The sequence below is a fragment of the Kitasatospora sp. NPDC059747 genome (genome assembly GCF_042732955.1).
In the GTDB taxonomy this organism is placed as follows: domain Bacteria; phylum Actinomycetota; class Actinomycetes; order Streptomycetales; family Streptomycetaceae; genus Kitasatospora.
This window is the reverse complement of sequence record NZ_JBHWGV010000009.1, coordinates 1-97,404: the sequence shown is the minus strand read 5'-3', so window position 1 is coordinate 97,404 and position 97,404 is coordinate 1. Positions and strand designations below refer to the sequence as shown.

General features: G+C 73.8%; 97 protein-coding genes. 52 read left to right on the top strand and 45 right to left on the bottom strand.

What is annotated here, in order from left to right:
* Nucleotides 1–174 precede the first annotated feature (174 nt).
* From ACFV4G_RS06455 to ACFV4G_RS06420, 8 genes are all read left to right on the top strand, one after another.
* A complete protein-coding gene (locus tag ACFV4G_RS06455) occupies nucleotides 175–1,179 on the top strand; it encodes an agmatine/peptidylarginine deiminase (RefSeq protein WP_380437107.1) in 1,005 nt (334 codons plus the stop codon).
* 103 nt (nucleotides 1,180–1,282) lie between these two features.
* Nucleotides 1,283–2,941 (top strand): ABC transporter substrate-binding protein, encoded by a 1,659-nt coding sequence (locus ACFV4G_RS06450; protein ID WP_380437105.1) that lies wholly within the window; start codon nucleotides 1,283–1,285, stop codon nucleotides 2,939–2,941.
* Nucleotides 2,938–3,951, top strand: a complete 1,014-nt coding sequence (locus ACFV4G_RS06445; RefSeq protein WP_380437103.1) for an ABC transporter permease — start codon at nucleotides 2,938–2,940, stop codon at nucleotides 3,949–3,951. Before ACFV4G_RS06450 ends, ACFV4G_RS06445 begins: the two co-directional genes overlap by 4 nt.
* The gene (locus ACFV4G_RS06440) at nucleotides 3,948–4,820 is read left to right on the top strand and encodes an ABC transporter permease (RefSeq protein ID WP_380437101.1); all 873 of its coding nucleotides are present in this window, start codon (nucleotides 3,948–3,950) and stop codon (nucleotides 4,818–4,820) included. Before ACFV4G_RS06445 ends, ACFV4G_RS06440 begins: the two co-directional genes overlap by 4 nt.
* Nucleotides 4,817–5,773, top strand: coding sequence for an ABC transporter ATP-binding protein (locus ACFV4G_RS06435; protein WP_380437099.1), 957 nt, complete (start codon nucleotides 4,817–4,819; stop codon nucleotides 5,771–5,773). Before ACFV4G_RS06440 ends, ACFV4G_RS06435 begins: the two co-directional genes overlap by 4 nt.
* Nucleotides 5,766–6,563: an ABC transporter ATP-binding protein gene (locus ACFV4G_RS06430; RefSeq protein ID WP_380437098.1), complete on the top strand. Its 798-nt coding sequence runs from the start codon at nucleotides 5,766–5,768 to the stop codon at nucleotides 6,561–6,563. The genes ACFV4G_RS06435 and ACFV4G_RS06430 overlap by 8 nt, the downstream gene beginning before the upstream one ends.
* 197 nt (nucleotides 6,564–6,760) lie before the next feature.
* Complete coding sequence (locus ACFV4G_RS06425) at nucleotides 6,761–7,960, top strand: agmatine deiminase family protein (protein WP_380437097.1); 1,200 nt, start codon at nucleotides 6,761–6,763, stop codon at nucleotides 7,958–7,960.
* Nucleotides 7,957–8,847, top strand: coding sequence for a DUF4436 family protein (locus tag ACFV4G_RS06420; RefSeq protein ID WP_380437095.1), 891 nt, complete (start codon nucleotides 7,957–7,959; stop codon nucleotides 8,845–8,847). Before ACFV4G_RS06425 ends, ACFV4G_RS06420 begins: the two co-directional genes overlap by 4 nt.
* A 33-nt stretch (nucleotides 8,848–8,880) precedes the next feature.
* Here ACFV4G_RS06420 and ACFV4G_RS06415 read toward each other — a convergent pair whose 3' ends face one another.
* The 5 genes from ACFV4G_RS06415 to ACFV4G_RS06395 form a co-directional block, all read right to left on the bottom strand.
* The gene (locus ACFV4G_RS06415) at nucleotides 8,881–9,261 is read right to left on the bottom strand and encodes a hypothetical protein (RefSeq protein ID WP_380437093.1); all 381 of its coding nucleotides are present in this window, start codon (nucleotides 9,259–9,261) and stop codon (nucleotides 8,881–8,883) included.
* Between the two features lie 65 nt (nucleotides 9,262–9,326).
* On the bottom strand, nucleotides 9,327–10,529 hold the full coding sequence (locus ACFV4G_RS06410; RefSeq protein WP_380437091.1) for an agmatine/peptidylarginine deiminase: 1,203 nt from the start codon (nucleotides 10,527–10,529) through the stop codon (nucleotides 9,327–9,329).
* Between the two features lie 63 nt (nucleotides 10,530–10,592).
* Nucleotides 10,593–11,630, bottom strand: coding sequence for an agmatine/peptidylarginine deiminase (locus tag ACFV4G_RS06405; protein WP_380437089.1), 1,038 nt, complete (start codon nucleotides 11,628–11,630; stop codon nucleotides 10,593–10,595).
* Between the two features lie 243 nt (nucleotides 11,631–11,873).
* The gene (locus ACFV4G_RS06400; protein WP_380437087.1) at nucleotides 11,874–12,428 is read right to left on the bottom strand and encodes a TetR/AcrR family transcriptional regulator; all 555 of its coding nucleotides are present in this window, start codon (nucleotides 12,426–12,428) and stop codon (nucleotides 11,874–11,876) included.
* A 79-nt stretch (nucleotides 12,429–12,507) separates the two neighbouring features.
* A complete protein-coding gene (locus ACFV4G_RS06395; protein ID WP_380437085.1) occupies nucleotides 12,508–12,804 on the bottom strand; it encodes a hypothetical protein in 297 nt (98 codons plus the stop codon).
* 189 nt (nucleotides 12,805–12,993) lie between these two features.
* Between ACFV4G_RS06395 and ACFV4G_RS06390 the strand changes: the two genes are divergently transcribed.
* Together ACFV4G_RS06390 and ACFV4G_RS06385 are read left to right on the top strand one after the other, a co-directional pair.
* The gene (locus tag ACFV4G_RS06390; RefSeq protein ID WP_380437083.1) at nucleotides 12,994–13,452 is read left to right on the top strand and encodes a DUF5709 domain-containing protein; all 459 of its coding nucleotides are present in this window, start codon (nucleotides 12,994–12,996) and stop codon (nucleotides 13,450–13,452) included.
* A gap of 158 nt (nucleotides 13,453–13,610) precedes the next feature.
* Entirely contained in the window at nucleotides 13,611–15,311 is a 1,701-nt protein-coding gene (locus ACFV4G_RS06385) for a DUF885 domain-containing protein (protein WP_380437081.1), read from the top strand.
* A 75-nt stretch (nucleotides 15,312–15,386) separates the two neighbouring features.
* Here the strand turns inward: ACFV4G_RS06385 and ACFV4G_RS06380 are convergent, their stop codons facing one another.
* Entirely contained in the window at nucleotides 15,387–16,115 is a 729-nt protein-coding gene (locus ACFV4G_RS06380; RefSeq protein ID WP_380437079.1) for a GntR family transcriptional regulator, read from the bottom strand.
* A gap of 157 nt (nucleotides 16,116–16,272) precedes the next feature.
* Here ACFV4G_RS06380 and ACFV4G_RS06375 point away from each other — a divergent pair, with 157 nt between their 5' ends.
* Together ACFV4G_RS06375 and ACFV4G_RS06370 are read left to right on the top strand one after the other, a co-directional pair.
* Nucleotides 16,273–16,488, top strand: a complete 216-nt coding sequence (locus ACFV4G_RS06375) for a hypothetical protein (protein ID WP_380437077.1) — start codon at nucleotides 16,273–16,275, stop codon at nucleotides 16,486–16,488.
* On the top strand, nucleotides 16,485–16,679 hold the full coding sequence (locus tag ACFV4G_RS06370; RefSeq protein ID WP_380437076.1) for a hypothetical protein: 195 nt from the start codon (nucleotides 16,485–16,487) through the stop codon (nucleotides 16,677–16,679). The genes ACFV4G_RS06375 and ACFV4G_RS06370 overlap by 4 nt, the downstream gene beginning before the upstream one ends.
* Before the next feature lie 92 nt (nucleotides 16,680–16,771).
* On the opposite strand, the gene ACFV4G_RS06365 is transcribed toward ACFV4G_RS06370, so the two are convergent.
* Both ACFV4G_RS06365 and bla read right to left on the bottom strand, forming a co-directional pair.
* Nucleotides 16,772–17,740: an MBL fold metallo-hydrolase gene (locus ACFV4G_RS06365; protein WP_380437075.1), complete on the bottom strand. Its 969-nt coding sequence runs from the start codon at nucleotides 17,738–17,740 to the stop codon at nucleotides 16,772–16,774.
* 38 nt (nucleotides 17,741–17,778) lie between these two features.
* The gene (gene bla / locus ACFV4G_RS06360) at nucleotides 17,779–18,750 is read right to left on the bottom strand and encodes a class A beta-lactamase (protein ID WP_380437073.1); all 972 of its coding nucleotides are present in this window, start codon (nucleotides 18,748–18,750) and stop codon (nucleotides 17,779–17,781) included.
* 122 nt (nucleotides 18,751–18,872) lie between these two features.
* Here bla and ACFV4G_RS06355 point away from each other — a divergent pair, with 122 nt between their 5' ends.
* Nucleotides 18,873–19,820 (top strand): LysR family transcriptional regulator, encoded by a 948-nt coding sequence (locus tag ACFV4G_RS06355; protein WP_380437072.1) that lies wholly within the window; start codon nucleotides 18,873–18,875, stop codon nucleotides 19,818–19,820.
* A 101-nt stretch (nucleotides 19,821–19,921) separates the two neighbouring features.
* Nucleotides 19,922–20,779 (top strand): serine hydrolase, encoded by an 858-nt coding sequence (locus ACFV4G_RS06350; protein WP_380437159.1) that lies wholly within the window; start codon nucleotides 19,922–19,924, stop codon nucleotides 20,777–20,779.
* Nucleotides 20,780–20,789: 10 nt separating this feature from the next.
* Here ACFV4G_RS06350 and ACFV4G_RS06345 read toward each other — a convergent pair whose 3' ends face one another.
* Nucleotides 20,790–21,665 (bottom strand): winged helix-turn-helix transcriptional regulator, encoded by an 876-nt coding sequence (locus tag ACFV4G_RS06345; RefSeq protein ID WP_380437070.1) that lies wholly within the window; start codon nucleotides 21,663–21,665, stop codon nucleotides 20,790–20,792.
* Between the two features lie 172 nt (nucleotides 21,666–21,837).
* Between ACFV4G_RS06345 and ACFV4G_RS06340 the strand changes: the two genes are divergently transcribed.
* Entirely contained in the window at nucleotides 21,838–23,004 is a 1,167-nt protein-coding gene (locus tag ACFV4G_RS06340) for an MFS transporter (protein WP_380437157.1), read from the top strand.
* A 12-nt stretch (nucleotides 23,005–23,016) separates the two neighbouring features.
* On the opposite strand, the gene ACFV4G_RS06335 is transcribed toward ACFV4G_RS06340, so the two are convergent.
* Nucleotides 23,017–23,661, bottom strand: coding sequence for a DJ-1/PfpI family protein (locus tag ACFV4G_RS06335; protein ID WP_380437068.1), 645 nt, complete (start codon nucleotides 23,659–23,661; stop codon nucleotides 23,017–23,019).
* A gap of 287 nt (nucleotides 23,662–23,948) precedes the next feature.
* Between ACFV4G_RS06335 and ACFV4G_RS06330 the strand changes: the two genes are divergently transcribed.
* The 3 genes from ACFV4G_RS06330 to ACFV4G_RS06320 all read left to right on the top strand — a co-directional run bounded on the left by ACFV4G_RS06330 (nucleotide 23,949) and on the right by ACFV4G_RS06320 (nucleotide 26,717).
* Complete coding sequence (locus ACFV4G_RS06330; RefSeq protein WP_380437066.1) at nucleotides 23,949–25,301, top strand: erythromycin esterase family protein; 1,353 nt, start codon at nucleotides 23,949–23,951, stop codon at nucleotides 25,299–25,301.
* Nucleotides 25,302–25,387: 86 nt separating this feature from the next.
* Nucleotides 25,388–25,519 (top strand): hypothetical protein, encoded by a 132-nt coding sequence (locus tag ACFV4G_RS06325; protein WP_380437064.1) that lies wholly within the window; start codon nucleotides 25,388–25,390, stop codon nucleotides 25,517–25,519.
* Nucleotides 25,520–25,772: 253 nt separating this feature from the next.
* Nucleotides 25,773–26,717, top strand: a complete 945-nt coding sequence (locus ACFV4G_RS06320) for a lipase family alpha/beta hydrolase (protein ID WP_380437062.1) — start codon at nucleotides 25,773–25,775, stop codon at nucleotides 26,715–26,717.
* 56 nt (nucleotides 26,718–26,773) lie between these two features.
* Here the strand turns inward: ACFV4G_RS06320 and ACFV4G_RS06315 are convergent, their stop codons facing one another.
* Complete coding sequence (locus ACFV4G_RS06315; RefSeq protein WP_380437060.1) at nucleotides 26,774–27,532, bottom strand: G1 family glutamic endopeptidase; 759 nt, start codon at nucleotides 27,530–27,532, stop codon at nucleotides 26,774–26,776.
* 109 nt (nucleotides 27,533–27,641) lie between these two features.
* Between ACFV4G_RS06315 and ACFV4G_RS06310 the strand changes: the two genes are divergently transcribed.
* The 4 genes from ACFV4G_RS06310 to ACFV4G_RS06295 are packed head-to-tail and all read left to right on the top strand — an operon-like array spanning nucleotide 27,642 to nucleotide 30,876.
* Nucleotides 27,642–27,836 (top strand): hypothetical protein, encoded by a 195-nt coding sequence (locus ACFV4G_RS06310; protein ID WP_380437058.1) that lies wholly within the window; start codon nucleotides 27,642–27,644, stop codon nucleotides 27,834–27,836.
* 18 nt (nucleotides 27,837–27,854) lie between these two features.
* Entirely contained in the window at nucleotides 27,855–28,250 is a 396-nt protein-coding gene (locus ACFV4G_RS06305; RefSeq protein ID WP_380437056.1) for a hypothetical protein, read from the top strand.
* Complete coding sequence (locus ACFV4G_RS06300) at nucleotides 28,247–30,037, top strand: GMC family oxidoreductase (RefSeq protein ID WP_380437054.1); 1,791 nt, start codon at nucleotides 28,247–28,249, stop codon at nucleotides 30,035–30,037. Before ACFV4G_RS06305 ends, ACFV4G_RS06300 begins: the two co-directional genes overlap by 4 nt.
* Nucleotides 30,034–30,876, top strand: a complete 843-nt coding sequence (locus tag ACFV4G_RS06295) for a hypothetical protein (protein WP_380437052.1) — start codon at nucleotides 30,034–30,036, stop codon at nucleotides 30,874–30,876. The genes ACFV4G_RS06300 and ACFV4G_RS06295 overlap by 4 nt, the downstream gene beginning before the upstream one ends.
* Here ACFV4G_RS06295 and ACFV4G_RS06290 read toward each other — a convergent pair.
* Both ACFV4G_RS06290 and ACFV4G_RS06285 read right to left on the bottom strand, forming a co-directional pair.
* Nucleotides 30,864–31,817, bottom strand: a complete 954-nt coding sequence (locus tag ACFV4G_RS06290; RefSeq protein WP_380437050.1) for an SDR family NAD(P)-dependent oxidoreductase — start codon at nucleotides 31,815–31,817, stop codon at nucleotides 30,864–30,866. The two genes, ACFV4G_RS06295 and ACFV4G_RS06290, sit on opposite strands and share 13 nt — an antisense overlap.
* A 32-nt stretch (nucleotides 31,818–31,849) precedes the next feature.
* A complete protein-coding gene (locus ACFV4G_RS06285; RefSeq protein ID WP_380437048.1) occupies nucleotides 31,850–32,758 on the bottom strand; it encodes an SDR family NAD(P)-dependent oxidoreductase in 909 nt (302 codons plus the stop codon).
* 71 nt (nucleotides 32,759–32,829) lie between these two features.
* On the opposite strand from ACFV4G_RS06285, the gene ACFV4G_RS06280 reads away from it, so the two are divergent.
* A complete protein-coding gene (locus ACFV4G_RS06280; RefSeq protein ID WP_380437046.1) occupies nucleotides 32,830–33,759 on the top strand; it encodes a LysR family transcriptional regulator in 930 nt (309 codons plus the stop codon).
* A gap of 52 nt (nucleotides 33,760–33,811) precedes the next feature.
* Here ACFV4G_RS06280 and ACFV4G_RS06275 read toward each other — a convergent pair whose 3' ends face one another.
* The 5 genes from ACFV4G_RS06275 to ACFV4G_RS06255 form a co-directional block, all read right to left on the bottom strand.
* Nucleotides 33,812–34,828 carry a bile acid:sodium symporter family protein gene (locus ACFV4G_RS06275; RefSeq protein ID WP_380437044.1) on the bottom strand — a complete coding sequence of 339 codons (1,017 nt, stop codon included), beginning with the start codon at nucleotides 34,826–34,828 and terminating at the stop codon, nucleotides 33,812–33,814.
* Complete coding sequence (locus ACFV4G_RS06270; RefSeq protein WP_380437042.1) at nucleotides 34,825–35,181, bottom strand: hypothetical protein; 357 nt, start codon at nucleotides 35,179–35,181, stop codon at nucleotides 34,825–34,827. The genes ACFV4G_RS06275 and ACFV4G_RS06270 overlap by 4 nt, the downstream gene beginning before the upstream one ends.
* A complete protein-coding gene (locus tag ACFV4G_RS06265) occupies nucleotides 35,178–36,062 on the bottom strand; it encodes an oxaloacetate decarboxylase (protein WP_380437040.1) in 885 nt (294 codons plus the stop codon). Before ACFV4G_RS06265 ends, ACFV4G_RS06270 begins: the two co-directional genes overlap by 4 nt.
* Nucleotides 36,063–36,315: 253 nt before the next feature.
* Complete coding sequence (locus ACFV4G_RS06260; RefSeq protein ID WP_380437038.1) at nucleotides 36,316–37,185, bottom strand: class I SAM-dependent methyltransferase; 870 nt, start codon at nucleotides 37,183–37,185, stop codon at nucleotides 36,316–36,318.
* A 224-nt stretch (nucleotides 37,186–37,409) separates the two neighbouring features.
* Nucleotides 37,410–38,066, bottom strand: coding sequence for a PadR family transcriptional regulator (locus ACFV4G_RS06255; RefSeq protein ID WP_380437036.1), 657 nt, complete (start codon nucleotides 38,064–38,066; stop codon nucleotides 37,410–37,412).
* A gap of 99 nt (nucleotides 38,067–38,165) precedes the next feature.
* On the opposite strand from ACFV4G_RS06255, the gene ACFV4G_RS06250 reads away from it, so the two are divergent.
* Nucleotides 38,166–39,521 carry an MATE family efflux transporter gene (locus tag ACFV4G_RS06250; RefSeq protein ID WP_380437034.1) on the top strand — a complete coding sequence of 452 codons (1,356 nt, stop codon included), beginning with the start codon at nucleotides 38,166–38,168 and terminating at the stop codon, nucleotides 39,519–39,521.
* Nucleotides 39,522–39,554: 33 nt separating this feature from the next.
* Here the strand turns inward: ACFV4G_RS06250 and ACFV4G_RS06245 are convergent, their stop codons facing one another.
* The 6 genes from ACFV4G_RS06245 to ACFV4G_RS06220 are packed head-to-tail and all read right to left on the bottom strand — an operon-like array spanning nucleotide 39,555 to nucleotide 45,491.
* The gene (locus tag ACFV4G_RS06245) at nucleotides 39,555–39,863 is read right to left on the bottom strand and encodes a phosphopantetheine-binding protein (protein ID WP_380437032.1); all 309 of its coding nucleotides are present in this window, start codon (nucleotides 39,861–39,863) and stop codon (nucleotides 39,555–39,557) included.
* Between the two features lie 3 nt (nucleotides 39,864–39,866).
* Nucleotides 39,867–40,787, bottom strand: a complete 921-nt coding sequence (locus ACFV4G_RS06240) for an NAD(P)/FAD-dependent oxidoreductase (protein ID WP_380437030.1) — start codon at nucleotides 40,785–40,787, stop codon at nucleotides 39,867–39,869.
* Nucleotides 40,788–40,839: 52 nt separating this feature from the next.
* Entirely contained in the window at nucleotides 40,840–42,480 is a 1,641-nt protein-coding gene (locus tag ACFV4G_RS06235) for an amino acid adenylation domain-containing protein (RefSeq protein WP_380437028.1), read from the bottom strand.
* Nucleotides 42,477–43,019, bottom strand: coding sequence for a GNAT family N-acetyltransferase (locus ACFV4G_RS06230; RefSeq protein WP_380437026.1), 543 nt, complete (start codon nucleotides 43,017–43,019; stop codon nucleotides 42,477–42,479). The genes ACFV4G_RS06235 and ACFV4G_RS06230 overlap by 4 nt, the downstream gene beginning before the upstream one ends.
* A 16-nt stretch (nucleotides 43,020–43,035) precedes the next feature.
* Entirely contained in the window at nucleotides 43,036–44,667 is a 1,632-nt protein-coding gene (locus tag ACFV4G_RS06225) for an ABC-F family ATP-binding cassette domain-containing protein (RefSeq protein WP_380437024.1), read from the bottom strand.
* Nucleotides 44,655–45,491: a thioesterase domain-containing protein gene (locus ACFV4G_RS06220; RefSeq protein ID WP_380437022.1), complete on the bottom strand. Its 837-nt coding sequence runs from the start codon at nucleotides 45,489–45,491 to the stop codon at nucleotides 44,655–44,657. The genes ACFV4G_RS06225 and ACFV4G_RS06220 overlap by 13 nt, the downstream gene beginning before the upstream one ends.
* A 358-nt stretch (nucleotides 45,492–45,849) precedes the next feature.
* Here ACFV4G_RS06220 and ACFV4G_RS06215 point away from each other — a divergent pair, with 358 nt between their 5' ends.
* From ACFV4G_RS06215 to ACFV4G_RS06165, 11 genes are all read left to right on the top strand, one after another.
* Nucleotides 45,850–46,407, top strand: coding sequence for a nucleoside 2-deoxyribosyltransferase (locus ACFV4G_RS06215; RefSeq protein ID WP_380437020.1), 558 nt, complete (start codon nucleotides 45,850–45,852; stop codon nucleotides 46,405–46,407).
* A complete protein-coding gene (locus ACFV4G_RS06210; RefSeq protein WP_380437018.1) occupies nucleotides 46,394–47,572 on the top strand; it encodes a hydroxymethylcytosylglucuronate/cytosylglucuronate synthase in 1,179 nt (392 codons plus the stop codon). Before ACFV4G_RS06215 ends, ACFV4G_RS06210 begins: the two co-directional genes overlap by 14 nt.
* A gap of 43 nt (nucleotides 47,573–47,615) precedes the next feature.
* Nucleotides 47,616–48,803 (top strand): DegT/DnrJ/EryC1/StrS family aminotransferase, encoded by a 1,188-nt coding sequence (locus ACFV4G_RS06205; RefSeq protein WP_380437016.1) that lies wholly within the window; start codon nucleotides 47,616–47,618, stop codon nucleotides 48,801–48,803.
* A complete protein-coding gene (locus ACFV4G_RS06200) occupies nucleotides 48,800–49,690 on the top strand; it encodes a phosphotransferase family protein (protein ID WP_380437014.1) in 891 nt (296 codons plus the stop codon). Before ACFV4G_RS06205 ends, ACFV4G_RS06200 begins: the two co-directional genes overlap by 4 nt.
* Nucleotides 49,687–50,721 carry a cytosylglucuronate decarboxylase gene (gene blsE, locus ACFV4G_RS06195; protein WP_380437012.1) on the top strand — a complete coding sequence of 345 codons (1,035 nt, stop codon included), beginning with the start codon at nucleotides 49,687–49,689 and terminating at the stop codon, nucleotides 50,719–50,721. Before ACFV4G_RS06200 ends, blsE begins: the two co-directional genes overlap by 4 nt.
* A gap of 5 nt (nucleotides 50,722–50,726) precedes the next feature.
* The gene (locus tag ACFV4G_RS06190; RefSeq protein WP_380437010.1) at nucleotides 50,727–51,701 is read left to right on the top strand and encodes a hypothetical protein; all 975 of its coding nucleotides are present in this window, start codon (nucleotides 50,727–50,729) and stop codon (nucleotides 51,699–51,701) included.
* Nucleotides 51,698–52,588: a hypothetical protein gene (locus ACFV4G_RS06185; protein ID WP_380437008.1), complete on the top strand. Its 891-nt coding sequence runs from the start codon at nucleotides 51,698–51,700 to the stop codon at nucleotides 52,586–52,588. The genes ACFV4G_RS06190 and ACFV4G_RS06185 overlap by 4 nt, the downstream gene beginning before the upstream one ends.
* Nucleotides 52,585–53,799, top strand: a complete 1,215-nt coding sequence (locus ACFV4G_RS06180; RefSeq protein WP_380437006.1) for an MFS transporter — start codon at nucleotides 52,585–52,587, stop codon at nucleotides 53,797–53,799. Before ACFV4G_RS06185 ends, ACFV4G_RS06180 begins: the two co-directional genes overlap by 4 nt.
* Nucleotides 53,796–54,590, top strand: coding sequence for a hypothetical protein (locus ACFV4G_RS06175; RefSeq protein WP_380437004.1), 795 nt, complete (start codon nucleotides 53,796–53,798; stop codon nucleotides 54,588–54,590). Before ACFV4G_RS06180 ends, ACFV4G_RS06175 begins: the two co-directional genes overlap by 4 nt.
* Nucleotides 54,591–54,678: 88 nt before the next feature.
* Entirely contained in the window at nucleotides 54,679–55,869 is a 1,191-nt protein-coding gene (locus ACFV4G_RS06170; protein WP_380437002.1) for an aminotransferase class I/II-fold pyridoxal phosphate-dependent enzyme, read from the top strand.
* On the top strand, nucleotides 55,866–56,681 hold the full coding sequence (locus tag ACFV4G_RS06165) for a dihydrodipicolinate synthase family protein (protein WP_380437000.1): 816 nt from the start codon (nucleotides 55,866–55,868) through the stop codon (nucleotides 56,679–56,681). The genes ACFV4G_RS06170 and ACFV4G_RS06165 overlap by 4 nt, the downstream gene beginning before the upstream one ends.
* Here ACFV4G_RS06165 and ACFV4G_RS06160 read toward each other — a convergent pair.
* The 4 genes from ACFV4G_RS06160 to ACFV4G_RS06145 form a co-directional block, all read right to left on the bottom strand.
* On the bottom strand, nucleotides 56,656–57,441 hold the full coding sequence (locus tag ACFV4G_RS06160; RefSeq protein WP_380436998.1) for an aminoglycoside phosphotransferase family protein: 786 nt from the start codon (nucleotides 57,439–57,441) through the stop codon (nucleotides 56,656–56,658). The genes ACFV4G_RS06165 and ACFV4G_RS06160 overlap by 26 nt on opposite strands.
* Nucleotides 57,442–57,445: 4 nt before the next feature.
* Nucleotides 57,446–57,766, bottom strand: coding sequence for a transposase (locus ACFV4G_RS06155; RefSeq protein ID WP_380436996.1), 321 nt, complete (start codon nucleotides 57,764–57,766; stop codon nucleotides 57,446–57,448).
* Between the two features lie 159 nt (nucleotides 57,767–57,925).
* Entirely contained in the window at nucleotides 57,926–58,180 is a 255-nt protein-coding gene (locus ACFV4G_RS06150; protein ID WP_380436994.1) for a hypothetical protein, read from the bottom strand.
* A gap of 35 nt (nucleotides 58,181–58,215) precedes the next feature.
* Nucleotides 58,216–58,422 (bottom strand): hypothetical protein, encoded by a 207-nt coding sequence (locus ACFV4G_RS06145; RefSeq protein ID WP_380436992.1) that lies wholly within the window; start codon nucleotides 58,420–58,422, stop codon nucleotides 58,216–58,218.
* Between the two features lie 513 nt (nucleotides 58,423–58,935).
* Between ACFV4G_RS06145 and ACFV4G_RS06140 the strand changes: the two genes are divergently transcribed.
* The gene (locus ACFV4G_RS06140; RefSeq protein WP_380436990.1) at nucleotides 58,936–59,937 is read left to right on the top strand and encodes a helix-turn-helix transcriptional regulator; all 1,002 of its coding nucleotides are present in this window, start codon (nucleotides 58,936–58,938) and stop codon (nucleotides 59,935–59,937) included.
* A gap of 27 nt (nucleotides 59,938–59,964) precedes the next feature.
* On the opposite strand, the gene ACFV4G_RS06135 is transcribed toward ACFV4G_RS06140, so the two are convergent.
* The 4 genes from ACFV4G_RS06135 to ACFV4G_RS06120 all read right to left on the bottom strand — a co-directional run bounded on the left by ACFV4G_RS06135 (nucleotide 59,965) and on the right by ACFV4G_RS06120 (nucleotide 63,962).
* Nucleotides 59,965–60,924, bottom strand: coding sequence for an MASE1 domain-containing protein (locus ACFV4G_RS06135; RefSeq protein WP_380436988.1), 960 nt, complete (start codon nucleotides 60,922–60,924; stop codon nucleotides 59,965–59,967).
* Between the two features lie 125 nt (nucleotides 60,925–61,049).
* Nucleotides 61,050–61,865, bottom strand: a complete 816-nt coding sequence (locus ACFV4G_RS06130) for a PP2C family protein-serine/threonine phosphatase (protein ID WP_380436986.1) — start codon at nucleotides 61,863–61,865, stop codon at nucleotides 61,050–61,052.
* Nucleotides 61,866–62,013: 148 nt separating this feature from the next.
* Nucleotides 62,014–63,375: an MFS transporter gene (locus ACFV4G_RS06125; protein WP_380436984.1), complete on the bottom strand. Its 1,362-nt coding sequence runs from the start codon at nucleotides 63,373–63,375 to the stop codon at nucleotides 62,014–62,016.
* Nucleotides 63,372–63,962, bottom strand: a complete 591-nt coding sequence (locus ACFV4G_RS06120; RefSeq protein ID WP_380436982.1) for a TetR/AcrR family transcriptional regulator — start codon at nucleotides 63,960–63,962, stop codon at nucleotides 63,372–63,374. The genes ACFV4G_RS06125 and ACFV4G_RS06120 overlap by 4 nt, the downstream gene beginning before the upstream one ends.
* Nucleotides 63,963–64,036: 74 nt before the next feature.
* On the opposite strand from ACFV4G_RS06120, the gene ACFV4G_RS06115 reads away from it, so the two are divergent.
* Entirely contained in the window at nucleotides 64,037–64,177 is a 141-nt protein-coding gene (locus tag ACFV4G_RS06115) for a hypothetical protein (RefSeq protein ID WP_380436980.1), read from the top strand.
* A gap of 58 nt (nucleotides 64,178–64,235) precedes the next feature.
* Here ACFV4G_RS06115 and ACFV4G_RS06110 read toward each other — a convergent pair whose 3' ends face one another.
* A complete protein-coding gene (locus tag ACFV4G_RS06110; protein WP_380436978.1) occupies nucleotides 64,236–64,412 on the bottom strand; it encodes an antitoxin in 177 nt (58 codons plus the stop codon).
* A 256-nt stretch (nucleotides 64,413–64,668) separates the two neighbouring features.
* Here ACFV4G_RS06110 and ACFV4G_RS06105 point away from each other — a divergent pair, with 256 nt between their 5' ends.
* From ACFV4G_RS06105 to ACFV4G_RS06085, 5 genes are all read left to right on the top strand, one after another.
* Nucleotides 64,669–66,168 carry a M28 family peptidase gene (locus tag ACFV4G_RS06105; RefSeq protein WP_380437155.1) on the top strand — a complete coding sequence of 500 codons (1,500 nt, stop codon included), beginning with the start codon at nucleotides 64,669–64,671 and terminating at the stop codon, nucleotides 66,166–66,168.
* Between the two features lie 112 nt (nucleotides 66,169–66,280).
* On the top strand, nucleotides 66,281–67,432 hold the full coding sequence (locus ACFV4G_RS06100) for an alkene reductase (protein WP_380436976.1): 1,152 nt from the start codon (nucleotides 66,281–66,283) through the stop codon (nucleotides 67,430–67,432).
* A 255-nt stretch (nucleotides 67,433–67,687) separates the two neighbouring features.
* Entirely contained in the window at nucleotides 67,688–69,094 is a 1,407-nt protein-coding gene (lpdA, locus tag ACFV4G_RS06095; RefSeq protein ID WP_380436974.1) for a dihydrolipoyl dehydrogenase, read from the top strand.
* 326 nt (nucleotides 69,095–69,420) lie between these two features.
* The gene (locus tag ACFV4G_RS06090; RefSeq protein WP_380436972.1) at nucleotides 69,421–70,587 is read left to right on the top strand and encodes an alanine--tRNA ligase-related protein; all 1,167 of its coding nucleotides are present in this window, start codon (nucleotides 69,421–69,423) and stop codon (nucleotides 70,585–70,587) included.
* Between the two features lie 162 nt (nucleotides 70,588–70,749).
* Nucleotides 70,750–72,255: a flavin-containing monooxygenase gene (locus tag ACFV4G_RS06085; RefSeq protein WP_380436970.1), complete on the top strand. Its 1,506-nt coding sequence runs from the start codon at nucleotides 70,750–70,752 to the stop codon at nucleotides 72,253–72,255.
* Between the two features lie 34 nt (nucleotides 72,256–72,289).
* Here the strand turns inward: ACFV4G_RS06085 and ACFV4G_RS06080 are convergent, their stop codons facing one another.
* Entirely contained in the window at nucleotides 72,290–73,141 is an 852-nt protein-coding gene (locus ACFV4G_RS06080) for a hypothetical protein (RefSeq protein ID WP_380436968.1), read from the bottom strand.
* Nucleotides 73,142–73,214: 73 nt separating this feature from the next.
* Between ACFV4G_RS06080 and ACFV4G_RS06075 the strand changes: the two genes are divergently transcribed.
* Together ACFV4G_RS06075 and ACFV4G_RS06070 are read left to right on the top strand one after the other, a co-directional pair.
* The gene (locus tag ACFV4G_RS06075; protein WP_380436966.1) at nucleotides 73,215–73,745 is read left to right on the top strand and encodes a hypothetical protein; all 531 of its coding nucleotides are present in this window, start codon (nucleotides 73,215–73,217) and stop codon (nucleotides 73,743–73,745) included.
* Between the two features lie 240 nt (nucleotides 73,746–73,985).
* A complete protein-coding gene (locus ACFV4G_RS06070) occupies nucleotides 73,986–74,885 on the top strand; it encodes a LysR family transcriptional regulator (protein WP_380436964.1) in 900 nt (299 codons plus the stop codon).
* Between the two features lie 85 nt (nucleotides 74,886–74,970).
* Here the strand turns inward: ACFV4G_RS06070 and ACFV4G_RS06065 are convergent, their stop codons facing one another.
* On the bottom strand, nucleotides 74,971–75,765 hold the full coding sequence (locus ACFV4G_RS06065; RefSeq protein WP_380436962.1) for an alpha/beta fold hydrolase: 795 nt from the start codon (nucleotides 75,763–75,765) through the stop codon (nucleotides 74,971–74,973).
* 143 nt (nucleotides 75,766–75,908) lie between these two features.
* Here ACFV4G_RS06065 and ACFV4G_RS06060 point away from each other — a divergent pair, with 143 nt between their 5' ends.
* A complete protein-coding gene (locus ACFV4G_RS06060; protein ID WP_380436960.1) occupies nucleotides 75,909–76,364 on the top strand; it encodes a MarR family winged helix-turn-helix transcriptional regulator in 456 nt (151 codons plus the stop codon).
* A gap of 117 nt (nucleotides 76,365–76,481) precedes the next feature.
* Entirely contained in the window at nucleotides 76,482–77,102 is a 621-nt protein-coding gene (locus ACFV4G_RS06055) for a hypothetical protein (protein WP_380436958.1), read from the top strand.
* Between the two features lie 45 nt (nucleotides 77,103–77,147).
* Here the strand turns inward: ACFV4G_RS06055 and ACFV4G_RS06050 are convergent, their stop codons facing one another.
* From ACFV4G_RS06050 to ACFV4G_RS06040, 3 genes are all read right to left on the bottom strand, one after another.
* Nucleotides 77,148–77,573, bottom strand: coding sequence for an NUDIX domain-containing protein (locus tag ACFV4G_RS06050; protein WP_380436956.1), 426 nt, complete (start codon nucleotides 77,571–77,573; stop codon nucleotides 77,148–77,150).
* A 56-nt stretch (nucleotides 77,574–77,629) separates the two neighbouring features.
* Nucleotides 77,630–78,100, bottom strand: a complete 471-nt coding sequence (gene cynS, locus ACFV4G_RS06045; protein ID WP_380436955.1) for a cyanase — start codon at nucleotides 78,098–78,100, stop codon at nucleotides 77,630–77,632.
* A 109-nt stretch (nucleotides 78,101–78,209) separates the two neighbouring features.
* Nucleotides 78,210–78,794: a carbonic anhydrase gene (locus tag ACFV4G_RS06040; RefSeq protein WP_380436954.1), complete on the bottom strand. Its 585-nt coding sequence runs from the start codon at nucleotides 78,792–78,794 to the stop codon at nucleotides 78,210–78,212.
* A 144-nt stretch (nucleotides 78,795–78,938) separates the two neighbouring features.
* Between ACFV4G_RS06040 and cynR the strand changes: the two genes are divergently transcribed.
* From cynR to ACFV4G_RS06025, 3 genes are all read left to right on the top strand, one after another.
* Nucleotides 78,939–79,850 (top strand): transcriptional regulator CynR, encoded by a 912-nt coding sequence (gene cynR / locus ACFV4G_RS06035; protein ID WP_380436952.1) that lies wholly within the window; start codon nucleotides 78,939–78,941, stop codon nucleotides 79,848–79,850.
* Between the two features lie 89 nt (nucleotides 79,851–79,939).
* Nucleotides 79,940–81,592, top strand: a complete 1,653-nt coding sequence (locus ACFV4G_RS06030; protein WP_380436950.1) for a multicopper oxidase family protein — start codon at nucleotides 79,940–79,942, stop codon at nucleotides 81,590–81,592.
* A gap of 158 nt (nucleotides 81,593–81,750) precedes the next feature.
* Complete coding sequence (locus tag ACFV4G_RS06025; RefSeq protein ID WP_380436948.1) at nucleotides 81,751–83,415, top strand: serine hydrolase; 1,665 nt, start codon at nucleotides 81,751–81,753, stop codon at nucleotides 83,413–83,415.
* Between the two features lie 2 nt (nucleotides 83,416–83,417).
* On the opposite strand, the gene ACFV4G_RS06020 is transcribed toward ACFV4G_RS06025, so the two are convergent.
* Nucleotides 83,418–84,020: a DUF3592 domain-containing protein gene (locus tag ACFV4G_RS06020; RefSeq protein WP_380436946.1), complete on the bottom strand. Its 603-nt coding sequence runs from the start codon at nucleotides 84,018–84,020 to the stop codon at nucleotides 83,418–83,420.
* Between the two features lie 152 nt (nucleotides 84,021–84,172).
* Here ACFV4G_RS06020 and ACFV4G_RS06015 point away from each other — a divergent pair, with 152 nt between their 5' ends.
* Complete coding sequence (locus ACFV4G_RS06015) at nucleotides 84,173–85,339, top strand: damage-control phosphatase ARMT1 family protein (protein ID WP_380436944.1); 1,167 nt, start codon at nucleotides 84,173–84,175, stop codon at nucleotides 85,337–85,339.
* 87 nt (nucleotides 85,340–85,426) lie between these two features.
* Here ACFV4G_RS06015 and ACFV4G_RS06010 read toward each other — a convergent pair whose 3' ends face one another.
* Both ACFV4G_RS06010 and ACFV4G_RS06005 read right to left on the bottom strand, forming a co-directional pair.
* On the bottom strand, nucleotides 85,427–87,523 hold the full coding sequence (locus tag ACFV4G_RS06010; protein WP_380436942.1) for a hypothetical protein: 2,097 nt from the start codon (nucleotides 87,521–87,523) through the stop codon (nucleotides 85,427–85,429).
* Nucleotides 87,524–87,686: 163 nt separating this feature from the next.
* Nucleotides 87,687–88,847 (bottom strand): globin domain-containing protein, encoded by a 1,161-nt coding sequence (locus ACFV4G_RS06005; protein WP_380436940.1) that lies wholly within the window; start codon nucleotides 88,845–88,847, stop codon nucleotides 87,687–87,689.
* Nucleotides 88,848–89,299: 452 nt separating this feature from the next.
* On the opposite strand from ACFV4G_RS06005, the gene ACFV4G_RS06000 reads away from it, so the two are divergent.
* On the top strand, nucleotides 89,300–90,151 hold the full coding sequence (locus ACFV4G_RS06000) for a hypothetical protein (protein WP_380436938.1): 852 nt from the start codon (nucleotides 89,300–89,302) through the stop codon (nucleotides 90,149–90,151).
* Nucleotides 90,152–90,161: 10 nt separating this feature from the next.
* Here the strand turns inward: ACFV4G_RS06000 and ACFV4G_RS05995 are convergent, their stop codons facing one another.
* Both ACFV4G_RS05995 and ACFV4G_RS05990 read right to left on the bottom strand, forming a co-directional pair.
* Nucleotides 90,162–91,472 carry an alkaline phosphatase family protein gene (locus tag ACFV4G_RS05995; protein WP_380436936.1) on the bottom strand — a complete coding sequence of 437 codons (1,311 nt, stop codon included), beginning with the start codon at nucleotides 91,470–91,472 and terminating at the stop codon, nucleotides 90,162–90,164.
* 210 nt (nucleotides 91,473–91,682) lie between these two features.
* Nucleotides 91,683–93,296 carry a GMC family oxidoreductase gene (locus ACFV4G_RS05990; protein ID WP_380436934.1) on the bottom strand — a complete coding sequence of 538 codons (1,614 nt, stop codon included), beginning with the start codon at nucleotides 93,294–93,296 and terminating at the stop codon, nucleotides 91,683–91,685.
* 275 nt (nucleotides 93,297–93,571) lie between these two features.
* On the opposite strand from ACFV4G_RS05990, the gene ACFV4G_RS05985 reads away from it, so the two are divergent.
* Nucleotides 93,572–95,638, top strand: a complete 2,067-nt coding sequence (locus ACFV4G_RS05985) for a phosphocholine-specific phospholipase C (protein ID WP_380436932.1) — start codon at nucleotides 93,572–93,574, stop codon at nucleotides 95,636–95,638.
* Nucleotides 95,639–95,680: 42 nt separating this feature from the next.
* Here ACFV4G_RS05985 and ACFV4G_RS05980 read toward each other — a convergent pair whose 3' ends face one another.
* A complete protein-coding gene (locus tag ACFV4G_RS05980) occupies nucleotides 95,681–96,244 on the bottom strand; it encodes a phosphatase PAP2 family protein (RefSeq protein ID WP_380436930.1) in 564 nt (187 codons plus the stop codon).
* Nucleotides 96,241–97,404, bottom strand: a 1,164-nt coding sequence (locus ACFV4G_RS05975; RefSeq protein ID WP_380436928.1) for a diacylglycerol/lipid kinase family protein, incomplete at its 5' end; no start/stop codon positions are given. The genes ACFV4G_RS05975 and ACFV4G_RS05980, both read right to left, overlap by 4 nt.

Here is a 97,404-nt window from a genome sequence, read left to right as displayed (position 1 = left end):
GTCGCCCCCCACCCGGCGCCCCGGGGCTTGAGCCCCCGGGCCGGCCCGCCCCCCCCCCCACGGAGGGGGGGCCGCCAGGGCTCACCACCCGGCCATGCCGAACATGCCCGGCCATGCCGAACATGCCCGGCCATTCCCACCACCCCCAGCCATCCGACCGGAACGAGGTTCCCCGTGACGTACCGAATGCCCGCCGAGTGGACCGACCACGAGGGCTGCCTGATGGCCTGGCCCGTGCGCCTCGACCTCTGGGGCGACACGCTCGCCGAGGTGAAGCGCGAGTACGCCGAAGTCGCCCGCACCATCGCGCAGTTCGAGCCGATGACGATGGCGGCCCCGCCCGGCCACGGCGACGAGGCGCGCGCGATGTGCGGCGAGGGCGTCACCGTCGTCGAACTGCCCATGGACGACTCGTGGTTCCGCGACTCGGCCCCGATCTTCGTCCTCGACGCAGAGGGCCGCCGTGCCGGCGTGGACTTCCGCTTCAACGCCTGGGGGCGCAAGCACCACCCCTGGGACGCGGACGACCGGGTCAGCGGCCTGCTGCTGGAGCACCTCGGCGTCCCCGCGGTCCGCTCCGCGATGATCCTCGAAGGCGGCGCGATCACCGTCGACGGCGAGGGCACGCTCATCACCACCGAGCAGTGCCTGCTGCACCCCAACCGCAACCCCGGCATGAGCCGCGAGGAGATCGAGGCGGAGCTCAAGGCGCGCCTCGGCGTCACCAAGGTGATCTGGCTGCCGTACGGCGGCCTGCTGGACACCGAGACCGACGGGCACGTGGACGGCGTCTGCGCGTTCGCCGCCCCCGGCCGGGTGGTCGTCCAGCTCCCGGCCGACCCGGAGCACCCCGACTACGCCCGGATGCGCGCCAACCGCGCCGTGCTGGAGCACTCGACCGACGCGCAGGGCCGGCCCTTCGAGATCGTCGACGTCCCGCAGGCCGCGTTCGTCGAGGTCGACGGCCGGGAGGTCGAGGTCGGCTACCTCAACTACTACCTGGCCAACGGCGCCGTCGTCGTGCCGGTCGCCGGCCACCCCGAGGACGAGGGCGCGCTCGCCGTCCTCGCCGCGGCGCACCCGGGCCGCAAGGTCGTCGGCGTCCGCTCGCGGGTGATCGCGTGGGGCGGCGGCGGCATCCACTGCATCACGCAGCAGGTGCCGGCCGCCCGCGCCTGACCGGTGCATCCCGCGCTTGACCGGTACATCCGGACACCGCGTACCCTTCCCGGATCCCACGGACCGCATCCCTCTCCCCAGACCGAACGGACGTAGAACCCTCATGACCCCCACACCCGCGAGACGAGCCGGCGCCACCCCGCGCGGCCGGCTCGCCCTCGCCGGCACCGCCCTGCTCTCGGCCGCGGCCCTCGTCGCCGCCTGCTCCGGCCCGCCCCGCGGCGGCACCTCCGACCAGGCGGGCTTCCAGCTGTCCGCCTCCACCCCGCCGGCCAAGGGCGAGATCCAGTCCTTCACCTGGGCGACCTACGCCGAGCCGCCCACGCTGGACTACGTCCAGGCCTTCGACTACCCGCAGAACACGATCCTCGCGAACGTCTGCGAGAGCCTGATGCGCTGGACGCCCCAGCTCACCCTGGCCCCCGGCCTGGCGGAGAAGGCGTCCAACCCCGACCCCACCACGTGGGTCTACGACCTGCGCTCCGGCGTGCACTTCCACGACGGCACGGTGATGACCGCCGACGACGTCGTCTACAGCCTGGGCCGCCAGACGAACCCGGACAACGCGTCGGCGTGGGCGCAGGTGTTCCAGAACGTCGACTCCGTCACGAAGACCGGGCCGCTCCAGGTCACCGTCAAGCTCAAGCAGCCGGACTCCCAGTTCCCCCAGTACATGGCCACGGCGGCGGGCGTCGTCGCGGCCAAGGCGGGTGTGGAGGCGGCGGGCAAGGACTACGGCACCACCGGCAGCCTGGACTGCACCGGCCCGTTCACGATGGGCACCTGGGCCAAGGGGCAGTCGATCGAGCTCCAGCGCTTCGACAGCTACTGGGGCACGAAGGCGAAGTCCGGGAAGGTGGTGTTCAGCTTCCTCACCGACCCCTCCGCCCGAACCAACGCGATGCTCAGCGGCGACGTCGACGGCGGCTACCTGATCCCCACCGAGAGCTACGACCGGCTGAAGAAGAGCGGCGCCGGCACGCTGTACTTCGGCGAGGGCCTGAGCACCGTCAACGTCAACGTCACGAGCATGCAGGGCGCCCTCGGCGACGTCCGCGTGCGCAAGGCGCTGTCCCTCGCGCTCGACCGCGGCGGCTTCGTCCGCACCGGCCTCGGCGGCTCCGGCAGCGTCACCGGCTCGCTCACCACCAGGGCGGCGTGGGCCACGGCCCCGGACGACGTCCGCAAGGCGGCCTTCGAGGGTCTCACGCCCACCGCCCAGGACATCGAGCAGGCCAAGTCCCTGGTCAAGGAGGCGGGTGCGAACGGCAAGACGCTCGTCATGGCCACCAGCACGATCGGCCAGGACGTCTCCCTGCTCGCCACCGCCGTCCAGGCCGCCGGCGCGCGGATCGGCCTGGACATCCAGCTGAAGACGATCGCCCCGAACGCCTTCACCGCGCTGTTCACCGACCCGAAGGCCCGCGAGGGCATCGACATGTTCCCCGAGACGTACTACGACTCGATCACCGACCCGCTCGACCTGCTCACCAACTTCAAGACCGGCGCGTACCAGAACTTCGCCGGCTACGGCGACAAGGCCTACGACGACCTGGTCGACCGCGCCACGGCCGAGTACGACCCGGCCAAGCGCGCCGCGATCGAGGCGCAGCTCCAGAAGACGGCCTCCGAGCAGCTCCTGTGGATCCCGGTCGCCGAGTGGCCGACCGCCGTCTTCCTCAACAAGCGGATCACCGGCGCCCCGACCACGATCTCGTACATGTACTACCCGTGGGCGGCCGACGTGGGGGCCGCCCAGTGACCCCTTCCCGCTCGGAGAGCTCCTCCGGCACAGCACGACTCCCCGGTGCGGCGGCCTTCCTCAGGTTCGCCGCCCGGCGGCTGGTGGAGATGGCCGTCACCCTGCTCGGCGCCTCCTTCGTGGTCTTCGGCGCGATGTACCTGGCGCCGGGCAGCCCGGCCAGCTTCCTCCTGTCGGGCCGGTCCGCCTCGCCGGCCGCGCTCCAGGCGATCAACGAGCAGTACCACCTCGACGACCCCTTCCTGGTGCGGTACTTCCGCTGGCTCGGCCAGGTGCTCCAGGGCGACTTCGGGCGCTCCATCACCTACCGCACGGACGTGTCGAAGCTGCTCGCCGACCGGCTGCCCGCGACGCTGCTGCTCGTCGCGATGGCCCTGCTGGTGGTCGCCGTCATCGGCGTGGCGCTCGGCTGGGCCGGCGCGGTGCGCGGCGGCGCGACGGACTCCGCGATCCTGGTGTCCACCACGCTCGCCGTCGGCACGCCGTCCTTCGTCGCGGCGGTCCTGCTGCAGGGCCTGTTCGCGGTGAAGCTGGGCTGGTTCCCCACCAGCGGCGCGGGGGACGGCATCGGCGACATGCTCTGGCACCTCACACTGCCCGCGATCGCCCTCGCGCTGTACCTCATCGGCATGCTCGCCCGGGTCACGCGCTCGGCGATGCTGGACGCCCTGGAGGGCGAGCACGTCAGCGTGGCCCGCAGCCGCGGCGTGCCCGAGCGCGAGGTGGTCCGCCGGCACGTGTTCCGCAACTCGCTCGGCACCGTGCTGACCACCGGCGGGCTGATCGTCTCCACCCTGCTGGTCTGCACGATCCTCGTGGAGTCCGCGTTCAGCATCGGCGGCATCGGGCAGCTCCTCGAACTGTCCACCACCACCAAGGACTTCCCGACCGTCCAGGCCATCTCGCTGATCATCGTCGCCCTGTTCATGGCCGTGAACCTGGTCGTCGACCTGCTCCACCCGCTGGTCGATCCCCGGGTCACGCTCGGTTCGAGGAGGTCCGACGCATGAGTACCGGTCTCACCCAACGGTCTGGCCTCACCCGCCGCCCCGGCCTCGGCCGGGTCAGGGCCGCCCGCGCGCCGCTGTACGCGGTGTGCCTCGGCTTCGTCGTCCTCGTGGTGCTCGCCGCGCTGCTCGCGCCGTGGCTCGCGCCGTACGACCCGAACGCCGTCGACCTGTCCGCCGCCCTCGCCGGACCCGCCCCGGACCACCTGCTCGGGGTCGACGCCGCCGGCCGCGACACCCTCGCCCGGCTCCTGCTCGGCGCCCGCACCTCGCTGCTCGGCCCGCTCGGCGTCGTGGTCTTCTCCACCGTCGCCGGCGTGGCGGTCGGCATCGTCGCCGGCTGGCGCGGAGGCTGGCTCGACTCCGTCCTGTCCCGCAGCACCGAACTCGTCTTCGCCTTCCCCGGGATGCTGCTCGCGATCCTGATCGTCTCGGTCTATGGGGAGGGCCTGCTCGCCCCCGTCATCGCCCTCGCGATCGCCTACCTGCCGTACGTCTCCCGCCTCACCCGCTCACTGGTGCTGGCCGAGCGCGAACGCCCGTACGTCTCCGCGTACACGGTCCAGGGACACTCCGCGTGGCAGATCTGCCTGCGGCACGTCCTGCCCAACATCGCGCCGATCGTCCTCGCCCAGTCCACCATCAACTTCGGATACGCCCTCATGGACCTCGCCGGCCTCTCCTTCCTCGGACTCGGCGTCCCCGCCCTCACCCCCGACTGGGGCCGCATGGTCTTCGACGGCCAGACCGCGATCCAGCACGGCTACCCGCTCTCCGCGGTCCTGCCCTGCGCGTTCATCGTGCTCACCGTCGTCGCCTTCAACGTCGTCGGCGAGCGCTGGGCCGACCGGGTCGCCCGGAGGACCCCGTGAACGCCCTCGACATCCGCGGACTGCGGCTGCGACTGCCCGGCACCGCACGGCCCGTGCTCGACGGCGTCGACCTCACCGTCGGGCGCGGCGAGACCGTCGCCCTGGTCGGCGAGTCCGGCTCCGGCAAGACGCTCACCTCGCGCACCGCCCTCGGCCTGCTGCCGCCCGGCGCCGCCGCCGAGGGCGAGGTCCTCGTCGACGGCGAGGACGTCCTGACCATGGACGCCGCCCGGCTGCGCGCCCTGCGCACCGGCAAGGCCGCGATGATCTTCCAGGACCCCCGCGCGGCCATCAATCCGCTGCGGCGCATCGGCGACTTCCTCACCGAGAGCGTCACCCTCACCGGCACGATGGGCCGGGCGGACGCGCGGCACCGGGCCGCCGAGCTCCTCGACGCCGTCGGCCTCGGCCCCGAACTGCTGCGCCGCCACCCCGGCCAGCTCTCCGGCGGCATGCTCCAGCGCGTCATGATCGCCGCCGCCCTCATGGGCGACCCGATCCTGCTGCTCGCCGACGAGCCCACCACCGCGCTCGACGTCACCAGCCAGGCCGAGGTCATCGCCCTGCTCGGCCGGCTGCGCGAACGCTTCGGCACCGGCCTGCTGTTCGTCACCCACGACCTCGGGCTGGCCGCCGCGATCAGCGACCGGGTCTACGTCATGTACGCCGGGCGGATCGCCGAGACCGGGCCCGCCCGGGCCCTGTTCGACCACCCGCGCCACCCGTACACGGCCGCGCTCCTCGCCTCCACGCCGCGCCTGGACACCCCGCCGGGCCGCCTCGCCGCCATCGACGGCCAACCGCCGGACCTGCGGCAGGAGTTGACGGGCTGCGCGTTCGCCGCGCGCTGCCGGTACGCGACCGACGTGTGCCGGGAGCAGGTGCCCGAGGCGCACGGCGAGCAGTCCGCGGCCTGCCACCACCCGCTCGACAGGAGCCGCACCGATGCCTGAGCCCGTGCTGCACGTCACCGGCCTGTGCCGCGCCTTCGGCAGCGTGAAGGCCGTCGACGACGTGTCGTTCACCCTCCCGGCCGGCGGATCGCTGGGCATCGTCGGCGAGTCCGGCTCCGGCAAGACCACCACCGCCCGCATCGTCGTCGGCCTCGACCGGGCCGACGCGGGCGAGGTGCTGGTGAACGGCCGGGCCCGGACCGGCCGCGTGCGGGGCAGGGCCGAACGGCTGGCGCGCGCCCGCGAGGTCCAGATGGTCTTCCAGGACCCGTACCTCTCCCTGGATCCCCGCACCAGCGTCGAGGCCGTCCTCCGGGAGACCCTGCGGCTGCACTTCCCGGGCACGGACCACGCGGCCCGGATCAGGGAACTGCTCGACCAGGTCGGCCTCGGCACGAGGGCGGCGGACGCGCTGCCGCGCCAGCTCTCCGGCGGCCAGCGCCAACGCGTCGCCATCGCACGGGCGCTGGCGGTCGAGCCGGCCGTCATGGTGCTGGACGAGGCGGTCGCCGCGCTGGACGTCTCGGTGCAGGCCCAGGTGCTCAACCTGCTCGCCGACATCCGCGAACGGACCGGCATCGGCTACCTGTTCATCACCCACGACCTCGGCGTGGTGCGGTGCGTCACCGACGACGTCGTCGTCATGCGGCACGGACGGATCGTCGAGGCCGGCCGCACCACCGAGGTGCTCGACGGGCCGCGGCACCCGTACACCCGGCTCCTGCTGGAGTCCGTGCCGCGGCCCGGCTGGGACCCGGACGGGATCGCCGCCGCCCGCCGGGCGCTGTAGGGCGGGCGCCGGTCGCCGTGGGGCCGGGCGCCGGGCCCGCCGAATAGCGTGGCCGCTCCGGATCCCGCCGGGCCGGGGCGGCCACCGGCCGTTTCGCCCGGATGGCGGATGCCTGTCGGACCGGATCCTGACCGTTCCTTCAGTAGCGTGCTGGTCCGTACGCCAGGTACCCCAGGCACCTATCCGAACGAGGCCCCATGGCTCACCCCCGGCCGTCCCGTCGCTCGCTCCTGCGCTCGGGGGCGGCGCTCGCCGCACTGGCCCTCACCGACGCCTGCTCCTCCGGCGGCGGGGACGAACCGTCCGGCCCGGCGCCGTCCGGCGGCCCGTCGGGCGCCCCGGCCTCCGGTGCGGCGAGCGGTCCGGCGGCGTCGGGCGGCTGGGCGATGCCCGCCGAGTCGGGCCCGCACACCCGCACGTTCATGGCCTGGCCGGCCCTGGAGGAGGTGTGGGGCGACCAGCTCCCGGGCGTCCGCCAGGACATCGCCGGGCTGGCCCGGGCCATCGCGGGCTTCGAGCCGGTGGTGCTGATGGCCCGCCCCGACCAGGCCGACCAGGCCCGGCAGGCGTGCGGCTCCTCGGTCGAGGTGATCGAGCTGATGGTCGACGACCTGTGGGCGCGGGACACCGGCCCGACCTTCGTCACCGGCCCGCAGGGCCTGGCGGGGGTCGACTTCGACTTCAACGGCTGGGGGAACAAGCAGACGCACGCCAACGACGGCCAGGTCGCCCGCAACCTCCTCGCCCACTACGGCATCACCCGCGTCCAGGCCCCGATCACGGGGGAGGGCGGCGCCATCGAGGTGGACGGCGAGGGCACCCTGATGGCCACCGAGAGCTCGTGGGTCAACGACAACCGCAACCCCGGCAAGAGCCGCGACCAGATCGAGGCGAGCTTCAAGGACCTGCTCGGCGTGCAGAAGGTGCTGTGGTTCAAGGGCGTCGCGGGCCAGGACATCACCGACTGCCACGTCGACGCCCTCGCCCGCTTCGCCGAGCCCGGCACCGTCGTCCTGCACCGCCCGGCCGCCGACACCCCGCCGGACATCTGGAGCACGGCCTCCGACCAGGCCCTTCAGGTGCTCAAGTCCTCGACCGACGCGAAGGGGCGGAGCCTGAAGGTGGTCGAACTCCCCGAGCCCAACTTCGACCTGATCCAGGGCGCGGGCAAGAACTTCCTCGCCACCTACATCAACTACCACGTGTGCAACGGCGGCGTGATCGTGCCGCGCTTCGGCGACCAGAGCGCCGACGACAACGCGGCCCGGATCATCGGCGAGCTCCACCCGGGGCGCAAGGTCACCCAGATCTCCATCAACCACATCGCGGGCGGCGGCGGGGGCATCCACTGCGCCACCCAGCAGCAGCCCGCCACCACCGGCGCCTCCCCGTCGTGAGGCTCCCGGCCCGGCTGCGCGGCAACCGCTTCGCCGTCGTCCTGCTGATCCTCGCCGTCCTGTGCTCGGCCGGCATCGCCCTCTACCTCAACGAGCGCAACACCCGTCAGCAGACCCACGAACTCGCCCTGCCCACCGCTGGCGACTGGGTCGAACTCGACGTCACCTCCCAGGACATCGACCCGGGCACCGGCCAACTCACCCTCTACGTCTCGCCCGTCCCGCACGGCGGCCTCGCGCAGGGACCGGAGTCGTCCGCCTTCAGCCGCCAGATCGACATCACCGTCCGCTCCACCACCAGGACCGACCTGTGGGCCACCCCCGGCGAGGAGGCGCCGCCCCAGCCCGTGCAGGCCAACCTGTACGACGGCACGGAGAGCGACTACCCGTTCGACCGGTACCACTTCTCGCTGGCCTTCTCGGCCTCGGACGGCACCGGCGCCGTGCCCGTCGGCGTCGTGTTCGTGGACGCCGACCCGTTCTTCTTCGTCCGCCCCACCAGCACCCCGTTCGGTGCCGGGGCGGCCGAGCTGGCGGGCCGGGTCAGCCGGGCGCGCAGCACCTTCATCCTCGCCTGGTTCATGATCGCCGCGATGTGGGCCCTCGCCCTGGCCGTCATGGCCGGGGCCGAGGTGCTCTACCGCGGCGGGCAGGGCCTGGTCTGGCCGTCGCTCGGCTGGATGGCGGCGACGCTCTTCGCCCTGATCGGCATGCGCAACGCCGCCCCCGGCTCCCCGCCGATCGGCTCGCTCATCGACTACGTCGCCTTCTTCTGGGCCGAGGGGATCATCGCGGCGAGCCTGACCGTCACCGTCGTCGCGGGCACCCGGGTCGAGCACCGCAAGCGCGCGGAGGCCGGGAGCACCGAGCCCGCCCCCGGGACGTGAGGGCGGGCTCGGGCGCTGTGCACGCCGACGGCGTCACCGGCGGGCCGCCGGCAGGGTGAGGACGAGGACCAGGCCGCCGGCGGGATTGTCCTCGCAGGTGAGCCGGCCGCCGTCGGCCGGCGGCAGCCGCGAGACCAGCCGGTGCTTCGCCTCGCCGGCCACCGTCGGCCCCCGGTCCGCCACCGTCACGCGGACCGCGTCCGAGCCGCCCCGGCCGGGGACGGCGTCCGCCCGCACCAGCACGCGCACCCCCGGCGGCGTGCGGCCGAGAGCCGTCCGCACCAGCGCCGTCAGCAGGTCGTCCAGCGGGCCCCGGGCGACGGCGACCGGCGGCAGCCGCTCGGGCAGCCGGACGGTCAGCGATCCCGCCGGAACGCCGGCCAGGGCCTGCCGGACGGCGGGGACGACGTCCACGCGCGCGGACGTGTGCGCGGCGCCGGCCCGCGGACGCCGATCGGTGGGGAAGGACACCGGTCGGGTCAGCCGACGGCGGGGATGTCGTGCGTGGCGCAGTGGATGCCGCCGCCGCCCGCGGCGATCGCGTCGATCTTCACGGGGACGATCTCGCGGCCGGGGAAGTACTGCTTCATGATCTGCTGGGCGCGGTCGTCGGCCCGGCCGTCGCCGAACCTGGGCAGGTAGACGCCCTTCGAGCCGACGTAGAAGTTCATGTACGAGGAGACGAAGGCGTCGCCGCGCCCGGTGATCTTGTCCGGGTCGGGCTGCTGGAGCTCCACGACGGTGAGCTTCTTCCCGGTCGCGTCGGTCGCCTGGGCGAGGACCGTGCGCGCCTGGTCGGCCGAGCGGGACCACACGTCCGGCGGGCTGCCGGGGAAGGCCTGGTCGAGCAGGACCACGCCCGGGGCGACGAAGCGGGCCAGGCAGTCGACGTGGGCGTCGGTGATGTCCTTGCCCTTGACGCCGGCCAGCCAGATCACCTTCGTCACGCCGAGGACCTTCTCGAGCTCCGCCTCGACCTGGTCGCGGCTCATGCCCGGGTTGCGGTTGTCGTTGACGACCGAGCTCTCGGTGACGAGCAGCGTGCCCTGCCCGTCGGTCTCGAACGAGCCGCCCTCGGCCACCAGGCGGGTCTCGATCCGCTCGACGCCGTACTTGGCGAGGACGGTGCGGGCGACCTTGGAGTCGTTGCCGCGCTGCTGCTTGCCGCCCCAGCCGTTGAAGTTGAAGTCGACGCCCTTGACCTTGCCGCCCTCCTCGACGAACACCGGCAGGGTGTCGCGGGCCCACAGGTCGTCGACGGGGATCGGCACGACCTCGACGGCCGGGCCGCAGGCCTTCTGCGCGGCCTCCTTCTGCTCGGGGCGGGCCATCAGGACGACCGGCTCGCGGGCCGCGATCGCCTGGGCGAGACCGGCGACGTCCCGGCGGACGTCCGGGAGCTGGTCGCCCCACACGTTCTCGGACGCGGGCCAGGACATCACCGTGCGGACGTGCTTGTCCCATTCGGCGCCGAAGCGGCGGGCGCCGGTGCCGCCGCCCGGCTGCTGCGTGGGGGAGGAGCCGTCCCCGGGGTTGGCGCCGCCGCCGGTGCCACCGGAGCCACCGGAGCCACCGGTGCCGTCGGGGTCGTCGAGGTCCGAACAGGCGGTCAGGCCGAGGGCGAGGACGCCCGCACCGGCGAGGGAGCGCAGGAGGATGCGGCGGGACAGGTCGGCGGGCATGCGTGATCTCCGGCTGGGGTCGGTTCTTCCGTACGGGCGGTCGAGCGGGGCTGGGGCGGAGGGCTACGGCAGGGGCTCGTGCATGGTCGAGCAGTGGATGCCGCCGCCGCCGGTCATCAGGCGGTCGACGTCGATCTGCACCACCTCGCGGCCGGGGAACGCCGCGGCCAGCGCCTCGCGCGCGGCGGCGTCCTTGTAGGCGTCCCCGAACTGGGCGGTGATGACGCCGCCGTTGACGACGTGGAAGTTGAGGTAGGAGTCGACGAAGTTCGAGCTGCGCGAGCGGACGGTGTCCGGTCCGTGCACGGGGATCACCTGGAGGCGGCGGCCCCGGGCGTCGGTGGCCGAGGAGAGGATCGCGAACTGCTCGCGCGCGTCCTTGGCCCAGGCGTCGTTGCGGTCCGCGGGCGGCAGCTGCACCATGACGACGCCGGGGCGCACGAAGCGCGAGGTGACGTCGACGTGGTCGTCGGTGATGTCCTTGCCCTTGATCCCGGGCAGCCAGATCATCGTGTCCGCGCCGTAGGCGTCCAGGACGGCGTCCTCGATCTCGTCCCGGCTCATGCCGCGGTTGCGGTTCTTGTTGACCAGGCTGCTCTCGGTCGCCATCACCGTGCCGTCGCCGTCCGTCTCCACGGCGCCGCCCTCGCCGACGAAGTCCGCGTAGGTGTGGCGCAGGCCGCGGCGCACGGCGATGCGTTCGGCGGCGAGGGCGTCGTCGTCGTGGATCTGCTTGTTGCCCCAGCCGTTGAAGTTGAGCACGACGGCGTCCAGGCCGCCGTGGCCGTCCCGGCGGAACACCGGGGCGATGTCGCGCATCCACAGGTCGTCGGTGGGGATGGCGGTGGTCACCTCGACGGCGGGGCCGCACTTCGCGCGGGCCTTGCCGGCCGTGTAGTCGTCGGGGGCGCACATGACCACGGGCTCGAACTCGGCGATCGTGCGGGCGATCAGCGCGATGTCGTCCTGCACCCCGCCCAGGCGCAGGCCCCACACGCCCCGGCGGGACGGCCAGGACATCCAGGTCCGCGCGTGCGGCACGTCGTCCGCGGGCACCCAGGGGAAGTTCCCGGTGGAACGGTCATCACGGTAGCGGCTCATGAGGGTCTCCAGATCGCGCGACGGTGCCGAGGGAGGGGGCGGGGGCCGCCGGGTCCACTCTTCGCGCCGCGACGCACCGGCGCACCGCGGAGCGGCCGGCGGCAGCACCCCTGCCTGCGGGTTCAGGCTCGCACTGACTGAAAAATCAGTCAAATCTTTGGGCAAATCCTGACGCAAAGGGACACGGTGGTGCACGCAGTGCGACAGCGGGCCCGTCGCCGGGCCCTCGGCGCGGTCAGGACCTCAGGAACCGAGCCGGGCCACCTCGGCGTCGATCGCGTCGACCATGAGCGTGCGGGCGTGCGCCAGCGGGAGGCTCCCGCTGAGCCAGCGCACGCTCAGGCCCTCCAGCAGCGCGGTCAGCCGCTCGGCGGCGCCGGCCAGCGCCACCGCCGACGACATCGGCCGCACGGTGCCCAGCAGTTCGGCGATCTCCTGCACCCAGATCCGGGTGGCCCGCGCCAGGTCCTCGCGGAGCGTCTCGTCGAACACCGCGCTCGCCCGCAGCTCGCCCCACGCGGTGCTGTTCTCGCGCACCTCGACGGAGTCCTGGAGCTCCAGCAGCAGCGTCTGCTCCAGCTCCTCGCGCGGCGTCAGCGGCGGCGCGTCCGCGGCCCGTTCGGTCGTGTAGCGTTCGGCCCGGTCGTTGATGAACTCCAGGGTCTGGCGCAGGATCCCGGTGCGGTCCTTGAAGTGGTAGTAGATCAGCGCCGTGGACACCCCCGCCTCCGCGGCGAGCTCCTCCACGCGCAGTCCGCGCACCCCGCGCCGCGCGATCACCCGCGCGGCTGCTTCCATGATCGACGTTTTACGACTGGCCACGACCCACCACCTTACCCGGGCGCGGCCGCGCGGGACCCACCCCCTGAAAAGCGCGTCAGTCGGACCGTCTGCCGAGCGCCCGGTCCAGGATCCAGCAGCAGCGGCGTGCGACCCGGCACCACGTCCGGGCCAGGCCCCCGACGACGCGGTACCACCCGGTCCCGAAGGGGAGCGCGATGGCGAACCACGACGGCGGCGCCATCTCACCCGGCCGCTGCGCGCCCTCCCTGGCCCACGCGCGGCACCGCTCCACACCCCGGCGCGTCCAGGCGGCGCAGCGTTCGGCCCGGTCGGCCCAACGGGCGGAGGCGAGCAGGAGCCGGGCGTGCAGGTCGTCGCGGCGGCCGGTCATGCGGGCGGCTCCGGGTGCGGCTCGGGGACGTGTTCCTTGGGTGTCCTGGGGTGTCCTGGTTCCAGCCTGCCACCGCCTCGGCCGCCGTTCCCTGCGGGTCCGGCCGCCGCGTGGGACTCTGGGGGGAGTGACGACGGACGGGCGGTGACGGCTCGGCGCGGTGGTCGGTGGTCCGTGAAGGAGGACCTGATGTCGGACGAAGCGTTGATGGGCGACCAGGTGTACCAGCCCGACGGCTCGGAGGTGCAGGACGACGTCGGCCCCCTGGAGCCGGAGGACACCCTGATCGACCGCGGCCTCGAATCGGCGCTCGACGAAGGCTACGCGCCGCCCGAGCGCCCGCTCGCCGTGGAACGCCACGGCGTCACGGCGGCGGAGCAGCACACCCGCGAGAGCCTGGCGCAACGCCTGGCGGAGGAGCTGCCGGACGTCGCCGCGCCCGACTGGGACGGCATCGGCGACGCCTACGGCATGGACGGCGAGCCGATCGACACCGAGGCGGGCGAGGTCCGCTCCGGCCGGCTGATCGCCTCCTCCGGCTCGCGCAGCGACATGATCGCCGAGGACGTGGGCATCTCCGGCGGCGCCGCGAGCGCCGAGGAGGCGGCCATGCACACCACCGACGACCCCGAGGCGCTCATCGACTGAGGCGGCCGGGGGCGGCGTCCGCCGTCGTCCGCCGCGTTTCGCCGTCCTTCGCCGTCCTCCGCCGTGTTCCGCTGCCCTCCGCCGTCCTCCGCCGTGTTCCGCGGTCTTCGACCGAGTGCGCCGATGACAGCGCGGGGCCCGTGCGCGAGCATGGGGCGATGCCCGAGACGTCGCACTCCCCTCGCCGGATCGCCGACGACCACGTCGCGCAGGTCGCGGCCCTCGACCCGTCCACCGCCACCCGATTGGGCCTCCGCCCCGAGGACGACCGCCTGCCGGACCTCTCCCCGGAGGGCCACGAAGCGCTCGCCGAACTCTCGCGGCGGACGCTCGCCGCGCTCGACGCCGCCGAGAAGGAGGCCACGGAGAAGGGGACGGACGCGCAGGAGCCCGCCGACCGGGACTGCGCCCGCCTCCTGCGCGAGCGCCTGACCGCCGAACTCGCCGTGCACGACGCCGGCGACGGCTTCCTCCAACTGCGCAACGTCAACTCCCCCCTCCATCGCGTGCGGGGCGTCTTCACCCTGATGCCCACCGACACCGACGAGCACTGGGCCGCCGTCGCCGGCCGCCTGCGCAACCTGCCCGGCACGCTGGACGGTTACCGCGCCACCCTCACCGAGGGCATCACCCGCGGCCTGCTGTGCGCGCCCCGCCAGGCGCGCGCCGTCATCGGCCAGCTCGACGCCTGGACCGGCCGGTCCGACGGCGGGGCGGGCTGGTTCGCCGGCTTCGTCGCGGACGGCCCCGCCGGGCTGCGGGCCGAACTCGACACCGCCGCCGAGCGGGCGACCGCCGCCGTCGACGTCTTCCGCGACTGGCTCCGCACCACCTACCTGCCCGCCGCCGACGGCACCCCGGACGCCGTCGGCCCCGAGCGCTACCAGCGCTCCGCCCGCTGGGCCAACGGCGCCGACCTCGACCCGGCCGAGGCGTACGCGTGGGCGTGGGAGGAGTTCCACCGGACGGCCGCCGAGATGCGGGCCGAATCCGAGCGCGTCCTCCCCGGCGCCGGCGTCCGCGCCACCATGGACCACCTCAACGAACACGGCCACGCGATCGAGGGCGAGGAGAACATCCGCGCCTGGCTCCAGCAGATCATCGACGAGGCGATCGACGCGCTCGACGGCACCCACTTCGACATCTCGGGACCGATGCGGCGCGTCGAGGCCAGGATCGCGCCCCCGGGCAGCTCCGGCGCGCCCTACTACACGGGCCCGAGCCTCGACTTCACCCGCCCCGGCCGCACCTACCTGCCCACCCTCGGCCAACGGACCTTCCCCACCTGGGAGATCGTCAGCACCTGGTACCACGAGGGCGTCCCCGGCCACCACCTCCAGACGGCCCGCTGGACCGCCTCCGCCGACCGCCTGAGCACCTACCAGATCACCCTCGGCGCCGTCAGCGCCAACAAGGAGGGCTGGGCGCTCTACGCGGAGCGGCTGATGGACGAACTCGGCTTCCTCACCGACCCCGCGCGCCGCCTCGGCTACCTCGACAAGCAGATGCTCCGCATCATCCGGGTGATCGTCGACATCGGCATGCACCTCCGACTGGCGATCCCCACCGACTCGGGCTTCAGCCCGGGGGAACGCTGGACCCCGGAACTGGCCGACGCGTTCATGGCCGCCCACCACGGCAGCGAGGCCCCGCGCCGCACCAGCGAGATCGACCGCTACCTCGGCTGGCCCGGCCAGGCCATCGGCTACAAACTCGGCGAACGCGCCTGGCTGGAAGGCCGCGAGGCCGCCCGCCACCGCCGGGGCCCCGCCTTCGACCTCCGCACCTGGCACATGCACGCCCTCTCCCAGGGCTCCCTGGGCCTGGACGACCTGACCGCCAACCTGGCCGCCCTGTAGGCGACTTCGCAGGCGACCTCGTAGGCGAGCGAGGAGTGGGAAGTCGGCCGGTCCGACTTCCCACTCCTCACGGCTTCACGGCGCGTAGTCGTACCCGATGGTGAAGCGGGTCGGCAGGCAGCACTCGGTGTACTCGATGATCCCCTGCTCGTCCGACCACCGGTGCACGAGCGCCAGGATCGCACTCCCGGGCGAGAGCGCGAGGGCGGACGCCTCGCGCGGGCTGGCCTCGCGGGCGTGCATGTCGTCCCGCCCGACGGTGATCGTGCGCCCCGTCGCTTCGAGGACGCGAGCGGTCATCCCGTCGTTGCGAGCGGGATTGGTGCTGAGGAGGTCCGGGCAGAGCGCCGCGAAGTGCGCGGGGTACCAGCTCACCGCGAACATCGTCCGGGCCCTGCCCCGGCCGACGACGTACTCGCGCCGGATGATCTGGTCGCCGGTGTCGAGGTCGAAGAGGTCGGCGACGTACAGCGGCGGGACGACCAGTTCGGCGGCCGTGACCCGGCTGGTCTCCCCGTCCATGAGCGAGGACTTCCGGCGGCTGACCCGGGCCAGGCGCTCCTGGCTGCTGGCCGTGACGCGCGGATCGTCCGCCACGAAGGTGCCGCGCGGGCTGGTGCGCACGTACCCCTCCACCTGGAGGTGCTGGAGCGCGCGCGAGACGGTGGCGACCGCCACGCCCCACCGCCCGCAGATCTCCTTGTTGCTGGGCAACTTCGTGCCGGGCTCCAGCTCGCCGGACAGTATCCGCTGACGGTAGTGGTCGGCGATGACCGTGTAAGTCTTCGGTGCTCCACCGGACATGGCGCTTCACGCTCCCAGTTCTGACGGGCAGTGAGAGCAGACTAGTTCACTCGGAACCGTAGCGGGTGAACTACGTCACTCTTCATGCTGGACTAGTTCACTGACGCTCCGTCGGGAGGAGTTCGCTGTGCGTGCCCGGAGTGGTAGGCGGTCGAGGATGGTTCGGGCGACGGAGGACGCCCGCCGCGAGGCGGCGATGGTGTTCGACGACCTCCGGTCGGTGTTGGCGGCGGTGGACGTCACGTTGCCGTCGCTCGCGGTCGACTGGGCATCGGTCAGGACCACGGGCGTGGTGCTCATCGAGCTCGGAGCGGCGGCGCCCGCCGAAATCGCCAAGCTGGTCGACGTGCTACGGAAGGGGGCCCGGGCATGAGCGGCTGGGTGCCGGGCATCGGGGAGACCGTCGCCATGGTGCCGCCGGACTGGGAGATCGGCACGCCGTGGGCGCCGAGGGTTCCGGCGGAGGTGCTGGAGGTCGTCGACGACCTCGTCACGCTCAGCGTGGACGGCAACCTCCGGCTGCGGCGCCTCCATCAGGTCGAACCCTGGACGGAGCCCTGCTGAGTACGCACGGACGGCGCGGTCGATCGGCGGTGATGGCGCGGTGATGGCGTTGGCGCGGTCGTCGACGAGTGCTCATCGACGACCGCGGGCACTCAGGGGGTGAACGACTCCAGGTGGTCGAGGCGGACGAACCGGGCCTCCGGGCTGGCCCGGTGGACGGCGGCTTCGAGGGCGTCGAGGCCGCCCCAGTCCACGGCGGGTTCGGTCAGGGGGTGGTCGAAGTCGTCCCAGTGCGTCGGTATGACGTACGGCGGGTGGTCGAGGACGTCGAGCAAGCGCGGGACGTAGTCCGGTACGGAGCCCCCGCCGGGCTGCATCAGCAGGACGTCCGGGGCGAGGCCGGTGAGGTGGCGGGCGTCGTAGTTGGCTCCGCCGCTGTCGAGGATGCGCAGCCGGTCGTCGCCGACGGTGATCAGGTAGGCCAGCGTGCCGCCCTCGACCAGATCGGAGATCACGCGCGGGCGGGGCGGCGGCGCGCCGGGCCTGGTGCCGGGGAAGGGCACCTTCGAGCGCGGGCCGGTCATCGAGTGCAGGGAGTCGACGACCCGGATCGTGTAGCCGTCGAACTGCAGGTACTCGCCGCCGCGCACCACCGACAGCTGGTCCTGCGGCGCGCCGAGCGCGGTCAGCAGGTTGGCGTGGCTCTCGGTGCCGAGCACGGTGGCGCCCGTGCGGGCGGCGAGGTGCGGGACGTCGGGCAGGTGGTCGTAGTGGCCGTGGGTCACCAGGATCTGGTCGGCGCGCAGTCCGAGGCGGTCGATGGCGGCGGTATCGACGCTGAGCGGGGTGGCGGGGTCGGCGCCCTGCGGGGTGTAGGTGCCGGTGTGGAAGCGGGTGATCCACGGGTCGATCAGGATCGTCGTGGGGGCGGCCGGGTCGCCGAAGGTGATCTCCCAGCCGTTGTTGCCCAGCCAGCGCAGGGTGACCCCCGAGGAGCCGGGTGGTCCGGGGCGGCGGCGTCGGCGGTCGGACGGCCGGGCTTCAGCGGGGGGCGTGGCGGTGCCGAGTACGGCGGCGCTTGTCGCCGAGGCAGCCAGCAGGCGGCGGCGGGACAGGGGCATCGTCAACGGTCTCCTCTGGTCGGTGAATCGGGGGTGGGTCAGCCGAGCGTGCCGACGATCGCCTTCGTCGCCCGGGCGATCAGGGCGTCGTCGGAGGTGGCGCCGGCCTTGCCGCGGTCGGAGAGGACGACGATGACGATCGGGCTGCGACCGCCGGCCGGCCATGCGAGGGCGACGTCGTTGCGGGTGCCGTAGCCACCGTTGCCGGTCTTGTCGCCGATCTTCCAGTCGGAGGGCACGCCCGCGCGGATGTACGGCGCGCCGGTCGTGTTGCCGGCCAGCCAGTCGGTCAGGAGCCGGCGCCGGTCCTCGGTGAGGGTGTCGCCGAGTGCGTAGCGGCGCAGGTCGGCGGCGAAGGCGCGGGGCGTGCTGGTGTCGCGGGTGTCGCCGGGGGTGGCCTCGTTGAGGGTGGGCTCGGTGCGGTCGACGCTGGTGGTCGTGTCGCCGAGCTCGCGCAGGGACTGCTGGACGGCCGCCGGGCCGCCGAGTTCGGCGGTGACGAGGTTCGCCGCGGTGTTGTCGCTGTACTGGATGGCGGCGGCGGCCAGGTCGCGCACCTTCATGCCGGTGGCGACGTGCTGCGACGTGATCGGCGCCCACGCCAGCACGTCCTCCTGGCGGTATGCGACCACCTTGTCCAACTGCTCGTCGGAGGCCTTGCGCAGCAGGGCCCCGGTGGCGAGCGACTTGATCGTGGACGCGAACGCGAACCGCTCGTCGGCGCGGTAGGAGACCTCCCGGCCGCTGCCGGTGTCCAGCGCGTAGACGCCGAGGCGGGCGCCGAACTGCTGCTCAAGTCCCTTGAAGGACTCGTCGGTTGTGGCCGCGACGGTGGCTGTGGCGGTGGCGGTCGGGGCTGCGGCGTTCGTGCTGCCGCTCGTGCCGCTCGTGCCGCTCGTGCCGCTCGCCGCGCTCGTGCCGCTGTGGCCGCACCCGCTCAGCAGGGCGACCGCGAGCAGGCCCGCGGCGGGCAGGGCGGTGCGGGGGAGGCGTCGGATCGTCGGTGGCATGGGTGGTCTCCAGTGCGGGTGGGGCGGCGGGCCGTCGCCCTCAGCCAATCAGCCCGTCAGGTCTCCAGTCCAAGACCATGATGGTGAAGGGATCGATACGAAATTGCCTATGATTGCTGCCCATGGACCTGCTGGGGCACCTCCGCCACTTCCGCGCCGTCGCCGAGGAGCGGCACTTCGGCCGCGCCGCCGAGCGCCTGCGGATCGCCCAGCCCTCGCTCTCCCAGCGGATCCAGCGCCTCGAACGCGAACTTGGCGTGACCCTGTTCGACCGCGGTCCGCGCGGGGTCGACCTCACCCCGGCGGGCCGGCTGCTGCTCGCGGAGGCGGAGGAGGTGCTGGAGGGCTCCGCCCGTCTGCTCGCCGTCGCCGCCGACCTGCGCAGCGGCCGGGCGGGCACCCTGCGCGCGGCCGTGCCGCCCGAGCTCGGACCGGCCGCCCTGGCCGCGCTGCTCACCGGTTTCGAGAGCGCGTCCCCGGGCACCCGGCTCGAACTGCGGGAACTGCCCGTCGCGGCCGTCGTGCGCGAACTCGCCCAGCACACGGTGGACGTCGCCGTCGTCCGTCACCCCTGCCCGGCCGACGGACTGGCCTTCGGGCCGGTCCTGCACCAGCCGCTCGGCGTCCTGCTCGCCGCCGGGAGCCCGTACGCCGACCGCCCCGAGCTGGCGCTGGCCGAACTGACCGGCCGGCGTCTGGTGCTCTTCCCCCGCGCCACGGCTCCGGCGCTGTACGACGAGGTGCTCACCACCCTGTCCCGGCACGGCTGCACCCCGGAGGCCGTCGTCGACCCGCCGGGACCGGACGTCGCCGGCGCGCTCGTGCTCACCGGCAGCGCCGTCGCCCTGGCGCCGCGCACCGCGCCGCCGGCGGGTACAGTCTGGCGTCCGCTGACCGGCACCCCACTGGCCTGGCGCACCTCCACGGCCTGGCCGGCCGGGCGCGGCGGGCCCGCCGTCCGGCTGTTCGCCGAGGCCGCCCACGTGGCGCTGACCGGACCCGGCGGCCTCCTGCCCCAGCCGCCCAACCGTCCGCTCCACCCCCGGCCCGCAATGGAGTTCCCGCTGTGACCAGCGACCGCGTACCCAGCGACCGTACGAGAGCCGACCGCCCCGCCGGTGACCGCAGGGCCGGCGACCGCCCCGCCGGCGCCCGTGCCGCGCGCGCCCGCATCGCCGCCGCCTTCGCCGACGCCGGCGTCAGCGGCCTGCTGCACGCGCGCGACCTCGACACCGGCGCCGAGATCGCCGTGGGCGCCGACACCGCGGTCAGCACCGCGAGCGTCCACAAGCTCTGCCTCCTGGTCACGCTGTTCCGCGAGGCCGCGGAAGGCCGGATCGACCTCACCCGCCAGGTGGACGTCCCCGCCGCCGGCCGCACCCCGGGACGGACGGGCCTCGCGGCCATGCTCGACGCCGCCCGCCTCTCCCTGCGCGACCTCGCCTACCTGACCGCCGCCGTCAGCGACAACGCCGCCGCCGACGTGCTGTGGGCCGAGGTCGGCCTGGACACCGTCAACCGCACCATGGCCGACCTGGGCCTCACCCGGACGGTGGCCGTCCACACGCTCGGCGGCATGACCGCCGCCCTCGTGGAGGACACCGGCCCCGACTCCCCGGTCGACCCGGCGGTGGTCGCCCGGCTCCGGGTCCTCGACCCCGCCTTCACCAACCACAGCACCCCGCGCGACATGACCGCCCTCCTCGCCGCCCTCTGGCACGGCGACGCCTGCCCCGGCGACCACGGCGCCGCCCTGCGCCGCCTCCTCGGCCTCCAGGTCTGGCCGCACCGCCTCGCCGCCGGCTTCCCCTTCGACGACGTCCGCGTCCACGGCAAGACCGGCACCCTCCCGACCCTGCGCCACGAGGTCGGCGTCGTCGAGTACCCCGACGGCGGCCGTTACGCCCTCGCGGTCTTCACCCGTGCCGCCGCCACCGCCATCACCCTCCCCGCCGCCGACGCCGCCATCGGCACCACGGCCCGCCTGGCCGTCGACGCCCTGCGGGCGGCGGCACGCCCGGGAGAGTAACCCGGCCCGCCTACCGGATCGCGCGGGCCGCGGTCAGGGCCGCCGTCACGCTCCCCGCGACGTCGGTGACCGGGTAGAGGACCTCGCGGACGGTGCGGGTCCGGTCGACGACCAGGGTGAGGCGCTTCAGGCGGGTGGTGCCGGCGGCGCGGAGGGTGGGGAGGCGGAGGGCGCCGGTGAGGTCGAGGGCAAGGTCGGAGAGGAGGGGGAAGGCCAGGCCCTCGGCTTCGGCGAACGCGCGCTGCTCGTCCGGGCGTTGGGTGGAGATGCCGCGCACCGCCGCGCCGGCGGCGGTGAAGTCGGCGAGGTGGTCGCGGTAGGTGCGTGACTCCAGGGTGCAGCCGGACGCGCCGGGCACCGTCGACCAGCCGGGCGGGTAGGACTCGGCGCGGACGAAGGCGCCGGGGAAGCAGTACAGGACGGTGGTGGCGTCCGGGGCGACGGGATCGTGCTCCCGGCCGTCCGCGCCCGGGAGCAGCAGGTCGGGGACCCGGGTGCCGCGCAGCGCGTGGACGCGTTCCGCCTCCCGGGAGTGCTCGGTGGCGGTGGCCGTGGGGGTGCCGTCGCCCAGCACCCAGCTGTCGCCCCAGTCCTGGAGGGCGACCAGGACGGGCAGCAGGGCGCGCCCGCGCGGGGTGAGGCGGTACTCGTGGCGCGGCGGGCGGTCCTGGTACTGCTCGCGGGCGAGCACGCCGGAGTCGACGAGCAGGCGCAGGCGTTCGGCGAGCACCTTGCGGGAGAGGCCGAGCTCCTGCTGGAGCTGCTCGAAGCGGTGCAGCCCGCGGGCCGTGTCGCGGACGATCAGCAGGGTCCAGGTGTCCCCGACCACGTCGAGGGCCTGGGCGATCGCGCAGTTGTCGTCCGCCGGGCCGCCGCGCCGGACCATCGTGGCCTCCTTCCGGGGGTGATCACCAGCGTTGACCTTAGCCCCGTCAGCCTGACATAGTCCGTTCCGAAAAGGAACTGACTACGGGGGTGGCCGGGTGGCCGAGCGGAACGGGACCGGGGACGGCACGGGGAACAGGGGCGCGCTGCGGGCGCTGCCGAGGACCGTCTGGATGCTGGCGGCCGGCGGCTTCGCCAACATGGTGGTGTCCTTCACCTTCGTGTACCTCTTCGTCTACCTGACCGGCCCGCGCGGGCTGAGCACGGCCGCCGCCGGCACCATCGCCGGCGCCGGCGGCCTCGGCCTGGTGGCGGGCAACTTCACCGGCGGCTGGTTCGGGGACCGCTTCGGCCACCGCCGGACGCTGCTCACCGGGTCCGCCGTCTCCGGCGCCGGACTGCTCGCCCTGCCGGTGCTGCCGACGTCCGTGCTGCTCCTGGTGCTGCCCGTCTTCCAGTACGCCGCCGGCACCGTGCGCGCCTCCAACTCGGCGCTCGTCGCGGTGGCCGTGCCGCCCGGCGACCGGCGGCAGGGCTTCGCGGTGATGCGCTTCGCGGGCAACGCGGGCTTCACCATCGGCCCGGTGCTCGGCGCGTTCATCGCGACCCACTGGTCGTACGAGTGGCTGTTCCGCATCGACGGGCTCGGGTCGCTGCTGTTCGCCGCGTACGCCGCCAAGGTGCTGACCGCCGACGGGCCGCGCAGCGGCCGGACCGTCACCCGCGGCGGCCTGTGGGCGACGCTGCGGGAGCGGCCCGCGGTGCTGGTGCTGCTGCCCGCGATCGTCGTCGTGGACACCGTCTACCGGCAGCAGTACTCGGTCCTGCCGGTGTTCCTCGCCGACCACGGCATCGGCACCGGCGTGTACGGCGCGGTGCTGGCGATCAACGGCGGCCTGATCCTCGCGCTGGAGGTGGTCGTCACCATGGCGCTGCGCGACCGGGCGCCGCTGCGCATCATCGGCACCGGCCTGCTGCTGGTCGGCGCGGGCTTCGCGGCGCTGGTCGCGGGCGCGTCGGTCGTCACCACGGTGGTGATGATGGTCGTGGTCACCGCGGGCGAGATCCTCTACAAGACCCCGGCGACGGCCTTCGTCGCGGACAGCGCACCGCCCGAGTACCAGGGCCGCTTCCAGAGCCTCTACGCCGGGGCCTCCACCAGCGGCACCGTCCTCGCACCCCCGCTCGGCGGCGCCCTCTACCAGTCCGCCCCGGGTCTGCTCTGGCCCGCCTGCGCCTGCCTGGCGGTCCTCGCCGGCCTGGCCGTCTTCGCCGCCGGCCCGCTGACCGCCCCGCGCACGGCGAAGGGCTCACCCGTACCGGAGGCGGTCGGGGGCTGAAGGAGCCCGCTGTCACCGCCTGTTCGTCGGGGACGACGAGCGGGCGGCCAGGTAGTCCCTGGCCGCCTGGGGGGCCTTGGCGTAGGAGCCGGCGTCGAACGGGGGCTGGGGGTCGTACTCGATGGCGAGTTGGAAGGCCTCGGCGGCGGTGCGGCCGGCGGTCAGTTCGGCGAGGCGCAGGGCCATGTCGATGCCCGACGAGACGCCGGCGGCGGTGATGATGCCGCCGGGTTGTTCGACGACGCGGTGGGGCGTGTAGGTGGCGCCGTAGGACTCCAGGATGTGGACGGCGCTCCAGTGGGTGGTCGCTTCCAGGCCGTCGAGGAGGCCGGCGGCGGCGAGGAGCAGGGAGCCGGTGCAGACCGACGTCGTCCAGGTGGTCGTGGTGTGGACGCGGCGGATCCAGTCGAGCAGCGGCTCGTCGGTGAGGCGGCTGCGGGCGCCCGGGCCGCCGGGGACCACCAGGACGTCGGCTTCCGTGACGTCCTCGAAGGGGGCCGTCGCGACGAGGTGGAGCAGGCCCGCGCCGTCCGTGCAGGTGCCCGCGGTGGCGGCGGTGAAGACGACGTCGGCTTCCGGGAGCATGCGGAGGACCTCGTACGGGCCGACGGCGTCGAGTGCGGTGAAGCCGTCGAAGATCGGGATGGCGATGCGCATGGGGTGCCTTCCGGGGAGGGGTGGTGTCGTCCCCGGTCCGGCGCCCGGCTCGGGCGAAGAGCTCGGGGAAGAGCTCGGGGGAAGAGCGCGGGGGAACTGCTCACCCTTCCAGCGTGACCGGGCCCGGGTGCAGCGGCAAGGACACGGATATGACGAGGTCCGTCATCGCGTGGGAGGGGGGCTATCCCCAGGCGAGGTCGGAGGCCAGCCCCAGGGTGTCGCGGACGGATCGTGGGCGATCATCAACGGCAGGAGCAGGAAGCCGAGTCGGGGATGGGTGATCGCGCATGGGTGGGCTGATCGGGCGGCGTTCGCTGCTGCGGGCGGTAGCAGCGGCCGGGGCGGGGGCGCTGGCGGTGCCGGCCACGGCCACGGCCGCGCGTGCGGGGGAGGAGCAGGAGCCGGTCCGGGCCGCGCTGTTACGCGCCTCCCGGCCGCTGCGCTCCACGGTGCCGGGGGCGGACCCGTCCGACCTCCGGGCGTTCGGGGCGATGGTGGGGGACGCCCGGGTCGTCGGCCTGGGGGAGGCGACGCACGGGTCGCACGAGTTCTTCGCGATGAAGGAGCGCGTCTTCCGGTACCTCGTGGAGGAGAAGGGCTTCGGCGCCTTCGCCCTGGAGATGAGCTGGCCGGCCGGGCTGCTCGTCGACGAGTTCGTCCAGGGCGGACCCGGCGACGCGCGCCAGGTCGTGCGGGCCGCGTTGGGCGGATCGCCGTGGGAGCGTGAGGAGTTCCTGCACCTCGTCGAGTGGATGCGGGACCACAACCGGCGCAACCCCCGCCGCCGCGTCCACTTCATGGGCGACGACATCGGCGCCCCGCGCGTCGGGGACGCCTTCTTCGAACGGGTGACGGGCTACGTCCGGCGCCGGCACCCGGAGCTGCTGCCGCGCTTCACCGAGCTGTACGCCGGCCTGCGCCCCCTCGACGACAGCTTCGCCTACCTGCGCCGCCCGCTCGCCGAGCGGCAGCGCCTCGCGGGCAACGCCGAAGTGGCTTTCAAGTTGATGGAGAGTCAATATAGCCAGAGCGGCGCGGAGTTCGCGTGGGCCGTGCAGCACGCCCGCTCCATCGCGCAGACCGCGGTGTTCCTCGGGGTCGACCTCCAGGACGAAGGGGCGCTGCGCGCCGCGATGCTCCACCGCGACCGGGTGATGGCCGACAACGTCGTCTGGTGGCATCGGCAGACCGGCCACCGCATGCTCGTGTCGGCGCACAACGGCCACATCGCGTACGTCCCCGACGACCCCGACCAGCACCCGAAGGCGCAGGGCGGGTTCCTGCGCGAGGCGCTCGGCGGCGGGTACCTCCCGGTCGGGTTGACCTTCGGCCAGGGCTCCTTCCTCTCCCAGGATTCGCAAGCGTCGTCCGGGCTCCCCGACCGCGAGTGGACGAAGTTCACGGTGGGCCCGCCCGCGCCCGGCACCACCGAGGAGACCCTCGACCGGGTCCGCGGCGGCGACTTCTACCTCGACGTCCGCAGCGCCCCGCCCGCGGCCCGCGCCTGGCTGGACACCGCCCGACCGCTGCGCAGCATCGGCACCGGGTACCCCGTGCCGCTCAGCACCGTGCGGATCGCCGAGTCCTTCGACGTGCTCGTCCACCTCCACCGGGTCCGGGAGGCGGACAAGCTGGGCTGATCGGAACCCGGTCGGCAGCCGGGGCGTGTACGGCCGCTCCAGGGCGGCCGTCTCGTCCTCCGTCAGCCGCACGCCGAGCGCCGCTCGTGCGCGAGACCCTGGACCTCACGGCCGACGCACAGCAGCTTCTCGTGCTGCTCTCGGCCGAGGCGGAGACCGCCGCGCACGTCGACCGGCTGACGCGGCCGGCTCCGGGGCGGTTGTGGGTGGTCTCGTGACGTCCGGGCGCCGGGCCCGGACTCCCGTACCGGGCGTCACGGAATTGGGTGCGAGAATTCCGGAATGGAATCCTGGAATTCCTGGACCGCAATGCCGTCATGCCATATGAATATCTGACGAGGCTACTGATTACTCTCTGCTCGCAGCGGGAGTGCGGCCTGCCTTACCGGTGGCTTCTGATCTGCGTAATGCTTGTGCAGGTGATAGTTTTCGGTAAGTGCAGAAAGAATTCCTGACGGCAGGAAATACCTCATGAGAGCGAATCGAGGTCGGGCGCTCGCGGTCGCGGCGGTCACTGCGGGTGGCTTGCTGGCCACCGCCGTCCACCCGGCCGCAGCCGCCCCGGTGTACCCGGTCGAGTACCACTTCGCGATCGGCTTCCCGGCGGGCTTCCTCACCCCCGACACCGCCCCGCCCGGCGCGAACGACTGGTCCTGCCGGCCCGGCGCGGCGCACCCGGAGCCGGTCGTCCTCGTGCACGGCACGGCCGAGAACATGAACGACAACTGGCGCGGCGCGGCCCCGCTGCTCGCGAATGCCGGGTACTGCGTCTACGCGTTCGACTACGGCGGCGCCCCCGGTGCGCCGATGCAGGGCCTCGGGCCGATCGAGGACTCCGCCCGGCAACTGTCCGCGTTCGTCGACCAGGTCCTCGCCGCCACCGGGGCGGCCAAGGCCGATCTCGTCGGACACTCCCAGGGCGGCGGCGTGCTGCCGCGCTACTACCTGAAGAACGACGGCGGCGCCGCGAAGGTGGCCAAGCTCGTCGGCATCACCCCCCTCAACGAGGGCACCACGTTGGACGGCCTCAGTGTGCTCGCGACCGAGTTGCACATCCTGGAGCCGGCGAACGCGGTGCTCGACACCGCCTGTCCGGCCTGCGTCGAGCAGGAGGCGGGCTCCCCGTTCATCGCCGCGCTCGACGCGGGCGGCGCGACCCTCCCGGGCGTCGAGTACACCGTCATCGCGTCGAGGTTCGACGAGGTCGTCACCCCGTACACCAACTCCTACCTGCCGGCCGGGCCGCACGTCACGAACCTGACCCTGCAGGACCAGTGCGTGGCCGACGCCGCCGACCACCTGGAGGGCCCGTACGACCCGGTCGCGCTGGCCGACGTCCGCAACGCGCTCGACCCGGCGCACCCCGTCCCGGTGCCGTGCAAGCCGGTGCTGCCCGTCCTCGGCCCGCTGCTCTGACGGTGTCGCCCGGCACGCCGCCCGTAGCGGCGGCGCGCCGGACGACACGCCCTACGTCAGCTGTGCTTCCACGTCACCGAGAAGGCACCGCCCCCGCTGAGCCCGGAGGTGGTGGCCTTGGTGGTGCTGCCCGAGGCCATCGTGATGCTCGACGCGCCCGCGGCACTCAGGCTCTGGCCGTTGGCGGTCGCCCCGCTGAAGCCGACGGTGCCGAAGTTCGAGAGCGGCAGGACGCCGGTGGAGCTCGACGGCGCCTCCGCGATGACCTCGGCGGAGGCCAGGGCCGCGCTGCGCAGGGTCTTGTTGACGCTGCGCTTCCAGCCCTGGGTGGTGTCGGAGAGCGTGAGCGTGAACGAACCGGAGCCGTTGGTGGTGACGCTCGCGGTGAAGCGGTCGCCGGGCCGCACGGAGTTGGAGAAGTTCACCGGGTACGCCGGGTACATCTCGTACCAGGACGAGTACACCGGCGAACCGCCCGAGCAGTCCGCCTCGGTGCCGAGCTGCTCGACCGAGTTGCTGCCGTCCCCGTCGATCCCGACCCAGAAGCTGGACCAGGTGTCGGAGCCCGAGCAGGACACCGACGGCTGCACCCAACTGGCGCTGACGCTGGTGAACTTGCCGCCGGTCGCGGCGTACCCGGCCCAGTTGCTGCTGGTGCTGCGCAGCACGCCGCCGCCGTGGTGGCCGAGCGGTGCCTGGACGATGGCGGGGGCGGTGGCGGCGAGGGCCGGTGCCGCGCCGCCGAGGACGGTCAGCAGGGCGGCGGAGGAGGCGACGAGGGCGCGTCGAGACGTGCGTCGACGGGCTATGGACATGGCTACTCCTGTGTGAGGGGGTGGAGTTGACCAAGCGTCGACAACGGTAAGGCCGGCGGTTGGCGGTGATGAGTCACCGGGCGGTAAAGAAATCCTGGGGATTCCTTGGGTGTCCCTGGACTTCCTCGTGGCGGCCGCATGGCCTACCCGGTCGCATCACGGCCGCGAGTCACGCTCGATCAGGCCACCGGCGATCAAGTTCGGCCAGTTTCAGACTGTTTCGGATATCGATGATTCGGTGGCGGGCGCAGGCGGGATGATCGCGGGCGGGTTCGGGTGTCATGGCCTGGCCACCTGCCGGTGACTGCGTGGGGGTGCCCGCTTGAGCGTGGACAACGACTTCGACGACCTTGACGGGACCGAGGGCCGCCTCGACGACCTCGACGACCTCGACGACTTCGAGGAACTGGACGAGCTCGCCGACTTCGACGAGTTCCTCCGCGTCTGCGCCGGGCTGACCGGCTTCGACGAGCCGGAGCTGCGGGCCACCGGGATGGCGCACGAGCACCACCGGACCGTGCTGGCGCACCGGGTGCGGGACGAGCACGCGCTCGTCCACCTCTGGTACGTCGGGGCCTGGCCGGGGGAGTCGCCCGGGTCCGCGCGGGCCCACGACGGGGCGCTGGTGTGGCGGACGTTCCACGCCGACCCGCCCGGCGCCGCCGCACCGGGCCACGGGAGTTGGGGCGACACGCCCCGGGGAGGCGAGGAACTGTGAGCACGCGCTGGGACGCGGTCGTCGTGGGGGCGGGCATCGCCGGCTCGCTGGTCGCCCAGCGGCTGGGGGCGCAGGGCTGGCGCGTGCTGGTGCTCGAAGCCGGCCGCACCGTCCCCGGCGCGGCCGAGACCGCCGCCGCCCACCGCGCCGCCGGCGGCGGCCCGCCCACCTCGGCGTACCCGCACAACCCCGACGCGCCCTCACCCGACGTCGGCGACCTCGCCGGGCCCGGCGGCCACCTCGTCCAGTACGGCCCCCTGCCCTACGCCAGCGGCTACTTGCGCGCCAACGGCGGCACCGGGCTGCTCTGGACGGGCCTCACCCCGCGCATGCACCCCGAGGACTTCCGCACCGCCGACCTCGGGCACGGCCGCAACTGGCCGATCGGCTACGACGACCTGGAGCCCCACTACCGCGACGCCGAACGCGAACTCGGCGTCGCGGCCGACGCGGACGACCAGCGCACCGCCGTCGGACTGCCCCTCCCCGACGGCTACGAGTTCCCGATGCGCGCCATCCCGCCCTCCTACCTCGACCGCCGGCTCGCCCGCGACCTCGACGGCCGCACCGTCCGCGACCCGGCCGTGCCCGTGCCCGCCCGCCTCGCCGTCACCGCGACCCCGCACGCCCGCAACGGCCGGCCGACCCGGCCCGGCGACGCCACCGGACCGCTCTGCGCCGGCAGCGCCAGTTGCGTCCCGGCCTGCCCGACCGGTGCCAAGTACACGCCGCGGCGCACCCAGGCCCGCTGGTCCGCGAGCGTCGAGCTGCGCACCGGGGCCGTCGTCAGCCGCGTCCTCGCCGACCCGGCGACCGGCCGCGCCACCGGCGTGGAGTACCTGACGCACGGCGGCGAGGCGCACCGCGTGGACGCCGGCCTCGTCGTCCTCGCCGCGCACGCGATCGAGAACGCCCGGCTGCTGCTCCTGTCCGGTCTCGCCAACCGCAGCGACCAGGTCGGGCGCAACCTCATGGACCACCCCGCCCTGCTCACCTGGGGCCTGATGCCGGGCCCGGTCGGGCCCTACCGGGGGCCGGGCTCCACCAGCGGGTTCGAGGCCTTCCGCTTCGGCGCCGGACGGGAGCGGCGGGCGCCGTTCCGCATCGAGATCGGCAACTGGGGCTGGTCCTGGGCCGGGGGAGACCCGCAGTCCGAGGCCCGGGCCGCGCTGGCGGCAGGACTGCGCGGCAAGGAGCTGCGCGAACGCCTCGGCGACCGCCTGGGCCGGCAGTTCTCGCTCCAGTTCGAGCTGGAGCAGCCCGCCGACCCGGCCAACCGGGTCACCCTCGACCCCGACCGGCGCGACCCGCTCGGCCTGCCGCGCCCGGCGATCCGCTACGACCTCACCGCGTACGTCCGCGACGGCATGGCCTCCGCCCGGGCCGTGTCCGACCAGCTGTTCGCGCTGCTCGGCGCCGAGGACCACACCGCCTACCCGGCCGGACCGGGCTGGCCGGGCCGGGTCGAGCACGGGGGAGTCGCGTACGGGTACCGGGGAGCGGGCCACGCCGGCGGCACCCACGTCATGGGCGACGCACCCGGCACGTCCGTCGTCGACCAGTGGCAGCGCAGCTGGGACCACCCCAACCTGTACGCCGTCGGCTGCGGCTCGATGCCCTCCCTCGGCACCTCCAACCCGACGCTCAGCATGGCCGCGCTCGCGCTGCGCAGCGCCGAGCGGATGCACCTCGACCTGCTGGACCTGCGCCGCCCGCTCGCGGTGGGCGCCGAACGCACCGGACCGTCCTCCCCCCTCCTCCCCGCATCGAACCCGGAGACGCCATGACCGGCCTTCCGCTCCCGCCCGTGCCGGAGCCGTACTACCTCCCCTTCCACTACGGCGCCCTGCACAACATCGGCGTCGATTACCTGGTCGGGCCCGAGCGGGCGCGCGAGCTGCTGCGCAAGCGCCACCCCGGGCTCGTGCCCGCGCTGTTCGACGGGCGGGCCTGTGTGTCGCTCAACTACCAGCTGTACTTCGCGCAGTACCCGGGCGGCGGCGGGATCACCCAGGAGGTGGAGATCAACCTCGTCGCCCACCCGGAGTTCGCCGAGGAGCGCCTGCCCGAGCTGAACTACGGCCAGTACGCCCGGGGTTACGACCAGACGAAGCTGCTCGGCATCGCCCGGCTGCATGTGCTGTGCGACAACCCGCTGGCCATCGACGCCGGGCGCCTCCTCTACGCCGAGCCCAAGCGGGCGGGCTGGTTCGAGACGCTGATGCCATCCCTCAACGCGCCTTCCGTGAACGAGCGTTGGTCCGTCTCCTGCCGCCGGGCCACCGTCGACGACGGCGGGCTCCAGCGCCACGAGGAGGAACTGCTGTCGCTGGAGGCGGACTTGGCCGGCCTCGCGTCCGAGCCGGTCAACAACACGCCGATCACCGGCTACGGCACCGACGACGAGGGGCGGCTGCTCGCCGGGCCGCTCAACGTCTACCAGCCGTACCGCTTCTTCGCCCTGGACGACCGCTCGGCCGACCGCGTCCGCCTCGACGTGGGCAACCCGGCCGAGGAGCCCGCCCGCGACCTCGCCCACCTCGTCGCCGACGCGCCGGCCGCGGGCGTGTGGACCTACCAGTCCGCACCGGTCGCCGCCCACAACCGGCCGTACTACATCCGCTGACCCACCCCTGCGAGGTCGTCGGCGAGCAGCTGCTCCGAAAGGTCCCACAGCCGCCGGGCGTTGTCCACGTCGAGGGCGTAGCGGGCGACGCCCTGCAGCGGGGTGCCGCGGCGGTCCAGGACCTCGGCCTCGTTGCAGTCGGCGAAGTAGCGGCCGCCGACGCCCTCCAGGAGGGGTGAGACGGCGAGCAGGACGGAGGTGGCGGCGCCCTGCTCGACCGTCTTCACGAGCTCGGGCGGGACGGAGCCGCTGCCGCGGCCCTCGGTGTGGCGCTGGAGGTTGGTGAAGATCGCGCCGGGCATGACGGCGTTGGCCGTGATGTTGTCGCCCGCCCAGCGGCGGTCGGCCTCCACGGAGAAGAGGACGTTCGCGGTCTTCGACTGGCCGTAGGCGAGCCAGGGGTCGTACGGACGGAAGGCGAAGTGGACGTCGTCCCACACCACCGGGGACAGCTGGTGCCCGCTGGAGCTGACGGTGACGACGCGCGCGGCGCCGTCGGCGGCGAGTGCGCCGTGCAGGCCGGTGGTGAGGGCGTGGTGGCCGAGGTGGTTGGTGGCGAACTGCCACTCCCAGCCCTGCTCGGTGTACCGCTCGGGGCAGGCCATGACGCCCGCGTTGTTGACGAGGACGTGCAGCGGGCCCTGCCAGGCGGCGGTGAAGTCGCGGACGGAAGCGAGGTCGGCGAGGTCCAGGCGGGCGGCGTGCACTTCGCGGTTGCCGGTCGCGTCGGTGATGTCCTTGGCGACGCGCTCGCCCGCCGCGACGTCGCGGACGGCGAGGGTGACGGCGGCTCCCGTCCCGGCCAGCGCGCGGGCCGTCTCCGTGCCGAGGCCGGAGGAGGCGCCGGTGACGACGGCCCGGCGGCCGGTGAGGTCGACGCCCCGGGCGATCTCGCTGGTGGTGCTCGCGAAGCCGTACGGGGTGGTGATGGGGGTGCTCATGCGCTGAACTCCTCTGTCGAGGTGGTGGATTGTCACGAGGTCAGAAGGCGGTCCTGCTCGGTCGGCGGCGTGCCGCCGTGCCAGTCCAGGGCCCGGCCGAAGCGGATCAGCTCGCCGTACAGGGGCGGGTCGACGGGCTCGGCGAGGACGAGGTCGAGCACGGCCCGGGCGGCCTCGGCGGGGGACTGCGCCTGGCCGTAGTCGCTGAACCACGGCCGGGACGTGGCGGTGTCGACCATGCCGGGGCAGACGGCCGCGATCAGGATCCCGGCGGCGAGATCGTGTGTGCGTCGTTCGGCGGCGACCGCCCGGACCGCGGCGACCTGGGCCACCTTCGACGGCACGTTCAGCCAGCGGGGCCAGCCCTTCTCCTCGGCGGTGCCGTGGTGGACCGCGGCGCGCCACGACTCGACGGCGTACTCGACCTGGTCGAGGTTCGCGCCGTCGAACAGGTGCCGCAGGCGCGGGTCGAGGTGACCGAGGGTGCCCAGGCTGCTGGCCACCACGAGCAGCCGGCCGCCCGGGCGCAGGACCGGGCCGAAGGAGCGCAGGACGGCGTGGGTGGCGGAGTTGGAGACGTCGATGAACTCGTCGGCGCGCTCGGCCTGGGACTCGCCGGGCAGCAGGCGGGCGACGGCGTTGGAGATCACGATGTCGACGCCGCCGTGGCGGCCGTGCAGGTCGTCGGCGAGCCGGCCGATCGCCTCGGTGTCGGTCACATCCAGGACGCGGCCGTGCACCCGGGCGCGGCTGTCCGGGCGCCGGGCCACCTCGCGGGCGGCCTCGGTGACGCGGCCCTCGTCGCGCCCGGTGAGCAGCACCAGGTCGTCGGTGGTGAGGCGGGCCGCGAGGCCCTCGACGAGGGCGCGGCCGAGGCCCTGGTTGGCGCCGGTGACGAGGGCGACGCGGGGAGCGGTGGTGTTCACGCGTACGGCGGTCATGCCTGCCACGGTAGGAAGGCCGTGACCATGATGCCAGCGAAAGAATCGCACACGTGATATGCGTGAACGTCATGGACTTCACGGACGTGTCGCTGACCGCGCTGCGGGTGTTCCGCACGGTGGCCGAGCAGGGCACCTTCACGGCGGCCGCGGCGTCGCTGGGCTACACCCAGTCGGCGGTGTCCCGGCAGATGGCCTCGATCGAACGGGCGGCGGGCGCCGAACTGCTGGAGCGGCGGCGGGACGGCGTCCGGCTGACGGCGGCCGGGCGGCTCGTCCTGCGCCGGGCGACGGTGGTGCTCGACGAGATCGACGCGGCCGCCCGGGAGCTGTCGGGCCTGCCGGAGGAGGGCGGCACCGTGCGGCTCGGGTGGGTCGCCACCGCCGGGACGACGCTGGTGCCGCAGGCGCTGGCCGCCCTGCGGCGCGGCGACCCGGGGGTGCACGTCGTCAGCCGTGAGGGCGGCACCCCGGCACTGGTCCGGGCGCTGCGGGCGGGCAGCATCGACCTCGCGCTGCTGTCGTCGGCGCCGCCGTTCCGCGCGCCGGACGCGGAGTCGCCGGCGCTGGTGGTGCAGACGCTCACGGAACGCCCGCTCTGCCTGGCCGTGCCGGCGAACCACCCGCTGGCGCGCGGTGCGTACGTCGACGCGGCCGACCTGCGCGGGCAGCGGTGGATCGCCGGATCGGCCTCCGGTGCGGACCGGCTCATGGGGGTGTGGCCGGGCCTGGACGAACGACCGGAGATCGTGCACACCGCCCGCGACTGGCTGGCGAAGCTGCACCTCGTGGCCGCGGGCTGCGGCCTGACCACCGTGTCCCCCGCGATGGCCGCCGCCGCGCCGCCGGGGGTACGCGTCCTGCCCGTTCGCGGCGGGCCGCAGGAACTGCGGCGCCTCCTGCTGGCCCGCCTCCCCGGCTGCCCGAGCGAGCCCCTCGTCCGCCTGGCCGCCGCCCTGCGGTCGGCCGCACTGGGCACCGGCGCCGTCCCGGAGCCGTGAGCGCGGGCAGGCCCGGCCACCGGAGCGGTACCACGCGGTGCCGCCCCGGCGCTCAGCCCCGCGCCGCCGACGTGGTCGGCTCCGGGGCACGGGGTGTCGGTGCCCGCTCCGGGGCGCGGGACCACCGGCCCGCCAGGATCGTGCCGACCACCAACTGGAGCTGGTGGTAGAGCATCAGCGGCAGCACCATCAGCCCGGCCTCGGAGCCGAACAGCACCGCGGCCATCGGGAGGCCGTTGGCCAGGCTCTTCTGCGAGCCGCACAGCATGGCCGCGACGACGGCCGGGCGGCCGAGCCCCAGGACGCGGGCGCCGAGCCGGGCGGCGGCCAGCGAGGCGGCGAGCAGGGCGAGCAGCACCGCGGTCAGGCCGAGCAGGGCGCCGGGCGTGGCGAGGTGCCAGATGCCCTGGGCCGTCGCCGCGCTGAAGGCCGTGTAGACGACGAGCAGGATCGAGCCGCGGTCGACCGGCGCCAGCACCCGTTTGTGCCGCCCGAGGTACCCGCCGATCCACGGCCGCAGCACCTGCCCGAGCACGAAGGGCGCGAGCAACTGGGCCGCGATGCGCAGCAGTCCTTCGGCCGAGAGCTCGGCGTGCGAGCCCAGCAGCCAGGCGGCGAGCAGCGGTGTCAGCACCAGCCCGGCCAGGCTGGAGTACGTGCCCGCGCAGATCGCCGCCGGGACGTCGCCCCGCGCCGCGCCGGTCAGCGCGACCGAGGACTGGACCGTCGACGGCACCAGGCACAGGAACAGCACGCCGGTGCGCAGTTGGTCGGTGAGCGGGACGGGCGTCAGCACGGCCGTGGCCAGCCCGAGCAGCGGGAACAGGACGAAGGTGCAGGCGAGCACCAGCCCGTGCAGCCGCACGTGGCGCAGCCCGGCCAGGGTCTCGCGGGTGGACAGCCGCGCGCCGTACAGGAAGAAGAGCAGCGCCACCGCGACGTCACAGGCCACCGCGGCCGAGCGGGCCGCGGTGCCCGTCGCCGGGAACAGGGCGGCGAGCCCGACGGTGCCGGCCAGCGCCGCCATGTAGGGATCCACGCCGCGCCGCCGCAGCCACTGGAGGCTCATCCATCACCTTCCTTCGTTCCGGGCCCCACCAGCGCGCCCACTCCATCGACCACCGCCCCGCCTCCCAGTGCCCCGCCGACGACCGCCCCGCCTTTCAGTGCCCCGCCGACCACCGACCCGGCGCCGTCGTGGTCGCTGCCGGCCGAGCCGCCGCCCTGCTGGACGTTGGCCGTGCGGTCGACCTCCACCCAGGAGTCGGCGTGCGAGTTGTCGATGACGGTGATCAGCCCGCCCGCCGCCGCGGGCGGCGCACCGCCCGCGAGCAGCGCGCACGCCCCGGCGAGTCCGGCGGCGCCGGCTCGCCACCGGGCGGATGCCCGATGGCGGACCGGACCGGGTGACCTTGACGTCACGCCGTGACCTCCACGAGCCCCCGGGCACGGGCGATGTTCCGCTCCAGCAGCTCGGTGGACTCCTGCACGCCCACCGGCCGGCTGTTCGCCGGGGCGGCCGGGAGCCGGCCGTCGTTGACCTTCAGCCCCGCGAGCGCCTCGTCCATCGCCCGGTGCGCGGCGAAGAGGCACGGCGTGCTGTAGATCGCGACGTCCACCCCGAGGTCGCCGAGCTCCGACAGCGACAGCCGGGGCGACTTGCCGCCCGCGATCTGGTTGAACAGCAGCGGCTTGTCGCCGACCACGCGGCGGATCCGCCGGATCCAGTCCTCGCTGCGCACCCCGTCGACGAGGACGACGTCGGCGTCCGTCTCGGCCAGGGCGCGGGCGCGGCGCAGGATGTCCTGCTCCTCCGTGGCGTCGGTGCGGGCGACGACCACGAGGTCGGTGCGGTTCTCCAGGACGAGGTTCAGCTTCTCCAGGTACTCGTCGAGCGGCAGGACGAGCTTGCCGTCCGCGTGGCCGCAGCGGCGCGGGCGCTTCTGGTCCTCCAGGATCACGCCGGAGGCGCCGGTGCGTTCGAGCCGGCGCACGACGTGGCAGGCGACCTCGGGATCGACGTAGCCGTCGTCGATGTCGACCAGGAGGTGGTGCTGGGGGAAGGCGCCGCGCAGCCGTTCGACGAAGGAGAGCATGTCCGGCCAGGCGATGAAGCCGATGTCGGGCAGGCCGTAGTAGGAGGCGGCGAACCCGAATCCGGAGACGAACATTCCGTCGTAGTGTTCGGCCGCGATCGACGCCGAGTACATGTCGTACACCCCGATGAGCGGCGTGGTGCCCGTCCGCGCGATGTCCTCGCGCAGGCGCTGACCGTATCCAGCCGCCGTGATTCCGTGGAACAAGGCCTTCTCCTCACTCACGATTCACTCACGATTCACCCGAGATTTTGCCTGGACTTGGCTATCCCTAGACCAAATCGAGGCGCCCTCACTATGTGCTCTTTAACGTTCCTTGGGCAAACCTTTTAAGGTGATTCACTCGTGTGGGTGATGCAGAATCAGCCAATCCGAAAATATGACCACGTAAGGTGGCGCACGCGAACGGGGCCGGACGCCGCTGCGTCCGGCCCCGTGGGGGCGCTTTCCCGTCCGGCCGTCAGACGGCGCGCACCGGCTGGACGGCGCGGCGCTCGCGCAGCGTCCGGAGCACGCGCCGGGTCGCGCGGGTGGCGACCGGGGGCAGGAGGTCCAGGGCGAGCCGGCGCGGCGTGGAGCGCTGGACCGGCGCCTTGACCTGGTAGTTGAGCCGCAGGACGCGCGACCCGGCGATGGTGTCCTCGTCCACCGTGTAGCCCTCGGCCCGCCAGTCGCGGCCGAGCAGGACCTCGCGCGCGGCCGCCGCGTCGCCCCACGTCCCGTAGAACTTCATCGGGGTCAGCAGCACCGGCCGGAGCCCGCCCGTGAACACCGCCTCCCAGACCGCCGCGGAGACGCCGGGGGTGTGCTCGGAGCGGTAGTCGTCGAGGGCGACGAGGCCGTCGGCGGCGAGCGCCGCGCGGGCGACGGCGATGTCCCCGGCGACGTGCTCGTACAGGTGCGAGGCGTCGACGTGGACGAACCGGCAGCTGTCCGCCCGGATCCGGCCGTCGGCCAGCGCGGACGTGGGGGCCTGGACGATCTCCGGCAGGGCGTCGTGGAAGGCGAGGTAGTTGGCCTCGAACGCGCTGCGGGTGAGGGTCCTGCGGTAGGACATCGCCATCTCGGCGGCGTTGTCGGCGTCGCCCGCGTCGGAGTCGAACAGGTCGCAGACGGTGAGCCGTTCGCCGGGCCGGAGGTGGTCGCCGAGCAGGACGGCGCTGCGGCCGAGGTAGCTGCCGAGTTCGAGGATGTCGCCGGTGACCCCGGCCGCGCTCTGGGTGGCGAGCAGGTGCCCGAAGGCCGCCCGGTCGAGACTGAAGAACCAGCCGGGGATGTCGTCCCGCCGCAGCGGGGCGGATTGGACGGCAGCGGTCTCGCACGTGGTCACGGCGGCCTCCAGGGGAGCGGGCGGGGCCCGGTGGCGGGTTCACGCCGCACCGGTGCCCCGCGGGCCCGTCGGACGTGAGGCGGATCATCATAGCGACGGGTGGGCCCGGTGGGACCAGGTGTCGATCGGGGTAATTCCGCTTCCCCACCCTGCCGTTCGGTCCCGTTCGGTCCGGTTTCGGTGCTGTTTCTGTGCTGTTCGGCAGGGGAGCGGGGCAGCGCGGCCTACGCCCCCGAAGCTCTTGTGTCCCCCGAAGCCCCTGGGCCTCCCGACGTCCCCGAGCCCCCCGCGTCCCCGGCTCCGGCGGCTCCCGCCCCCGCCAGCTGCGCGATCGTCTCCGCGAGCCACGCCCGCTCCGCCGCCCCGGAGGCCCGGGCGACCAGCAGCATGCCCCGGCGGAACGGGTTCGGCTCGCGCTCGGCGGTGACCGGCCGGCCCTGCCCGTCGTAGAAGAAGCTGCTCGGCGCCTCCAGGAAGTCGAGCCTGCGGCGCAGCACGGCGGCCTGGCGGGCCGGGTCGGCCAGGTGGTGGAGGAAGGCGGCCAGGGCGAAGAAACGGATCTGGTCGGTGATCTCCGCCTGCTCCGGGTCGCCGAGCCGGCGCCGGAGTTCGGCCCGGCCGGCGGCGGTCAGCTCCAGCGTCTGGCGGGGGACGGCGCCGCTGCCCGGCTCGGTCCTGCGGTGCAGCAGGCCGGCCTTCTCCAGCCGGGTGATGGCGGGGTAGAGCGCGCCGTCGCTGACCGGCCGGACGTGTCCGGTGAGGCCGGTGATCCGGGACTTGAGCTCGTAGCCGTGCAGCGGCCGGTCGTAGAGGAACCCCAGGATCGCGAGCGTCAGCACGATGAAGCCCTTTCGTCGGAGTGCGCCCGGTGCGCGCGCCACTTTACCTCTTGTCGATGTGCATCGATCCGATGTATCTCTATTCGAGGCAGACGGGGGGCGGCTCAAGGGAGCGGCCGTGGCGCTGCCGGGAGAGGGAACATGCGCACACACCTGGCACGACTGGCCGCACTGGCCGGACCGGTCTACGCCGAACTCCTGTCCGGCGTCGTGGCCTCCGTCATCGGCGCCTACTGGGTGGCCGGGCTCGGCGGCGCGGCCGTCGCCGCCGTCACCCTCGCGGGCACCGTCGAGAACCTGCTGCTCGGTCTCGTCCTCGTGGTCGCCTCCGGTACGAGCCTGCGGCTCTCGCGCGCCCTCGGGGCCGGGGACGCCGCCGGGGCCGCCCGCACCACGCGCGCGGCGTGGCGGCTCTGCGCGCTGGTGACCGTCGCACTCGCCGTACCCGGCTTCCTGCTGCGCGAGCACCTCGCGGCAGGGTTCCTCGACGGCTCCGCGGCCGGGCTCGCCGCGGGCTACTTCGCCGTCGTGTTCCCGGCGTTCGGGCTGTTCTCCGGCCAGCGCGTCGCCGACGAACTGTTCAAGGGCGCCGGCGACACCCGCACCCCGATGCGGATCGCGCTGCTCTCCAACGCGCTGCTCCTCGCGCTCGACCCGCTGCTCGTCCTCGGCGCCGGACCCGTCCCGGGCCTCGGCGTGACGGGCGCCGCGCTCGCGCTCACCGCCTCCCGGGCGGTCGCGTTCGTCCTCACACTGCGGCTGCTGGCCAAGCGCCGGACGGGCGGGCCCGCCGGAGGAGCCGGCCCGGAGCTCGGCCCGGAGCTGCGGCGGATCGTCCGCGCCGGGGCACCGTTCGGCCTCGACTTCACCGCCCGGATGGCCGTCGGGACGGCCCAACTCGCGCTCGTCGCGGGCTTCGGCGTCGCCGCGGTGGCCGGGTACGGCGTCGGCTACCGCGTGCTGCTCGTCGTCACCATGGCGTTCTACGCGCTGCGCCAGGCCGCCGCGATCGGGGCCGCCCGTCTCGCCGGGGCCGGGGAGGAGGCCGAGCTCCGTCGATTCGCCCGCGCCACCGGCTGGTTCGCCGCCCTCCTGGGAGCGGTCGCAGCGGTGCTGTGCGCGGCGCTCGGCGGACCGGTGACCGGGCTGTTCACCGACGACCCGGCGGTGGCCGGGCAGTCCGCCGGCTTCCTGCACCTGGCGGCGCCCTACCTGCTGCCGTACGCCTTCGTCGTCGCGGTCGGCGGCGTGCACCAGGCCGCGGGCGCGGGGCGGGCGCTGGTCGTCTCCGTCGCGGCCGGTCTCGGCGCCCAACTCGGTTCCGCCACCGTGCTGTCGGGCCCGCTCGGCGTGAACGGCGTGTGGGCCGGGCTGACGGTGGGAGCGGTCGTGCAGCTCGCGCTCCTGGTGGCGCTCACCCGGCCCAAGCCGACCGGGCCGCCGGCCGGGTCGCCCGTCGAGCAGCCGGACGATGCTCGCGTCGCCACCGGCCGCTGAACGGACCCGCCGGGCGCCCACCGTGCCGCGGGCTCAGCTCCGCCGCATGTCGTGCGCCGAGGCCTCCCGCACCTCGTCGAGCAGTGCGTCCCGGACCGCGCCGTCGTCCTCGGCCAGGAGGCCGTGTACGGCGCGCGCGTAGTCGGACAGCCGCCGCTGCTCGAAGATCAGCATCATCCGTACCTTCTTGGTGAGGGCGCGCTTCACCTGGCCCGTGAGCTTCGCGGCCCGCATCGAGTCCCCGCCCAGGTCGAAGAAGTTGCTGGTGGGGTCCGGCCGTCTCCCCAGCACCTGCTCCCACAGCCCGGCCAGGATCTCCTCGATCGCCAGGACATCGGTCATCGGTCAGCCTCCACGCTTCGTCAGGTCGGTGGTGAACGCAAGGTCCTCGCAGATCATCCGTGCGGCGTTGATCCCGCTGCCGGCGGCACCCGTCCACATGAAGTACGGCGAGCCCTCGACGTTGCCCGCGCTGTACACCAGTGGGTCGGAGGTGAGGCCGTACAGTGTGGTCTCGGGGAACCCTTGGTCGGTCAGGTCGAGCCCGAGTGCCTCGGGCAGACGGCGCCGCGCCCGCGCCACGTCGGCGAGCAGCAGCGTGTCGGCGGTCAGCGCGGTGCCGGACGCCGTCTTGAGTTCGAGCGCGTCGGACGGCAGCACCCGCGCGTGGGCGACCGTGTCGACGAGGACGGTCACGCCGCGTTCGGCGAGCAGGCCGGCGAGGGCGGTCCGGGCCAGGGCGGGGTCCGAGACCACCACGGTCAGCTCGCGCGCGTACTGGACGGTGAGCGCGGCCAGTTTGAGTGCCTCCGCGTTGTGCCCCACACAGACGTAGGCGCCGTCGTCCCGTTCGTGGGTGTGGCAGTAGGGGCAGTCGAAGGCCGACCGGCCCCAGACCCCGTCGGGCAGCCAGGACGGCAACTCGTCCGCGCGGCCGGTGGCCAGCAGCAGCCGCCTTCCCCTGACCGGCCCGCTGAGGGCGCCCTCGACGATGACGTGGTCGTCCCGGGTGCTTGCCGTGACGACCTCTTCCCACCGGATCCCGACGCCGTACTCCTGCGCGTCGCCCTCCATCCGCGCGTAGACCTCGGCAGGTGTCGCCCCGTCGGCGAACGGCACGTTGTGCACGGTCGTCGCGGAGGAGTTGCGCCGGTCGGGCAGGGACAGCACCAGGACGCTGCGCTTCGCGCGGCCCAGCATGATCGCGGCCGAGAGACCGGCCGGGCCGGCGCCCACGATCACCACGTCGTACAACCTGTCGTCCATCGGTCCTCCAAGCTTGACGTTTCGTTCGCCCTCCGGGGCGGAGGGCCGTGGCTCAGCCCTCGAAAGCAGCGCCGGCACCGTCCGTGAAGGCCTGACGCAGCGCGGCGCGGTCGACCTTCCCGGTGCTGCCGAGCGGCAGCGAACCGGTGACCAGGACCCGGGCGGGGCACATGTACGGGGGCAGCCGCTGCGCGAGGTGGGCGCGGACGGTCGCCGCGTCCAGCGTTTCGGCGCTCCGCAGCGCGAGCGCGATGAACGGGTCGCGCGGGTCTCCCGCGGCGACGGCCAGCGCCTCCTCGACACCGGGAACGTGACGGGCCGCCTGCTCGACCTCGCCGAGCTCGATGCGGTAACCCCGGACCTTCACCTGGGAATCGAGCCGACCGAGGAACTCGATCCAGCCCTGGGACGTCCAGCGCGCGCGGTCGCCGGTCCGATACATCCGCCACCCCCGGTCGTCCTCGTCCCACGGGTCGGGGAGGAACCGCCGCGCGCTGAGCTCGGGGTCGTTGATGTAGCCCTGCGCGACGCAGGCGCCGGAGATGAACAGCTCGCCCGGCTCGCCGATGTCGCACGGGCTCAGGTCCTCGCGCAGGACGTAGTAGCGGGAGTTCTGCATCGGCCTGCCGTAGGGGATGCTGTCCCAGCCCTGATCCACCTCGTGGACGACGAAGTCGTTGGACCACACACAGGCTTCGGTGGCTCCGCCGAGGGCCACCAGGGTCGCGCCCGGGAACTCGGCCCGGACGACCGCGGGCGTGGTGAGCGGGATCCAGTCGCCGCTGAGGAAGACGCGGCGCAGCGCCCGGCGCCGGCCGTACGAGGACTCGTCGAGGAAGTACGACACCGTGGTGAACAGTGCGGGTGCCGAGTTCCACAGCGTCACGCCGTGCGCCACCAGGGCCGCGGCGATCCGCTCGGGATCGGCCAGTTCCTCCGCGGTCAGCAGCAGGATGCTGGCCCCGGCCGCCGGTGCGCCGAAGACGTCGTAGACGGACAGGTCGAAGCCGAACGAGGCGACCTGGAGCAGGATGTCGTCGGGCCCCACCCCATTGCGGCGGTTGAACCACTCGATCAGGTTGACGACGCTGGAGTGGCGGACCGCGACCGCCTTCGGCAGCCCCGTCGACCCGGAGGTGAAGATCGTGTACGCGAGGTCTGCGGGCTCCGCCCCGGCCGGAGCCGCCGGGGCCGGGCGGTCCGTCGGCACCGGTCCCGGCTCCTCCTGCGTCACGGTGATCGTCAGGTCGCGCCCGACGGCGCGGCGCAGCCGTTCGGCGTCCGCCAGGTGCCCGGCGGTCGCGACGAGGTGCCGCGCACCGATCGACTCGATGACGTCCGCCGTGCGGCGCACCGGCCACCTGGGGTCGAGCGGGACGTAGAACGCGCCGGCCCGGACGGTCGCGTGCATGGCGACGACGGCCTCCGGCACGTGGTCGGCGAGCAGCGCGACGGGGGTCCGCGGCCGGACGCCCGCCCCGGCGAGTGCCAGGGCCATGCGCCGGCTCGCCTCCGCGAGCCGGCGGTGGGTGAGGGCGACACCGGCGGTCGTGCGGACGGCGGGCGCGTCGGGGTGCGCGGCGGCGGCCGCGTCCAGCAGGTCGGGCAGGACCGCGTCGGCCGCGAACTCCCGGTCCGTGGCGTTCCAGCGGCGGATCAGCGGATGGTGGTGGGGCCGGGCCGTGGTGCTCATCCGGCCTCGCCCCTCCCGGCTGCGGGCGCGGGCGAGCGCCGGGTCTCCGGTATGAGGTAGCAGGAGCCCCGGAGCCGGACCCGCGGGTCACGGGGATGCCGGCGCTGGAGGCCGGTGGCCCGGAACCCGAAGCGCTCCAGCACCGCCAGGGCCCGGTCGTTCGTCGCGACCGTCCAGGCGCCGACCGACTCGCACCCCTGCTCCGCAGCCCATGCCACCGTCTCCGCGATGAGCAGGCGCGCGACACCGTGTGCGCGCGCCGTGGGCCGCACCCACAGACTGTGGCCCTCGGCGGCCGCCGGTTCCCCGTCGAGCAGTTGGACGCCGGCGAGTCCCACCGGTTCCGAGCCGGCGAAGGCGACGGCCTTCATGCCGAGACCGGCGTCCAGCAGGTCTCGCCACTCCTCCTCTCCCAGCTCCTGCAGTCCCTCCGGGGAGGGGCCGAAGACGTCCGTGTCGGAGGTCAGCGCGGCGGTCCGCACGGCGCGCCAGACTTCCCAGTCGTCCGGCACCACGCGGCGTACGGTGATCAGGTCCATGTGATACTCCCTCAGGTCAGCGCTGCCGCACGACGCGGCGCTCGTCCCACACGGGTGTGTCCGTCTCGGCCACGCGGCCGTCGGCACGGAAGACCAGGAACCGGTCGAAGGACTTCGCGAACCACCGGTCGTGGGTGACCGCGACGACCGTTCCCTCGAACCCGGCCAGCGCCTCCTGGAGCGCCTCGGCCGACGCGAGGTCGAGGTTGTCCGTCGGCTCGTCGAGCAGCAGCAGCGTCGCGCCCGAGAGTTCGAGCAGGAGCACCTGGAACCGAGCCTGCTGGCCGCCGGACAGCGTTTCGAAGCTCCGCTCGCCCGCCGCCGCGAGGCCGTAGCGGCCCAGCGCCGCCATCGCCGTGCGGAGATCGACGCCGGCGCGCCCGTCCTCGCCGCGTGCAAGGACGTCCACGAGGGTGCGCCCGGACCACGCCGGGTGCCGGTGGGTCTGTGCGAAGAGCCCGGGTACCACCCGCGCGCCGAGCCGGCAGTCGCCGGAGTGCTCCACCGATGTGGGCGCGTCCTGGACGGACTCGGCGAGCAGCCGCAGGAAGTGGCTCTTCCCCGAGCCGTTCGAGCCGAGCACGCAGACCCGCTCGCCGAAGGACACCTCCAGGTCGAACGGCTTCATCAGGCCGGTGAGTTCGAGCCGTTCGCAGTGGATCGCCCGCACCCCGGTGCGGGCGCCCCGCAGCCGCAGCGCCAGCTTCTGCCGCCGGGGCAGTTCGGCGGGCGGGCCGGCCTTCTCGAACTTCTCCAGCCTGGTCTGCGCCGCGTGGTAGCGCGAGGTCATGGCGTCGCTGACCGCCGACTGCTGCTGAAGCCTGCGGACGAGGTCCTTCAGCTTCTGGTGCTCCTCGCCCCACCGCCGGTGCAGCTCGGCGATCCGCTCCCACCGGGCCTCGCGCGCGGTGTGCCACGTGGCGAACGTGCCGCCGTGCGTCCAGGCCGTCCCGGCCTCCATCGTCACGATGTGCGTGGCGGCCTCGGTGAGCAGTTCCCGGTCGTGGCTCACCAGCAGCACGGCCTTGTCGGTCTGCGCCAGCTGCTCTTCGAGCCAGAGCTTGCCCGGAACGTCGAGGTAGTTGTCGGGTTCGTCCAGCACGAGGACCTGCTCGGGGCCCCGGAGCAGGGCCTCCAGGACGAGCCGCTTCTGCTCGCCGCCGGACAGTGTGGTGACGGCGCGGGCCGCGGCCCGGTCGATGGGGAGGCCGAGCGCCGTCGTCGTGGCCTTGTCCCACCGGACTTCGAGGTCGTAGCCGCCGGCGTCGCCCCACGCCGTCAGCGCCTCGGCGTAGGCGAGCTGCGCCCGTTCGTCCCCGCTGTCCGCCGGCTCGGCCCGGTCCAGCCGCGCCGCGGCCCACCGCAGCGCGGCCGGCGCGGCGGCCAGAAGGAGGTCCCGTACCGTGCTGTCGTCCCGCACCGACCCGATGAACTGGGGCATCACGCCGAGTCCGCCCTGCACCTGGATGCCGCCCTTGGTGGCGGCGAGATCCCCGGCCAGGATGCGCAGCACCGTCGTTTTCCCGGCTCCGTTGGCACCGATCAGCGCGACGACGTCGCCGCCGGAGACCCGGAACGACACGTCGGAGAACAGCGTCCTGCCGTCCGGCAGGGTGTAGGAGAGCCCGTGCGCGGCTAGATGGCCCATGACCGGCCGTCCATCGCCTCGTGCAGCAGGGACGCCAGGTGCCGGGACTCGAAGAGGAAGTCGTGGTCGCCCGAGAAGTTGTGGACCCGGGCCGGCGCGGCGAACCTGTCCTCGGACTCGAGGGCCACGTGCAGCAGGTCCGCGTCGCTCACGAAGACGTCGATGGTGACGTCGAGCCCCGGCTTGGTGTAGGCGAGCATGGCGCGCATGTTGGCCACCCAGACCTCCACCCGCCAGTCGAGCTCGCGCACGCCGTCGCCGGGGCGCATCCGTCCGAGCTCGCGCAGGATGCGGACGAGCTCCTCCTTCCCGGCGTCGGTGGAAACGTCGAGCCCGCCCGGGTCGCGCCCGGACTCCCGGCAGACGTCCAGCAGGTCGTCCAGGCGGTACCGCCGCAGCGCGTCGTCGTCGTGGTCGCGCGCCGAGTGGTCGCGCACGGCCGGATCGAGGATGCCCACGAACGCGACGTCCTCGCCCCGCGCCCGCAGTTGGGCGGCCATCTCGTAGGCGATGTCGCCGCCGAGGCAGTACCCGGCCAGGTAGTACGGCCCTTCGGGCTGCACCGACCGCGCCGCGCGCAGGTAGTGGGCGGCCAGTCCGGAGAAGGTGCGCAGCGGCGCGCACTCGCCGTCCATGCCGGGTGCGCGCAGCCCGTACACCGGCCGGTCGAGGTCGGCCATGTCGAAGAGGTCGAGCATGAAGCCGACCTCGCCGTTGATGGGGTGCACGCAGAACACCGGCTCGCGGCCGCCTTCTCCGATGAGCGGGACGAGCGGCGCCCCCCGGTCGCCGGACGGGTGTGCTGCGGGATTCTGACTCGCCATCTGTTCATTCCCATCCACTGGAACCGGCCGCGTCGGACACCGGCCCGTCGTCACGGGAGACTCCAGCACGGCCGTTGCCCCCGGGCCGAGCGCGGGCGCGGCCTTGGTTGACGCAGGCCCGCTCCCACCTGGCTCCGCGCCCCGCAAGCCGAACCATCGGCGACCGTTGACCCGCCGCGACCGGGCCCGGGGGCGGGGCCGGCGCGGGTCAACGATCCGCCATGGTTCGGTCGGAGGGCGGAGGGGCGAGGTGGGGCGGGGTCCGGGTCCACCAACGGGAGGTCCCCGGTTGTCCGGGCGCGGCCGCGGATGGCGTCATCGATTCCGCGCTGTCCATTCCGAACGACGGAGATCCTCGGTGCCCAACATCTTCCTGGCCGGCCCCTACACGCAGTGGATGGACTGGTCCACGGGGCGGCTCCAACCCGACAAGGCCGAACTGCTGGAGCGATTGCGCACCCACTTCATGGAGCACGGGCACGCGGTCTTCAACGCCCATCACAACGAGTCGTGGGGTGCGGGCTGGCTGCTTCCGGAGGTCTGCACGCCGGCCGACCTCGTCGCGATGCGGCACGCCGACCTGGTGTGCGCGATCCTCGGCGACCCGCCGTCGCCGGGGGTCCTGGTCGAACTCGGCTGGGCGTCGGCCCTGCGGGTGCCGGTCCTGCTGCTGTCGAACCAGGAGCGCCTACCCGCCCTGATCGCCGGGCTGGGGTCGGTGACGCCCACGAGCATCCGGCCCCTGCCCGAGCGCTGGAGCGGCGATGAACTGGGGGCCCTGCTCAAGGAGTCGGACCGGCTGCTGGCGAGTGCTCCGGCCGTGGCGTGGACCGGCGAGGTGAGCGGCTACCCGAAGACGTCGGGCCCGTACGGCTACGAGCGGCCCTCGGGAAGCGGCAGCGGTGTCCGCCGCTGACCGGCGGCCGCGGCTCCTCGTCGTCGGCGTGGACTTCGGGTGGGGCAGCGCGGGGAAGCTCTCCAGCATCCTCGGCGCGCTGGCGGCCGTCATGCCCGCCGATGTCGTCGGGATCGGGACCCGCCTCGGCCGGCCGGTGCTGGGCGACGGCCTGATCGGGTCCTGGGCGGAGTGCGACATCGACGACGCCGCCGACGTCCGCCGCGTGGTCGCCGAGGTCGCTCCGGACGCGGCGCTCGTCGTGCTGCACCCGCAGGCGGCGAGCGCGCTGGAGGCGGCGGGGTGCCCGGTCGTCTACGTGGACAGTCTCCCTTTCCTGTGGACGCCGCACGACGCCGTCCCGGTCGGGGCGAGCCTCTACTGCGCGCAGCGGACGCTGCCGCTGCCGGGGCCGGCCGCGGAGGTGATGGCCTCGGTGGCCAACCTCCGGTGGGTGGAGCCCATCGTCGGCTCGGCGGCCCGCCGGGACGAGCGGCTCCACGGCCGGGGCGAGGGCCGGCGCGGGGCCGCGGTGATCAACGTCGGAGGCCTGCACTCGCCCTTCTCCCGCCCGGGGGACACCAGTTACCTCGATCTCGTGCTGCCGGCCGCACTCGCGGCGCTGGATGCGGCGGGCCTGACGGACGTCGTCGTCACCGGGAACGTCCGGGCCCTGCCGGCGTCGCTCCCGGACGGACTGCCGAGGCCGGCCGTCGGGCCGCTGCCGCACGACGGGTTCCGCGCGCTGCTCGGGTCGGCGCAGACCGTCCTGACCTCGCCGGGCCTCACCACGATCCTGGAGCTCGCGTCGCTCGATCGGACGGCCGTGCTCCTGCCGCCGCAGAACCTCAGCCAGGTGCTGAACTCCGAACTGGTCGCCACCCGGTGCGATCCGGCGTTCGTGGCCGGCTGGCCGGAGTGGGTGCTCGCGCGCGACTCGGTCGGCCGGTGGCACGAACACGGCGAGGAGCACGCGGTCGAGCGCATCCACGCGCGCATCGCCGAGGTCGCCGCCTCGCCCTCGGAGCGGGCGAGGGCGCACGAGGAGATCACCGAGGGGTTGATCAAGGCGATCGCCGCGAACTCCGCGCCGGACAAGGACTTCTCCGCGCTCACCCCCGTCCGCGACGGGGCCGACCAGGTGGCCGAGGCGATCGTGGCGATCGCCGGCCGTTCGCCGAGGTGACCCCCCACCAGTACCGCCGGACCACGAAAGGAACACCGTCATCATGCGCACGCCCGACGAACTCCGCGCCGATCGCCGTCTCGCCGTCAACGGCGGCACACCCTGCTTCGACCAGCTTCCGTACGAGGACACCGGGATCACGCCGGCCGCCGCGGAAACCGTGGCCGACATCGTGCGCAGCCGGCGCACGGTCTTCTGGGGCGGCGGCCCGCACAGCAAGCGCCTGGAGCGGGAGTTCGCGGCGCACACCGGCCGCCGCAAGGCGTTCTTCCACAACTCGGGCACCGCGGCCCTGCAGACCGCGTTGTTCGCGCTGGGCGTGGGGCCGGGCGACGCCGTGGCGCTCAGCGACTCGGGCTTCGTGGCGAGCCTCAACGTGATCCACCACCTTGGGGCTAGGCCGGTGTTCCTGCCGACGGACCCGGACACCCTGCTGTGCGTGGACGACGTCGCCCGATGGGTGGAGGGGCATGACATCCACACGTCGCTGATCACGCACTTCCTCGGCAACGTCGCGGACGTGGAGGCGATCCACCGCACCGCGGGAAGCCGGTTTCTCGTGGAGGACGGCGGACAGGCGCACGGCGCGACGCTGCGCGGCCGGCCGGTCGGCTCGCTCGGCGACATCGGATCCTTCGCGGGCAGCCACAAGAAGCTCGTGACCGCGGGGCAGGGCGGACTGAACGTCTACGACGACGAACAGATCGACTGGCGCATGCGCACCTACGCGCACCACGGGAAGAGCGGCAACTTCGAGGGGGTCTTCCCCGGGTACAACTTCCGCGGCGGCGAGATCGAGGCGGCCCTCGGCCTGGCCGCGCTGCACGAGCTGGACGAGCGGGTCGCCGCGCGCAACCGCACCGCCGAGGTCCTCACGGGCGTCCTCGCCGAGGCCGGCATCCGGACCGCCCGGCTCGCCGCCGGACTCGACGCCACCCCCTCGTGGTTCGACGTCGCGGTCGTCCTGGACGAGGAGTGGGACGGTCACCGCGACTGGCTGGTGGACGCCCTCACCGCCGAGGGCATCCCCGGCTGGGGGTACCCGGCGCTCATCGCGATGCCGTGGGTGGAGCCGTGGATGCGCGGACGCGGTTGGTGGGGCGAGCGCGAGCAGCACCTCGCGGAGGTGGAAATCGCGCTGTGGAACCGGGTGCTGGTCCTCGGCACGCAGATGTCGCCCGAGGACGCCAAGCGCGTCGCCTCGGCGACGGCGGACCTCCTCACCCGATGAGCGCGCCCGGTCCGGGCCGGCCGCCGGCCGGTCCCGCGGCGCAGGCGGCCGCCGTGCTCGCGGCGCTGGAACCGGGCGGCTCGTTCGACACCCGCGGCGGCGGCAACTGCCTCGTCCTCCTCGGCGCCGAGCACGTGGTCCGGGTCGGGCTCAGCTTCGCGCTGCGCATCTGCGCGGAGCAGCGCGTGTGGACGGAGGCCCGCAGAGTGGGGGCTCCCGCCCCGCAGGCGCGCGCCTCGGGGGTGCTGGAGGGCGGTCTCCCGTACCAGGTCTATCGCCGCGTCGACGGGCGGGCGCCGCGCTCGGAGGCCGAGTGGGCGCGAGTGGGCGAGGTCGCCGCCCGGCTGCACACACGTGCGGATCCGGGGCCGTTCGACACCGGCGATCACCCGTTGCCGCGCAGACGGGACCGCTACGGCACCGCGCTGGAGCACGTCCGGTCCGCCATGGTTCCGGCCGCGGCCGCGGAGCTCGTCCGGGCCGCGGAACGGGACGCGCGGCGCTCCGAAGGCGCCCGGGTGGCGCTGCACGGCGACCTGCGGGAGGACAACCTCCTCGTCTCCGGCCGAGAGCTGGTGGCCGTGCTCGACTGGTCCGACGCCGCCCTGGGGTCACCGGAGGCCGAGTGGGCGGCGGTCCCGCCGGCGCGGTGGGCGGCCTTCGGCCGCGGCTACCGCAGCGCCGGCGGCCGCGCCCCCGACCTCCGGCTGGCCGCCGGCCACGCGCTGGCCCGAGCCGCGGCCCTGGAGCACGCGGGCGTGCTCGGGCGCGGGGCGACGGCCGACCTCTGGGAGCAGCTCCGCCCCCACTGCGCACGGGCCGGAGCCGTGACGGTTCCCCACCCACCCACCCAAGCACCCGTACCGAGGGAAGGCACGCCGACATGAACGAGGCACCCCGCACGCCGGCTCCCGCCGCGCCGGCCGCACCCGGCGGCCGGCCCCGATACCTGTTCATCCGGGTCCTGGAGGCGTGCAACGCGGACTGCTTCATGTGCGAGTTCGCGCGCTCGCGCGACGGCTACCGCTTCTCCGCCGCCGACATGCGCGACACCGTGGCACAGGCCTGGCCGTTGGGCGTCCGCGTCGTCCGCTTCACCGGCGGCGAGCCGCTGCTGCACCAGGACGTCACGGAGCTGGTGCGGATCGGCGCCCACGCCGGGATGGCGATGTCGATCATTACCAACGGGCACCGGCTGCCCCGCCTGGCAGGGCCGCTGGCCGAGGCGGGACTGGCGCAGATCATCGTGAGCCTGGACGGTGCGGGACCGCGGACGCACGACGTCTACCGCGGCACACCGGGACTGTTCGAGTCCGCGGTGGAGGGCCTGCGCCGGTGCAGGGAACTGGGCGTCCTGCCACGGGTGAACACCGTGGTCGGCCCCCACAACTACGCCCAGATGCCGCAGCTGCAACGCCTCCTCGAAGACATCGGGGTCGAGCAGTGGGAGCTGTCCGCGATCAAGCTGGACCGCACCGTTCGCTACCCCGACCCCGACGACGTGACGGCCCGCTGCGAACCGCTGTACGACGGGTCGAGGCCGGGCGCGCTGCGCCCGCTCGGCCGGCGCTTCTACGGCGACACGGACGCCGAGCGCTCGGCGTACTTCGACGGGGGCGTCACGCCCAGGGCCGAGGGACCGGCCTGCCACGTCACCGACGACGTCGTCTACCTCGACCCCAAGCAGGGCCGGCAGTTCGCCTGCAGCTGCCTGCCGCACCGCGACCCCGACGAGCGGGGCTCGGGCCGTGCAACCGACGCGTCCGGGCGGATCTGGTTGGACCAGCCGAGCTTCCGCACCCACCGCGCGCACTTCCGGGCCGCGGGACCGCTCTCCTGCACGGGGTGCTCGACCACGGCCGCGGGCTACAGCGACGACATCGCCCGCCTCGGCACCGCAGCGAACTGGAGCTACTGAGACCGATGGACACGACCGAAGTGGCCCGCTGGATCACGCAATGGCTCGCGGCGGCGGAGATCGACGCGGGTCCGCACTCCCCGATCCTGGGCGAGGTCGACTCGCTCCGCATCGCCGGCCTGCTGGCCGCCGCCGAAGCCCGGTGGGACGTCGACGTCTCGGCCGGTTTCGCGCCCGGGGCACTGGCTGACGTGACGACGCTGGCCACGCACCTGTGCGCCCCGCGGCCGGGCTCGCCGCGCCGCTGGTTCGCCTCCGGCGCGCCGGGGGAGCAGCGCCCCGCGCTGCCGCGGGACGGCCTGCTCACGACCTCGGTGTCCGGCGAGCACCTCGTCGGACTGCCCGTCGCCCCCACGGACTTCGCGGGCCCGCTGGGCTCCGCGCTCGCCGTCGGCGACGAGGCCGTCGCGGTGCAGCGCTTCGCCGACGGCCTCCATGCGGCGCTGGCCGGCCTCGGCGTCGTACCGGTCTGGTACCCGATCCTCACCGACTCGGCCGTCGGCACGGACCACCCGCAGAACGTCGACAGCGCGTTCCCGTCCGGCCGCCTCCCGCACGCCGCGTGCCTCCAGTTCGTCGACGGCATCGGTGAGCGGCCCGACGGGCTCTACGCCGGTGTGGGCTATGCGTTCCGCCGCGAACCGGCGCGGCGCTGGGAGCCGGCCGGCCGGCTGGAGGCGTACCGGGTGTTCGAGATCGTCGGCTGCGCCGGGGTCGACCGCGTCGAGGAGCTCGCGCGGGCCGTCGTCGACCGGGTCGCAGGCCTGCTCGCCGCGACGGTGCCGGGGCAGTGGTGCGCGGCGTCCGACGGGTTCACCGACGGTATGCGGCGCAAGCTCGAATGGATGACGGGTGACCGGCCGGTGGCCGTCGCCTCGTTCAACGACCACGGCACGTCGTTCACGGGCGATGCCGGCCGCGCCACCTTCTGCGTGGGCGTGGGGCTGGACCGGCTGTTGTCCCTGGGGGTGTGGCGATGACGGCGCTCGGGGCGGAGCACTGGGGACAGGGCGCCGTGCGCGCGGCCGGGGCCGGTGAGGGCGAGCCGCGCGGATGGGCGTCGGCGGGACTGCGCCCGGTCGCCGGCCCGGTGCCGGCACCGGTCGCCGGCCTCGTGGTCGCGCTCGCGGCCGACTCCTGGCCGCAGAACGTCGGTTCGGTGGTCTGCCACCCGTGCCTCGGCCGGTCGGCGGGCGACCCGGCGGCGCTGCCCGTCTCGGTCGTGTGGGAGGCCGCACTCGGCTGGATCGCGGCGAAGGCGTTCGGCGTGCCCGCCCGCATCGGCCTCTGCGTCGCCGAGGAGGCGCTGCAACATCCGGCGCGCGCGGAGGAGTTCCACGCGCTGGGCGACCGGCTGGCGCCCGTGCTCGACGACACCGCCGCGGCCCTGGGGGTGCGCTGCGTCACCTCCGTCCACCACGAACGGCCCGACGAGGTCCTGCCGTTGCCCGATTCCGAGCTCTACGGCCTCTTCACCCCGTTCCACGAAGGCATGTACCCGCTCGGCTTCCCCAACTCCGACGACGTGCTGGACGCGTTCCGCATGTACTGCTCGCGCTACGCCGATGCCCAGCGGAAGGAGCCCGGCGCGCTCGTGTTCGAAGGGGTGCACCTGAGCCGCTCGGTCCTGCTCGGCTCGGGCGCGGCACGGCGCTACGTAGCGGCGGCACCGCTGCCCGATCCCTCCGGGTGGCCGCGGCTGGCCCAGGACGCTCCCGCGGACGAGCGGATCACGATCCGCGGCTGGGAGCGGCTACCGGTCGACTGGTGGCCGGAGCAGGCCTGCCGGGACGCGCTGGGGACCGGGTTCCGCGAGCTGGCGGGCGCGGTGGCCGGCCGGCTGTTCGGCGACCGGGGTGCGCGGTGACGGCGATCTCACCGGCCGGGCGGCGCGCCCTCTGGGCGTACCGGTTCTTCATGGGCACCTCGAACGCGCAGTTCACCCGGGGCGTCTTCATCGTCTACCTGGTGGCGCACGGCCGTTCGCTGTTCGAGATGGGACTGCTGGAAGCGTGCTTCCACGCCTCCCGGCTGATCGCGGACGTGCCGCTCGGCTCCCTCGCCGACCGGCTGGGCCGCCGCGCCGTCATCACCGCGGGGCTCCTGGCCGGCGCGGCCGGCGCCGCGCTGATGCTCGCGACACCGCTGTGGCTGCTGGTCGTCTCCTTCGCCTTGCAAGGGCTCGGCTGGGCGGGCCAGCGGGGTGCGGACAGCGCGCTGCTGTACGAACTCCTGGACGACCTGGGCCGCAGCGAGCTCTTCGCACGGGAGACCGGACGCGCCATGGGGCTCGGCTTCGCCGTCCTCGCACTGACCACCTTCGTCGGCGGCGCGATGTACGAACACCTGTACTGGCTCCCGTTCGTCGCGCACGCGCTCGCCGTGGCCGGGGCGAGCTGGTTCGTGTGGAGGGTGCCCGAGTCGCCCCAGCCCGTGGACCGGCGGGCGACCATGGCGGGGACCATCGTCGCCGGATGGCGCGTGCTGCGCCGGCGGCGCCACCTCCTCAACGCCCTGCTGTTCGGCGCCCTCGTCAACGCGGGCGTCACGGCGGTGAGCATCTTCAGCCAGGACTTCTTCGCCGGGCTGGGGCTGAAACCCACCGCGGTGAGCCTCGTCATCGGCTTCATCACCCTGGTGGCCGCCGGAGTGTCCGCCGTCGCCCACCGGCTGACCGCGCTCGGCATGACCCGGGCGATGCTCATCGCCGCGGTGCTGTTCGCCTCCGGGCTGCTGGGGATGTACTCCGCGCGGCCGTGGTTCGCGATCGTCGGCTACTACTGCGTCTTCCTCACCATCGATCTGATCTACCCGCTGCTGAGCCAGGTAGTGAACGACGCCACCGACAACGCGGTGCGCTCCACGGTGCTCTCGTTCGGCGGCCTCATCGGCGGCCTCGCGACCACCGTGTCCTTCGTCGTCACCGGCAGCGTCGTCGCCTCCTTCGGCTACACCTGGGTCTTCGCGGGCCTCCTCGTGCTCAGCCTGCCGTTGTTCGGGATCCTCCTGCGGAGCCGGCCCGGCGCCGGACCCGCGGTCGGGGCCCGCACACCCGTCACATCGGGGGACCAGCTGTGATCTCGTTGTTCCTGGAACCCGCGCGCGACCTGGGGGACCTCCTCGTCGCGGCCGCGGTCCTCGCCCACCTCGACGTCCCGGTCGCGCCCCCGCCGGGCGAGGCCCCGCTGCCGGGTTGGCTCGGCGCGGCGGGCCCGGCCGGGGACGACCGGCCCCGGGCCGCGCTCGCCGTGGGCGGTCCGGGCGCCGCCGCTACCGCGCTGGCATCCGGGCTGCCGCTGGTCGCGGTCCTCGCCGACCCCGACCGGGGCGCCGCGCTCGCGGCCGAGTGCGGCGGGCGCGTCGTGGTCTGCACGCCGGCCGCCCCCCGGATCACCTCAAGTGCCGCATCCGGCCGGGGCGTCAAGACGGTCGGCCCCTTCCTGCCGTACCGGCGCACCGCCGCCAGGGGGAGCGGCGTGGTCCTGATCGCCGACGCCCTCGGCCCGGCGCAGGAGACGCTGCTCGCACACGCACACGAGACCGGCGTCGCCGTCGGGACCGTGCACCCCTGGCGCGACGACGTCCTGCGGGCCATCGCCGGAGCCGCGGTCGTCTGCGGGCCGGACGGCACCGAGCTGCGCGATGCGGCCTCGCTCTGGGGCCGGTTCGCCGTCCTGGCGCCGGGCACCGGCCCCTCCGACGCGGACCCCGCGGGGCTCCCGCCCGCCGAACGGCGGTTCCTCACCCGTCTCGCGGCCGACCCCGCGGTCGCGGTGGCGGCCCCCGGCGGGGAGCAGGCCCGGCACTGGCCCGGTGGCGGTCCCCGGGTGGCCCGGCAGCTGCGCCAGGCGCTTCTGGCCCCGTTCTGACCGCCGGCCCCGCCCCGCCCGTGCGGCCCGCCCGCCCAGGCCCGCCACCTTCCGCCTGTCCGTCCGACCGACCCGAGAAACGAGAGTCGTGATCACCTACAGCCGCCCACTCGACGCCCTGGCCAGCGGGCCCGCGGACCTGACGCAGCACGAGATCGAAGCGCTGGCGACCCGGCACAACCTGGCCGACGCGCACACCCACCAGCACCAGTCGGCGAGCCAGCGCGAGATCGTCGGTAGGCTGCCCGACCTCTGGTACGAGGCCGAGCGCGGCACGCAGGCGGAGTTCGAGCGGCGGTTCACCGAGGCGTTCTTCCGGCTGCACGGGCAGGCGTCCGCGCTGCACGGCAAGCCGCCCCTGCTCTCCTACGCCGCCTCGGTCTCCACCCTCGTCGTCGCGATGTACCTGCGGGAGCGGCAGGCGACGGTCACACTGGTCGAGCCCTGCTTCGACAACCTCCACGACGTGCTGAGGAACTCGGGGGTCACGGCCCGTCCGATCGCCGAGCGCACCCTGCACGACGTCCAGCACATCTACGACAACCTCAAGGAGTCCGTGCGCGGCGACGCGCTGTTCCTCGTCGACCCGAACAACCCGACCGGCTTCAGCCTGCTCAAGCACGGCCGCTCGGGGTTCGCCGAGGTGGCGCGGTTCTGCCGGGACCACGGCAAGCTGCTGGTCATCGACCTGTGCTTCGCCGCGTTCGCCTTCTGCGGCGACACCCCGTACGGCCGCTTCGACCTCTACGAGCTCCTGCGGGACTCCGGCGTCAGCTATGTCACCATCGAGGACACCGGCAAGACCTGGCCGGTCCAGGACGCCAAGTGCGCCATGCTGGTGACCAGCGACGACGTCTACGAGGACGTCAGGAAGCTGCACACCAGCGTGCTGCTCAACGTGTCGCCCTTCATCCTCAACCTGCTCACCGCCTACGCCGAGGATTCGGCCCGCGACGGCTTCGCGTCGGTCGCCACCGTCTTGGAGACCAACCGCCGGCTGGCGCGCGACGTCCTGGCGGGAACGGTCCTGGAACTCCAGGAACCGGTGGTGCCGGTGAGCGTCGCCTGGTTCAGGATCGCCTCCGACCGGCTCACCGCCACGGAACTGCAGCACCTGCTGCGCGAGGAGGACGTCTACGTACTGCCCGGCACGTACTTCCACTGGCACGCGCCCAGGGCGGGCGACGGGTTCATCCGCATAGCGCTCGCCCGGGACCCGGGCATGTTCGCCGACTCGGTGAAGCGGCTGGCCACGGCGCTGGAGAGGATCGGCCGATGACCCGCCCCGTGACCGACCCGCCGGCCCGACCGGTGGTCGGCGGCGGGCTGGTCCTGCCGCTCGTCACTCCGGTGGGCCCGGACGGCGCCGTCTCCGAGCCGTGCGTGCGGGCCCTGATCGGCGCCGCGCGCTCCGGCGTGGCAGCACTCATGCCGGCCATCAGCTGCGGGGAGGGCTGGCGGCTGTCCGCGGAGCAGTGGCGCGCCATGGTGGAATTCACCGTGCGCCACGCGGACGGACTTCCGTGCCTCGTCGGAGCGCAGGTCGCCACTGCGGCCGAGGCCGTCGAACGGGCCGCGGTGGCGGCGGACTTGGGCGCGGACGCCGTGGTGGTCGCGCCGCCGATGGGCGGGCCCGCCTCGCCGGGGGCGGTCTACGGCCACTTCGCTACCGTCGCCGCCGCGTCCGAGCTGCCGGTGTTCGTCTACAACGAGTCCGCGGTGTCCGGCAACCGGATCGACCGGGAGACTCTCATCAGGATCCTCCGGCTCGACCGCGTCGTCGGGATGAAGGAGTCGAGTCGCTCCCCGGAGACGACCCGCGCACTGGTGCGGGAGGCCGCGGACACGCCCGTGTTCCAGGGCTGGGAGGACCTCATGCTGGACACCCCGGGGGCCGCGGGTCTGGTGGCACCGCTGGCCCACCTGGACGCCGGGCTGTGCGGGGCACTGCTGCGCGACCGCTCCCCGGCCCGCCAGGCAGCCGTCACGGCGGCCTGTCACCGCTACGGGCTCTTCGGGGACGACTACGTCCTCCGGGTGAAGGCCGAACTGTTCCGAAGAGGGGTCATCGCGCATCCGGGGCCGGTGTGAGGGAACTCAGGTTCTCGCGCAGCCAGGCCCGTTCGGCGGCCATCGACGCGACGTCCCCGCGGTCCAGGAAGGTGCGCCAGGGCTCGACGCCGCGCCCGCCCCAGTGCTCGATCCGGCCCGACTCCCGCTCCTGCAACGCGGCCACCCCGGCGAGCACCTGCGCCGGATCGGCGCCGTAGCCGGCGCACAGGAGCTCCAGCCGGCGGCGCAGCGGGGCGCCGCCGCCGAAGCCGGCCGCGTGCTCCTGCTGCGTACCTCGCAACGGCACCGAGTACCAAGCGAGTTGGGCGAGGTCGTCGATCGCCGAACCCGGCTCGGCGAAGTCCCAGTCGATGAACCCGACCAGCTCCGCGCCGCGCCAGACCGAGTTCCACGGACCGAGGTCTCCGTGCCGCACGACCTGGCCGGGCCGCCACCGGACGTCCGGGGCGAACCATTCGGCGTCCCGGGGCGGCCTGAACTCGGCCACGGCGGAGTGGAATTCGCGCAGCCACCGGGCCAGCGCCGTGACGCCCTCGTCGCCGCGCAGGACCGCGGGCCAGGGCCGCATCGCGACCTCTCCGTCGAGCAGGGAGAGCACTTCGCACCCGGATTCGTCGATGCCCAGCACCCGCGGGGCCCGGGTGAAGCCGACGTCGTGCAGGTGGCCCAGCAGTGCGTGGACCAGCGGCGTCCACCTGCCGCAGGGGCGCCGGATGGTGTCGCCCACCCGGCGCACGGTGGTAACGCTGCCGCTGGCCTGCGCGCCGTCCTCGATCATGTGGTCAGCCTACGGTGAACTTGCCCGCCAGGCGCTGGTGGTGACGCATCGACGTCAGTTCCCGCAGTTGCAGGTAGGAGTCGCCCAGCGCGCTCTTGAGCATGCTGATCTCCTTCAGGAGCTGTAGCTCGCGGGTGTTCTGCTGGCCGTGGCCGGCGTCGAGGCCCTCGCGGCCGGCCTCGATGAAGCGGCGCTTCCAGCTGCTGATCGCCTGGTCGGAGACCCCGGCCCGCCGGGCCGCTTCGGCGGCGGTGACCTGACCGGAGAGGATCGACAGAACGATCGAGGCCTTCTCCTCGGACGGCAGTGCGGGTGGACGTGGCACTGGCGTGCTCCCATTCTTCGACTGGATCTCGTGGGGGAATTCCATGACCGGGAAGGGGCTTCGGGGCGGGCTGTCGCGCCATGTCCGTCAGGGTTCGATGCGGATCGATGTGCTGACCATCCGTCAGGATTCATCGTGGATCGACCTGCTGAATGTCCATCAGGGTTCGGTGCGGATCCATCCGCACAGCTCTGGTCGGGACAGGGCCCGGTCGACCGCCTCCTCGGCGGTGCCGGCGGCCGGAGCCTCGGGTGCGGAGAGCGTCAGCGTGGCGGCGGTCGGCGTCACCCCGGTCAGGGTGGCGGTCCAGGGGGCCGGCAGGAGGGAGATCAGGCGTACCGCAGCGGTCTCCGGCGCTGCTGCCGGCAGGGCCTGGGCGGTCGCCACGATCCGTACGTGTTGTTCGTAGGGCACGGGGGCCTCCAGGTCGAGTCGGATGGCGGCCCGGCTCAGCCCCAGTCGTGGACGTCGGGGGTGGCGGCGCCGGCCGGGGCGCCGCCGGTCACCGCAGCGGCGGGCTGCACCTGCTGCCCGGCCTGCGCGGCGCCCACGCCCACGAGTGCGATCAGTGCCGCGCCGAGCGCCGAACAGGCGTACAGGGGAAAGGACTTGCGGAGCCGGACGGAGGTGGCCGGGCTGGATTCGGTGCGGATCATGGACTGCATCTCCCTTTGATCCCTTGAGAAGGGCGAGGACTCCTGGTGCCTCGCACGAACAACTCTGACGACCGAGTGGAGACAGATCGAGCCTCGGGATGCGCAAGTTACTGCAAGCCGGTGTGCCGCATCCTGCAGGGGGCGGCCGCGGGCACCCGTACTGGATGACTGACTCCTGGGGCACCATCGCCGACTGGTATGCGGAACTCCTGCGGGCCGGTTCCGCTCTGAATGACTTCACACCGACCAGTCGACCATGCGCGCCGACCGCCTACGACTGCTAACTCCTTGGAATCGATCATCTAGTCTGTCGGGGTGCTCCTTCTCGTCAGGCGTCGCCACGTGGACCTGCTCCGCGTCACGAGCATGTCCTGTCGGCGCTTCGGCTGACCTTCGTTCCCGGCATCCGTTCCGCCGCCGGACAGGGCAGCTTTCCGGTTCGAACGATCTCGACGACTATTGGACTGGACCTTTGCGGTCCGTGGCGCGGTAAGCACCGACACGGGGGTGGGCATGCGACAGCGGCACCTGACGTTCCTGGGGGTCGCCCCGGACGACGAGGAGGCGTACCGGCTCCTCCTGCGCCGTGGCGAGACCACCCACGAGGAGCTCGCGGGTCACTTCGACACGGCCGACGGGGACCTCGGCGGGCGGCTGACCGGCCTCGGCCTGGCCCGGGAGACCGGGGACGGCGTGCTGCACCCGGTGTCGCCGGCGAAGGCCGTGGAGCACCTGGTGGAGTACGCGGTGGGCCTGCTGCGGTCCCGGCTGGAGGAGGAGGTCACCACCAGCCGCACGGTCGACGTGTTGATCGCCGAGCGGGGGGTGCAGGCGGCGGAGCGGCGCTCGGCCGGCCCCGATGCCTCGATCCGGCGTCTGGAGGGCATGGCGGAGGTGCGGGAGGTCATCGACGAACTCACCTTCTTCACCTGGACGGAGAGCCTCACGACGCACCCCGGCGGTGTGCTGAGCGCGGACACCATCGCGCACGCGCGCCCGCTGGACGAGCGGATCCTGCGCCGGGGCGTCCACATGCGAACGCTCCTGGGCGCGGCGGCCCTGGACGACCGGCCCACGATGGCCTACGCCCGCGAGCTGACCGCCCAGGGGGCGCAGATCCGTATCTCGCGCCAGCCGCTGGAGCGGCTCATCGTCTGCGACCGGGTCGCCGCCCTCACCCCCATCGACCCCGCCCACACGGCCAAGGGCGCCATCCTCGTCCGTGAGACGGGACTCGTCGCCGCGCTCGCCTCGCTCTTCGAACGCATGTGGGGCGCGGCGGAGGAACTCCCGCCCGAGGGGCCCGGCACCGGGCCGTCCGTCGGAGGCGTCAGCGAGCTGGAGCGGAGGATCCTCCAGACGCTGTACACGGCGGACAAGGACGAGAGCGGGGCGCGTGACCTCGGGATCGCGGTTCGGACCTACCGCAAGTACGTGGCCTCGCTGATGCGCCGGCTGGAGGCCGCCAACCGGTTCCAGGCGGCCCTCCTCGCCCGCGAGCGAGGCTGGATATGAGCCCCGGTGTCCCCGCCACACGGGTGTCTACCGGCCGCCGTCGTCGGGGGGCAGCCACTGGCTGGTGTCCGCCTCGCCCGGGGCCAGCCGGTTCACCACCTCGGCGAGTTCGACGCAGGCCTGCTCGATGCGGCGGTAGGTGTTGCGCTGCTCGGCGATGATCGCGGACAGCAGCAGGCCCGTCAGCGCCGCGCACGCGTTGAGGGCCTGGAGCACCACCATGTCGGCGACGAGTCCGTGGCGGGCGAACGGTCCGCTGCGGTCGGTGGCCGCGACGATCGCGAGCACCGAGATCAGGAGCACGCAGGGCGCCGCGCCGATCAGCCGGAAGCGCAGGGCCGCCCAGATCAGGAAGGGGAAGACCAGGAAGAGCAGGTTCACCGTGGTCGAGGTGGCGATCAGGGTGGCGGCGGCGGTTCCGGCCAGCAGCAGGACCGGCTCCACCCAGTCGAACGGGCCTGGATCGGCGGGCGGCCGGGCGGTGCGCAGCGCCAGCAGCAGCGGGGTGACCACCAGGACGCCCATCGCGTCGCCGGTCCACCAGGCCGACCAGGTGGACCAGAAACCGTCCGCCGGCAGCGAGCCGTTCAGGACCAGCACGGTGGTGCCGATGGTGGAGCTGACCAGCATGCCGGCGAACGCGCCGAGGAAGACGAGGGCCACCCCGTCGCGGAGCCGGTCCAGCTCGATCCGGAAGCCGACCCGGCGCAGCATGAGGTACGCGGCGACCGGCGCGAGCGTGTTGCCGGCGACGATGCCGAGCGAGCTCCAGTGCGCCGGCCCGATGGTGACGACCACCAGGTAGGCGCCCAGCGCGACGGCCGGCCAGATGCCGAGCCCGAGGAGCAGCAGGCAGGTGAGCGCGATCCCGGTCGGCGGCCACAGCGGGGTGACCTTGGCCCCGGCGATCACCACCTGGCGCAGCAGGCCGAGCCGGCCGGCGGCGAGGTAGACGGTGGTGACCGCGAGCAGTCGTATGGCGGTCACCGCCAGGTCACGGGGGGAACGGGGGCGGAACGGCGTAGTCAGCGGCACGGCAGCATCTCACTACGCCCGGTCGGCGATGCGGCGTGTGACACGCGTGGCCTGCCCCGGGGCCCGGCCGGGAGCCGCTAGCGGTCGTGGCGCAGGACCAGGACGGCGGCGTCGTCGGCGTGTCCGGTGAGGTCGGCCACCCGGAGCACGGCGGCTGCCAGTTCGTCCGGGTCGGCCCCGACCCGCTCCCGCAGGACGGCCGCGACCTCGTCCAGCCCGGCCTCGATGGGGAACGCGGGGCCCTCGACCACGCCGTCGGTGACCAGCGCCATGACCCCGCTCCCGGTGAGCCTGTGGTGCGTCACGGGGTACGTCGCGCCGGGCAGGACGCCCAGCGGGGGCCCGCCCTCGTCGGCGCAGTGGCCCCAGCGGCCGTCGCGGTTGGCCCACACGGGCGGGACGTGGCCGGCGCGGGCGTGCGACAGGTCCCCGGTGACCGGGTCGTAGCGCAGGAAGCTGCAGGTGGCGAAGCGGCGGCTGTCCAGGGATATCAGCAGGTCGTTGGCCCGGGCGAGGACCTCGCCGGGGTCGGCGGCGGTGGCCGCCACCGCGCGCAGGCCGACCCGGACCTGGCCCATGAGCGCCGCCGCCTCCACGTCGTGGCCCTGGACGTCGCCGAGCGAGAAGGCCAGGGAGCCGTCGGGCAGGGGGAAGCCGTCGTACCAGTCCCCGCCGACGCTCAGGCCGTGCCGGGCCGGCGCGTACCGGGCCGCGGCCCGCAGCTCCGGCCGCTGCGGCAGGGCGGCCGGCAGCAGCTCCCGCTGGAGCGCCTCGGCCAGCTCCACCTGGGCCCGCTGGAGCTCGGCGTGCGCCAGGGCGCGCGCCGTGAGTCCTTCGAGCTGGGTCAGCAGGGCGTCGGCGCTCGGATGGCTGGCGGGGCGGCGTCGGCTCATCGGCCCTCCGGCCGTCGGGGCGGTGGTGGTCAGGGCCAGCCTATGTCGGCCGAACGGGTGAGGGCCGGTCGAGCGCGGTGCCCCGGGCGAGCGCTCGGCGCGGCCCGGGCAGGCGCACGGGCGGTTCGACGGGGCTCGTCGAGGCCGCTCAGCGCCCCTCCGGCACGACCGCGCCCCGTTCTGCGCCGGGGATGCGGGTGGCCAGCAGCGCGCCGCCCGTGGCGACGGCGGCCAGGGCGAGGCCCGCGGGGCCGAGCGCCGTGCCGACGGCGGCGGGTCCGGCGACGGTGGCCGCCAGCGCCACCCCGAGGGCGGGGCCGACGTTCATGGCGGTCTGCTGGAGGCCGCCCGCGACCCCGGCCCGGGAGGCGGCCGTGCCGCGCACGACGATGGCCGTGGCGGTGGCCATCACCGCGCCGAACCCGGCGCCGAGCAGGAGGAAGCCGGCCCCCGTCCCGACCGGCCCGGAGGACCGGTCGAGCCGGGAGATCAGCAATACGCCCAGGGCGACCAGCAGCATGCCCGACACGACGGTCTCCCTGGCACCGTGACGGTTCGCCAGCCAGGTGGAGGCGGGCGCCGCGAGCACTATCGTCACGGCGAGCGGCAGCGCCCGCAGTGCACTCTGCAACGGGTCGAGGGCGAGGACGTCCTGCAGGAAGTAGGTGGCGAGGAAGAGCGTCCCGGAGAGCGCCGCCGACGCCGCGAGCAGGGCGCCCAGCACGGGCGTCACCCCGGCGGAGCGCAGTACGGCCGGGGGCAGCAGCGGACGGGCGGTGCGCCGCTCGTGCCGGGCGAACGCGAGGCCGAGGACGGTGGCGGCGGCCAGGCCGAGCGTGCTGCCCCGGGAGGGCAGGCCGACCAGGGACTGGACGAGGCAGCCGAGGGTGAGCGCGAGCAGTGCCGCGCCCGGCAGGTCGAGCCCGCCGGTGTCCCCGCCGCGCACGGGCCCCGGCATCGGGACGGCGAGGGCGAGCAGTCCGGCGGCAGCGGCGGGCAGGAGGGTGAGGAAGAAGACCGCCCGCCAGCCGAGGTGTGCGGTGAGCGCGCCGCCGAGGAGCGGTCCGACGGCGGCCGCGAGCCCGATCGCGCTGGTGCGCAGGGCGATCGGCCCGGCGAGCCGCTCGCCGGGGAAGACCGCGCGCAGCATGCCGAGGGTCGCGGGTTGCAGCAGGGCCCCCGCGACGCCCTGCGCGACCCTGAGGGCGATCACCCAGCCGATGCCCGGCGCCAGGCCGATCCCGGCCGAGGCGGCGGCGAAGCCCGCCACTCCGGCGCCGAACACGCGCCGGTGCCCGTACCGGTCGCCCAGGCGGCCCGCGAAGACCAGCAGGGCGGCGACGGCGACGAGGTAGCCGGTGCTGGTCCACTGGACGGCCGCGGCGGTGGTGTGGAGGTCGCGCTGGAGGCTGGGCTGGACGACGGACAGCACGGTGCCGTCCAGGGCCACGACGACGGCGCCGGTGATGCTCGCGGCGAGCGTCAGCCGCTCGCGCCGGGCGGCGCTCACCGCTGTGCCGGGGCGCCGAGGTGGGCGTCGACGATCGCCGTCAGGACCGGCTCCACGTCGTCGTCGCCGGTGAGCAGCCGCAGGCTGCCCCAGGCGCGCAGCTGGGCGAGGCCGTGCAGGTTCGCGAGCAGGGCGACGGCCGTGGTGCCGCTGTCGCGCTCGGGGCGGGCCTCGCCGACCAGGCGGGCGAAGGTGCGGAAGAGCGGCAGCGAGGTCGAGCGGAGGTCGGCCCCGCTGCCCTCCAGCAGGTCGTGGCGGAACATCAGCTCGAACATGCCGGGGTTGGCGGCGGCGAAGCGCAGGTGGGCGCGGGCGAGCCCGGTGAGCCGGTCGCGGGGCGGGAGGCCGTCGGTGGCGGCGAGGGTGTCGGCCGCGGCGAGGGTGTCGGTGAGCTTGCCGAAGCCGTGCCGGGCGATGGCGGCGAGCAGTTCGCGGTGGGTGGGGAAGTAGCGGCGCGGCGCGCCGTGCGAGACGCCGGCCCGGCGGGCGATCTCGCGCAGGCCGAGCGCCTGGACGCCGTCCCGGGCCAGCAGTTCGACTCCGGCGGCCACCAGGCGGGTGCGGAGGTCCTTCTCCTCTTCGGTCATGGACACTGTCTACCAGGGCCGAGTAGACAGTGTCTACTCGCCATGGCGCAGCGCCGGGCGGCACAATCGGCGGCATGGACGAAGGCGGAGAGGCGGCCTGCTGGCTGGACCGGGTCTGCCCGGAGTGCGGACGGCTGCGCGAGCGGGCCGGGGCCGAACCGTGCGAGAACTGCGGCGCGGTGCCGGAGCCCGAGGGGGTCGCCGGACACGACTGAGCCCCGGCGCGGCACGGCGGCCGGACCGGGGCGTCAGCTTCAGGGGACAGCGGCGGGCCTACTGCGGCGGCTGGTCGCGGAACTGTTCCTTGAGCTTGTCCTGGGCGGTGTCCACCTGGCTGCCGTACTTGCCCTCGGTGCGTTCGTCGAAGGCGTCGCCCGCCTTGTCGACGCCCTTCTCGGCCTGGTCCTCGTGGCCCTTGAGCAGGCTCTTGAGCTTATCCATCATGGACATGGTCACACTCCTGGAAGAGAGTCCCCCACCTCTCCAGCATCACCGAGCGGTGACCGGTCCGCATCCCGTCGCGCCGCGGCGCCCTCCCCCCGGACGGACGCGGCGGTCTTGGCAGGCCTGGTGACGGTCATGTCAAATCGGAGTCCACGGACCGTCGGAAGGACCCGCCTTGACGCTGCGCACCCGCCGCCCGCGCACCCGCCGCCCGCGCACCCGCCGTACGAGAACCCCGCTCGCCCACCCCGCCGGAGCCGCGGTGACGGCGACCGCCCTGGCCGTGCCGCTGCTGCTCGCCGGGGCCGGCACCGCGGGCGCCGACCCGGACCCGGCCCGCCGGGGTGCGCAGCTCGCGGCCCGGCTGGTCGACCGGAGCACCGCCGACGACGCCCTCGACACGCTCCGGGCCCTCCAGCGGATCGCCGACCGCAACGGCGGCACCAGGGCAGCCGGCTCGCCGGGCCACGAGGAGTCCGCCCGCTACGTCTACGAGCAGGCCCGCCGGGCCGGGCTCAAGGTCTCGCGGCAGGAGTTCTCCTACACGTTCTTCGAGGCGCGGACCCAGCGCCTCGACGTCGTGTCACCACAGGCCGAGCAGGTGCCGGTGATCGCCATGACGTACTCGCCGAGCGGCCCGGAGGCGGGCGTGAAGGGCGAGTTGGCGGTCGTGCCGGTCGGCCCGGCCACCGGCTGCGCGGCCGCCGACTACCCGGAGGGGGAGTTCACCGGCCGGATCGCGCTGATCCGGCGCGGGGGCTGCGGCTTCGCCGTCAAGCAGGCCGCGGCGGCAGCGGCGGGCGCGGCCGGCGCGATCGTCTACAACAGCGCGGACGGCGACCTGAACGGGACGCTCGGCGAGCCGAACGCGGTGCGGATCCCCGTCGGCGGCGTCTCGAAGGCGGCGGGGGAGGCGCTGGCGGCGAAGGCGGCGGCCGGACCGGTCGAAGTGAGCCTGGACATCCGCACGTTCACGGAGCCGCGCACCACGTGGAACGTCCTCGCCGAGACCCGCGGCGGCGACGAGAACAACACCGTCTTCGTCGGCGCCCACCTCGACTCCGTCCCGGCCGGCCCGGGTGTCAACGACAACGGCTCCGGCTCGGCGGGCATCCTGGAGGTCGCCCGCAACCTCGGTGTCCGGCCGGTGCGGAACAAGGTCAAGTTCGCCTGGTGGTCCGCCGAGGAGTTCGGGCTCAAGGGGTCGGAGGCGTACGTCAAGTCGCTGGCGGAGGCGGACCGGAAGAAGATCCGGCTCTACCTCAACTTCGACATGATCGCCTCCCCGAACCACGCCCAGTTCGTCTACGACGGCTCCGGCAGCACCGGCGGCGGCGCCGGTCCCGCGGGCTCGGCGCAGATCCAGCGGCACATCTCCGACTTCCTCGACCGCCGCGGCGTGCCGCACGAGCCGGTGGCCTTCAACGGGCGTTCCGACTACGGCCCGTTCATCGACGCGGGCATCCCGGCGGGCGGCACCGACACCGGCGCCGAGGTCGTCAAGTCGGCAGCGCAGCAGGCCCGTTACGGCGGCACGGCGGGCGTCGCCTTCGATCCCTGCTACCACAAAGCCTGCGACGGCCTGGACAACCTCGACCGGGACGCGTTCGACACGAACATCGCCGTGATCGCCCACGCCGTCGGCACGTTCGCGTGGGACCTCGGCGAACTCGACCGGCCCGCGACCGTGTCGCCCCAGGCGAGCGGCGGCGGCGCCGGGGGCGGCCTCGGCGAGGACCACGCCCACGAGGTGGCGGCCTGACGACCGGGTGGGCCCGCTGCCGTCCTCGGGCGGCGGGCCCACCCGGCCGTCAGCCCGGCCCCCGGCCACCGCACTTGAAGCTGACACCGGTGTGAGCTTCTACGGTTCCGGCATGACGACGAAGACGGCGAAGACGACGAAGACGGCGCACAAGAACGCTACGAACACGGCGAACACGACGGCGACGAACGCGAACACGGCGAACACCCGCACCCCCGGCCTCTTCCAGCCCGCCGACCTCGGCCCGCTGCACCTCCCCAACCGCCTCGTGATGGCCCCGATGACCCGCACCCGGGCCGGCGCCGACGGCGTCCCACAGCCGATCATGGCCACCTACTACGCCCAGCGCGCCACCGCCGGACTGATCATCGCCGAGGCCGCCACCCCGAACCGGGTCGGCCGCACCTACGCCGACATCCCGGCCATCCACGCCGACGAGCACGTCACCGGCTGGCGCACGGTGACCGACGCCGTGGCCGCGGCGGGCGGACGGATGTTCCTCCAGCTCCAGCACGGCGGCCGGATCGGCCACCCCGAGAACAGCGGACTGCACCCCGTCGCCCCCTCGCCGGTCGCGCTGCCCGAGACGATCCACACCCCGGGCGGCCACCGCGAGTCCGTCGTCCCGCGCGAGCTGACCGCCGACGAGATCGGCCGGACGGTCGCCGACTTCGCCGCCGCCGCCCGCAGGGCCGTCGAGGCCGGGTTCGCCGGCGTCGAGGTGCACGGCGCCAACGGCTACCTGCTGCACCAGTTCCTCGCCCGGAACACCAATCGCCGCACCGACGGCTACGGCGGCCCGGTGGCGAACCGGATCCGCTTCGTCGTCGAGGTGGTCCGCGCCGTAGCCGCCGAGATCGGCCCGGAGCGCGTCGGCCTGCGGGTGTCGCCCGGCTTCACCGGCCAGGGCATGGCGGAGGGCGACACCGCAGCGATCTACCGCGCCCTGACCGGCGAACTCGCCGGTGACGGCCTCGCCTACCTGCACGTCGTCTTCGCCGACCCCGAGGACGCCGTCTTCCAGGAGCTCCGCAAGGCCTGGCCCGGCACCCTCATCGCCAACCCCGTGCTCGGCTGGGGGCAGCCGCTGCCCGAGGACGGCGGCCTGGCCGCCGCCGGGCGCCTGCTCGCGGCCGGTGCCGACCTGATCTCCTTCGGCCGCGGCTTCCTCGCCAACCCCGACCTGGTCGAGCGCCTGCGCACCGGAGCGCCGCTCAACCCCCTGCGCGACGGCCTGATGTACACGGGCGGCGCCGAGGGGTAAACCGACTACCCGGCGCTCGCCGGGTGACCCGCCGGCGGCGGGCCCGGCGTCGAACGCGCGAACCCGTCCGCCGGCCCACCCCGGTGACCTGCGACATCGATCACGGAGGCGGACACCACTGACAATTGCGCCCCCGGACGGGTACGGTGCCGCGCGGAGCGTGCCCGCCGAGACCCGGTGGGTGCGCCGGGCCCGGTCCTGCCACCATGGGACCGAGATCAGGACCACCGTGACACCCTCGGAGGAGTCAGCACCATGAGCACGCACTACGACGTCGTCGTCCTCGGCGCGGGCCCCGGCGGTTACACCGCCGCCGTCCGCTCCGCCCAGCTGGGCCTGAAGACCGCGATCATCGAGGCCAAGTACTGGGGCGGCGTCTGCCTCAACGTCGGCTGCATCCCCTCCAAGGCCCTGCTGCGCAACGCCGAGCTGGCGCACATCTTCACCAAGGAGGCCAAGACCTTCGGCATCAAGGTCGAGGGCCAGGTCAGCTTCGACTTCGGCGAGGCCTTCCGCCGCAGCCGCGCCGTCGCCGACGGCCGGGTCAAGGGCGTCCACTACCTGATGAAGAAGAACGGCATCACCGAGTACGACGGCTGGGGCACGTTCGTCGACGACCACACCCTCCAGGTCGCGCTCAGCGGCGGCGGCTTCGACGTCGTCACGTTCGACCACTGCATCATCGCGGCCGGCGCCACCACCCGCCTCCTGCCCGGCACCAGCCTGAGCGAGCGCGTGGTCACCTACGAGGAGCAGATCCTCACCGAGCAGCTGCCCGAGAGCATCATCATCGCGGGCGCCGGCGCGATCGGCGTCGAGTTCGCCTACGTGCTGCACAACTACGGCGTGAAGGTCACCATCGTCGAGTTCCTGGACCGCGTGGTGCCGCTGGAGGACGTCGAGGTCTCCACCGAACTCGCCAAGCAGTACCGCAAGCTGGGCATCGAGGTGCTGACCTCGACCCGCGTCGAGTCGATCGACGACAGCGACCCGAACGCCAAGGTGCGCGTCACCGTCACCAAGGACGGGCAGCAGCAGGTGCTGGAGGCCGACAAGGTGCTCCAGGCGATCGGCTTCGCGCCGCGCGTCAACGGCTACGGCCTGGAGAACGCCGGCGTCAAGCTCACCGACCGCGGCGCCATCGCGGTCGACGGCCGCGGCCGCACCAGCGCCGGGCACATCTTCGCGATCGGCGACGTGACCGCCAAGCTGATGCTGGCCCACGCCGCCGAGACGATGGCCGTGATCGCCGCCGAGACCATCGGCGGGGCGGAGACCATGGAGGTCGACTTCGCCATGATCCCGCGCGCCACCTACTGCCAGCCGCAGATCGCCTCCTTCGGCTACACCGAGGCCCAGGCCCGCGAGCTCGGCTACGACGTCAAGGTCGCCAAGTTCCCCTTCACCGCCAACGGCAAGGCGCACGGTCTCGGCCACCCGATCGGCTTCGTCAAGGTGATCTGCGACGACACCCACGGCGAACTGCTCGGCGCCCACCTGATCGGCCCCGAGGTCACCGAGCTGCTCCCCGAGCTGACGCTCGCCCAGCAGTGGGACCTCACCGTCCACGAGGTCGCCCGCAACGTCCACGCGCACCCGACGCTCGGCGAGGCCGTCAAGGAGGCCATCCACGGCCTGGCCGGCCACATGATCAACATGTGACGTCCGCCGCGTGAGGACGGCTCCCGGGGTCCGAAGGCAGCCTCGGGAGCCGTCGTGCGGGTGAGCGGCGTGCGCACGGAAAACGGTTGGCACGCGGTGTGCCCGGGGCGTTAACCTCGGTGGCATGGACGTCATGGACCGAAGCACCACCGCAGCCGCGCGAGCGACCAGCTCGCCGGTTGCCGCCGCCTGACGTACCCCCTCCCCCCGGCGACCGGAAACGGTCCGCCGGTGGTGCCTTCGAGGTGTTCCCTCCTCGGTTCCGACGATCGCGTGGACTCGTTGTCCGGTGCCTCCGCCCGGCCCGCACGCGAAGGAGCCACCCCATGAACACCGACCAGCTCGTCCGTACCTTCATCGAGTACTACGAGGACCGCGGCCACCACCGCATCACCGGCTCGACCCTGCTGCCCCCGCCCGGAGACCCGGTGCTGTTCACCACCTCCGGCATGCACCCCCTCACGCCCCACCTGGAAGGGCGCCCGCACCCGCTCGGCCGGCGCCTGGTCAACGTGCAGCGCTGCCTGCGCACCACGGACCTCGACGAGGTCGGCGACCGCACCCACCTGACCGTCTTCGAGATGCTCGGCACCTGGTCCCTCGGCGACTACGAGGGCCCGCAGAGCCTCGACTGGGGCTACGGGCTGCTCACCGACGGCCTCGGCGTCGACCCCGGCCTGCTCCACGTCACCGTCTTCGGCGGCGACGACCGGGTCGGCCCCGACACCGGCTCGCTGGAGCTCTGGCAGGACCGCGGCGTCCCGGTCGAGCTCACCGTCGAGGACAACTGGTGGTCCAACGGCCCGACCGGGCCCTGCGGCCCCGACTCCGAGATCTTCCTGTGGACCGGCGACACCCCGCCGCGGTCGACGCCCACGCAGGACGACCGCTGGGTCGAGGTGTGGAACCACGTCATGATGCGCCACCGCCGCCTCGACGACGGCTCGCTCGTCCCGCTCCCGCAGCGCAACGTCGACACCGGCCTCGGCCTGGAACGGCTCTCCTCGCTGCTCCAGGGCCGCGGGTCGGTCTTCGAGTGCGACGTCTTCGACCCCTGGCGCCGCCTCCTGCCGACCCTCTGGGAGCTCGACGAGCCGTCCCTTCGCCTCGTCTCCGACCACCTCCGCTCGGGCATCGTCGTCATCGGCGACGGCGTCCGCCCGTCCAACACCGGCCGCGGCTACGTCCTGCGCCGCCTGCTGCGCCGGGTGCTCACCGTGCTGCGCCGCGACGACCCGCAGCGCGGACTCGGCGACCTGCCGGACGAGTTGATCCGCCACACCCTGGACCGCTTCCGCCAGGACGTGGACCCGGACGTCGTCCGCCGGACCCTCCTCGACGAGGAGCACCGCTTCGGCCGGCTCCTGGACCGCGGCCGGCAGGTGCTCTCCCGCCCCCGCTTCCGCGGCCCGCTCACCGAGGACGACCTCCACTACCTCCACGACACCCACGGCCTGCCCCGCGAGCTCGTCCTGGACCTCCGGCCGCGGTGACCCGGCCGGGACGGTGGATCCCCGTGCCGGGCGGCGGGGATCCATCGTCCCGGCGCCCGGCGGGTGGCGGGCGGCCACGGAGGCGGGGTGGAACGTTTCGGCGTCCTCGGGAGATGCTCGTCACCGACATGTCCCGAGCACTGCGACGGCCAGGAGGCACGAGTGACGACCAGGACCACCAGCGAGGCGCCCGGCACGGACGTCGACGTGCTGATCATCGGTGCCGGCATCTCGGGCATCGGCGCCGCCTGCCACCTCAAGGCGCGCCGCCCCGGCACGTCCTTCGCCGTCCTGGAGGCGCACGACGCGATCGGCGGCACGTGGCGCCAGTTCCGCTACCCCGGGATCCGGTCCGACTCGGACATGCCGACCTTCGGGTTCGGCTTCCGGCCGTGGACGAGCCGGAAGTTCCTCGCGGACGGCGACAGCATCCTGGACTACCTGCGGGAGACCGTCACCCGGTTCGGGATCGCCGGGCGGATCCGCTTCGGACACCGGGTGACCGGCGCGGAGTTCTCGTCGGAGACGGGACGCTGGACGGTCACCGCCGAGACGGCCGGGAGCGCGGCGCCGGTGACGCTCACCGCCCGCTTCCTCTTCCTCGGCACCGGGTACTTCGACCACGAGGCGGGCTACGCACCGGAGTTCACCGGCCTCGACGACTTCGAGGGCCGGGTCGTCCACCCGCAGCACTGGCCGCAGGACCTCGACCACGAGGGCAAGCGCGTCGTCGTGATCGGCAGCGGCGCCACCGCCGTCACGCTCGTCCCGGCGCTGGCCGTCCGCGCCGGGCACGTCACGATGCTCCAGCGCTCGCCCGGCTACGTGCTCTCGGCCCGGGCCGAGGACGGCATCGCCGCCGTGCTGCTGCGGCTGCTCGGCCCCCGGCTCGCCCACCGGATCGTGCGCCGCAAGAACATCCTGCTCGGCCGCGGCCTCTACCGGGCCTGCATGCGCGCGCCGAAGCTGATGCGCCGCGTGCTGATCGCCGACGTCCGCCGCCGGCTGCCGAAGGACTTCGACGTCGACACGCACTTCACGCCGCGCTACGACCCGTGGGAGCAGCGGCTGTGCATCGTGCCCGACGGCGACCTGTTCAAGGCGATCTCGGCCCGGCGGGCCTCGGTGGTCACCGACCGGATCGAGCGGTTCACCAGGACGGGCGTCCTGCTCGCCTCCGGCCGGGAGCTCGCCGCCGACCTCGTGGTGACGGCCACCGGGCTGACCCTGTCGCCGTTCGGCAAGGTGCGGCTGAGCGTCGACGGGCGGCCGGTCGACCCGGCGGACACGACGGTCTACAAGGCGATGATGCTCTCCGGCGTGCCCAACCTCGCGTTCGCCTTCGGCTACACCAACCTCTCCTGGACGCTCAAGGTCGACCTCGTCTGCCGGCACTTCTGCCGCCTGCTCGACCACATGGACGCCCACGGGCACGGCATCGTCGAACCCGTCCTGGACGATCCGCTCGTGGAGCGCGTGCCGTTCCTGGACCTGAGCTCCGGCTACGTCCAGCGCGGGATCGCGGCCTTCCCGCGGGCGGGCACGCGCGGGCCGTGGACGGTCGAGATGGCGTACGAGAAGGACGTCGAGCGGCTGGTCGAGGGGCCGGTGACGGACCGGGCGCTGCGGTTCACGGCCGTCAAGTCGCCCTCGGCGGAGGCCCGCTGAGCCAGGGCGTGTCCAACGGGTCGAAGGACACGCCCTACGCGGACCAGTCGGGCGCGTCCGCCGCGGCGAGCGCGTCCCACGCGGGCGCGCCGCCGGGGAGGGGCCAGGCGACGGTGGGCGCGCTCTCCAGCTCGGCCCGGGCGGCGGCCTCGCCGAGCGCGTGCAGCGCGGCCCGGCGGGCGCGGTCGCCGTGGCGTTCGAGGCGCGGCACGCGCGCCGCGGCCTCGTCGGCCCGGCGGGTGCGCCGCGCCGGGTCCAGGCCGCGGGTGAGCACCACGTACGGCGGGCGGACGCCCTCGGCGCGGGCGGCCAGCAGCCGGTCGTGGCCGTCGAGGAGGACGTAGCCGTCCAGGGCGCTGACCCGCCAGAGCAGGACGGGGGCGAGGGTCCCGTCGCGGACGTGCTTGCGGTGTGCCCTGACCCTGGCGTCGGCCGGGTCGCCCGGCGGGCGCAGCGGGACGACGCCGTTCCAGCCGGGGCAGTCCCAACCGACGTGGGCGGCGGGCCAGTCGGTGACGAGTTCCGCGGGGCGGGCGTCCGGCGGCAGGTCCCCGCTGCGCAGGAGCCACCGGCCGGCGTGCAGGGGCCCGTGCGCCGCCCGTTCGAGGTGGTCGGCGAACTGGTGCAGCCAGTCGGGCCGCCGGCGCATGCAGGCCGAGCTGATGGGCGGGACCGGCGACCGGTACCGGCCGGTCCGGTGCACCGCGACGCCCCAGTGGCCGGGCTCGATCCGGCCGAGGAGCAGCGTCGTGACGCCCTGCCGGAGCACCAGTCGGCCGCCGTCGGCGCACTCGACCCGCAACCCTGGCTCACGCGGCCCGGCGGCGTCGAGCGAGAGCGCGGGGCGGTGGGTGTCGTACGAGAGGTCGTTTCGTCGCGCGCGCATGGCGGCGCTCACCCTACTACCGGTGACGGGTTGTCCGTTGGCGCGGAGGGAAGCGAAACTGGGGCCCGTGGACATGGGGATCTCAGGTTTCAGCCCGACCTTTCTCGTCGGGATCGACGCGGTTCGGCAGCGGCACGCCGCCCGCCTGGCGGGGCTCGTCGGGCGGCGGCTGACGGGGTTCGCCGTGGTGCGCTTCGCCGAGGACGGGGACTGGTTCGCCGACTGCCCGGTGGTGCTGGACTTCGACGGCGCCCGGGTGGAGATCTGCCACTCGAAGCTCCACGACCTCTCGATCGGCTGGGACACGATCGACACGTCCGCGGCCGTCTCGGGGTGGGAGCAGTCCGAGTTCACGCCGCAGTGGTCCCACCGGGACGACCGCCTCGAACCGTTCGTCGGCCGGGAACTGCGCGGCGTCGCGCTCGTCGAACGGCGACCGCCGTCGGGGCGCTGCTACCTGGACGTCGGCACGGTCGGGGTGGAATTCGACTTCGGCGACGGTCACGAGGCGCGCCGCCTGCGGATCGTCAACGGCCTCGACGAGAACGGGATCGAGCTCGGGGAACCGGAGCCGGGCTCCGTCCGGCACGAGCTCGGCGGCTGAGCCGGCCGGGCGGGGTCAGGGCGCGCTCCCGCTCGGTCCGGTGGCCGTCCCGCTGCCGTCCGTTCGGTGCGCCAGGTCGGGGGCGTCCGGTCTCCCGGGCCCCGCATCGCACCGAACCCGAGCGATCGGCTTTCGGTGCTCCCCCGATGAGAACGACCTGGCGCACTCCGCCAACTCTGGATTCGATCACCGCGAAGCACAAGTGAATCCCTGTGGACCACACCTCGTAGCATCACTGAGATGTTGAACCTCGAACGCCTGCGGGTGCTGCACGCGGTGGCGACGACCGGATCCGTCGTGGGCGCCGCACGGCTCCTGCACGTCACCACCTCGGCCGTCTCGCAGCAGATGGCACGGCTCGAACAGGAGACCGGCACTGACCTGGCGGAACGTCAAGGCCGAGGCATCCGCCTGACCGAGGCCGGTACCCTCCTCGCCGGGCAGGCCGCGGAACTCCTCGAACAGGCCGAGCGCATCATGGCGACGATGGCGCAGCACCGCGGAACGGTGGCCGGCAGCCTCACGATCGCCGCCTTTCCCACCGCCGCCCGCGCGCTGCTCCCGCCCGCTCTGCGGGCCCTGCGGTCGCGGTACCCGGAGCTGACGGTGTCGGCGCGGGAACAGGAGCCCTGCGAAGCCGTCCCGGCGGTGCGGCGCGGACTGCTCGACCTGGCCGTGGGCGAGGACTGGACCGACGATCCGCGGTCCTTGCCCCAGGGGCTGGACCGCCGCGCTCTCCTCGACGACACCTACGACGTCGCCCTGCCCCCGGAGCACCGGCTCGTCGGCCGCCGGGCGCTGAGCCTGGACGACCTCGCCGATGAGGACTGGATCACCTCGAGAGACGGGCAGCTGTGCCACGAATGGCTGGTGCGCAGCCTCGGGAGGGCCCGTATCGCCCACACCGCCTCGGAGCACGCGACGCAGATGGCGCTGGTGGCGGCTGGACTCGGCATCGCCATCATCCCGCACCTCGGACGTGAGCCGATCACCGCTCCGGTGCGGTTCGTGCCCGTGGCGGATGCCCCGCGGCGCCGGGTCTTCGCCGTGTGGCGGTCCACGTCGGCCGCGCGTCCCGCCATCGGCGCCGTGGTCGATGCCCTGGTCGAAGCCTGCTCGGCCGTCCAAGGGCGACCGTAGAAGGCCCCCGCCGATCCGGTGCCGCCGGGCTCGGGGCCGCCACCGGTGCGGCCGCTGCCGCCTCGGCCGCGTGCGGCCGGCGGACCTACCGCGCCGGCTCCAGTGCCTGGCGGCGGTCCACGTAGTCGGCGAGGAGGGTGAAGAGCAGGGCCGGGTCCTCGAACGGGAGGCCGTGTCCGCCGGGGAGCTCGACGTATTCGGCTCCCTCGACGGCGGCGGCCAACTCGCGCTGGTGGTGGGTCGGGACGATCCGGTCGTCCGCGCTCGCCACCACGAGGGTGGGGGCGGTGACGCGGCCCGCCGCCTCGCGCAGGTCGACGCGGGAGTCCAGGTCGATCTGGCCGAGCACGCGGTCGTCGAGCATGGCCGTGAAGCCGGCGGCCATCTCGGCGAACTGCTCCTCGTCGAGGGCGCCGAGCAGGCCGGGCCCCATCGCGGCGAGGATCAACTCGCGGGCCAGGAGGCCCGGGTCGGTGCGCAGCAGGCGCGCCCACAGGTCGAACATGAACGCCTCGCGCGGCGTCGTCCGGAGCCAGCCGGCGTGCAGGGCGAGCGAGGTGACGGCCCCGGGGTGCCGGGCGGCTACGGCCGTGGCGACGACGGCGCCGATCGAGTGGCCGGCCAGGTGGAAGCGGTCGAGGCCGGCCGCGCGGGCGGTGGCGGCGACCCGGTCGGCGAGGTCGTCCAGGTCGAGCGGTGCGGGGTCCGTGGCGGTGGCGCCCGCGCCGGGCAGGTTCGGGGCGACGACGGTGTACCGGTCGCGCAGGAGGTCGATGAGACCGCCCCAGTTGGAGGTGGCGTCGGCGCCGGTGCCGTGGATCAGGACGAGGCCCGGTCCGGACCCGGCGACGACGTGGTCGAGCGGTGCGCGGCTGGACATGGGGTGCCTCCGGGAGTGGCGGGGAGTGGGAATAGCAGAGACCTTACATGTAACAGAGCCCTGATAGTCAACAGGGCTCTTATGAATATCAGGGGTCTGTCATGAGCCAGGGTGCGATGAGCCGGTGGCGTAGGATCGCCCCCATGGAGATGCCGCTCACCGAACGCCTCGGCCTGCACATCAAGCGGGTCGAACAGGAGCTGATGGCGGCCAAGCACGCGGCGCTCCGGCCCCTCGGGCTGACGGTGCCGCAGTACGTCGCGCTCTACACGCTCGACGAGCACCCGGGCCTGTCCGCCGCCGCGCTCGCCCGCGCCTGCCTGGTCACGCCGCAAACCATCGCCACCGTGCTCGCCAACCTCGAAGCCAAGGCCCTGATCACCCGGCGGCCGCACCCCTGGCACCGCAAGGTGACGGAGCTGCGCCTCACCGAGGAGGGAAAGGCCCTGCTGGTGCGCGCCGACGCGGAGGCCGTCGCCATCGAACGCCGGATCGCCGACGGCTTCAGCGCCGAGGAACGCGCCCTGCTCGTCGACCTCCTGGCCCGCGCGTCGAACCGCCTGAGCGCCGAGCCGTCGCCGGCGGCGCCCGGCGACTGACCCGGTGGCCGGCCCGGCGCCCGGCGACTCGCCCCGCCGTCAGGGCCCTTCGCATGCGGCGCAGTCCGGGGCGGCGCCCGGCTGTACGATGCGCGCCGAGCGAGTGGAGGAGCCGGGGTGTACTGGGCCGGACTGTTGTTGTGCGTCCTGCTGGGCGGGGAGATCGGCGCGATCGTGGCGGGCATCGCCGCCGACGACGTCGGGACGACCGTCACGCTGACGGTGGTCGGCGCGAACCTGGTGCCGTGGACGGCGTTGGGGGCCATCGCCCTGCTCGTCGCCGGCTCCCGGCGGCGCGCGGCGGCGGGCACGGAGCCGCCCCGGCTGGAGCCGGCGATGGCGCGGATCGAGGCGTCCCGGGCGACCGGCGAGGGCCCGGACATCCCGCTGCGCCTGGACCTGACGGTCGCGCCGACGGGCGGCCGCGCGTACCGGGCCGACGCGACGGTGGTCGTGAACCTGATGGACCTGGACGACTTCCGGGTCGGGCGCACCGTCGTGGTGGACCACGATCCGGCGCGGCCGTGGGACGTCCGGGTGCGCCGGCGGCCGGGGGCGGAGTTCGCCGGGCGGGTCGCGCTCACCAAGATCGACACCGCGCCGCCGGAGACCCGGCAGAGCGCACCGCGGGTGTCCGCCGCCGCGGGCGGCCGGGGCGCCCGGGCGGCGCGCTTCGGGCTGATGGCGACCGGGGTGGGGGCGCTGCTCTCGCTGGTGCCGTTCCACGGCCTCTACTGATCCACTGCCGGGGGCGTGGCCGGCCGTTCGCGGCCGACCGGTCGCTTACCAGCGCAGGAGCAGGCCGGTGGCGGCGAGGTGGTCGAGTACCTGCCGGGCGGCGGGGCTGGCGCGCGGGTGGTCGCCGTGGGTGAGGTGGGCGATCTCGGCGATCTCACCGTGCGGTGCGGGGACGCCGGTGTGGTCGGCGGTGTAGCAGGCGGTGCGGACGACGGTTCCGGCGGGCTTGCCGTCCGCCGGGGCCCGCGTGATCAGCAGCGGCGCGACGGTCGCCGGGTCGAGGGCGACGCCGAGTTCCTCGCGGACCTCCCGGACGAGGGCCTGTTCGTCGGTCTCGCCGGGCTCGGGTTTGCCGCCGGGCAGGTAGTACAGCTCGCGGCCCCGGGTGCGGGCGGCGAGGAGACGGCCGTCCTCGACCCGGATCCAGGCGACCTTGTCGATGACCGTGTTCGTACGCGGGCCGAAGTCCATGGCGGGTTCCTCAGGAAGAAGGGGAGCGGGCCCGGTCGGGCCCGCCCCCATCAGGGTCAGAACGGCTTGGTCGGCAGGTACTTGCCGTCCAGGGTGATGACGGCGCGCTCGCCGCCCTCGGGGTCGGCGACCTTCTTCACGTCGAGCTTGAAGTTGATCGCGGAGATGATGCCGTCGCCGAACTCCTCGTGGACCAGGGCCTTCAGGGTGGTGCCGTAGACCTGGAGCATCTCGTAGAAGCGGTAGATCGTCGGGTCGGTGGGGACGGTGCCGGGGATCGAGCCGCGGGTCGGGATGGTCTGGAGGAGCATCACCGCGTCCTCGTCCAGGCCCAGCAGCTCGGCGACGGCCTTCGCGGAGGACTCCGGCAGGGCGTGCTGGCCGAGGACGGCGGCGGTGGTGAAGGCGACCGACAGGCCGGAGACGTCGGCGATCTGCTGCCAGGAGAGGTCCTTGCGGGTCTTGGCGTCGACGGCGGCGACGGCGAGGGCCTGGCGGGCGGTCGGGTCGAACTGGGCGTGCACCACGGGTGGTTCCTTTCGGTGGGCGCCGCTCACGCGCGTCGTGCGCGCGGTGCGGGCGGGATCATGGGGGCCGGGAGGCGCCGAACGGGGCCGCCCGGAAGTGGAGTCGGCGTCAGGCGGCGAGCGGGGCGGTGGCCCGGAGTTCCTCGACGCGGCCGGTGGCGATGTCGAAGACCCAGCCCCGCAGGGTGATCCGGCCCCCGGCCAGGGCGCGGGCCACCGACGGGTGGGTGGCGAGGTTCGCCAGCTGGGCGAGCACGTTCTGCCGGACCAGGGCCGGCACGTCCTCGGTGGTGGCGGTGCGGGCCACCGAGGCGTCGGCGAGCCGCAGCCAGTCGGCGACGGCCGGCGCACCGCTCAGGTCGTGGCCGTGGGCGAGCGCCGTCATGGCACCGCACGCGGAGTGGCCGCAGACGACGACCTCCCGCACGCCCAGCGCGGCGACGGCGTACTCGATGCTCGCCGCGACGCCGTCGGCGCCGGGGGTGTAGGCGGGCACGAGGTTGCCGGCGGTGCGGATGACGAACAGCTCGCCGGGCTCGCACCCGGTGATCAGCTCGGGGACGACGCGGGCGTCGGAGCAGCCGATGAACAGCGTGTGAGGTGCGTGGTGGGCGGCCAGGTGGGCGAAGAGCTCCTTCTTGGCCGGGAAGACGTCCCGCTGGAACTGCGCGAGGCCCTCGGTGAGGTCGGGCATGAGGTCACTCCCTTTCATGGCGGCCGGGCCTTCACAGCGGCCCGGCCCGTCGGGCCTTGGTGAGATCCACCATGCATGACCTGTGCCTATAGTGTCCAAGACGCATGAACCATGGTTTCCATCGATGCCGTCTATAGTTGCTCCATGGCCCTGGAACTGCGCCACCTGCGCTACCTGCTCGCCGTGGCCGACCACGGCAACTTCACCCGCGCCGCCGAAGAGCTGCACATCTCCCAGCCGACGCTGTCCCAGCAGGTCAAGCAGCTCGAACGGACCCTCGGCACGCAACTGCTGGACCGCACCGGCCGCACCGTGCGCCTCACCGACGCCGGCGAGGCGTACGCCCACCACGCGCGCGGCGCGCTGCGGGACCTCGCCGCCGCCGAGCGGGCCGTCCACGACGTGCAGGACCTCTCGCGCGGCCGGCTGCGGCTCGCCGTCACCCCGACGTTCACCGCCTACCTCGTCGGCCCGCTCGTCGCCGAGCTCCACACCCGCCACCCCGGCATCGCCCTGACCGTGCGGGAGGCGACCCAGGACCGCATCGAAACCGGCTTGCTGGCCGACGAGTTCGACCTCGGCATCGCCTTCGAGGGCCCCCACCCGGCGGGCCTCACCGCCACCGCGCTGTTCACCGAGACGCTCACCCTGGTCACCGGCCCGCACCACCCCGCCGCCGGCCCGGCCGGCCGGCCGCTGCCGGTCCGGGAGCTCGCCGATCGGCAACTCGCCCTGCTCAGCGCGGACTTCGCCACGCGCGGCCACATCGACGGGTACTTCGCGCGGCACCGCATCAGCCCGCGCATCGCCGTCGAGGCCGACTCCATCCAGGCGCTCACCGAGGTCGTGCAGCGCACGCCGCTCGCGACCGTCCTGCCCGACGCCGTCACCCACGACCACCCCCGCCTCACCCCCGTCCCGCTCGACCCGGCCCTCCCGACCCGCGCCGTCGCCCTCCTGCGGCGCACCGACGCCTACGAGAGCGCCGCCGCCCGGGCCTTCACCCGCCTCACCCACGACCTCGTCCGCATGCGCGGCTACCCGCCCGTGGCCTGAGCCGCCTGAGGCGCCCGGGCTGCCCGAGTACCGCCCACTGCGGTGTGCCTCCGGACCGCCCCTGTGCGGTTGATCTAGATTGCCCCGCTATGAGCGAAAAAGAGGGAATCGCCCGCCGGTCGGTGCTCAAGGCCGTCCCCGCGGCCGCCGTCCTCGTGGCGGCGTCCGACGGGCTCTTCGCCGGCCGGAGCACGGCGGCGCCCCCGGCCGCCCCGCCGCTCGCCCCGGCGCCGGGGGAGTTCCCCCAGCCGGTCGTGTGGGCCTCGCAGCCGGTGCCCGGCTCGTCCGCCCGGGTCGTCGAGCGCACCCTCGACGTGCGCTTCACGGACGTCGCCGTCCCGGGCTGCGGCCGGGTCACCACGCGCACCTACAACGGGACGATCCCGGGCCCGACCCTGCGCGTGCGCGGCGGCGACACCCTGCGGCTGACGCAGGTCAACGGCCTGCCGCCGAACCCGGCCCACACCGGCGACCACAACCGGCCGCACGACTTCAACAGTTTCAACCTGCACACCCACGGACTGCACGTCTCCCCGTCCGGCGACGCCGACAACGTCCACCGGGCGTTCGCGCCGCGCACCGCCGACGAGGTCGCCGCCGGCGCCCCGGAGCCGCGCTACGTGACGACCGTCGACGTCCCGCCGGACCACCCGGCCGGCACCCACTGGTACCACCCCCACCTGCACGGGGCCACGTCCGTGCAGATCGTCGGCGGCATGGCCGGGGTCCTCGTCGTCGAGGGCGACGTCGACGAGGTGCCGGAGATCGCGGCGGCGGCCGACATCGTCGTGTGCGTCAACGAACTCCGGCTCAAGGACGGCCGGGTGCCCGACTTCACGTCGGGCGGCGCGCTCGCGGCCGTGCCCGCCACCTACACCGTCAACGGCGCCGTCAACCCCACCCTCACGCTGCGCCCGGGCGAGGTGCAGCGCTGGCGACTCGTCGCCGCCACCGCCTTCGGGGCACTGTCGCTCCAAGTCACGTGTGGCGAATCTAAATTGACGCTGCATCAGATTGCTCAGGACGGTGTGACCTTCCCCGCCGTCGTCGCCTCCGACGCCGTGACCCTCGCCATGGGCAACCGCGCCGACGTCCTCGTCCAGGGCTGCGAGCCCGGCACGTACGAACTGCGCGCCGCCGGAGTGTCCGCTCCCCTGATGACGGTCGAGGTGGCGGGCCCGCCCGTCGAGCCGCCGATGGCCCTGCCGACCGCGCTTCCGCCCGGCAAGCCCTTCCTCGACGAGCGCGACGTCGCCAACCCGGACGCGGACCGCGAAGTCGTGTTCCACGTCGACCCGGGCGTCTTCGCGGCCCCGTTCCCCAACGCCTTCCGCTGCCTGGGCACCCACCCGACCCCCGCGGCCGACCCCGCCGGCGATGCCGCCCGCGACCCGGCCTACGGCCTCTTCGACCCGCGGCACGTCAACCACACGCTGAAACTCGGCACCGTCGAGCGGTGGACGGTCCGCACCGACGAGACCAACCCCGCCTTCAACCACCCCTTCCACCTGCACACCAACCACGTCCTCGTCACCCACCGCAACGGCACGCGGCTCGACCCGCCGGTCTGGCACGACACCGTCGGCCTGGCCGGCGGCAAACCCGGCGACCGCGTCACCTTCCTCGTCCGGTACGAGGACTTCACCGGCCGCACGGTCGCCCACTGTCACCAGCTCCAGCACGAGGACCTCGGCATGATGCAGATCGTCGAGTACGTCGAGGACGTCGAGGACGTCGAGTAGGCGGGTCGGCGGCATCCGCGCCACCGGACGGGTGGATTGCGGGGGCGGCGGCGCACTGCGGCGGCCGCGCCGGGTATGGGCCGTCGACTACTCGGCGCCGTGCGGCGGACGGCGGCGCCGCCGGATCCCGGGCACGGCCCGGACGAGGGAGGACCTTCATGCATCGTCACGCCGCAGCCCGGCGGACCGTCCCCGGGCCAGGCCGGACCGCCGCCCGGCCGGGGCTGCGCACCGCGGCCCCGCTGCTGGCCACCGCGCTGCTCGCCGGGTGCACGTCCGCGGCCGGCACCGGTCCCGAGGCCGCCCCCACCCCGAGCGCCTCGTCCGCCCCGGCCACCGCGCCGCCCGCGCAGCAGGCGCCCCAGCTGACCGATCAGCAGGTGTCCTCCGCGGTGGACAAGATCGACGGCTACGTGCAGGACGCCATGGCGAAGACGGGCGTCCCGGGCGTGTCGCTGGCCGTCGTCTACAAGGACAAGGTCATCCACGCGAAGGGCTTCGGGGTCCGCCAGCTCGGCCGGCCGGAGCCGGTCGACCCGGACACGGTGTTCCAGCTCGCCTCGGTCTCCAAGCCGATCTCCTCGACCGTGGTCGCCGGCGTGGTCGGCCAGAAGGCGGTGCAGTGGGACGACCCGGTCACGAAGTACGACCCGGGCTTCGCGCTGGCCGACCCGTGGGTGAGCAGCCACGTGACGATCGCCGACTTCTTCTCGCACCGCAGCGGCCTGCCGGACCACGCCGGAGACCTGCTGGAGGACCTCGGCTACCCGCGCGACTACATCCTCCAGCACCTGCGCGACCAGCCGCTCTCGCCGTTCCGCGCGAGCTACGCCTACACCAACTACGGCCTGACCGAGGCGGCCGTGGCCGTGGCCAAGGCCAAGGGGGTGGCCTGGGAGGACCTGGCGGCGGACGTCCTCTACAAGCCGCTGGGGATGAACTCCACCAGCTCCCTGCGCTCCGCCTACGACAGCGCGGCGAACAAGGCGACGCCGCACGTCAAGACGGCCGGCGGCTGGCAGGTCAGCACCACCGAGAACGCGGACCCGCAGTCGCCGGCCGGCGGTGTGAGCTCCACCGTCGACGACCTCACCCGGTGGATGCGGATGCAGCTCGCGGACGGCACCTTCGAGGGCAAGCAGATCGTCGACCCGGCGGGTCTGAACGAGACCCGGGTGCCGCAGATCGTGAGCGCCCCGCCGAGGTCCCCGGCGGGCAACGCCGGCTTCTACGGCCTCGGCTGGAACGTCACCTACGACACCCTGGGCCGGCTCCGGCTGAACCACTCCGGCGGCTTCGACCTGGGCGCGGCCACCGTGGTGACCCTGCTGCCGACCGAGCAGCTCGGGATCGTCGTCCTGACCAACGGCCAGCCGATCGGCGTCCCGGAGGCGGTGGCCGAGGAGTTCTTCGACCTCGCCCAGTACGGGCGGGAGACGGTCGACTGGCTCGGCCTGTTCGGCAAGCTCCTGCCGGGCCTCTCGGCGCCCGCCTCCTCGCCGACCGACTACGCGAAGCCGCCGGCCGGCGCCACCCCGGCGAAGCCGAACGCGGCCTACACGGGGACGTACGCCAACGGCTACTACGGGCCGATGACGGTGAGCGAGCAGGGCGGCGGGCTGGTGATGAGCCTCGGACCGGACAACCAGCAGTTCCCGCTCCAGCACTACAACGGCGACGTCTTCAGCTACCAGAGCAAGGGCGAGAACGCCGTCGGCCTCACCGGCCTGACCTTCACCATCGGCGCCGACGGTCGGGCCTCGACCGCGGTGGTCGAGCAGTTCAGCCACGAGGGCCTCGGGACCTTCACCCGCAGCGGCTGACCTCAGGGCGAGGGGCAGAGGGGTTGGGGGCCGTGCCCGTCCACGCAGACGGCCGAGGTCGGGAGGCCCCCGGGTGCCCATCCCGACCCCGGGAACGGAGGCGTGTGGGACGCCGACGGCGCCGGGACGGTGACGCCGGCCGCGTCCTCGGGCGCGTCCCGGAGGCCGAGGCCGGTGCCGACCACCCCGAAGGCGACGACCAGCAGCCCGGCCACGGCCGCCGCGGCCAGCGGGCCGTTGATCCCCGACGGGTGCCGGTCGGCGGTCAACGCTCGCTGCGGCCGGTGGGGCAGGTAGCGCACCTGCATCCGGTCCCCCTTGACGAAGGGGACGCCGGACGTGTCCCGGAACCTGACGTCCCGGCCGTCCTCGGGGCGGAACCCGATGATCACGTGCCGCTCGCCGGACGGGCGCCGGTCCTCGCCCGTCCCGTGCGTGCCGACCGTGACGTACGTGTCCAGGCACGTGGCGTCCGTCACCAGCCCGTGCGCGAGGATCCGCGCTCGCAGCCGGATCCTGGCGACCGTGAACGCCAGGATCGTCACCCCCACGGCCAGCCCGGCGACGCCGGCGATCGACCAGACCGTGTTGCCGTCGTTCGACATGTTCCACCCCCCGTGGATCCCGTCATCGATCATCCGAACCGCGACGCGGGAGACGACGGTTCGGATCTCCGCGGTTCCATTGGTCCGCGACCGCTGCCGGCCCGCTGCTACCGTCGCCGAGTCGCGCCCGCATCGAGGAGACGAGCCCCAGCGTGTCGAACGCACCCGTGATCCGCAGCGACGTCCCGGGGTCCTTCGCCCGGGGCGTCTTCCACGAGCGCCACCCCGAACTCGTCCGGCGCCTGCTCGCGGCCCTGCCCTACGGGCCGGGGGAGCGGGCGGCGGTCGAGCGGCTGCTCGTGGAGAGCACGACCGGGGTGCTGGAGCCGCTGGGGGACGGCGCGCCGGACGCCGCCCGCTGGGAGGAGTGGGGCGCGGGGCTGTGGGGCACGCCGTGGGAGGAGGCGCCGTTCCTCTGGGCGGAGAGCTACTTCTACCGGCGGCTGCTCGACGCCACCGGGTACTTCCGGCCCGGGGCGTGGCAGGGCGTCGATCCGTTCGCGCCGTTCAAGGGCGCGGAGCTGGCCGGGTCGGCGGTGGACGAGGAACTCGCCGCCCTCGGCGGGCTCGACGGCCTGCCGGACGTCCGGCGCGGCGAGGCCCTGCTGTCCTCCGCGCTGTGGGGCAACCGGGCGGACCTGAGCTTCCAGCTCACCGCGGGGACCGGCGGGCCGGGCGCGTCCGACCTCGTCGCCGACGACAGCGCGCAGCTGTGGGCCGAGCTGGAGCGCACGCCGGGCGGACGGGTCTGCGTCGTCGCGGACAACGCCGGCCGGGAACTGCTGCCGGACCTCGTCCTGATCGACCACCTCCTGGCCGCCGGACGGGCCGCACAGGTCGTCCTGCACGTGAAGCCGCAGCCGTACTTCGTCTCGGACGCCACGCCGGCCGACGTCCTCGCCGCGCTGCAACGCCTGTGCGCGGCACCGGAGCCGGCCGCCTCGGCGGTGGGCGAGCGGCTGTGGGAGGCGATGGCCGGTGGCACGCTCGTGGTCCGCACGCACCCGTTCTCCTGCGCGCCGCTGCCGTATGCCGACATGCCCGAGGACCTCCGGGCGGAGTTCGCCGGGGCGGCCCTGACGATCCTCAAGGGCGACCTCAACTACCGCCGCCTGGTGGGCGACCGCCGCTGGCCGCCGACCACCCGCTTCGCCGAGACGGCCGGGTACTTCCCGTCCCCCGTCGCAGCCCTGCGGACGCTGAAGTCGGACGTGATCGTCGGCCTCGATGCCCCCACCGTCGCGCGGCTCGACGGCGCGGGGACGGCCTGGCGGACGAGCGGTCGCCACGCCGTCGTCCAGGTGCACGGGAACGGGTAGGTGCACGGGAACGGGTAGGCGCACGGGAAGGGGTAGGCGCGCCCCTGACGCGGCATCCGCGGTCAGGGGGCGCGGCGAGCGGGGCGGTCAGGAGGAGACGGCCGCCTGCCAGTCGGCGAACGGGCTGTCCGCCTTGGCGTCGGTCTGGCGCCGCAGGTGGAGCCGGGCGTCGGTGCCGAGGGCGAGCACGACCACGCGGCCGGTGGCGTCGGTGGCCAGCGACGGCGCGCCGACGATCACCGAGCCGAGGTCCTGCCAGACCGTGGTGAAGGCGCCGTTGCCCTCGGTCTGGGTGGCCAGGCTGACGCCGCCGCCGCCGTTGCGCGTGGCGACGACGATGCGGCCGTTGGCGGTGACGGCGCTCGGGCCGTCCACGCCGACCGGGCCGCCGGTGGACGAGGAGACGGGGGTCCAGGTGTTGTCGGCCTGTACCCACTGGTTGACGGTCTTCCCGGTGTCGGGGTGCGAGAAGAGGATCTCCTTGCGGCCGCCGGCGGTCTGCGCGATGCCGATCGGCCCGGCCGGGGTGGGCCCGCTGAAGGCTGCGTCCGGGACGAAGGGGCCGTTCTTCGTGCTCTGTCGCCAGTGCAGGAGGTCGTGGCCGGACACGGTGGGGGCGAAGACGTCGATCAGGCCGTCGGTGCCCAGGCTCGCCGCGAGACCGTCCTGGACCCACGCGCCGCCCAGGTCCGCCCAGGCGCCCGGCCAACTGCCGTCCTGCTGCTGGGTGACGGCGCTGACGCCGCCTCCGGCGTTGGGCACGAAGACGGTGAGCGCCCCGTTGGCGTTGGGCGTCACGACGGGCGAGCCGATCATCTCGCCGACGTCGTCGGAGTTGGGGTTGCCCAGCGAGGTCCAGGCGCCCCAGCCGCCACCGACCGAGGTCTGCGCGAGCGTGACGATCTCGTCGTGGTTGTCGGTGCCCTTGTCGTCCGCCAGGCGGATGCCGAAGAGGTGGAGCAGGCCCTTGCCGTCCTTGACCACGGTCAGGTAGGGCGCGAACTGCCCGCCGCCCAGGCCCGCCGGGCCGGTCCACGCCCCGCCGCTCGCGGTCTCCTTCCACTGCGAGGGCTGTCCGTTGACCACCGCGAAGGCGTTGAGCAGGCCGTTGCCGTCCTGGGCCGACCAGGTGGTGCCGTTGAACCAGCGCGGGTACGAGCGGAACTCGTACATCGCGTAGTGGTTCTGCCAGCTGGCCGCGCCGCTCTCGTGGAGCTCCGAGTCGTGCGGCAGGTAGTAGTCCTTGAAGACGCTCCACTTGGCCGAGGCCTGGCGCGGGTCCACGTTCGCCGGGCGCAGCCGGATGTTGTAGTCGCGGTAGTACCGCAGCAGGACGTTGCCCCGGGCGGGGTGGTAGCCGGCCGCCGCCTCGCCCGCGAAGCGCGCGGCGCCGCGGTGGTCGGAGTTGTCGCCGTAGTTGAGCGGGTCCGTGCGGTAGTCGTAGCCGGTTTCGTCGTGTCCCCTGCCCAGCGGGTAGACCTTCGGATCCTGCGCGAGCAGGATGCCCGGGTTGTACTGCCCCATCAGGTCGGTGAGGGCGGCGACCAGTTCTTCGTGGGTGTAGGTCTGGTTGTTGTAGGGGCGGTAGTCCGGCGTCGTGTCGGGGTGGGCCGGCGCGGTCCGGCACTCGTCGCCGTCCGTGCCCTGGCTGCCCACCGTCCGCTTGGGGTTCGGCGTGACGAGGTGCCCGTTTCCGTCGGGGAGGGGGCCGATGTAGAGGTCGTCCAGCGAGGTCTCGCCGGCTGCGCCCGGGGCGCCGCTCTGGTAGAGCCGGAAGAAGACGAGGCGCACCGGGTTCGCGGTGCCGCGCAGGGTGTCGACCTCGACGGTCTTGCCGTTGCCGAGCGTGAGGGTGTCGAAGGCCCAGTCGTTCGCGACCCCGGCCAGTGTGGCGTGCGCGTCGCGCGCGCCCTCCTCGCGGTGCTGCGCGTAGAGGCACGCGCTCTCCGTGGTGGTGGCCTGCTCGCCCGAGGTCAGGTAGACCGTCGTGGACGGAGCGTCGTACTGGCGGGCGAGGTCGGGGTTCATGAACAGGATGTCGTCGTCCTCGTGGGCGACGATCTGCAGGTAGCCGTTCGTGGGCGGTGCGGTGTCGGCCGAGGCCGAGCCGACGAGCGGTGTGATCGTCGCGGCGACCAGCGCCGTGGCGGCGCAGACGGCGGCCCGCCGGAATCCGGAACGCATTGGTGAAGTCCTCCCCGTCGGCGGACCTGGTGGTGTCGATGATCGTCCGCCGTCGGGGGAACTGTTCTGCAGGATACGAACGACTGTCAAATTCCCTGTGAGCTCCGAGTTTTGGTGAATTGAACCGAAATGGCAGGCTCTCGGCAGCCCGGCGAGGGCGACTTCAGAGCGCGAAGTCGAGCCGGACGAACGGGTCGTGGTGGATGCGGTCGAGTGGCACCCCGGTGCGGTACAGGGCCTCGGCCGCGCTCACGATCATCGGGCCGGGGCCGCTGACGTAGGCGTCGTGGTCCCGCCAGGGCCCGGCCGCCGCGAGGGCCGCGGGCAGGCGGGTGACGGCGCCGGGGGTGTCGTCGTCGTGGACGACGGGGTGCACCGTGAGCCAGGAGTACTGGTCGGCGAGCCGGCGGAGGGTGTCCAGGCCCAGCGGTCCGTCCGTGCCGCGCGTGCCCACGAAGACGTCGGTCCGCCGCCGGACCCCGTCCAGGACGGCCTGTTCGAGGAGGGCGAGGACCGGCGCGAGACCGGTGCCGCCCGCGACGCAGACGACGTCCCGGCGCGCGGCCGGGTCGAGGACCATGTCGCCGAGCGGCCGGCCGAGCCGGAGGACGTCGTCGACCCTCGCGCGCTGCACCAGGGCGGTGCTGACCGGGCCGCCCGTGACGGCACGGACGTGGAAGGTGACGGTCCCGTCCGGGCGCCGGGCGTTGGCGGGGGAGAAGTAGCGCCAGCTCTTCGGCCACCACGGCGTCGCCAGGCTCACGAACTGCCCGCCGGTGTACGGGTACGGCAGGTCGGTCCGCACGGTGATCTCCGCGAGGTCGCGGCCGTGCCGCCGGTGGTCCACGACGCGGGCGTCCCAGACGGCCGGATGCTCGGCGGCGTCGGCCGTGGCGGCCCCGTCCATGACTCCGGCGGCCGCGGTGTAGGCGCGGGTCCAGGCCGCCGCGACGGCCGGGGTCCAGGCGGAGCCGGCGAAGTGCTCCAGCGTGGCGAGCAGGCACTCGCCGACCGCCGCGTAGTGCGCGCTGACGGCGCCGAACTTGCGGTGGTCGCGGCCCAGTTCGGAGCAGAACCGGACGAGGGTAGCGGGCTCGTCCACCAGGTCGACGACGAGCATCAGCGCGCGCACGAGCTTGTCGTGCTGGACCTCCATGTGCTCCGGGAACAGGTCACGGACCTGGGGGTAGCGCTGGAACAGGGTCGCGTAGAAGTGGCCCGGGAGGTCGGCGGCGTACGGCTCGACGGCGGCCCGGCTCGCCCGCAGCAGGGAGATCTCGTACGGGGTGACGATCGCCTCTGAGGCGCGGTCAGGGGAATTCATCGGTTCGGCTGGGTTTCTGATCGGGTATTGGACGCGAAGGCTCACGCGTATCTCTCCGGTTGAATTCTTTGCGTTCTTCGCGGGGTGGGGCGGTCATTAAAAATCGGCCCATTCTGCCCACGGGCCCTATCGGATGTGCAAGCCGACGGGGTGAATCATTTGTGAAGCGCGATACTGGCTCGTAGTGACCGAGAGTGGTAAGGTCCGCCCGCGCGGGGCGCAAATGCGGAACCTGCCTGAACAATCCCGGCGGCCGGTTGCCGTACGGAGCGGTAGGTTCACCGGGGCGGCCGGAAATAACAATTCGCTCTCGGGAGCCGTCCGGGGCTGTCCGAAATTCCCCTTCGGGTCCTACGCTGCGGCGCGTGTCGATATTCCGAAGGCTCCGCGCTTCCGGTCCGCGGGTGCGGCCGGAACTCGATGACGTGCAACTCGGCCGCGTTCGGCGGCAAATGAATTCCGCCGGGCGGCTGGGGCCGGACGACATCCAGATCGACCAGGTCGACCGGCTGCTCCAGGAGTCCGCGCGGGACCCGGACCGCCGGGCGCACCGCTTCGCCGTGCTCGCCGAGACCGCCGCGCCCACGGCGTTCGCGCGGTCCTGGCGGCTGCGCCGGCGCGGCTCGGACCCGATGGTGTTCGAGGGCTGGGTCGAGCTGGTCCGCGGCCGGGCCGCCGGGCGGATGGACGACGCCAGGGCGGCCGCCGACCACTGCTACCGCGCCGCGGAGATCGCCCCGTCCGACCCCCTCCCCTGGGTGGTGCTGCTCGGGATCCTGCGCCTCATGCGGGCGGAGCCGCACCAGCTGTACGCCGTCTGGCAGGAGGTGACCGCGCGCGACCCCTGGAACCGCGAGGCCCACCTGCAGATGCTGCGCTACCTCTCGCCGGAGGAGTGCGGCTCACGCAGCGGCCAGCTCGACTTCGTGGAGACGCTCCGGGCCTCGGCGCCGCCGGTCTCGCCGTCCGTGGGCGTGGAGCTCGCGGCCCTCGTCGACGAGCACGACCGCACCGCCGCCAGGGGCGGCGTCGAGGCGCTGCTGGCCCGCCGCCTCTGGACGCACACCCGGGCCGCCGGCGCCCTGGACACGGCCCTGGCCACCTGGCCGCGCGAGGGCTACCTGCGGCACGCCGCGGCCCTGGCCGACCTGAACCTGCTGGCCTACGCGCTCGTGCAGGCCGGCCGCGTCCGCGAGGGCGGCGCCGTGTTCGGGGCGATCGGCGACACCGTCACCGCGTGGCCGTGGTCGCTCGACGGCGACCCGGTCGAGCGGTTCACCTACTGGCAGGCGAAGGCGCTCTGAGGCTCCGGGCTCAGGCCTGCCGGGCCAGGGCGTCGCAGACCCGGTCCAGGTAGGACTCGCTGTTCGCGGACATGGTCGTGCCGCCGGACACCGGGACCAGGGTCAGCGGGTCGTCGGTGCGCGGCGCGTCCAGGGTGAGGACGTCGCCGAAGCCCGGGGCCGCCTTGTCGCGGTCGGTCAGCGGCGGGAGGTTCCAGCGCTGCTCGATCGTCTTGAGCACCGAGGTGTGGTCCAGCGGGGTGTCGCCGGCGGGCCGGTAGACCGTTCCGGCGGCGATCAGCGGGGAGATCAGCACCGCGGGCACGCGGACGCCGAAGCGAGTGAAGTCGAAGCCGAACTCGCCCTGGGCGCCGTCGGGCGGGACGGCGCCGGAGGGCGGGGGCACGTGGTCGTAGCAGCCGCCGTGCTCGTCGTAGGTGATGACGAGCAGGGTCCTGTTCCAGTCCGGGCCGGTGCGCAGCGCCGTGTAGACGTCGAGCATCAGCTGTTCGCCGTGCGAGACGTCGTGGACCGGGTGCTGGTCGTTGCCGGCCAGGCTCCAGTCGGGCTCCAGGAAGACGAAGCCCTTGGGGAGGGTGCCGGTCCTGGCGGCGTTGCGGAACTGGGTGAAGCCGCCGAAGTGGCTCGGGTCGGCCTGGGTCGTGTCCGGGAAGTCGAAGCGGGTCAGCTGCTTGCCGTCGCTGTAGATCGCCCAGTCCGTGCCGTTCTTGGCGAGCAGGCCGAAGATGCTCGGGAAGTCGAACGGGGGCGTGCCGGCCTGCTGGTGGTCGTCCATCCGGCCCTGGCTGGTGCCGGCGAGGGCGAACGCCCGGTTGGGCAGGGTCTCGGTGGGCGCGGAGCTGAACCAGTGGTCGCAGACCGCGTAGCCGCGCGCCAGGCCGGACAGGACGGGCAGGGCGTCCGGGGTGTAGCAGCCCATGATGTTCCCGGGCCCGGTGCCGGGGCGGACCGTCCGGCCGTGCAGCGGGTCGAACTGCAGGGCGTCGACGAAGCTCGTCACGAAGCCCGTCATGGTCGCGGCGGGGGCGGGTGTGCCGGGATCGGCCGTCCCGAACAGCTGGGTGTTGGTCGGCGCGTAGCCCTCGCGGGGGTCGGCGCCGGGCATGAAGTACGCGTCGGGGGTGGTGCGGAGGATCCTGAAGACGGTGTGCACGCCGTCGGGCCCGGCGTTGCTCTCGTCTCCCTTCAGGCCCTCGAACTGTGCCCCGGACGGGGTCTTCTGGTCGGGGTAGAGGAACCCCAGCATGTGGTCGAAGGAGCGGTTCTCCTGCATCAGGACCACGAGGTGGTCGATCTGGTCCAACCGGCCGTTGTTCGACATGGACGGTCTCCTGCCACGCGCGGGTGAAGCGGCGGACGGACTCACGTCGAGGCGCACGGCGGACGACTTGGGCCTCCCCGCTCGGAATGTCGTCCCGGTGGCCGGGTACGGGCGGCCACGTTCTCCACTATAGGCCGAGCGGGTGAAGGCCACGAGCCGTGCGCGGCCCCCACCCGCGCGCGTCGGGCGGGTGGCGGACTCGATGGGGCATCAGGACCCGGACCGGCCCGCGATCGGCTCCGCGGCGCCCGTGATCGGCTCCGCGGCGCCCGTGATCAGGTCCGCAGCCTTCTCCGCCGCCATGATCGTGGGCGCGTCGGTGTTCCCGCGCGGCACCGCCGGGAACACGGACGCGTCGACGACCCGCAGGCCCGCCACGCCGTACACCCGCAGCTCCGGGTCGACGACGGCGCCGATCGCGCAGCTCGACGTCGGGTGGTACAGCGTCTGGCCGGCGCGCCGCGCCCACGCGAGGAGATCGGCGTCCGAGCCGGACGGGGACGGCGCGTCCCCGTACGTCCCGATGGCGACATCGGTCACCGCCCGCTGCGCCGCGATCTCCAGGGCGATCCGCGTCCCGGCGACGATCGCCGCCCGGTCCTCCTCCGTCGTCAGGTAGTTGTGGACGATCCGCGGCGCGGCGTCCGGCCGCGCGGAGCGCAGGGTCACCGCGCCGCGGCTGGTCGGGGCGAGGACGCACGGGCCGAAGGCGAACCCGTGCTCGGTGACGGCGCCGAGCCCCTCCTGGTGGAACAGTCCCGGGGCGGCGTGGAACTGGATGTCCGGCGCGTCCAGGTCGTCGCGGCTGCGGAAGAAGCCGCCGGCCTCGCCGAGGTTGGAGGTGAGCGGTCCGCGCCCCTGCGTCTCCAGCAGGGCGGTGTTCTCCGGGCTCGCCGCACTGGCCAGCGAGTCGGCGCCGGTGCGGAAGTTGAGCATCGCCATGTAGTGGTCCTGCAGCCCCCGGCCGACGGGCAGGTCGCGCACTACCTCGATCCCGAGGGCGGACAGGGCTTCGCCCGGCCCGATCCCCGACAGCATCAGGAGTTTCGGCGAGCCGTACGCCCCGGCCGACAGGACGACCTCCCGCTCGGCGCGCACGACCTCGACGACCCCGGCGCGCTCGACCGCCACGCCCACCGCCCGGCCGCCCTCGACCACCACGCGGTGCGCGCGGACGCCGGCGAGCACCGTGAGGTTCAGCCGCCCGAGGGCCGGGTGCAGGTAGGCGACGGCCGCGCTGCACCGCAGGCCGCCACGCTGCGTCACCTGGTAGCGCCCGACGCCGAACTGCGTCGCGCCGTTGAAGTCGTCGTTCGCCTTGTAGCCGGCCTGCCCGGCGGCCTGGACGAAGGCCGAGGCGAGCGGGTGTCCGGAGCGTCCGTCACTCACGGTCAGCGGTCCGCCGACGCCGTGGAACTCGTCCTCGCCGCGCTCGTTGTCCTCCGCGTGCCGGAAGTACGGCAGCACCTCGTCGTACGACCAGCCGGTGGCCCCGGCCGCCGCCCACCCGTCGTAGTCGGCGCGGGCGCCCCGGACGTAGATCATCGCGTTGAGCGAGCTGCAGCCGCCGAACGTCCGGCCCCGGGGCAGGTAGACCCGCCGCCCGCCGAGGCCCGGCTCCGGTTCGGAGTCGAAGTCCCAGTCGACGTCCGACTTGAACAACCGGGGGAACGCGACCGGCACGTGGATCTCTTGCGCGGTGTCCGGGCCGCCCGCCTCGACCACCGCCACCCGGACGTCCGGATCCTCCGACAGCCGCGCGGCCAGCACGCAGCCCGCGGAACCGGCGCCGACGATGACGTAGTCGTACGTGCTGCTGCTCATGCCAACCCCTTTGAGAGAAGGACGTGTTGGGTCCGGGGAGTGCGTGCCGGAACCGAGCCGGTCGGCCAGTATCCGCTCTCGCCGCGCCGCGTCATAGACGGTGAACCGGTCAACCACGGCCGGGGCGGCGTGTTCATGCCGCGAGGCTTCCGCGAACCGTCGGCCGCGTGTAACTTCTCCGCCACCCGGCTACCGACCGGTAGCCATCTGGCTGCCCGACAGTCTCCGCTGCCGGATCGTCCGCCGGAGTTGTCCATACTTCTCGGAGGCCTCACGTGTCCCCAGTCACCCGCCGCACATTCCTCGGCTCGGCCGCCGCCCTCGGCGCGGCCATCGGCCTGGACGCCGCCCTGCCCGGCGCGGTACCGAGCGCCTCCGCCGCCCCGACCGGCACGATCCGCGACGTCAAGCACGTCGTGGTGCTCATGCAGGAGAACCGCAGCTTCGACCACTACTTCGGCGCGCTCAAGGGCGTGCGCGGCTTCGGCGACCGCACCGCGATCCAGATCGCGGGCGGCACCAGCGTCTTCAACCAGCCCAACGGCAGCGGCCGGCAGTACCCGTGGCAGCTCAGCAAGACCACCACGTGGTGGTGGGGCGTCAGCGGCGAGCAGCTCGCGCAGTGCGACGGCTCGCTCGACCACTCCTGGTCCACCCAGCACCAGGCGTGGAACAACGGGAAGATGGACTCCTGGATCGCCGCCAAGGGCTCCGACAGAACCATGGGCTTCATGGCCCGCGAGGACATACCGTTCCACTACGCGCTCGCCGACGCCTACACCGTGTGCGACGCGTACCACTGCTCGATCCTCTCGGCCACCGGCCCCAACCGCACCTACCTGTGGTCCGGCCAGATCGACCCGGCCGGCACCGCGGGCGGCCCCGCCTACGACGGCGGCGACGAGAAGGGCCTGCGCTGGCAGACCTACGCCGAGGCGCTGCAGAACGCGGGCGTCAGCTGGAAGGTCTACCAGAACGCGAGCGACAACTACGGCGACAACGCCCTGGCGTACTTCAACCAGTTCACCAGCGCCCCGAGTTCGAGCCCGCTCGCCCAGCGCGGCATGGCCTCGGTGCCCAGCACCGGCTCCACCCCGGACGACATCGCCGCCGCGATCCGGGCCGACTCGGTCGCCGGCACGCTGCCCCAGGTCTCCTGGGTGGTGCCCAACCAGCTGTTCTCCGAGCACCCGGACGGCCCGCCGGAGAACGGCGCGCACTTCGTCAACCTGGTGGTGCAGGCCCTCGCGGCGAACCCGGACGTGTTCGACTCGACCGTCCTGTTCCTCAACTACGACGAGAACGACGGCTTCTTCGACCACGTGCCCCCGCCCGTCGCCCCGGCCGGCACCGCCGGCGAGTTCTACAACGGCACCAACATCGGCCTCGGCTTCCGCGTCCCGATGATCGTGGTCTCGCCGTGGAGCCGCGGCGGCTTCGTCGACTCCCACGTCTACGACCACACGTCCGTGCTGCGCTTCCTGGAGACCTGGACCGCCGCCATCGGCACCCCCGCCGTCTGCCCGAACATCAGCACCTGGCGCCGCCAGGTCTGCGGCGACCTCACCGGCGCCTTCGACTTCACCAGCCCCCTCTACGGCGTGCCCGCCCTGCCCGACACCAGCGCCACCATCAGCCAGGCCACCGCCAACCTGCAGATCAACCCGGCCCCGGGCACCAACTCCATGCCCGTCCAGGAGCCCGGCACCAAGCCCGCCCGCGCGCTGCCCTACCAGCCGAACGCGTGGGTCGACCGGATCGAGTACGACGCGAACAACCAGATCCTGCTCTGGATCGACCTGGCCAACCAGGGCCCGCAGGCCACGGCCTGGGCGCACTACTCGATCCACGCCAACGCCTACCGCAGCGGCGGCCCGTGGCAGTACACCGTCGCCCCCTACGACGCCGCCTCCGGCACCGACGGGCGCGCGAGCGACTACTTCAACATCGGCGCCACCTACGGCAACGGCCAGTACGACCTCACCGTGCTCGGCCCCAACCGCTTCCTGCGCCGCTTCACCGGCAACGCCACCACCGCCGGCAAGACCGCGGAGGCCACCACCTCCTACGCGCCGGCGCCGGACACCGGCAAGCCGGCCGTGTGGTTCACGATGACCAACACCGGCACCACGACCGTCACGTTCACCATCACCGCCACCAACTACCGCACCGGCACCTGGACCTACCAGGTCGCCCCGGGAGCCACCGTCAGCGACTACTTCAACGCGGTCACGATCGCCCAGGGCTGGTACGACTTCACCGTCACCGTGAACAGCGACCAGTCCTGGACCCGCCGCGCGACCGGCCACATCGAGACGGGCGCCGCCAGCGTCAGCGGCTGACCGGCGCCTGCGCCAGTGCCGTGGCCCTACCCGGCCACGGCGCTAGCAGCCGGTGAGCCTCCGGCCCGTGGCCAGGACGACGCTCGCGCAGGCGCCGCCCAGGAGGGCGCCGGCCACGACGTCGCCGGGGTAGTGGACGCCCGTGTGGACGCGGGAGTAGCCGACGGCGCAGGCCAGGAGGCCCAGCGGGGTGGCGGTGGCGGGCAGGAGCGTGCCCACGGCCGTGGCCAGGGCGAAGGCCGAGGCGGTGTGTCCGGAGGGGAAGGACGCCGAGGCCGGCATCGGGACGTGGCGGCCGGCGATCACCCTGGCCGCGTCGCGGTCCGGTCGCGGGCGGCGCACCAGTTCCTTGCCGAGGAGGTTCGCGGTGAAGGAGGCCAGGCCGACGGCCGCCGCGCCCGCGAGTCCCGCGCGGCGGTACCGGCCGGGGGTGAGGAGCAGGGCCGCCGCGATCGACAGGTTGACCTTCGAGTGGTCGGCGGCGGCGGAGAGCCGGCGCAGGCCGGCGTCGAGCGCGGGCGTGTCGGTCGCGGCGACGGCGGCGTAGACGGCGCGGTCGACGGCCGCCAGGTCGTGCAGGACGGTGCCGGCCCGCCGCGCGGTCATGCGCGCGCCTCCGTCCGGGCGAACGCGAGGCGGGCGATGACGCGCCAGTCCAGGCGGGGGGCGTGCGGCTGCTGGGCCGGATCGGCGCCGGGGCGGTCGCGCGGGACGCGCACCCGCAGGGCGCCGTCGGCGAGCGAGCAGACGACCGGGGTCGGCAGGGTCAGCGCCTCGCCGTCGACGGCGACGGGGATCTCCGGCGCGTCCGCCCGCACGGTGACCCGCCGCGCCGACAGCACGGTCAGGCCGGTGGCCCGTTCGCCGCGCAGGGCGAGTTCGGCGGCCTGGGCGGCGCCGTCGACGCGGATGCCGAGGACGCCGAGGACGCCCCGGTCCAGGCGCGGGCGGCGGCCGAGGTTGACGGGGTCGGCGCCCGCGTAGGGGTTGTTGCTGACGAGCAGTGCCTGCGGCGCGTCGATCCGCCGTCCGCCCGCGTCGGCGGTCAGGTGCGGGCCGTCGGCGCCCATCAGGAGGTCCGGCAGGGCGTCCAGGGCGGTGGCGGTCTTGGCGTCGCGGTACTCCGGGCTCTGGACGATGGCCGCGTAGGCGCCGAAGGAGACGGTGTTGACGAAGGGCCGGTCGCCGACCCGGCCCAGGTCAACGGTGAGCTCGACGCCGTCGCGCAGCGCGTCCAGGCAGGTGGCGGGGTCCTCGCGGTCGAGGCCGAGGTCCATCGCGAAGTGGTTGCGGGTGCCGGCGGAGACGACGAGGAACGGCAGCCCGTGCTCGACGGCGACCGCCGCGACCAGGGCCTGGGTGCCGTCGCCGCCCGCGACGCCGAGCAGGTCGGCGCCGTCGGCGCCGGCACCGCGGGCGAGGCCGGCCACGTCCTGCTCCGCGGAGGTGTCGAGCAGGATCACCTCGGCGCCCAGTTCCTCGGCCCGCTCCGCGAGCCGGAAGCGCCCGACCTTGCCGCCGCCGGACTTCGGATTCATGATCAGCACCGGCCGCCGCGGCGGCGGGGTCTCCCGGGCGGGCATCGGCTTCGGCGGCCGGGCCGCCCGCAGCGCGGCGCGGGCGCAGACGAACGCGGCGAGCCACAGCACCAGGACGATCACCGACAGCAGCAGCGCGTGCGCGTGGTACGCCAGCACGACGACGGCGACCGGCGCCCCGACGGCCAGGACGGCGCCGGCGGCGCGCAGGACGCCGCGCCGGGCGAT

Excerpts from the sequence above, each read along its gene's own strand:
- ACFV4G_RS06450 (WP_380437105.1), top strand. The coding sequence starts at position 1,283 with ATGACCCCCACACCCGCGAGACGAGCCGGCGCCACCCCGCGCGGCCGG.
- ACFV4G_RS06440 (WP_380437101.1), top strand. The coding sequence starts at position 3,948 with ATGAGTACCGGTCTCACCCAACGGTCTGGCCTCACCCGCCGCCCCGGC.
- ACFV4G_RS06430 (WP_380437098.1), top strand. The coding sequence starts at position 5,766 with ATGCCTGAGCCCGTGCTGCACGTCACCGGCCTGTGCCGCGCCTTCGGC.
- ACFV4G_RS06425 (WP_380437097.1), top strand. The coding sequence starts at position 6,761 with ATGGCTCACCCCCGGCCGTCCCGTCGCTCGCTCCTGCGCTCGGGGGCG.
- ACFV4G_RS06410 (WP_380437091.1), bottom strand. The coding sequence starts at position 10,529 with ATGCCCGCCGACCTGTCCCGCCGCATCCTCCTGCGCTCCCTCGCCGGT.
- ACFV4G_RS06405 (WP_380437089.1), bottom strand. The coding sequence starts at position 11,630 with ATGAGCCGCTACCGTGATGACCGTTCCACCGGGAACTTCCCCTGGGTG.
- ACFV4G_RS06400 (WP_380437087.1), bottom strand. The coding sequence starts at position 12,428 with ATGGAAGCAGCCGCGCGGGTGATCGCGCGGCGCGGGGTGCGCGGACTG.
- ACFV4G_RS06395 (WP_380437085.1), bottom strand. The coding sequence starts at position 12,804 with ATGACCGGCCGCCGCGACGACCTGCACGCCCGGCTCCTGCTCGCCTCC.
- ACFV4G_RS06390 (WP_380437083.1), top strand. The coding sequence starts at position 12,994 with ATGTCGGACGAAGCGTTGATGGGCGACCAGGTGTACCAGCCCGACGGC.
- ACFV4G_RS06385 (WP_380437081.1), top strand. The coding sequence starts at position 13,611 with ATGCCCGAGACGTCGCACTCCCCTCGCCGGATCGCCGACGACCACGTC.
- ACFV4G_RS06380 (WP_380437079.1), bottom strand. The coding sequence starts at position 16,115 with ATGTCCGGTGGAGCACCGAAGACTTACACGGTCATCGCCGACCACTAC.
- ACFV4G_RS06375 (WP_380437077.1), top strand. The coding sequence starts at position 16,273 with ATGGTTCGGGCGACGGAGGACGCCCGCCGCGAGGCGGCGATGGTGTTC.
- ACFV4G_RS06370 (WP_380437076.1), top strand. The coding sequence starts at position 16,485 with ATGAGCGGCTGGGTGCCGGGCATCGGGGAGACCGTCGCCATGGTGCCG.
- ACFV4G_RS06365 (WP_380437075.1), bottom strand. The coding sequence starts at position 17,740 with ATGCCCCTGTCCCGCCGCCGCCTGCTGGCTGCCTCGGCGACAAGCGCC.
- bla (WP_380437073.1), bottom strand. The coding sequence starts at position 18,750 with ATGCCACCGACGATCCGACGCCTCCCCCGCACCGCCCTGCCCGCCGCG.
- ACFV4G_RS06355 (WP_380437072.1), top strand. The coding sequence starts at position 18,873 with ATGGACCTGCTGGGGCACCTCCGCCACTTCCGCGCCGTCGCCGAGGAG.
- ACFV4G_RS06345 (WP_380437070.1), bottom strand. The coding sequence starts at position 21,665 with ATGGTCCGGCGCGGCGGCCCGGCGGACGACAACTGCGCGATCGCCCAG.
- ACFV4G_RS06340 (WP_380437157.1), top strand. The coding sequence starts at position 21,838 with ATGCTGGCGGCCGGCGGCTTCGCCAACATGGTGGTGTCCTTCACCTTC.
- ACFV4G_RS06335 (WP_380437068.1), bottom strand. The coding sequence starts at position 23,661 with ATGCGCATCGCCATCCCGATCTTCGACGGCTTCACCGCACTCGACGCC.
- ACFV4G_RS06330 (WP_380437066.1), top strand. The coding sequence starts at position 23,949 with ATGGGTGGGCTGATCGGGCGGCGTTCGCTGCTGCGGGCGGTAGCAGCG.
- ACFV4G_RS06320 (WP_380437062.1), top strand. The coding sequence starts at position 25,773 with ATGAGAGCGAATCGAGGTCGGGCGCTCGCGGTCGCGGCGGTCACTGCG.
- ACFV4G_RS06315 (WP_380437060.1), bottom strand. The coding sequence starts at position 27,532 with ATGTCCATAGCCCGTCGACGCACGTCTCGACGCGCCCTCGTCGCCTCC.
- ACFV4G_RS06295 (WP_380437052.1), top strand. The coding sequence starts at position 30,034 with ATGACCGGCCTTCCGCTCCCGCCCGTGCCGGAGCCGTACTACCTCCCC.
- ACFV4G_RS06290 (WP_380437050.1), bottom strand. The coding sequence starts at position 31,817 with ATGAGCACCCCCATCACCACCCCGTACGGCTTCGCGAGCACCACCAGC.
- ACFV4G_RS06285 (WP_380437048.1), bottom strand. The coding sequence starts at position 32,758 with ATGACCGCCGTACGCGTGAACACCACCGCTCCCCGCGTCGCCCTCGTC.
- ACFV4G_RS06280 (WP_380437046.1), top strand. The coding sequence starts at position 32,830 with ATGGACTTCACGGACGTGTCGCTGACCGCGCTGCGGGTGTTCCGCACG.
- ACFV4G_RS06275 (WP_380437044.1), bottom strand. The coding sequence starts at position 34,828 with ATGAGCCTCCAGTGGCTGCGGCGGCGCGGCGTGGATCCCTACATGGCG.
- ACFV4G_RS06250 (WP_380437034.1), top strand. The coding sequence starts at position 38,166 with ATGCGCACACACCTGGCACGACTGGCCGCACTGGCCGGACCGGTCTAC.
- ACFV4G_RS06245 (WP_380437032.1), bottom strand. The coding sequence starts at position 39,863 with ATGACCGATGTCCTGGCGATCGAGGAGATCCTGGCCGGGCTGTGGGAG.
- ACFV4G_RS06240 (WP_380437030.1), bottom strand. The coding sequence starts at position 40,787 with ATGGACGACAGGTTGTACGACGTGGTGATCGTGGGCGCCGGCCCGGCC.
- ACFV4G_RS06235 (WP_380437028.1), bottom strand. The coding sequence starts at position 42,480 with ATGAGCACCACGGCCCGGCCCCACCACCATCCGCTGATCCGCCGCTGG.
- ACFV4G_RS06230 (WP_380437026.1), bottom strand. The coding sequence starts at position 43,019 with ATGGACCTGATCACCGTACGCCGCGTGGTGCCGGACGACTGGGAAGTC.
- ACFV4G_RS06225 (WP_380437024.1), bottom strand. The coding sequence starts at position 44,667 with ATGGGCCATCTAGCCGCGCACGGGCTCTCCTACACCCTGCCGGACGGC.
- ACFV4G_RS06220 (WP_380437022.1), bottom strand. The coding sequence starts at position 45,491 with ATGGCGAGTCAGAATCCCGCAGCACACCCGTCCGGCGACCGGGGGGCG.
- ACFV4G_RS06205 (WP_380437016.1), top strand. The coding sequence starts at position 47,616 with ATGCGCACGCCCGACGAACTCCGCGCCGATCGCCGTCTCGCCGTCAAC.
- ACFV4G_RS06200 (WP_380437014.1), top strand. The coding sequence starts at position 48,800 with ATGAGCGCGCCCGGTCCGGGCCGGCCGCCGGCCGGTCCCGCGGCGCAG.
- blsE (WP_380437012.1), top strand. The coding sequence starts at position 49,687 with ATGAACGAGGCACCCCGCACGCCGGCTCCCGCCGCGCCGGCCGCACCC.
- ACFV4G_RS06190 (WP_380437010.1), top strand. The coding sequence starts at position 50,727 with ATGGACACGACCGAAGTGGCCCGCTGGATCACGCAATGGCTCGCGGCG.
- ACFV4G_RS06185 (WP_380437008.1), top strand. The coding sequence starts at position 51,698 with ATGACGGCGCTCGGGGCGGAGCACTGGGGACAGGGCGCCGTGCGCGCG.
- ACFV4G_RS06165 (WP_380437000.1), top strand. The coding sequence starts at position 55,866 with ATGACCCGCCCCGTGACCGACCCGCCGGCCCGACCGGTGGTCGGCGGC.
- ACFV4G_RS06160 (WP_380436998.1), bottom strand. The coding sequence starts at position 57,441 with ATGATCGAGGACGGCGCGCAGGCCAGCGGCAGCGTTACCACCGTGCGC.
- ACFV4G_RS06145 (WP_380436992.1), bottom strand. The coding sequence starts at position 58,422 with ATGATCCGCACCGAATCCAGCCCGGCCACCTCCGTCCGGCTCCGCAAG.
- ACFV4G_RS06140 (WP_380436990.1), top strand. The coding sequence starts at position 58,936 with ATGCGACAGCGGCACCTGACGTTCCTGGGGGTCGCCCCGGACGACGAG.
- ACFV4G_RS06130 (WP_380436986.1), bottom strand. The coding sequence starts at position 61,865 with ATGAGCCGACGCCGCCCCGCCAGCCATCCGAGCGCCGACGCCCTGCTG.
- ACFV4G_RS06120 (WP_380436982.1), bottom strand. The coding sequence starts at position 63,962 with ATGACCGAAGAGGAGAAGGACCTCCGCACCCGCCTGGTGGCCGCCGGA.
- ACFV4G_RS06115 (WP_380436980.1), top strand. The coding sequence starts at position 64,037 with ATGGACGAAGGCGGAGAGGCGGCCTGCTGGCTGGACCGGGTCTGCCCG.
- ACFV4G_RS06110 (WP_380436978.1), bottom strand. The coding sequence starts at position 64,412 with ATGTCCATGATGGATAAGCTCAAGAGCCTGCTCAAGGGCCACGAGGAC.
- ACFV4G_RS06100 (WP_380436976.1), top strand. The coding sequence starts at position 66,281 with ATGACGACGAAGACGGCGAAGACGACGAAGACGGCGCACAAGAACGCT.
- lpdA (WP_380436974.1), top strand. The coding sequence starts at position 67,688 with ATGAGCACGCACTACGACGTCGTCGTCCTCGGCGCGGGCCCCGGCGGT.
- ACFV4G_RS06090 (WP_380436972.1), top strand. The coding sequence starts at position 69,421 with ATGAACACCGACCAGCTCGTCCGTACCTTCATCGAGTACTACGAGGAC.
- ACFV4G_RS06080 (WP_380436968.1), bottom strand. The coding sequence starts at position 73,141 with ATGCGCGCGCGACGAAACGACCTCTCGTACGACACCCACCGCCCCGCG.
- ACFV4G_RS06075 (WP_380436966.1), top strand. The coding sequence starts at position 73,215 with ATGGGGATCTCAGGTTTCAGCCCGACCTTTCTCGTCGGGATCGACGCG.
- ACFV4G_RS06070 (WP_380436964.1), top strand. The coding sequence starts at position 73,986 with ATGTTGAACCTCGAACGCCTGCGGGTGCTGCACGCGGTGGCGACGACC.
- ACFV4G_RS06065 (WP_380436962.1), bottom strand. The coding sequence starts at position 75,765 with ATGTCCAGCCGCGCACCGCTCGACCACGTCGTCGCCGGGTCCGGACCG.
- ACFV4G_RS06060 (WP_380436960.1), top strand. The coding sequence starts at position 75,909 with ATGGAGATGCCGCTCACCGAACGCCTCGGCCTGCACATCAAGCGGGTC.
- ACFV4G_RS06050 (WP_380436956.1), bottom strand. The coding sequence starts at position 77,573 with ATGGACTTCGGCCCGCGTACGAACACGGTCATCGACAAGGTCGCCTGG.
- ACFV4G_RS06040 (WP_380436954.1), bottom strand. The coding sequence starts at position 78,794 with ATGCCCGACCTCACCGAGGGCCTCGCGCAGTTCCAGCGGGACGTCTTC.
- cynR (WP_380436952.1), top strand. The coding sequence starts at position 78,939 with ATGGCCCTGGAACTGCGCCACCTGCGCTACCTGCTCGCCGTGGCCGAC.
- ACFV4G_RS06030 (WP_380436950.1), top strand. The coding sequence starts at position 79,940 with ATGAGCGAAAAAGAGGGAATCGCCCGCCGGTCGGTGCTCAAGGCCGTC.
- ACFV4G_RS06025 (WP_380436948.1), top strand. The coding sequence starts at position 81,751 with ATGCATCGTCACGCCGCAGCCCGGCGGACCGTCCCCGGGCCAGGCCGG.
- ACFV4G_RS06020 (WP_380436946.1), bottom strand. The coding sequence starts at position 84,020 with ATGTCGAACGACGGCAACACGGTCTGGTCGATCGCCGGCGTCGCCGGG.
- ACFV4G_RS06010 (WP_380436942.1), bottom strand. The coding sequence starts at position 87,523 with ATGCGTTCCGGATTCCGGCGGGCCGCCGTCTGCGCCGCCACGGCGCTG.
- ACFV4G_RS06005 (WP_380436940.1), bottom strand. The coding sequence starts at position 88,847 with ATGAATTCCCCTGACCGCGCCTCAGAGGCGATCGTCACCCCGTACGAG.
- ACFV4G_RS06000 (WP_380436938.1), top strand. The coding sequence starts at position 89,300 with ATGAATTCCGCCGGGCGGCTGGGGCCGGACGACATCCAGATCGACCAG.
- ACFV4G_RS05995 (WP_380436936.1), bottom strand. The coding sequence starts at position 91,472 with ATGTCGAACAACGGCCGGTTGGACCAGATCGACCACCTCGTGGTCCTG.
- ACFV4G_RS05990 (WP_380436934.1), bottom strand. The coding sequence starts at position 93,296 with ATGAGCAGCAGCACGTACGACTACGTCATCGTCGGCGCCGGTTCCGCG.
- ACFV4G_RS05980 (WP_380436930.1), bottom strand. The coding sequence starts at position 96,244 with ATGACCGCGCGGCGGGCCGGCACCGTCCTGCACGACCTGGCGGCCGTC.